Here is a 112,934-nt window from a genome sequence, read left to right on the forward strand (position 1 = left end):
TGGAGCGTCGTGAGCGCGCGATTGCTTTCAGACTGGAACAGCGGAAAGTGCAAATAGTCGACGTGAAAATGCAGAATGTCAAAATCGTCGACGCGCTCGCGCACCTTGTCCAGCATGATCATGTGATGGGGAAGTGCGTCACGGACGGAGGAATCGAGGCGTAGCGCGCGAGGCGTGCAGGGAACGAGTTCGGCGGAAGTGATAGAATCTTCGCTCGCGAACAGCGTCACGTCATGCCCCTGCCGTACCAGCTCCTCGGTCAGATAAGCAACGACCCGCTCAGTCCCTCCGTAGAGCCGCGGCGGCACACTTTCAAAAAGCGGAGCAATTTGCGCAATTTTCATATGTAACTCCGCCCGTATGTTCCGGCCGTTCCCCAGGCCGGGCCGCGGGGCCGCCGTGTTATTGCTGGGCCACCGCGTTGGGTGTGGTCGGCAGCACTAACCACTATTGAACTTGAAGGGAGCGGCCCGGTTCCAACGGGATTTTGGCACGTTTCGCCGGCCGCGGAGTGAGCAAAACAGCTCAGACTCCCGCTCAAGAGGCGCGCTTACTTGGTTGCTGGGGCAAATGTCGAACCAAAAGGCGTCGCGTAAACCGAGGAGTTAGCATGGGTGGCATCCTTCCATTCGTATTCGCCGGGGCATTTGAGCCCAGCGATGTTGAGGCGATGTCCTTGGCCTGTGAGGAAATCTGCGCCGCCCTTCACATCAATGGAGACGCCGGAGCTCGCGAGACGATCGCGGCGAGAGTTATCGAGCTTGGCCGGCGCGGCGAACGCTGCCCAACGGCCTTGCGCGACCGGGTGCTTGCGGAAGAGAACGCCAAGACCTGATTGCCAATGGGATCGGCGTCGTCTTAGTCACGCCCATCACGTAAATGACGAGCCACGCGGCAATTCGGGGTTTGCCGGGACTGATCTCCGTCGGACGAGACGATACATAGCCTCAAAGGTCAGCACGCTCCAGCGAGATGGCCTTCGGAACGTTGCTCCGCACAATTTGTTGTCGTCTGTCCAACTATCTTATGGTCGACCAATAATCCATTGGAGTTGTCAGATGAGTAAGCGCAAGTCGGCAATGGCGTCAAAGCAGGCTCGCGGCCCGAGAACAGCAGCAAAAGCCCAACGGGCCGCCCAAGCTATTGTCAGAAGCCCGAAAGCGAGTGTTCCGCGCTCCGCTAGCGCAGATTCGACCGAACCGCCACCAAAGCGTCATGAGGACCCACAACAAGTAGACGTCCTCTCTGATGATCCGCAGCTTCTTGTTAAGAATCCGGACCCGGCCTTACAAGATGGCTTCAATCAGATGACGGAGGACGATTCAAAGAGAGAGATTGATTTCTTTTCCTCAGCCCACACAAACATACGAGCTTATCAAGCGATTCTAATGGAAATGACACAAGCCAACATGCAATTTGCTTTTGAGTTCGCGCAAAGGCTTGCGACGATTAGGGCGCCCCTTGAACTTCCCAGTCTAGTTGCAGACTTCACAAGCAAGCGGATCGCCATGTTCCGGAAGCATTCGACTGAGATCGTTGAATTGAGTACCAAGCGATGGACCTCCTAAAGTTTTGGCGCTCGATTTTGGCGGCCAAAAGATTTGTGATCTCGCGTTTAGCGGCACTCCTATTAATTCCGACCTCTCTGTGCGAGTGAACTTCTTCAGCTTCCCTGGCGATGGAAGCACGAGCATGGGATCGTTCAGCTAACTCGCGAGCGATCAATCCTCCATGCGCGGTCGCTTCGGCACGGCGAAAAGTTGTACGCAGCGCCTTCCCGGCCTGATCAGCCACCCTTCTAGCCGTCTTCCAGACTGCGAGCGATTCGACCTTATCCATCATAGCTCGCCAATACCGATATCCCCACGCAAATGATGGGATCGACAGCAGCTTCTTTTTATTCAACTGAAACAGCCGTTCCACGAGGGTAAGCTTCAAGACTTCCGCCACAATAAAAGTGACAGCTCCTGCGAAAAAATGCCCGGTCCCGATCAAGTAGCCGCTCAAAGGTTTTGCCGGCTCAAGGATGATGATCGGTACCACAAAAAGGACAAGCGAAGGATACGGCGGCAACGAAGCAACCCAAAGCCGCGCGCGTTGCAGCAGCCTCTGTCTGGCCATCCAAACGGTGATCGGCCGTGTGACATAGGAAAAGACGGCGTCCGCGACGAAGTAGACGAACGCGACCATGAAAATCGGTGTGTTCCACGCGCGGGGCATGACACCTCCGGCGGGTCAAAGCGGGCCTGGAGGATGTGTTCCTGGAAGCCGGCTAGAAAATTGGGAACCGGGCGCAAGTCCTTGGGGGCTCGAACGAAGCCACCAAACAGACCATCGCGCGCAGTAGGCACTTAGCAGTCGTTCCGTCACGTTAAACGGCGCCAAGCCCCGGCTTCCCCTTCGACCCGCAGCTCTAGCGACAAATTGTGCATGGGACGGAGAGGCGGCCGCTCCGACGGTCATTCCCTTGGTTGCAGGGACCGTACTTCGAGCGTCGTCGGGGGCACTAGAAAACTCGGTCATCGTGGCCTCCTCCAGGAATGAGGATGGTCATTCTCAATCGGGCAACCTTCCAAAACTGTCGGCTTGTGATCACGCAATTGCGCAGCGCTAAAACAAGCAGACAGACCAAAGAGCAGGTGTACAGCGGTGCGAGGTGAATGCAGTCGCTGAAGACGGCACGCGCTGGAAGACTTCAAAGCTGCAATTTAAGCGCATCTATCAGGCAAACGCCGTTTCTCTGTTCGTGGTTGCATGATTGCAGGTCCCAAGTTCTTGGCTGGCCATTCGTTCTTCAGTAAATACGGAAAAGTTGATCAGCCGTGCAGGGCCGAATGCTATGGAAATGGCGACGTCGGCGGCATCGCGGCCTCGCGCAATGACAATGCGACCAATTCGTGGGTGATTGTGCCGAGCGTCGAAGGTGTACCAGCGTCCGCCGAGATAGACTTCAAACCAGGCGCTGAAGTCCATTGGAGCTGGATCTTTTGGCACGCCGATGTCGCCGAGATAGCCGGTGCAATATCGAGCGGGAATGTTCATGCACCGACAAAGCGCGATCGCTAGATGGGCGAAATCTCGGCATACGCCCCTGCACTCTTCATGACCTTCCGCCGCCGTCCGATCGCAACGAGCGTGGTGATATCCGAACTCCAGCCGATCATGGACATAATCACAGATGGCTTGAACCCGTTGCCGGCCACTAGCGATGTTACCGAATTGGGACCAAGCAAAACTGCTGAGTTTCTGCGTATCGCAATAGCGGCTGCCGAGCACATACATCAACGTGTCATCTGGGAGATGATCTACTCCGATTTGCGGCGCATCAGGCGCGAGATCATCCGGTCGTCCGCTGTCTGAAATGATGAAGCGGTTGTGGATCTCAACGAGGCCAGCCGGAGCCCTTAAACGGGTACACACGTTGCCAAAACTGTCCCGATAATTGCGATAAGTAACGTTAGGGGAAAAGCGAATTTTGTGTTCGGTCAGCAAGTCACGGTGCCTGGAAGGGTGGATGCTGAGCATGAGCACCATCGGCACGTCTCGATCGCAGTTGAAAGCTAAGTCGTAGCCAGCCTCGATTTCCATGATCCTTGCCTCGTTACATTCGTGCAGGCATTAAAACGGCCAAAGGCTCCAGGTTCCCGTTCTTAGACGGTGAAAATAAAGGCAAACGAACTGACTTCCCGGTGGTAGAAGCTGAGTTAGAGTGCGGTAGGCGGCGCGCTCATATGACCATATTCACTATCCACCACACGACGATATACCGTTATCAGAATCCCGCTCGACCGGGTCAGCATCAACTTCTGTTTCGGCCTCGGGACAGCTTCGATCAGCGATTGCTTAGCTTCAGGCTCGCCGTTTCACCTGAGGCGGTCGAAACGCGATGGATCCACGACGCCTTTGGGAATTGCGTGACACTCCTCGATTTTGACAGCAAAACGACGTTGCTGCGCTTCGAGACTGAGATCCGCGTTGATCACACACCTGAGAAGGCGCCGGACTTTCGCATCGAGGACTATGCAAGAACGCACCCCTTTGACTACGACGAAGAAGAGCTACCCGATCTTCTCCCCTATATACGTCGTCACCATGCGGATGCGGCCATCGACGCGTGGCTGGACAGGTTTGTAACCCGAACGGCGCCGCTCTCTACGGGAAAGCTCCTGATGACCTTGAATGAGGCCGTGGCGCAGAGCTTTTCCTATAAGCGCCGATCCTCTCGCGGAACGCAAGCACCGTCCGAAACCATCATGAGGCAGGAAGGCACTTGCCGAGACTTTGCGCTTCTCATGATGGAAGCGGCTCGCAGTCTTGGTTTCGCGGCTCGCTTCGTAACTGGCTATGTCTATGTACCCGACCGGGACGGCCCTCTGCGCCTCGGAGGCGGCTCAACACACGCCTGGTGTCAGATCTACGTGCCGGGTCGGGTTGGGTCGAGTTCGATCCCACAAACGGCATTGTAGGCAATCGCGATCTTATTAGGGTCGGGGTGTCCCGGACGCCTGCGCAAGCAGTCCCACTTTCAGGAAGCTTTTGGGGCGACGCTGAGGACGAGTTGGGAATGGAGGTCTCCGTGAATGTCAAGACTGGCTGATGGCCCAGGCTCTTACATCTCGCCTATCCCCCGGACAGATCAGCGACAAATCGTCAAACGAAACGAGCACCGCCTTTCGGGCGAAGCTCGGGAAATCTAGCAATCTGTAGACACTACTGAGATTTCAACGGACTAACGCCCCGCCTGTGCTTGGAACCAGTGATCTTAATGAGCGTTTAGTTAGGTTTTAGATTGCTGATCGGTCCAAGAAATAACCTAGCAAGAGACTTATAATTGAGCGCTTTTACACAAGATGCTGGACCAGATGTGCACCAGCTGATTAGGCAATTGCAGGCGCGCGAAGCGGAGCTAGCCCTCATCCACCAGATTGCTGGCGTTGGCGGAGTTGAGGTCGACCTTCGGGATGGCTTCAGAAATCGCCGGTCGCCCGAATATTTAGAGATCCACGGCCTGCCGCCGACGGCGGCCAATGAATCTCACGAGGATTGGGTGGCGCGAATCCATCCCGAGGATCGAACTCACGCCGAAGGCCAATTTCTCGATGCTTTGGCGGGTACGGCCCTGGATTACTCGGCCGAGTACCGCATCATTCGGCCTAGCGATGGTCAGACCCGCTGGGTCCGCGTTGCCGCTCAAATAGACCGTGACGCCGAAGGTCGGCCCATCCGCCTGATTGGTGCGCATTTCGACGTGACTGACGCGAAATTCGCGGAACAGGCGCTTCGGGAGAGCGAAGAGCGGTTTCGAACAATCGCCAATAGCGCGCCGATTCCGATGTGGGTCACTAAACTCGATGGCCAACGCTCATTCGTCAATCAGGCCTATACGGAATTCTTTGAGTTAAGCTACGCGGAGGCGTTGAGGTTCGATTGGCGCTCTCGGGTGCACCCGGAAGATGCCGCGCGGATCCTGAAGGCTGAGCAGCTGCGAACCCTTGTGCCGGCGAGCCCTATTTTACCCAAAGACTTATTCGCGATCGAGATTAGGATCTTGCGAACCAATGGGGATTGGAGATGGATCAAGGCGGTGTCTCAGCCCCGGTTCGATGAACACGGACAACATGTCGGCTTTATCGGCGTGGCACACGACATCACCGCGGCAAAGCAGGCCGAGATTGAGCTTCGCGCATCCGAAGAGCGTTTCCGGCTTATGGTGGAGAACGCGCCCGTGATGATTTGGATGAGCGACGCGAACGGGAAGTGCATTCATCTCAATCAAATGCTGCGTGAGTTCTGGGGCGTTTCCGAACAGAACGTCCACGAATTCGATTGGGTGGATACATTGCACCCGGAGGACCGCGGGGCCGTGGTTGGGGTCTCCTCCGCTCTCAAGAAGCGCTGCAGCTTCGAGCTGAAGGCCCGTTACCTCGATACGAAAGGCCGCTATCGCATGCTCGATACGCGTGCTCATCCCCGCTTTTCAGCGTCAGGCGAGTTCGTGGGAATGATTGGAGCAAACGTCGACGTCACTGAGCGCGACGAGGCTGAAAGGGCCCGTGACCTGCTTGTCGACGAGCTCAACCACCGGGTCAAGAACACGCTTTCGATTGTCCAGGCCATCGCGCACCAGACATTTAGGAAGAATGCCGATCCGGTCGAGGCGCGACATGCGTTTGAGGGGCGGCTGATTGCACTTGGGCAGGCACACGATCTGCTCACGGAAAAAAATTGGGAGAACGCCTCGCTGGGACAACTCGCCGAGGTCACGCTTGATACCAAGGGGGCAAACGCGGATCTGATATCGATCACCGGACCAAGTGTCTTGCTGGCGCCTAAACAGGCTGTTTCAATAGCGATGGCGTTGCACGAGTTGTGTACGAACGCGCGGAAGTACGGCGCGCTGTCCGAGGATGAGGGGCGCGTGCGGCTCGACTGGAGTAAGGCCGATGATGCGCGGGCACCACTGTGCATCGTTTGGCGGGAAAGCGGCGGCCCCCCGGTCTCTCCACCGGCTCGTCGCGGCTTTGGCTCTACGCTGCTCGAACGTACCCTCGCTCATGATCTTGACGGGGAGGTGAGCGTCGAGTTTGAGCCCGAAGGGCTGCTCTGTCGGATAGCGCTCCCTCTCGATAGCTCAGTTGTGGGAATTCGAAGCTAGATTGTCCTCTGCCGACCAGGCGATGGTGACGGGCTCAAGTCGCGTGAACGAAGTTGCTCCTGAAGTCGCTTCCTTCGGTCAATGGCCGAGTTATTCCATAACAACAGATAGACGAAAACGCTTGCCTTATGCTCCTGCGGCAAATCCGATCCGCCCGACGCCAGGCAATTTGAGCGCTGGACGCCGCAAGTCGAAACCGACGACTGCGCCGAAGAAGTTGATTTCGAAGCCCTCAACCCAGCCAATCGTGATGCCAATATAGCCAGCAAGCGTGGCGTACAGTCCAGTTCCTGAGGCGGTCAAGCCAGCCCAGCTTCCCCGATACGGAAAGTCTTTTCCGATGGCCGTCGGTGGAAGGACGGCATTGAGTTCGGGAACGGCATTAAGCGCTGCCTGAACGAACGTGTTCGAGTTCGGTCCCGGCCATGCGCTGTAGTCGCCGTAGGCGCGGAATTTGTAATCTTCGATGACTTGGCGGACCTTGGGAATGAGGTGTTCGGCCTTTTCACCATCAAGGGCCACGACAACCGTTGGATCGGCGCCAAACCAGCGACCATCCGCCGCAAAGCCATTGACGCGGATAGGCTCGCCCCATGCAGTGTAATCATATCGGTTGTAATTGTTGGCACCGGCTTCCTTGACCACGATCCAGGTATGGACTGCGAATATGCCGCGCCACCGCACGGTCCGTGCAGCAAATACCCGGATCAACGCTTCGGGATGGGAAGGCGCCGGGGGCAGAAGACCAGCGCTTGAACGATCCGCCGTTTGCCAATTGCCTCGCGTGTCGGCGAACCAATAGTAACGCCCGGCAGATATTCCGATCGGCACAAATACCAACAGTAAGAAAGCGATCACGGATCTTCTCAAACTCGCATGCCCACCAGCAGCTGCCCACCGCAATATAGTTCCACTTTTTGACCTTGCCAGCTGAGTGCCTGTATCTTCCGCAGATCGCGCAAAGTCGCGGGATTTCGCCGTAGAGGACGCCTTTCAGAGTGCTTGGCGCGAGGAAGGCCAGCCGCAGTCGCCACGGATGACCTTGAGATGGAGACCTACCGCGACGGCCAGATCCTCGACCGACGCGAAACGCCCGCTTGCGAGGTCCCGCTGCCAAGCGTGCACCCGAGCCAAAGACTGAAGCACCTTCTGATCTGACTCCTTTGCGGATGAGCCTGGAACAATGTGTGTGCTATCGGCCGGCCGCTTGGTCCAGGGTACGTTGATCGCCACGATCGACGAAGGAGGTTTCGGGTCGCTGACCCCGGCTCCTGAGGGTTGCATTGCGCGCCAAGCTTTGCGGCTCAATGGCTCGCCCCACGGCTGGCCAAGTTTTTCGCGGCCGAACCACACTCGAAGTGCGGCTGGCTGCCAATACCGAATACGCCCGCTTCACAAACGACGATTTCGATCTCGACATCGTTTACGGTCAGCCGCGTGGAGAGGGGGTCGATGTGATACCGCTCGGCGAAGAAACTGCCACTCCGCTTTGTACCCCTGAGATCGGTAAAAAGATCCGCAAGCCAAAGGATATTTTAGGCCAAGTACTACGGTAATCCGCTCGGATGTGAAGCAAGTGCAGTGGCATCAATGGTTCACTGCGAACGGACTCGAGTCGCCGGCCATTCACGGAATGCGTTTCGATCGAAGCTTTCTCACTGGGTCACGTCTGAGCTTGCGCAGACGAGCACTGCAGGCGCGCCAAAGTGATCAGATTTGCAAAGCTCTTGTCTCGTATAGTCCAGAGTTGGCTTCTCAAGAAATCACGGCGGTTAGGTAAGGCGATCGCTGGTTACGGACGAAATGAATATCGGGTTATTGTTAATGACACGATGACCGACACGCAACCTACGTCCCGGTCGATTGGGTTTCTTGACGGGAACAGGGAATAGCACTGCATCACGCCTAGCCGAAAAGCTGCGGAGCGCCATACTCAGCAACCCAATGATGTCCGTTTTCAGGGTCGAGACTTAGGGTTTCTTGAGAGGCTGAAGCTCGGGCCGACTTCCAGTCTTCACGATCGAAAGTTAAACACCAAACGCTCGCTCAGCAACAGCGAAAACCGCGCGTCGATCCGGCGCCGTATCGCGCCGACTGCCGCTCCCGGAAAAACTCGGCGTAGCTCCTGACCGGTTGCTCGGGATGGTTGCGGCGCATGTGTGCCACATAGGTTTCGTAGTCTGGCACACCGATCATCAGTCGCGCGCCGTCGCATACGCACTTGCCGAAGGCGGCAAGCGCGTCTTTGAGATTCGTCGTCGGGGCCTGTTTCATCTGCTTCACTCCGCCGGGACCGCGACCTGGGGTCCGTTCGTCGCTTCCGGTAGCTCACGCGCGGTCCAGGCGCTCGAGCGCCATGCCTCTATGCAGGCGCGAACACCGAAGTATATCATGCTCGCGACGAGCAGCACGAAGATAAAGGCCATGACCGCATCGATCGTATCGTTCAGCACGATCTGCCTCATTTCGTCGAGGTTCTTGGCCGGAGCCAGCACCTTTCCCGCGTCCGCCGCCGCGCGGAATATGTTGGCGTGCGCGAGGAAGCCGATACTCGGCGCACTGTCGAAGACTTTCTGCAAGCCTGCCGTGAGCGTACAGATCACGAGCCATGCCGTGGGAAGCAACGTGACGAAGGCGTAACGCTCGCGCTTCATCTTGAATAGCACGACCGTGCACAGCATCAGCGCGATGGCCGCGAGCATCTGGTTGGAGATTCCAAACAGCGGCCACAGCGTGTTGACGCCGCCGAGCGGGTCGGTGACGCCTTGATAGAGGAAATATCCCCAGAACGCGACGCATAGGCCCGTGGCGATGACGTTGCCCGGGATCGATGCGATATTGCGCATCCCTGGCGCGAACACGCCAAGGAGATCCTGCAGCATGAATCGCCCGGCGCGTGTCCCCGCGTCAACCGCGGTGAGAATGAAAAGCGCCTCGAACAGAATGGCGAAATGATACCAGAAGGCCATCATCGCCTTCCCGCCCACCAGGTTGGAGAAAATCTGGGCCATGCCGACGGCAAGCGTCGGCGCGCCGCCGGCGCGCGAGATGATCGTCTTCTCACCGACATCAACCGCCGCTTGCTTGATCTGCTCGGGCGTGATCGCAAAGCCCCACTCGCTCACCTTGGCGGCGGCGCTTTCGGCCGTCGTTCCGATCGCAGCGGCCGGGCTGTTCATGGTAAAATAAACGCCGGGATCGATTATGGAGGCCGACACCAGCGCCATGATTGCGACGAAGCTTTCCATCAGCATGCCACCATAGCCGATGAAACGCGCCTGCACTTCGTTGTCGATCAGCTTGGGCGTGGTGCCGGACGAGATCAGGCTGTGGAAGCCGGAAACGGCGCCGCAGGCGATGGTGATGAATAGGAATGGGAACAGGCTCCCCGACCAGACTGGGCCGGTTCCGTCGACGAAGCGCGTAACCGCCGGCATTCTGAGGTCGGGCGCCACAAAGAGAATCCCGAGCGCCAGAGCGACGATCGCACCGATTTTGAGGAACGTCGAAAGATAGTCGCGTGGTGCGAGTAGCAGCCAGACCGGCAGGGTAGAGGCGACGAAGCCATAGACGATCAAGAGCCAGCACAATTGCGTCGGCGAAAACGTGAACGCGGCCGACCAGGTTGGGCTTTCCGCGACGTTCGCGCCCAGGATGATGGCGGCCATCAGTCCGACGACGCCGAAGGCCGAGGCCTCACCCACGGCGCCGGGCCGGATGAAGCGCATGTAGACGCCCATCAAGATGGCGATCGGAATTGTCATCGCGACGGTGAACATGCCCCATGGGCTGTCGGCTAGAGCCTTGACCACGATGAGGGCGAGCACGGCGAGAATGATGATCATGATCAGAAAAGTGCCGATCAGCGCGATGACCCCGGGCACGGGTCCGAGTTCCGAACGCACGAGGTCGCCGAGCGACCGCCCGTCGCGTCGCATCGAAACGAACAGGACCATGAAATCCTGCACCGCGCCCGCGAGCACGACGCCTGTGAGAATCCACAGCATGCCGGGCAGGTAACCCATCTGTGCGGCAAGCACGGGGCCGACGAGCGGGCCCGCGCCGGCGATGGCCGCAAAATGGTGGCCGAACAGCACGTATTTGTTCGTTGGAACGTAATCTAGCCCGTCGTTGTGACGGTGCGCCGGCGTCGGCCGATTGGGGTCGAGCTGAAGCACCGTGCGGGCGATGAACAGGCTATAATAGCGATAGGCGATCAGATAGACCGCGATGGCCGCCACCACCATCCAGAGCGCGCTCACATGCTCCCCGCGCACGAGCGCGACCATCGCGAGAGCGAAGGCCCCGAGAACCGAGACCGCCGTCCAGACAAGCCAGTTATCGAGGCGATTGCGGCTTTCCGCCTTTGCATCCAACATGGTTCGTTTCCTCCCATGCGTCTCGGAGTTCACGCCCGAGCAGATATTTCGATTGCGTTTCGGTCGCCCGCGAACACTCTGGCCTTACTTGCCTGCGGTCGAAGTGGAGTCGCAATTCTTAAATGTTGGCCTGCAACGATAGCGCATGAAGCCTCGGATGTCATCGCCTCTTCTAAGATGAATATATAGGCCTCAAACAGGCACGGTCGCTTCTTTGCCTGCCGTTGCTGAAACAGGCTGAGCTGATCGGCGTACTGTACCTCGAAAACAGTCTGGCGTCGCATGTGTTCACGCCGGGGCGGATCGCGGTGCTGAAGCTGCTCGCCTCACAGGCGGCAATCGCGCTGGAGAACGCCCGGTCGTACAGCGACGCCGCAGAGCGCGAGGCGAAAATCAGGCGACTGGTCGATGCTAACATCATCGGGATTTTCATCTCGAGTCGGAAGGGTGAAATCATCGAAGCCAACGACGCGTTCCTCAAGATGATCGGATACGACCGAGTGGATATCGCCGCCGGTAACATGCGCTTGGCTGACTTGACGCCGTCGGAATGGCGGCCCAGTCCCGCGCGCTCCCTAGTTGGCACAGACACGCCTGGCGCGGTCCAACCTTATGAAAAGGAGTACTTGCGCAGGGACGGCAGCCGTGTGCCTGTGCTGGTCGGCTCGGCCGCGTTCGACGAACAGCAAGATCATGGAGTTGCCTTCGTACTTGATTTGACTGAGCGCAAGCTCGCGGAGGCAGAAGCACGTGAAAGCGAGCGGCGCTACCGTGAGACGCAACTGGAGCTCGAGCACGCCAACCGCGTCGCGACGATGGGCCAACTGACATCATCGATCGCCCAGATCGGGTCAAAGGACATATTCTTCGCCTACATGCCGGTTCGTAGGTGACGGTTAGAACGTTTCTGGGACGCGCTGATACTGGGAAAAATACTGCCCGCGCGTCCCCGAAAGTAAACGTCTCAATCCGTTCTCGGGACTACTTCTTCTCGTCCTTCGGGGCCGGTGCACCGTCCTTGTCCCTTTTGATATTTCCCTTGGTCGCGCTCATGCCGGTCGTATCCATCGAACCATCTGGCTTGGCACCGTTCGTCAGTCCGGGCTTCTCCATCCCGGTCTGTGGAGCGGGGCCGGTGTTCTGAGCAAAGGCCGAACCGCACATAAGCGTAAGAGTAACGGCGACAAATTTCTTCATTGGTCTCTCCGTTGGATGACCTACAAATAATTCGGCGCGCTAAAGTGTGGTTCCTAGACTAGCAGACATCGCAGCGCACCTTTGTGTACCGAGTGGCATAAAATTAAGCCGAGATTGCGCGGCTGCAAATGTCCTCAATTGCGGGCGCGATTGACGTCAGCCGCGTTCGTGACGGGTCAGCGTTCCTTCCGTAGTATCTCCGGCCATGAACAGAGTTCCAGTGCTATAAGGGCTTGGATTGCTGCGTCGGCTGAGGGCGGGACAATGCCAATCAAAAGGTTATTGAAAGACGAGCGCACGCCGGAAGAAATCGAGCTTTTGGACACGGCCTTCAACCAAGCTCTCAACTTGCTGGGCGTGGTTGATCGTAACGACCCACTTTGCGACATGGTCGCTCGTAAGGTTGTCGAGGTCGGCGCGATAGGCGTTCGCGAGCCGCGAGAGATCGCAAAAATGGCCGTGGCCCGGACTGGCCTTCGGTAAGGCCACCTCCCAAATTTTGCGATTACCGCTATCCGCACCAAGCACGACGTTTCGGGCAACTCGTCGCGTCGCATTAGGGATGCGCGACGAGGCGCGCCCTCACCATCGCCAGCGTCAACACCAGACTTCACCAAATTATCCGCCCAGAGCGGGACCGCTGAACAGGGCATAATCCAAGATGAACCGTCAGATGCAGATGCGAAAGGACGAATTTAGAACCGATGACGAGAAGGACGCTTGGCAACAAGGCTACATCGCTTCCATCGAAGCATTGATGGACCTGCATCAGGACTTGCCTGAGAACCTGCATGGTGCCTTGTGCGCTGGTTGGTGGTGCGCTTTTGAGGACGCGACAAAACGCGGTCGATAATCGACTGAGAACGACAAGCAACGAGCAACGCCCATCACATCGAGCAAGCGACATCGAGAGCTGCGCGCCCATCACTGTGACCGCGTCACCACGACAGGCAGTACAAGGGGAGCGGCAACCGACGGGCACGCAGGCGTCAGGGGCAGTAGGAAGGCGCACAGCACGCGGGGAAGCGACAGGCCGACAGGAACACCGGGCAAGCCGCGCCAGCGCACAGACCCTCCGTTGATCTAGGTCAACGTCAGCGATTCTTTGGCGCTCACGCTATGTCAGCCGCACCTAGGCGGCTCCCGTCACCTTTCGGTGACGCAAGCGCGAGGGAGGTCCGCCATGCATCCGCGTCTTTCGATCAAGTCAGCGACAGTTGCCGGGATTGCTGCTAGCGCCCTGTTGGGGCTTGCAGGCGCCACCCTCAATCCAGCGCCAGCCAAGGCGGTCGTGTACTGCCAGTACGTTGAATATCCGGTGGGTTGCGTTGCCCGGGCTGGCGTCGTGCTACGGCCTCGTCCGGTGGCGCGCGCTGCGGTCCGTTATAACGCCGGTGGCAATGCAAACGGTGGCGTCAATCGCGTTGGGGCGCGGCGGTAAAGTACTCGTTTGCAAGTCACGGAGACACGATCGTCACCGTTTCCCGGCAGAGGCTTTTTATCGTCCCGGTGCGGAGGCTAGGCGACCGACACTGGGTGGTGGCATCGCGGCATGAACCACACTTGGTATGTCACTTTTGAAGTTCCGACAGATGGCACGCTGTCAAGGCGGCGACATCCGCGCTTAACTAAGACGTTCGCAACAGAGGCAGAAGCTAAGGATTTTGCGCGAACAAAATTCAACGACGGTTTGATCGTCACTGCCGGAACCATCATTCCGCACCTGCCGAGAGTGTCAATCCCATCGGTAGAAATTCCAGCGTGGCTTGAACCGCGCGGCCAAGTTGATCCAGATCAATAACGACCTCAGGCGTCGCGGCCTGATCTCATGGCAGGCGCGATTTGTGCCTGACTATCAGGAAGACAGCTAGGCGAAGCCCTATGAGCAAGAATCAAGGCGCTTCGCCGTCCACAGGACGGCGACCTTGAGAACGGCCTGCACATGCGGCGGTGCCGGCGCGCACTGCCCGGGATGCAACAAGCCTGCAGATGGCGCGGCGCCGCGACTACCACACAGGTTTCAGCCAGATAGATATTCGGCGGTGATCTAGAGCAGCGTCACGATTTCGAAACATCAGCGCTTGAGATCGATGTCGACGAAGTTGGTCGTTGCCAGGTCTGCGGCGAGCCTCGAAACCGTCGACTCGAGCCTTCCAATCTTGATCAGGTCGATTTGGCACGTCGCATGCCCGCTAGAGACTGCGTTGATCTTACCTAGGTCGCAATCGCTCAGATGGAGCAGACTGGCCTGGGACCATTCGTCGTCCGCTGGCGGAAGCGCCCTGCGCCTGCGAGGCCGCGTGGAGCAGAGATACGCCTGGAGGCGAGTATTTGACGCCCGAGGTGCCAAGTCGGCTCTACGCGGCCTCCTAGCCCATAATGAATGCCTCGGAGCCAGTGGATGTCGTTGCGCTTAACTGAACCGGTCGAAACTTGCCGGCGCCCTTCGTGTGGCGGCGGACAGAATCATCGCCCCTAAGCTGCCCGTCGTGGACCCTCCTGCCAGGTTGATTGTGCAAACCGGCTGTTCAGCCACGGAACACCGTGCAATCTCCGGCGACCGTGAAGTCGTGGAATGCAGGCGTCCAAGGAACCCGCGAACATGTCAGCCGTCTTGGATTCGAAGAGTCACCCGGTTTCCTTTAGGCAAACTTGAACATGCTCGCATCGAGCTGTGCCGGCGCGACCCCGATCAGCCAGACCGCGCTGCCCGCGGCGTCGGTGATGATCGTGGTGTTGATCCTGGTATCATAGAATTCAGCTGCCTGAACATCGGCGAACGAATGCAGCGATGTACCCGCGAAGCTGACGAAGTCGTTCACTCCGCCCGTGTTGAAGTCCTGGACGACCAAGATCTCCTGGCTGGTGTCGCTGATGTTGCGCGACCAAATCGGCGCCTAAGTGACGCTCCTGATTGCCACTGAGGTCGCTTCCACCGAATTGCCAAGGCGGCACGTCGGACCCACATTGGGCAACGCGGGTCATCCAAGCACAAGCGGCCGGCCCTTTTCGGGCCGGCCGCTTCTTCTCTTGTTCTGCACTGCGGCCTGTCGCGCGCAGTTAGTCGCTGCGACCGGCCGTCTTCATTTCCCGAACCTGCTGCATGACCTGTTCTAGGTTGTAGCTGGCTGGATCTTGGAGCGGCGGGAATTTGATGTAGGTCTCGAGGTGCATCAGCCACAACTGCTGGCCGATAGGCAGCATGTTCCAGTCATAGACATAGGCGGTAGACGGAGAAGCAATCGCCCCGCCCATACCGAACAGCGTCTTCTGCTGTGAACCAACGGAGGTCTCGAAGGGATCGCGTTTGATGTTGACGACCTGTGTCCAGTGGTAGGGCAGCACACCGGAAATGAAGCCCGAGGGCGCGTCTGACACCATTGCAAAGTACATCTTCCAGTTCTGGTAGCGGACTGCCGATGGCTCCTTGCCGGAGTAATAGAGGAAATGGTCGCGTGCCGACTTCTCGGATTTGCCGGTAAGATAGTCGATCTGGTTCACGCCATCGAGCGTCGTCTTGACGAGCCCGGGGTACTCACCGGCCTCGAGCCGTTGCTTCAGTCCGTCGCCCTTGGGCCCGCCGGCGATCTCCACGAACGTCGGTAGCCAGTCGAGGGAGGCAAACATTTCGTTCTTGATGGTGCCTGGCTTGATGACGCCGGGCCAGCGGATGACGGCCGGAGCGCGCATGCCGCCTTCCCAGGTGCTCAGCTTGCCACCCTTGAACGGAGTTGTGCCGCCGTCCGGGAAGGTGATAGTCTCGGCGCCGTTGTCGGTGGTGAACACCACGATTGTGTTGTTGGCCTGGCCCATGTCTTCGAGCTTCTTCAGCACCACGCCGATGTTGTCATCCATCTGCTTCATGCCGGCTTCGTTGACACCCCAGTCCTTGCCGCCTGGCTGGCCCACCATGGCCTGGTACTTGTCCGACAGCACGGTCGTGATGTGCATGCGCGCCGGGTTGTACCAGGCGAAGAACGGCTTGTTAGTCTTCTTCGGATCGTTGCGGTCGAGGAAGTCGACGACCTTTGCCGAGATTTCTTCGTCCACCGTCTTCGAACGATCGAGGGTCAGCGGACCTTCGTCCTTGCACGTTTGTTTAGCGCCAGTGCCGTCGGATGACGTGCACGCGAGCACCGGACGCGGTGGTGTCAGGCAGACCGTGGTCTTGGGATCCACGGAGCCAAGAACCTCGGGCAGGCCGGGGACCGGGGTGTTCTTGCATGGCGGCGCGAGGCCCTGCTGGGTCGGCGTCTTGTTGATGTCGGGGAAACTCACACCTTGCATGGCGTCGAGGTGATACAGATAGCCCCAGAATTCCTGGAAGCCGTGCGCGGTGGGCAGAGAGTCGGCGTGGTCGCCCAAGTGGTTCTTGCCGAACTCGCCGGTGTTGTAGCCGAGATCGAGCAGGAACTTGGCGAGCGTCGGCGTCCCGGGCCGCAGATAGGACGGGCTGCCGGGAATTTCCGGCAAGACCATTCCAACGCGAACCGGCTGCATGCCGGTGATGAAGGCCGTACGCCCAGCCGTGCAGCTTTGCTCGGCGTAATAAGTCATAAAGGTCGCGCCTTCGTTGCCGATGCGATCGATATTGGGCGTCTCCCCGACCATAAATCCGCGGTGGTAGATGCTCGGCTGGAACAGGCCAATATCGTCGCCCATGATGAAGAGGATGTTCGGCTTCGCCGGCGCTTGGGCCACAGCCGGTGTGGTGGCCGGCCCGGACAGCGACATCAACATCGTCGCGCCGAGCAGCGTGGCAAAGGACTGCTTGAGCAAACAACGCGTCTTGCGTGGCGGCGTCGCAATAAATGGCCGCTTGGCAGCGAATACGGTACTCAACATGGCTTCGCTCTCCTTTTTTATGATGCTTCAGTCGCTCCTCGCCTGATGCATCGAAAGCCGAGGTGACTGGTGGAAGTATCGACCGGCTCCGCGTGGCGCGCTGCCGGCCGGTATCGCCGGCAGTAGTTCGGCGCGCACAAATGCGAGCCGCCTTTGATCACCTTTCGTGGAATTTTCACATTGGTCGTTCTGGGGTCGTAACTGTCGGTCTCGCGGCCGCCACGCGGGTTCTGCGGAATGCAGCAGGCCTTCGGCGCATCCGCCTGATGCTTCGGTGAATACCAGTCGGCCGTCCACTCCCAGACGTTGCCGATCATGTCGTGCAACCCGTAGCCGTTCGGAGGGAATGCACTGACCGGCGAGGTGCGCTCGAAGCCATCGGCATTCGCATTCTGGCGAGGGAATTCTCCCTGCCAGGTGTTTGCCATGTGACGGCCGGCCGGCGTGAATTCATCGCCCCACGCAAATTCCGCGTCCTCGAGCCCGCCACGCGCTGCAAATTCCCATTCCGCTTCGGTCGGCAAATCCTTGCCGATCCATTTCGCGTAGGCGAGGGCGTCGTTGAACGCGACATGCACGACAGGATGGTCGTCCAATCCACGAATGTTGCTGCCCGGGCCGTAGGGGTGTCGCCAGTCAGCGCCCTTGGCGAACGTCCACCACTGGCTGAAGTCGTGCAGGCTGACCGGATGGTTGGGCCGCGAGAACATCAGCGAACCGGCATAGACCATGTGCGGGAGTATTCCGGGATAGTCCTTCGGGTCGGGCGCGATTTCGGCGAGTGTAACGTGGTCGGTAGCCTTCACGAACTCCTTGAATTGCCGGTTTGTCACCGGATAGCGGTCCATCCAGAAACCGTCCACGGTGACGCGGTGCGCCGGAGCTTCTTCGGGATAATGCCTGTCCGATCCCATGCGAAAGGTGCCGCCGGGTATCCAGATCATTTTATCGATGTCTAAAGGACCGTCACAGATGGTGACAGCGGACGCAAGCTTGGTCGCAGGGTGCGCTGTCATCAATCCGTTACCTCCCCACCGATGCACGCGACGCGCATTCTGAGCGGAAATACGCTACGTGGAAGGATCCTGCCCCGCTATTGGACCGTGGGCCAATAGCGGGGCCCAATCTGCATAGTACCTATCGGTCGACTTCCATTTTCGCGGGGGAGCAGAGTGCCGTGAAGGGCTTGCCCTCGAGGTCAATGTCGCTTCGTTGATATTGCTGACAGAATGCGACGACCCAGCTCGTTACCATCGCCTGAAAAACGCGTCGAGCCTCCGCTCGCAGCACGAAGAGGTCAAAACATGATCAGCCTATCCATTCGGCGGAAGATCATGGGCATCGCGGTCGTATTGATCGCGCTGATGGCGGTTACCGCCCTTCTATCGATGGCGTCGGTCATACAGGTGGGCGGCCAGCTAGTTGAACTTACCCAGAGCTACATTCCTGCTTACGGCAATCTTGCGCGAGCCAATATTCGTTCAGTGGAGCGCGCGCTCGAGCTGCGGCGGCTCATCATCGAAAAACTCCTGTCGTCATCGAATGACGTCACCGCACTCCGCGCCAGATTCGATGCCAAGGGTGGTGAATTCGACAACGAAATAGAGGCGGCGCGCAAGCTTATCGGCGGCCTGATAGAAAAGAACGCCGCCTCCGGCGATACACGTTTGCTGGTTCGGCTTCAGGTGCGTCTCGATGCGGCCGTTGACGACTCCCGGCGACATCTGAACGATGAAATCAGCCGTCTGCTGAATCTGCTGGAAGAGGGCAACGCCTCGACGATTGACGAGAGCCTGAGCCGTGTGGATGCGCTTCGCGATGAGCTCAACAGCAAGCTCGACGGGATCCGGGCAGACATGCTGGTGCTCCTGCGCGCGGATGCGGATCTGACCGCGCAAAGGCAACGTCGTGTGACGTTGATTGCCGCATTCCTGACGCTGCTTGCCGCGGTTCTCGGACTGGTGTTTTCGCTCTTGGTCAGCGCTGGGGTCACGCGCCCGGTCAGGCGGCTACTCGAAGGCGCAAAGGCGGTGGAAGCGGGCAACCTGGATGAACAGGTGCCCATTACGTCGAAAGACGAAATTGGGCATTTGACGACGGCTTTCAATCAGATGATAGAGCAATTGCGCCTCAAGGAGCGAATCCGCGAGACCTTTGGAAAGTACATCGATCCGCGCATCGTCGAAGGACTCATTGACCGGCCCATGCTGGCGGTGGAGGGGCAGCGGCGCGTCATGACCGTGCTGTTCTGCGACGTGAGGGGATTTACCAGCACAAGCGAGGGAATGACACCGCAGGGTCTGGTGAAGGTTATGAATCGTTACTTTTCGACGATGTCTGCTCCGATCCGCGATCATGAGGGAATCATCGACAAATATATCGGCGATGCGATCATGGCGTATTGGGGCCCGCCGTTTACGGACGACGCCGCGCAAGCGCGGCTCGCCAGCCTGGCTGCCCTGAAGATGCTCGAGTTAGTTCCACAGTTGAGGACTGAGCTTCCCGAACTTCTGGGAGTTCGCACTCTTCCCACCGCATTCGATCTGCGCATAGGGATTGCGACCGGCGACGTGCTCGTGGGCAGCATCGGCTCCGAATGGATGAAGAATTACACCGTGATGGGCGACACCGTTAATCTCGCCTCCCGTCTGGAGGGCGCCAACAAGGAATATGGCGGTCGCATTCTGGTGTCGGAGGCAACGATGGCCGGCGCCTCCGACGCGGTGGACGCGCGCGAGATCGACCGAGTTGCCGTGCTGGGACAAAATCAACCCCAAGCAGTATTCGAGATCATGGCGCGCAAGGGCGAGCTTTCGCCGGCGCAGCTTAAGCTGCGTGATCGTTTCTCGGAAGGATTGTCCCGCTACCGGCGTCGAGAATGGGACGAATCGCGTCGCGCGTTTGCGGCGGCGCTCGCTATCGTCCCCGATGATGGCCCGTCGATAACCTTCATCAATCGTCTCGATAAATTCATCCTGCGCCCGCCCGGCGAGAATTGGGACGGCTCGTGGCGGCTTGAGCAGAAGTAACGCGCGAACGCGTAAGTCCATCAAAGACTTGATTGGAGAAAAGGCCATGAATCCAATACCATTCGCCATTGTTAGCCTTTCGCTGTTTATCAACCCGGCCTTGGCGCTGACGCAGCTTCCGCCGCCAACGTCCGTACCTCCCGCGACGGAATCCGCAGCCAAGGCTGCGTTTGGCGTTCTGCAGGGTCGCTGGGTCAGGGTGCAGGGAGGCTACGTGATCACGATCAATTCGGTAGACGCCGATGGCCGGCTTGACGCCAGTTACGCCAATCCGAGGCCGCTGCCTTTTCACACGGCCGTCGCTACCAGCGACGGCAACAGTCTCAAACTTTTCTTTGAGCTACGCGCCTCCGGCTACAACGGTTCTACCTATACGCTGAGCTATGATGCGGCGAATGATCGACTGATAGGTGTTTACGATCAGGTCGTCGTCAAACAGAAATTCGAGGTTGTGTTCGTCCGCTCTAAATCGTGACGCAGCAGCCGATTGGCGACAATATGGGGCGGTCACTGCATGCGTGGCCCGCAAAATCGAGCGGACGGGTCAGGCAAGCGACGTTTGATCGCGCTCAGGAATTGCTAGAGAGGTATGCCGGGAAACGTGGTAAGGTTATGTATCTCCAGGCGCTTTGTGAATCCGCATCGGTGTATTTTCGGCGTAGCGGTCTTTTCCGGAATGACGAGGACGACGCGCATAGTTTGGCGGAGCTTGGCGCTCCTTTTTCTTTTCGCGGCGGAGTCGTATGCCGCTGAGCCGCGACGCGTGCTCATGCTGCATGCCTTCAACTACACATTCCCCGCCACGACACTGATTGCGGATGGGGCTCGAAAGCGATTATTGGAACGTTCGCCACAACCACTCGAAATCGATGCAGACTTTCTTGACCTGGCGCGAAACACGGATGCCGAGTACGAATCCCGGGTAGCGATGTTTCTGTTACTAAAGTACGGGAAACGCCCCCCCGACGTCGTGATCACGCTGGGCAGCGCAGCTTTGCCATTCGTTGTCAGGCACCGCGACAACATCGCGCCAAATGTCCCTGTCGTATTCACGGCCATATCCCCACAAAGCTATAGTGCGTTGCGGCTACCGCCGAACATCACCGGAATCGTTTCCGAGTTTAGTCTCGACAAGACGCTTGCGCTTGCGGAGCGACTGCAGCCTGAAGCGACCCGTCTGTTCGTCATCGCCGGCAGCGGGCAGGTGGATCGGCGGTGGCAATCGGTCGCTCGAAGAAGCATCGAGGATCGTGAACGAAAATTCGAGGTGACATATCTGTTCGATCGCTCCCATGCGAAGCTGATGGAGGAGGTGGAGAATATCCCCCATGATGCGATCGTACTATACTTGACGTTTTTTGCCGACAATGGAGGCAGAGCCTTTGTCCCTGCTGAAGTGGCAGGCTCTCTGGCCGCCGTGTCACCGGCACCGCTCTACGCGCCTTATGACACCTATATTGGCAACGGTATCGTTGGTGGCTTCGTTGAGACATTTGAATCGGTTGGTGTCCGAGCGGCAGACATGGCGCTTCAAATCCTTGCCGGGAGAGACCCCGCCACGATTGCCCCGGAAACAAATCCGGGACAGTCCTATCGAGTCGATCACAGGGCTTTGGCGCGGTGGAAGCTTCAAGAGAGCCGACTTCCTCCCGATACTGTTGTGCTGTTCAAAGAACCGACAATCTGGAGTGAGCATCGAGGCATCGTCAGTGCTGCCATCCTGATTGTTGCCTTGCAATCATTAGTTGTTGCCGCGCTGCTGATTCAGCGGCGGAGACGGTTGCGCGCCGAAAATCTGCTCAAGGAAAGCGAGGAGCGGATGACGTTCGCAGCCGCTGCCGCTAATATCGGGCTTTGGCAATTTGACCGGCATCGCAATGAGCTTTGGACGACGGAGCATTGCAGGGCGCTGTTTGGTCTTGCGCGCGATGCGCCGTTGACCCGCGACGCGTTCCTTTCGGTCGTTCACCCCGACGATCTGCAAACTGCCACCCAATCGCTTCAAAAGTCATTCGAGACGGAGCAGCCTGCCATCAGCGACGTCCGAATTGTCCTGCCGGGTGGAGAGGTGCGTTGGGTACGCATGCGAGCCCGCTCTCGTTCAGAGGGCGGCAGCCGACCGGATCACCTCGGCGGCATATTTATCGATATCACCGAACAGAAGTCGGCCGAAGCTGAGGTCGCGCTGCAACGTCGGGAAGTTGAACATTTGATGCGCGTCTCCGTGCTCGGTGAACTTTCCGGATCGATAGCGCACGAAGTCAACCAGCCGCTCACGGCGATCTTGTCCAATGCCCAAGCGGCTCTGCATCTCCTCGCGCAAGATTCACCGGACCTCGTCGAAATCCGCGATGCGCTCGAAGATATCGTTCATGAAGACAATCGAGCCGGCGAGGTTATCCACCGTCTCCGCGGTCTTCTGAAGAAGGGCGAGCGGAACGCGGAAAACGTCAATATCAATGACCTTGTCAGGTCAACCATCAGCCTGCTGAACAGTGAGCTCATTGGCCGCGATATCAACGTCAGGCTTGATCTGGAGAACAGCGCGTTTTTTACGCGGGGCGATTCTGTGCAGCTACAGCAAGTCCTGCTGAATCTTGTCATGAACGCGATGGATGCTATGGCCTCGACCCCGATAACACAGCGCTCAATCTTCGTCTCAACACGAGGGGATCAAGCTGGAATGGTAGATGTGCGCGTGAAGGATCAGGGACACGGCATCGGTCCAAAGGAAAATGGCCATTTGTTCGAGCCATTCTACACCACCAAGGACCATGGTCTCGGCCTGGGTCTGCCGCTCTGTTCGACGATCATACAGGCGCATCAGGGGAAGCTGAATCTGATCAACGATGAGGGCGGGGGCGCCATTGCGGTATTTTCGTTACCAATCCAGCAGCCGGAAATGGGTAATGCATGACGGAAAAATTTACGGTTTACCTTGTCGACGATGACCCCGGAGTGCTCAAGGCGCTGTCGCGCCTACTCCGCGGCAGCGGCCATGACGTCAAGGAATATTCTTCGCCGCGGGTATTCCTCGAAGAGCACGACGTAGCTCTTCCCGGCTGCGCTGTGCTGGACGTTTCGATGCCCGGTCTCGACGGTTTGGAGATTCAGCGGGTGCTGACCGTCGGCGACTATCATCGTCCTGTCGTGTTCGTTACCGGAAAAGGCGACATTCCCACCAGTGTGCGTGCCATGAAGGCCGGCGCGATCGATTTCCTGACCAAGCCCGTAAAGGATAGGGAACTCTTCGATGCGGTTTCCCGTGCTGAAGCCAGGGACGTCGAGTCGCGTCGGCTTCATTCCGAGTTGGAATCGATGCAGGCGAAGGTAGGCACCCTGACCCCGCGCGAACGAGAAGTGCTTATCCATGTGGTGGCGGGGCGGCTCAACAAGCAGATCGCCGGCGATCTGGGTACGGTCGAAAAGACCATCAAGGTCCACCGCAGTCGGATGATGGAGAAACTGGGAATTCGCACCGTGGCCGACCTAGTTCGGATGGCCGAGAAGCTCCGCCTTACGAAATAGGGGAACATTGGCCCAAGGGCCAACTCGACGCGCGCTCGCCGCACCAGCAATAATCATTTATGGTGGAAGCTTCCCCGTGGATTGCGATTGTGGACGATGATCCGGCCGTGCTCAAGGCTTTGAGCCGGTTGTTGCATACGCACTCATTTCAGGCGCGAACTTTTGCATCCGGACAGGAATTTCTCGCGGCATTGCCAACTGGTCTTCCCGAGTGTCTGATTGTCGATCTTCAGATGCCCGAGATGAACGGTTTGGAACTGCATCAGCATCTCGTAAGCAACGGCATAACAATTCCGACGATTCTGATTTCTGCACATGACAACGACGTGTTGAGCGAGCACAAACGAGGGTTTGTGGCCAGCCTTCGAAAGCCGCTGCAGAAACAGGCTTTGTTTGAGGCTATCGGAAAAGCGGTAGGGACGCGGAGCACAAAGTAGCGCGGGGTGAGCACGCTAAGCGAGCCAAAAGAACATACAAGGAGCGCAAAGATGCCTATATCGATTTCCATGATCGTCGTGAGTTCGCAGCTGGTCGTCGCGGTCGCGGACGGGGTGCCGGCGTTCGATATTTCGCGAAGCTGCAGGTTCGACCTGGCGGCGACAGCAGGGCTCACTGTCGATCAGTCATCAAAGACCTGCATAGGAGACGAAACCAGGGCGCGACAGCGGCTGGCGCGCCAATGGTCGAAATATTCCGCTTCCAGTAAGGCGCAGTGCGTACCGCAGGAGAGTATCGGCGGCACACCGAGCTACGTCAGTCTTATGACTTGTCTAGAGATGGGGCAGTGGGCTCGCTGACGGTTCTGCGGCATTCGCTGCGGGGCGCCAGCAAACGTCAGTCGGACGATGAAGCCCAGGCGAACATCTTGTCCTTCACCTGGATCAGGGCCGGCACCGGCAGCAGTTTGGCCGGCGCCGCAGCTTTCTCGCCGCGCGCCACCAGCTGGGCCATCCAGATCTCGCCATCGGTGTAATAGGGATCGCCTTCGCCATTGCGGCCGTTCAAGGTCGGACCAATTCCTCTGATCTGATAGATTCTAAGCACCGAACGGCCGAGGTCCAATCCGGTAATCAGGCCGTCACGCTCTTGATCGACGTTTGGTGCAATCTTGTGCGTTACCTGTCCTGTATCGCGGCTCAGGGTTACACCGGTATCGAAGCTCGCCGATCCGAGCCAAACAGGACTGCCATCGGCGCCATTTGACAGCACCAGCCATAACCGGACGTGCTGCCGACGGTCCGCGCTTATCCCCTCTGGCTTTTCGAACGCCAGATCCTCACGTCGTCCGTCGAAGTAGAGCGGGCTGACAGGCGCGTCCTTGTAGGAGCGGTCAAGCAACACGCTGCCGATGATCTCCAGGCTGGTCCGCAACGTAATCGGATCGGCTGGATACCAACCTGCGGCATGAAATGCGAAAACCACATCCTCTCGCGTTCCCATCAGACCGACGTTGATCGGGTCCCCCGGCATGCCCTCGGCCGTCGACGTCACCATCGGCCGCTTTGACAGGCCTGGCTCATGTTCGATCCGAGCCCAGGTTGCAGGCAATATCAGATAGCTGACCAACACATAGATCGAGATCACGGCTAAGGGAAGCCAGAGATAGCGGTGCCCATGTGCCACAAATGACGGCTTCATGGATGTACCTCCCATGAAGTGCTGACGGCGAGGCGCCCGACGTGGTGGCAGGGGGCTACCCGACAGTTGATAGTATTACTTGAGTAACACGCCGCGATGTTTAGTCCCAAGCTTTGATGGTGCATTCTTATCGCACGATTCGAAGGATGCGCTATGGGACAGGTTTTACACGGCTGCGCCACCACGACGGAGGCAATCCGTCGAGCAATACAAGATAGTCAAGAGAGCCTGAGAGCGCTCGCCAGGCGCTACGGGATCAACCAAAAGACCGTCGCGAAGTGGAAGGGGCGCGAGACAGTCGCCGATCTCCCGACAGGCCCAACGGAAGCCAAATCGACCGTGCTTTCCATCGAGGAGGAGGCGATCATTGTTGCTTTCCGGCGGCATACGCTATTGCCGCTCGACGATTGCCTCTATGCGCTTCAGCCGACCATCCCACATCTGACGCGATCATCCCTGCATCGCTGTCTCCAGCGCCACGGCATCAGTCGATTGCCGGAGGTCGAAGGCAGTAAGCCTCCGAAGAAAAAGTTCAAGGCTTATCCGATCGGCTATTTCCACATCGACATTGCTGAGCTCCAGACCGCTGAAGGCAAGCTCTATCTCTACGTCGCCATCGATCGCACCAGCAAGTTCGCCTTCGTGCAACTGGTCAGGAAGACGGGAAGGACCTCCGCCTCCGCCTTCCTCGAAGCTCTGATCGCGGCTGTGCCCTACAAGATCCATACGGTTCTCACCGACAATGGGATCCAGTTCACCTTCTTGCCGCGCTACGCGGACGGCCCGACGGCAAGATACGTGACACATATGTTCGATACCCTCTAACGGCTACAGGGCAATTAACGCTGTATCAAAGCTGGTGCTCGTGCGGTCGTTTCTTTGCCGGATGTGACAAAAACGACACGGAGCGATTACTTTGCGTGGTGTTGGATATGGACGGGCGAGACCGACCTCGTACAACCGAAATTCCGGGCGTCGCCTGAGACCGCCGTTCAAAAGCAAGCTGCTTGCAAAAAGAACCGTCAGGACGGCGCATACCGGTGCCGCGCTGCAACGTGCTTTCAATTTCAGGACCCCTTGTCCATTTCCAGTCGCATCAAATCAGACTTGTAAGTCGTGACAATTGAGAACGATTTTGAAAGCGCGCAACCGGGCAGTTTTGAAGCTTACCTCGACGGCCCTGATTTTCCGGAAGTACCGCCAGAGGAAGAAAGCTAGGGCGTGCGTAGTTTTTGGCGTCCTGCAGCGTGACAAGCTGGCGGCCCCCGGGACGATGGTATCGGATCGTCGAACCGTCGTTTCCAACCGCGATCAACCGTCACGCTACGGCCTGATTTGTAATGATGATGTAGGGAGGCCCGGATTTGACGCATGATAAAACGAATTTTGATTGGGGCGCTGGTCTTTGCCGCACCGGCCTGCCTGGTCTCAGCGCAAGATGCCAAAGTTTCGGTCGATATGATCGGAATAGGGCGTATGAGTTGCGTCCACTGGCGGTCTACGCAAGCGCGTCGATTAGAGGGGACCACCTGGATCTACGGTTTCTGGACGGGACTCAATTACGTTGCTGCAGCAAGCGATCAAACACAGGCGAAGATTGACGAGGCGGCGATAGCGGCCCAAGTCGAAAAGACATGCGCTCAACAAACGTCGCAGCCTTTAGCCAGCGCTGCATGGACCACTTATCTTGAGTCTAAGAGGTAGCTGTGCGGCGGCAGCGCAGGGGTGTCGGCTACGTCAAATAATCGGTAGTTAGCCGTCCACTTATCGTTGAACAGAGGCGTGGTTACGCGAGCAGCGCGCCAAGCACTCCAGGAACAACGATACGACCAAGGCGATCAATTACTGCCTTAGCCGCTGGAATGCATTCACCCGCTTCCCTCACGACGGGCGCGCGAGTTGGAAGACAAGGTTCGAAAAGATTAACTGGCATGATTAGCCTGGCGGGCGGCCACGGCGCGGCAACCGAGGGCCGGCTATTTTGTCGGCCGCCGCACGAAGAGCGCCGGCAAGTTTCCTTCCGTGCGAGCTTGTCCTGGCGGCAGGGATCGCGCCTTGGCAAGGGCCTCAATGGCTTGGGCATCGAGCCCAGATGGCGAGTGCCACTCGACCGTATCTTTCATCGCTCAACCGGCCTTGCGGCGAGGCTTGGATTTCGCCTTCTTGGCCTTCACTGGTTTCGCCGCCGGCGCCGACTTATTGGATGATCCGTCGATGCTCTGCTTGTGCATCCATGAGGTTGAACACATTGCTCGGGGCGGCCTTGCGAGCCGTCGCTATCGGCTGCCCCTTTTGCTTCTTGTCGAGCAACTCCTGCAAGGCATGCTCGTAATGATCTTCGAATTTGTCGGGCTCGAAGTGCCCGGACTTCTGCTCGACGATATGCTTGGCGAGATCCAGCATGTCCTTGGTGATCTTCACGTCCTGGATGTCGTCGAAATACTCGGATGAATCCCGCACCTCGTAGGGGTAGCGCAGCAGCATGCCCATCAGCCCTTTGTCGCGGGCCTCTAACGCGATGACGTGTTCGCGGTTGGTCAGCACCACGCGGGCGAGGGCGACCTTGTCGAGCGAGCGGATGGGTTCGCGGATGACGGCGTAGGCATCGTGGCCGACCTTGCCGTCCGGGACAATGTAATAGGGCCGAACGAGGTACAGATCGTCGATCTCGCTTTTTGGCACGAACTCGTCGATCTCGATGGTTCGGGTGGATTCCAGCGCGATGTTCTCAAGCTCGTCCTTCGTCACCTCAAGATATTGGTCAGTGTCGACCTTGTAGCCCTTGATGATGTCGTCTGATGCGACCTCTTCGCCGCTGTCGGCGTCAACCTTGAGATACTTGATCCGGTGACCGGTCTTCTTGTTGATCTGGTTGAAGCTGATCTTGTCGGATTCAGACGTCGCCGGAAACAGTGCGACCGGGCACGTCACAAGCGACAGCCGCAAAAAGCCCTTCCAATTGGCGCGCGGGGCCATACTCAAAAACTCCACCTATACTCAATGAGTCCAATATAGGCGGAGGGCAGGGAAGTGGAGTCGCAAGCGCGACATTAGGCGCATCAGCCGATAGGAACTGCTCGCACGGCCAGGACTTGCCCGGGAACCAACCCACAGGAGCGACCGTGCCGGGCGAGGCTTTTTATCTGATGGTGTTATGGCTCATAGGTGCTTTTCTGCTGGGCGCCGCGCTCACCTACACCTATGGCGTCATACAAGCAGGCCGGCTGCGGCGGAGCGAGCAATCACGCCTTGACCAAGATACAGCGCGGATTCGGCGGGCGAAGGACCCGCACAAACGTCCATTTTAGGATCTAGCAGTCCGGACAGCTATCGCCGATTCCGCGCAAGACGTCCTCGATCGCGGCCAGACACTGCTCGGGGGTGGCGCCGGGGAACGGGTGGTTCCAAGCTGTCTCACGGGCGCGATTCCTGGCGTCCGGATCGCTGCGGTCGAGCGCGTGTCCGTGGTGTTCACATTCGCGAACGGCGTGGTGTTCGATCAGAGTGCCCAGCGCCCAGCCTTCGAGGCTGCGATAAGCGGGGCGAGTGGCCTGTTGCGGCAGGCAGCGTTGTACGTTGATCTTCATGATGTGGTCTCGAATCAATCGATACACCACCACTTATAGCACCTCGGTCAAGTCAGCCTTGGCAACCGGATAGTTGTGCCCGCTATTGTCTCCTTGGAACTTGGTACGCAGGGAGCTGGCGTTCACGCGCCACTCGCTGGAACGAGATCAACGTTTCGCAATTCATTGCCAATGACACGCTACTATTTCGATCTACGCGAAGATGGCGTCCTCGCGCCCGATGAAGAAGGCTTGGAGTTTGACAGCCTCGAGGCAGTCAAGGAAGAGGCGAGCCGCTCGCTGCTCGATCTTGTCCGTGACCAGGTGCTGGAGCGCGGGTTTCGAGATGCGGCAGTTGAAGTTCGCGATGGAGCCGATCGGGTTCTCAAGGTGGCCGTCCTGTGGACGATGAAGCGCCTTGATTCTTGATCATCAGGGCTTCGCCTAGCTGTCTTCCTGATGGAGATAGTCAGGCACAAATCGCGCCTGCCATGAGATCAGGCCGCTACGCCTGAGGTCGTTATTGATCTGGATCAACTTGGCCGCGCGGTTCAAGCCACGCTGGAATTTCTACCGATGGGATTGACACTCTCGGCAGGTGCGGAATGATGGTTCCGGCAGTGACGATCAAACCGTCGTTGAATTTTGTTCGCGCAAAATCCTTAGCTTCTGCCTCTGTTGCGAACGTCTTAGTTAAGCGCGGATGTCGCCGCCTTGACAGCGTGCCATCTGTCGGAACTTCAAAAGTGACATACCACGTGTGCTTCATACCGCGATGCCGCCACCCAGTATCGGTCGCCTGTCCTCCGCGCCGGGACGATAAAAAGCCATCACCGGGATGAAGCGGTGACGGCTTCTCTTTCGCTCGTGACCGCGAACAAGCTCTTACCGCCGCGCCCCAACGCGATTGACGCCACCATTCATGTTGCCACCGGCGTTATGACGAACCGCAGCGCGTGCCACCGGACGAGGCCTCAGCACGACGCCTGCGCGGGCAACGCAACCAGCCGGATATTCAGTGTACTGGCAGTACACGACCGCCTTGGCTGGGATTGGACTGAGAGTGAGACCTGCAAGCCCCAACAGGGCGCTAGCAGCAATCCCGGCAACAGTCGCTGACTTGATCGAAAGACGTTTCCTCAGATGCATGGCGGACCTCCCTCTTTGCGCTTGCGTCACTGAAAGGTGACGCCTCAGGTGCGGCTGAACATAGCGTGCGCGCCAAAGGATCGCTGGCGTTGACCTAGATCAAAGGAGGCTCTGTGCGCTGGCGCGGCTTGCCCCGTGCCTGTGGCCTGCGCTGGGATGCTGTGGCCTTCTAATAGCCTCGACGCTGGTAGCGAAGGGCAGACAGCGGGCCTGATGGGCAAGCGCGCAGTGCTCTGACGCGCACCACGGGCCTCCCAATTCGCTTACCGGGTCCCTCGGGGCGCGTCATGAACCGCCGGGACCGCGCGACCGCATCCATTGAAGAAATCTGGCGTGGGAAAATCCGTGGTTGCAGCTTCAGGCGAGGCAACACGTCTGCCTAGGACGCGCCCAGCTCGACGAAGGTCTCGCTGCATTTGCGGGCACGATCAATCCGCACTCACCGAAGCAGCTTGTCCCAGCTTCCCAGATCTTCGCCTGGCTCGCCGATGAAAACGCGAGTGGCGAAAGGCTCACGGCAACGACCAGCAATAGTGCAAGGTGTCGTGCATAAACCTTTGTATATGAGTGTTGCCATTTTGTTACGGAGGTCTTAGCCCGACACACACTACGCTCTGCGCCGGTAGTGCAAGTGGTTTGCATGCGAACGTGCAGTTGAGAGAGGGGACACTGGGATGAGAAAGTTCTTAGCCGCCGCTGTCAGTTTCGCGGCAATTGCCATGGGCGCCGCACCTGCATCGGCCGCCGACATGGCCGTCAAGGCCCCGCCTCCGGCTCCGCTGCCGGTGATCTACAACTGGAGCGGCTTCTACATAGGCGCCAACGGCGGCTGGGGACAGAGCCGAAATTGCTGGGATTTCGTGGGGGTGGCCGGTACGGTCATCGGTGACGGCTGCCGCGAGCGGTCAGGAGGCCTCGTCGGCGGGCAGATCGGCTACCGTTGGCAGGCCAATCAGTGGGTGTTCGGCCTGGAAGCCCAGGGGGATTGGGCTGATCTCAGCAGCCAGCGTGCCAGTATTATCGCTCCGGCGTTCTCGACCCGCACGACAACGGACGGCATCGGGCTTTTCACTGGCCAGATCGGCTACGCCTGGAACGCCTCACTGTTGTACGTGAAGGGCGGCGCGGCGGTCACGAGCAATCGTTTCAGCATCCTTAGCACGCTTACCGGCGCCGAACTGGCCTCCGCAAGCGCGACCCGCTGGGGTGGGACCGTGGGTGTGGGCTGGGAGTACGGCTTTGCACCAAATTGGTCTGCCGGTATTGAATACGACCATCTGTTCATGGGGAACGCGAACAATTCGTTCTCTGTCGTCAATCCGATTGTTGCCGGTGCGCTCAATCGGATCAGCCAAGACGTCGATATGGTCACCTTGCGCATCAACTACCGCTTCGGCGGCTACTCGACGCCGGTGGCGGCGCGCTACTGACAGCCAAGCTATCTCCAGCGGACCTAAAGCCCCGGCCTCGGCCGGGGCTGTTTTATCGAGCCTGTCGGGCAGTCGTTGTTGCCAGTGATGATTTCGCACACGCGGCGGTTTCGCGAAAATCAGGAAAGGCGACTCACAGAGCTGCCTTTTCCGGAGTATTCCGCTTGCCCTACTGGCAAAGATACATCCGACCGTCGTCCAGCTTGGTCATGGTGCCCGGCGCACATTTGCAGAGTTACGCCCGGAGTAATCCTCCCATCCGGTATAGCCGTAATAGAGGGAGGCTCCTGCGTAAGCCCTGACTGCATAATGGGGCTTGCCGAAATAAGGATCGGTCTGGGCAGCGTAAGCGTTAGTCCAGGTGGTGTTCCCTGAACCGGTGTTTCCCCATCCATAATAGCCGGGTGAAGCCGCAGCGACGGCGCCGGCGGTTGCGACTGCTGCCGCCCCCGCGACGCCCGCGCCGACCCCGTAACCGTAGGCGGCTCCGCTGCTTCACGCGCAACGTCCTCGTTCCTGATCGACGGCGAGGCGGTGATCACCCGCGACGACGGGACGCCGGACTTCCGTGCGCTGCGGGGCCGACGCCAGGGCCAGGAGGCGGTGTGCTGTACGCCTTCGACCTGATCGAGCATGACGGCGACGACTTGCGCGACCTGTCGCTGATCAAGCGCAAGCGACGGCTCGCCAAGCTGATCGGCAGAGCCAAGCGGCGCGCCATTCGGTTCGTTGAGCATTTGACGGGTGACGGCCCGACCGTGTTCGAGCACGTCTGCCGCATGGGGCTGGAGGGCATCGTGTCGAAGCGGGGATGCACCGTATCGCAGCGGGCGGTCGAGGACGTGGCTCAAGTCGAAGAACCCGGCGAGCGCGGCGGTGCGCCGCGAGCGCGAGGAGGGGTGGTGCTAGCCCAGCGCAAGGGGGGGTGGCGGCGACGCTCTAACGGGAGCTAACGCGCAGGGTAGTCAGTAAGGGTCCGCACATGGGGCGAATTTTGCGGTACGACACGCGCGCGCGACCCTGAGCGCTCCATCGCCGATCCAAACCTATCAGCCCCGCCGCCAGTGTGGCAGCCGAGCCGGTCGAGCGTTCCTTTGATGAACAATGAAACGCTGAGCGAGATACAGGTCCCGACCCGACGCCGATCACCAGGTTCCGAAGCCGAACCAGCCGAACTGCCCCCGTCGTGCCGCCAGAAGCATCTGCGGCTGGACGTTTCGCCTCGGTCGAGCCGCAACATGCAACTTCTTGCGTTGTCGCTTGCGATCGACGGTTTCAGGCGGGCGTGTATCCGGCAGCATCGCGAAAGAGTTCGCCACCCCCGGGCTCTGTGCGACGGTAACGGGCGGTTCGGTCACATCCGACGAAGTTGCGACCTCGGTCGGCTCGGCCCCGGGCGCAGCGGCGACGATCACCGGCGATCGGGTATCGAAGTCAACACGCTCGGGCCATGTGCGATCCGAGTGGATACGTATGGCCGGCCGGTTCGCAGCCGCCTGATCGACGGTCGGGGCTCTCGGCAGCGAATAATCTGCAACAAAGAGCAGTGCGAGCAACACTGCTCCGACCTTCCAGAAATATGCCGCCAGTGGCATGCCGGTCGCTCCGGTGCGCTCCCGAAACATTGACCTTGGGCTCGTCCTGTCACGTCGTCTATCGAGCCGCACGGCGGCGACTGGAACCGGTTCTGGCTCACTTTGCCCGCGCCATCATCATTGCCCATCGTGCTCTGTTAATAGACACCGCGCCGCACGGCGCGCCGTGTTTGGCGGAAATCGCGACGGTCGACACGACGCGCAGTCACGCGGGCGCGCCGGTACGTGATGGCCTGCGCTTGATCAACACTTAACTCGACGCCGCGCGGTGTCACCTGCGGCGAGACCGGAACCGTCGCCAACACCACTGCTGCAAACAGCAGTCCGATAATTGAGAAAGCTCTCATTGCACCTACTCCCTGTTGTCACATTGGGTAGACGGCAAAGGCTGTCTGGTCTGTGTGCCTATCGTCGACAACTGTTATAGGCAATCTGATAGACCGGCGGAGTGTTGATCTAGGTCAATCAATTAATACTCCTGCGTCTGAGCAGCTCGCAAAAAGGCGGCCGAGAAAGCCGCCTCTTTCGCGATGCGTAGGTGGGGCCCCTACTGACAGAAATACATCTGACCGTCGTCAAGTTTAATTGCGCCACCCGGCGTGCCTTTAATGCTGTTACGCGCCGAGTAATCATCCCATCCGGAATAACCGTAGTAGGGGCTATGTCCGTGGTAAGCCCTGTGGACGTAGTGAGCTTGCCCAAAGTAAGGATCAGTTTGGGCCGCGTAAGCGCCGCGCCAATTGTTGTTTCCCCAATTGTTGTTTCCCCAAGCGTTAGGCGCAGCAGTGGCGGCGATAGCGGCACCCGTGCCGACCGCTGCAACGCCTGCGCCGACAACACCTGCCCCGTAGTAGGCCGCCCGTCGGTTCTGACGACGTGCAACGCCCGCAACGCTCACGGGGGTTAGCGGGCGACCAACCCGCGCCTGGGCGCTCTCGACTGACAGCGAGATGCCGCCTTGCTCAGCCCAACCAAAGGAGAACAGTGCTGCACAACCGAGCAGAAGCTGCAAGCGCTGCCTTTCTTACATACTTCATGAGTCTCTTCTCCGTTTTGAGGAATATCCACCCCATCCTTCACCAATGAATGTATGCCTCCACGCGTATTGACGCAGATCAACGCGGCTAGACGTTCAGCCGGGGCATCGGCCACGTTCCCGTTATCGCGCGATAGAGCGGACCCAGTCCTGACCGACCGCAAGACGCCCGAGCGGAGGGTCAAACACGGAAGTCGGAACACGCAACAGTAACGTCCGCTTCACCCCGACACCGGACTTTCGATAGCCGCGCGGCACTTACGAAAAGGGCCAAGAGGCGACATGGGATCGCGTCAATAAATGAAAGAGGCCGCCAACTGAGGCGGCCTCTGGTCGAGCGCTCCGGCAACACCTTTTTTGGGGCCACGGGGGCCGGTACCGGGGCCATCTACCGGCCCGGGTGGTCGGTCGGGCCAGGTTGCGGGGAATTACCCTGAAATAAACATAACGGCGGCTGTCAGTGCGACAGGGCAAAGCCCGAAAACTACAGCGAGCACCTTGTAGAGTAGGTCGTCCAGCATAACGCAACCGTCCTCTCTTTTAGGTTGAAGACTTAAGCCGGGAAAACTCGGTAACGCCAGTGCAGTTTGTGCCAAGCCATAAAAGTTATATCACCGGAACTCCGTTCACCCACGGAGAGCGCCGGAAGGCGCTCGGCTAAATCGTGAAGATAACAATCAGGATCAGCACGGAAAGTGCGATTGAGACGCAGCCAGCCATCGTTATCCGATCCCATTTCATGCTGTGAACGTTTGAATCTGTGGCCGGTCCGCTCGTTGATTTGGGTCAAGAAACGCATTGCGACCTGTCGAAACTTATATGCCTAGAACAGTGAATAGGGCCTCTCTGTAGTCCTACCGAGAACTGGTGAGGGCGCTGCGATGCCGGATGTTCGTCATCGTTCCTTAAGGGTCCTGTCGAGGCGCAACTTATGCGGGGACCGCGCTACCACGGATACCGATTTCGGCGAGATGGGCCTTTGCGTGGCTCCTCGTGCCTGAAGCATAAAACGATGACGAAGGTTGCCAATGGACCGTTCGATCCCTTGAACCGACAGGGGCGCTTGGTAGGATGCTTCGATGAACCGGCATGGCGTTGGGGTGCAATTGACGGTCACTGATGCGCCCGTTGTGGTCGACGCAAGCTCCGATGCGCCTGAAGCGCGTGTCGCAAGGCGGCTCTCTCTCTGCTTGGCATACGGAATGATCGCCGCTTTGTCCGTAGTCTCCAATGCGAAGGCACAGGAGGCAGAGCCGCGATCCTACTCCAATACGCCTATCGGGTTGAATTTTCTGCTCGCGGGTTACGCTTACTCGCAAGGCAAGCTCGCGTTCGATCCCAACACGGCGATTGCCGACACCACATTCCGCTCCGACACCGGGGTGGTGGCCTATGTTCGGTCCTTCGAGCTTGCGGGCCAGTCTGCCAAGCTTGATGTGATCGTGCCGACATCGTCTTTCGCCGCGCATGGCCTCGTGAACGGTGAGCCGCGCGAGCGGGAGATGTTGGGCTTGGGCGATCCGCGATTTCGCTTCTCGGTCAACTTGTTTGGGGCACCCGCGCTCTCGGCGAAGGAATTCGCCAGCTATCGGCAGGATCTAATCGTCGGAGTAAGCATGCAGGTCTCCGCGCCGGTCGGGCAGTATGACAACACGAAGCTGCTAAACCTAGGCGGAAATCGCTGGTCATTCCGGCCCGAGTTCGGGATTTCAAAGGCATGGGGTCCATGGACCGTCGAGCTAGCCCCAAGCGTAACTTTCTTCAGCAACAACACCGACTTCTTCGGCGGCAATACGTTCTCGCAGGCTCCGATCTATGCCGTGCAGGGACATGTCATCTACACGTTTCAGTCCGGCGTATGGATGGCGCTGGACGGGCTCTATTTCGCGGGCGGCCGCACGGCCCTCAACGGCGTCAAAAGTGATAACGAGCAGGCGATAACGCGAGCTGGCTTGACGGTCGCCTTGCCGATCAATCGACAGAACTCACTCAAGCTCTCTGCCAGTACCGGCATCACGACCCGAACAGGAAGCGAACTGACGGCAGTTGCTATCGCATGGCAGTATCGTTGGGGCGACGGATATTGAGGAAGGATGTCGTATGGCAGGGCGACAGTCCGTAGCGGTTCTGTTCGCTCGATCAGTCGCGGGCCATCGTCGCGGTAAGACAGCAATGCAGTTTTGGCTAGTTGCCTTATCATGGCGATCTTGCACGTGGACCTTCGCCGCCGCGCTGGCGGTCGCATTTTTGCTGGCGACGCTGGCTCAAAGTCAGGCGGCTGATCCAGGGCCCAAACGAGTTCTGATGCTGCATTCATTCGGTCCTCGTTCCAAACCTTGGAGCGACTACGCTCAGGCCATTCGCACAGAAATAGACCTGCACTCGCAGAGTTCGGTGGAATTTCTGGAACATTCACTTGTGAATGCCGGCCAATCTCAGGAAAAATTAGAAGGTGCCGTCGTTGAGTACCTTAGCACCCTCTACACGGACCATCCGCCCGACCTTATCGTAGCCCTCGGCGCACCGGCAGCCAGTTTCATCCAGCGCCATCGTCAGCTTATTTTTCCAATGGTGCCGATGATCATTACAGCCGTAGACCAGCGCTTAGTTCAATATGAAAAACTGACGGATAATGACGCTGTAGTGTCGGCCACGAATGATGTTCCGTTTCTCTTCGAGAATATCATGCGCGTCTTGCCCGACACAAAGACCATCGCAATTGTAAACGGCACTTCCCAAATAGAGCGATTTTGGACGGAAGAAATGCGTCGAGAACTCGTGCCGCTCGCGGGCCGGGTCGAGCTAAAATGGTACGATGAACTTCCATTCGACGAGCTTCTTAAGAAAGCAGAACATCTTCCGCCTCATACCGCAATCTTCTTTGTTCTAATGAATGTCGATGCGGCAGGGATGACACACGAAACGGGCAATGCTCTGAATAAGCTCGCTGCCTCAGCCAGCGCGCCGATTTTCTCTTTCGATGGTTCTTTTTTCGGAGAGAATGTCGTTGGCGGACCGATGTTCTCTCCGCTTGAGGGAGGGCGGATAGCCGCAGCCGTTGCCATTCGCATCCTTGAGGGAGAAAAAGCAGGCAATATCAAAACTCCGGCCATCGAATACGCGTCGCCAAAATTTGACTGGCGGCAAATGCAGCGGTTTGGGATCAGCGACAGTAACCTGCCTATTGGCAGCACCGTCTACTTCCGACAGCCAGCGGTTTGGGAGCGGTATAGGTGGCAGATCGCATCCATCGTCGCGGTTCTTCTGATACAGACCGGGTTTATCTCGGTCCTGCTGCGTGAGCATCGTCGGCGTCAACTTGCCGAAGTGCAGGCGCGGCAGCGCATGGCTGAACTTGCTCATGTCAATCGCTTCTCGACTGCTGGTGAACTGACCGCCTCAATCGCTCATGAAATCAACCAGCCGCTCGGGTCCATTCTGACCAATGCCGAAACCGCAAAGGCAATCCTGCAATCTCCCAGCCCTGACATTTCCGCACTGAACGAGATTGTGGACGATATTTTGAACGATGACCGGCGCGCTAAGGAGGTCATCCGCAGCATGCGCAGCCTTCTGAAAAAGGCACCCTTCGAACTGAAACGTCTCGACCTCAATGACGTCGCACGGGAAACCATCGAATTTCTCTCGGCGTTGGCTCTCGCACGAAAGGCCGAGTTGATCGGCGTGATAACGCCGGGTGCGCTTCCGGTGCTCGGCGACCGCATCCAGCTTCAACAAGTCATTCTGAACCTTGTCGTGAACGGGATCGACGCGATGAAGGACAAGCCGAGCGAAAATCGCATCATCAGCATCCGAACTTCGCGGGTCGAAAGCTTCGCTCAGCTATCCGTGTCAGATCATGGTCCAGGCATTCCCGAAGACAAACTAGAAGGGGTCTTCGCGCCGTTCTACACCAGCAAGGCCGAAGGCATGGGGATGGGACTATCCATCGCGCGCACTATCATCGCGGCACACAAGGGGCTGATATCAGCGAGAAATAGGGATCATGGCGGCGCGTCGTTTAGGATCAGGCTTCCTCTTGTTAGTTGACCCAGAGCGGCGGCTCCGCGCCGAAAGCCACCGTCGAGCCGATCCATCCGAAGGCCATGCCGGTGGCTGCAAGAAGGCGAGTGGATCAGTCGTCAGTCAGCAGGTTGGCGCACTTGCGCTCGGTCGTGTTCGATTGATCTGGATCAAGCCCTCCGCGCGAGAGGGGGACTAGGCTCCCTCACCCGCAACATGCGTGGCCAAGGCTGAAGGCGCGTCCGTGAGAACACTCCGTCAGATCATCTCCGGAGACGAGATCATCCAGCTTGTGATCCGGCTGGGTTTGCTCGCGGTCCTGATCGCCTGGACAGTGCTCCTGATCCGTCCGTTCGTGCCAATCCTGGCCTGGAGTGTCGTGCTCGCCGTTGCGCTTAATCCGGTGTTTCAGCGCCTCGCCAAAATCCTCGGCGGCCGGCCGAAACTTGCGGCAGCGATCCTAACCCTTATCAGTCTTGCCGTTGTCATCGGGCCCGCGACGTGGCTCGGCATGGGCGCAGTCGACGGGATCAGGGATCTTGCCGGTCAAATGACGGCGGGCGAGATGTTGGTTCCTTCGCCACCTCAATCGATCAAGGATTGGCCACTCGTCGGGCCTCGGCTCTTCGATCTCTGGGATCAGGCCTCGACCAATCTGCGTTCGCTTCTGCGCGAAGTGGTGCCCTATCTCAAGCCCCTCGCGACGACCTTGCTTGGATTTGCCGGCAATGCCGGTGTGGGGACCGTGAAGTTCTTGCTGTCCGTGGTCGTGGCTGGCGTCCTGTTTCCATATGGCCCGCAGCTCGTGGCCGCGGGTCGTGACTTTCTGTCACGGATCGTGCCGGACCAGAGCGAGCACTTTCTGGACCTCGCGGGTACCACCATCCGTGCGGTCGCCCAGGGTGTGATCGGCGTCGCGATCCTTCAATCCTTGCTCGCCGGCATCGGGTTCAAGCTGGCCGGTATCGCCAGCGCGGGACTGCTGGCGTTCGTGGTGCTATTACTGTCGATCGTGCAGATCGGCGGAACGATCGTCATCCTGCCGGTCATTATCTGGATCTGGACCGACAAGGAATTCCCGATCGCGCTTCTGCTGACGGTGTTTCTCGTGATCGTATCAGTGCTCGACAACATCCTAAAGCCGCTCGTCATGGGGCGAGGCCTTACCACGCCCGCACTCGTCATCCTGATCGGGGTGATCGGGGGAACCCTCGTCCACGGCATCATTGGCCTCTTCATCGGACCGATCATTCTGTCGGTGGCTTGGGAACTGACGGTTGCCTGGATCCGTACCGAACGCGCTCCGCAGCGGGGAGATGTTGGCTATGGGCCGCCGCGCTCTCTTGATCTGCATCAAGGCGGCTCTTCAGCCCCTTCGCTGGATAACAATCGCTGACCCACCAAACCAAGAGCATGGCCGAGTCCGCGATGGGAGCACGCGATGGCAGTCCAGTTCCTGCTTGGCACCGTCATCAGCGTGATCAACATCGTGATTCACGCGCTCGTGACTATCGTGGCAATCGGCATCGCCTGCACCGCCGGATTGTAGCACACGGCACTGCCTCGATCGCACCTGATGGCTGTGATGGTCACGACAGCCGTCATTTTGTGGTCGCACACACGGTCGAGGTCCTGGTCTTGGCGCTTGCCTACGCCATGGTCGACGCGACCACCGCGACCTGCTGCAAAGGTGATGATCGCCCTGACCTGCGGCGGGTTCACACTCGACAGCGCGATGGAAGCCCAGCCGCGGCGGACTGTCCGACGACGACGTCGTCCTTCCGGAGAACGCGTTTCTCGGCTACCATGTAGTCGATGATCCAGAGATCGACCTGCGCCACCGAACGTCCGGCGTCGTGGAAGTTCGGATTGGTACAGTTTCCGACCATGGAGAAGAACGGCCCGTAGAGACCGTGCTCGGGAATGTCGATGGCGGCTGCACCATATCCGCTGCCGACCGGCGCCACCACGAAGTAGCCGCCGGCTTGAGCGAGACGCCATGGTTCATGATCGCGAGCGGGAAGGGGCCGTAGCCGCCGACGGGGCGAACATCGGGAGTAGCAGCGGCAGCGCGCAGATCTCCTCCTAGGTACGGACATTGTCCTCGGCGATGGCCGGCAAGCCGAAGGCGGCAAGGAGCCCAAAGCCGTCAAGAGCGGTCGGAAGATTGCGGCCAACTGCCTACGCATCGTCGCCGCCGTCAGCCGGTATAAGTGAGCGCCACGATGATCGGGCCGAGTACAGTCAGGACGACATTGCCGATGGCGTAGGGCACTGCGACGCCGAGTACTGGGGTCTGACTCTCGGCGACTTCGCAGGCTCCGGTCACCGCAGCATCGACGGTCATGGCGCCAGCCAGCGCCCCACAGGTGATGACCGGATTCATGTGCAACACATAGCGCGCAAACAGCGTCGCGACGATCAGCGGCACCAGCGTGACGACCAGGCCCATGCCCACCAGCAAGGCCCCGTGCGCCTGTATCGCAGCCCAGGCCGCGGCTCCGTTGCCGAGGCCGACTGCTGCGATGAAGCCACCGAGCCCGAGATCGCTCAGTGTCTGCTGTGCCGCGCGTGGTAACGCTCCGATGGTCGGCCGGCGCGACCGCAGCCAGCCGCAGACGAGGCCAGCGATTAGCGCGCCGCCGCCGCCGCCCAAGGTCAGCGGGATGCCGCCGACCCTGAAGCTGACGAGACCCGCGAGGAGGCCCGCGGCGATGCCGGTTGCGAGAAACGCGATGTCGGCGCGGTCGCCGGAGCGCAGGATCTGCCCGACCTTCGTGGCGGCGCGCTCGATGTTGCGAGTGCTGCCGACGAGCGTCATGACGTCCCCGACATAGACGCGGGTGTCCGGGCCCAACGGGACCTCGCGGCCCATCCTGGTCAGCGTGCGGAGATAGACGCCGCGGGCGTCGTTGCCGACGCGTTCAGCGATCTCCTTGATCGATCGGCCATGGAGATGGCGGCTGTCGACGAGGACGTCGATCACGTTGCCCGGGATTGCCTTCAGGATTTCGTCGGCATCGATTTCGTTGCCGATGACCGGTTTTGCCGCGACGAGGGCAGCGGTTCGCCCGGCGACGACGATGTCGTCGCCGGGTTCGAGAATGGTGTCGAGGCGCGGCTCGATATCGGCTCCCTGCCGCACGATTCGCTCGACGACAGTGCGGCTGCCAATTTCCTCTTCGACGTCCTTGACCGTGCGTCCCGCGGCGGCCAATACCCGGTACGCGCGCGCCTGGAATTTGCGATAGTGGAGATTTTCACTCTGTGGCGGGTTGCCGCCGGAAAGCTCCGCCTCTAGCTTCGCCGCCTCCGCCTTCAAATCGATCCGCATCAGTTTCGGTGCGACAAACGGCACGTACAGGAGCGTGAGAATATAGCCGAGGACATAGGTGACGGCGTATCCGGCTGCGATGTTTGCTTCCTGCTGCTTCAAAGCATCACTGGACAGGCCGACCTGCGCGAGCGCTCCGGACGCCGTGCCGATGATGGAAGATTGCGTCAGCCCACCGGCGGCAAGTCCCGAGGCCGTGCCCGGATCGAGCTTGAACGTGAATGCAAATATCAAAACGAGGATGAGGCCTGTGCTGCCGAGCACGAGCGCCATGACGACCTGCGCCAGGGTGCGGATGCTCAAGGAGGCGAAGAATTCGGGGCCGGACCGGTAGCCGATCGTGAACACAAACAGGCTGAACAGAAGCACGCGCAGCACCGACGGGAATGTAAAGGTCCCGAGCTGACCAATGAGAACGGCCACCACCAGTATGCAGGCTGTCGTTCCGATCGAGAAACCACGAATCTTGACTCGGCCCAGCACCGTGCCGATGGCGATCGAAAGCAGCAGGAAGATTTCCGGAGCGGTGGTGATCATCCACCTGACGGTACCCATGGCGCATGCCCTCCAGCCATTTGCGCGGAATCTGGTCAGTGAAACCCGGCGACGCTTGATTCAGATCAATCCTCGCACGGTGAGAGCCTGCGGCCTCAAGGCCATCGTCGATAAGAGGGGCACGTCTCGGTGCTTCGGTGCTTGCCACAGGCTCCTTCTGCAGCGCGGCACAAAAGAAAGAGCTTGATCTAGATCAAACCCGCCGCCGCGTTTCGCAGATTGATCTGAATCAATACTGGCAGCCGATTCTCCTTCCTGAATGCGCCTCATCGGTGACGGAGTTGATTATGCGGAAATCCGTGCTCTATCTGATCCTCGCGGGCGCGACCTGGCCATGCGCAGCCCATGCGCAAGTTAAGATCGATATGGCCCGTGTGACATGTGCCGACTATCTAGCGCTTTCAGCCGAAGACTCGGCGGTCTTTTCTGCGTGGATGAGCGGTTGGTTCAATCAGAAAACCGGTTACGTGTTCGTTGACTTGAATGCCTATGCTCGAAACGTCGCGAATGTGAAGTCGTGGTGCGCTTTAAACCCGACGCAAACCGTGATGGCCGGTCTTCAACGCGCAACAGCTCAATAGCGACCACAGGCGACACTGAAGGCCTTATGAAACGGACCATCATTTCCAGCTTCTGTGTGCTGATCCTGACGAATATTATGCCAGCCCACGCCCAGGTCGTGATGGACCTTTCGGTGCTCACCTGCAAGCAGCTCCTTGATTCAGATGCCGAGCGACAGGCCCTGATAAGTTCGTGGATGGGCGGCTATTTCAGCGCGACAAAGAATCTCAGCGAACTCGACATCCGCTACGTTAAGCGGAACGCGAAGGTTGTAGGCAGCTACTGCAAGACGCACAGGTCGGATACCGTCATGAATGCAATGCAGAAGAACTGGCACTAGACTTAGCGTCCGGGCCTGCCGGCAATCTCTTTCGGAGGCTGACACACGATGGGGTTGAGCCGAAGTTGCCAGCTTAAGGGCGGATCTTCGCGGTTGACCGGGTCGACATAGTCACATGCAGTATGAAGCCCGGCGGCGCGCATCTCCGCGGATCCGTCAGCAATACTTTTTGCCGGGCTCAAATCACCAGCGCGGTGTTAACGGGTCATTCCGGTCGCACATCTGCGGATGGCTCGGCGACCCCGGCGCACCGTCGTTCTCTCGACGCACACTCCGTTAACGCGTGTCCTACCCGCGCCGCAGGCAGCAGCGATCCGGGTGATCATGGCGTCCGTCTGATAGACCATCGGCGGGGTCATCGCTGGCGCTGGTGTCGCAATCAACAAGGCGAAGACAGCAACATGGTCCAGCCGGCGGCATCCCTCCGGCTTCATCGAACCGTGCCTGCCGTTCGCGGTTCCTTGGACGCCTGCATTCCAGATTGCACGGTGTTCCGTGGCTGAACAGCCGGTTTACACAATCACCTGGCAAGAGGGTCTACGACGGGCAGCTTAGGGGCGATGATACTGTCCACCGCCACACGAAGGGCGCCGGCGAGTTTCGACCGGTTCAGTTAAGCGCAACGACATCCACTGGCTCCGAGGCATTCATAATGGCTAGGAGGCCGCGTAGAGCCGACTTGGCACCTCGGGCGTCAAATACTCGCCTCCAGGCGTATCTCTGCTCCACGCGGCCTCGCGGGCGCAGGGCGCTTTCCGCCAGCGGACCGCGAATGGTCCCGAGGCCAGCTTGACCTTCTCGTCCTCGCTGAGACCGGACGGCTTGCTCAACCGCTCGATCAAGGCGTGCTCTCGGCCTCCACAACAGCCGCACGCTTGGCATGTTCCTCGGCCTTCTCCGCTTCCTGGAGCGCCGCCTGCTTCTGGATCTCGTGCGCCTTCGGGATCAGGTCGTCAATTTTGTCTCGCATGGCTGGGGACTCCTGGGATCAATCTTGAGCCTTGCCCGAGAACGGTAGGAGCGAGCTGGCCGTCTTCTTTGATCCAAATCAAGCAAGGCGCGCGTCAGGAAGGCACGGTGCGAGGCACGGCTGCGAAAGCGCCAGCGCCCGGAAGGGAGATGAAATTTGAGCGAACAGATGCTTCCGGCAGCCCCCCATCATCTGCCGTTCTTCATTCCAGGCGCCGACGGGTCGGACACCCTGATGGTGGTGATGGGCATTTTCCTCGTAGCTACAGTCTTCTGGGTTGGCACCCTCTACTGGAAACTGCACAGCCTGCCGGAGCGCATGGCGCACAAGAGCCAGAAGCTGCAGTTCGAGATCGTCGCCGTCCTCGGCCTGATATCGCTTTTCACCCACATGCATATCTTCTGGGTCGCCGGCCTGCTGCTGGCACTCATCGACCTGCCGGATTTCGGCACACCGATGCGCAGCATTGCCGATTCCGTCGAGCGCATAGCCGACGCCAAGCCGGGCGCGCCCGCTGCCGAACCGGAAGCCGAATCCGTATCTGGCGGCAGTCCCGACGTCCGGACGTCCGCGAAGCAAGAGGTGCACAACCATGCTTGAGCTGATGATCTGCTCGCTGGTGACGATCCTGCCGGATTACCTCTACCGCCGCTATCGGCAAGGCAAGCGGTTCGGCAAGGAGATCACGTTCTTCTCCGTCTGGTACGAACTGAGGTGGGGTATCACCGGCTGCCTGATGCTCACGATCTCGCTGATCACGATGATCTTCTATTTTCATCCCTCGACAACCTCCGCGGCGATCTACTTCAGGACCGTGCCGATCCTGCCCGAGGGCTCCGGCCGCGTCGCCGAGGTCAATGTCGGCTTCACCGCGCCGGTGAAGAAGGGGGACGTGCTGTTCCGGCTCGATAGTTCGAGGCAGGAGGCTGCGCTCGAGACCGCCAGGCGAAAGATCGCCGAGGTGGATGCGTCCCTGATCTCGGCGCAGGCCGATGTGGTCAAAGCGGACGCTCAGATCGGGGAGGCGAAAGCCTCCTTGCAGCAAGCCAAGGACGAGCTGGATGTGAAGAGCGAATTGCAACGCCGCAATCCCGGCATTGTGCCGCAACGCGACATCGAGAAGCTGCAGGTGCTGGTTGATCAGCGGCAGTCCGGCGTCGATGCCGCTAGCGCTGTCAAGCAATCGGCGACGTTGCGCGTCACTACGCTTCTGCCGGCCGAGAAGGCAAGTGCCGAGGCCGCGCAGGCGCAGGCCCAAGTGGATCTCGACAAGACTTTCATCCGTGCCGGCGTCGATGGCCGTGTCGAGCAATTCCTCGTTCGCCCCGGGGATCTTGTGGCCCAGATCATGCGGCCGGCCGGAATCCTGATACCCGACGAAGCCGGCCGGAACAGCTTGCAGGCGGGGTTCGGGCAGATCGAGGCCCAGGTCATGAAGCCCGGCATGGTCGCGGAAGCCACATGCATGTCGAAACCCTGGGTGATCATTCCGCTGGTCGTCACCAGCGTGCAGGATTTCATCGCCGCCGGCCAGTTTCGGGCTACCGAGCTGTTGATCGACCCGCAGAGCCTGCAAAAGCCCGGCTCGATCCTCGTGTTCCTTGAGCCGCTCTACAAGGGCGGCCTTGACGGCGTGACACCGGGCAGCAGTTGCATCGTCAATGCCTACACCAGCAACCATGACGTGATCGCCGATCCGAAAACCGGCGCGTTGAAGGGGTTTGCCCTGCACGTCGTCGACGCGACCGCACTCGTTCATGCATTGCTGCTTCGGATCCAGGCGCTGCTGCTGCCGATCCAGACGCTGGTGTTGAGTGGTCACTGACGGGCGCGAACAGGGAGACGGCAGATGAAACCGGACGGCAAGCTTCGCGCAATCGTCCTAGCGGGTATGATGTTCGGATTGCCGGATTGCGCGTACGCGTTCGATCTCGCCGGCGCCTGGGCCACGAGCGCGGACCAATGCGGCAAGGTGTTCGCCCGCAAGGGCAGGGCGGATGCCTGGGAGCCACTCTACAAGACGTTGAGCGACGATCAGAAGAGGAGGATGGCCTTCGTATCGTTCGCCGTCATGCGCGGGATGCGAGATGCGATCGAGCATGACGACGAACCCGAGGACGAGGACGAGTAGGGACGGGCCGAGAAGCGAGCTGCATAGCCGGCTTCGCCGCCAAAGCTCGGCAATAGTGGATGATTTCGCCCGTCGGGGAGCGTTATTTCGGAAGGCATTCCACATTGTAGGCAATGATGATCTGCGCCGGGTCGGCCTTGCCGACGCTCTTCAGGTCCTCCAGGCCGCTTCTGAGCTTGGCTCCCGCCTCCTTCAGGCTGCCTTCAAGTGTGGCCTTGGCCGCCTTGCATCGCTCCTCGCTCGTGAACTCCTGGAACACCACGGTTGGGAGCAGCCTCCATTCCGCCTTGTCGATCGTAGCGGCTGGGCTGACCGAATAGGAGAACACGTACATCAGCACCCACATCAGCCGGCTCCTGTTGCAATGCGAGGATCGCGATGGCCCGCGCATTTTCGCAGGGAAGGAAGCGGCAAGCCGTCACCAACGCGATGTGGTGGCGAAGGTCCCGGGTCCGCCATGATCTAGATCAAGGGTGCAAGCAAGCGTGCTTCCTATCGACCGAAGTGTTCTTGCTTTAGCTCAGTTGCAGAGATCCGGACCGCGGCGCGCGGCCAAGACTGGCCAGCAGCCGACCGAGATCGGCGCCGACCGGTTGAAGCCTGGCACGGTGAATGCCGCGATCGTCAGCTATTACTCGAGTGCGGACTGGAAAGTTCTCGGCGACGGTACGCGATCGAGCCGACGCGCAATTCTCGAGCGCTTTCGCGAGGAGTGTGGAACCTTTCAGGTCGCAGGCATGCATTCCGTGGCGATCCAGAAGATCCTCAATCGGAAAACGCCGGCGGCGCAGCGCAACTGGCTAAAGGCGCTCCGCGGATGGGTCGAGCATTGCCTCACTTTGAAGATGATCCGGAAGAATCCGCTCGCCGAGGTGAAGCTCGCCAAGATGCCGCGGACCGGCGGTCACCATCCGTGGGAGACGAGCGAGTGCGAGCAGTTCGAGAAGCGCCACGCGATCGGCACGAGAGCGCGGTTGGCCTATGAACTGCTTCTGCAGGCCGGTCAGTCTCGCTGTGACGTCGTCCGGATGGGCCGCCAGCATATCCGCGGTGGCATGATGACGATGGGGCGCCAAAAGACTGGCGTTCCGTTCAACGTGGAAGTCATGCCACGCCTACAGGCCGCGATCGATGCGATGCCAGCGAGCAATCATCTAACTTTCTTGGTCACGGCGCAGGGTAAGCCTTTCACAGCTGCCGGCTTTGGAAACTACTTTCGCGATCTCTGCCGTGAGGCGGGACTGCCCGAGCGTTGCACGTCGCACGGTCTCCGGAAGGCCGCCGCGACGTACTTGGCTGAGCGGGGCTTTACAGACCATCAGCTAATGGCGTGGTTTGGCTGGACGTCGATCTCGCAGGCGCAGGTCTACACGCGATCGGCAAACCGGAAGCGTATGGCGCGGGATGGAGCAAAGCTCATTTCAGGAACAGGCATTGGCTCACCTTCTGACCCGGTGAGCCAAAATCAATCGCAACCTATTGAGAAGACTGGAGCGGGAAAATGAACTGGCGATCCTTTCCCGAATCTTCCCTTCAGAGATATTGCCCTCATGCTGTGGAGGGCTGGCTCATGTGCGTAGGAGCCATGAGATCCTTATTCCTTTGTGTCAAATAGCATCTTTTCCATCATTCGCATCTGGCGGCCGACAAGCGCACTTCAAAGCCAGTCTTCAGCCGGGCGCGGAACCTGCCGCAATGAAACTTGAGGATTTGGTAGCTGGGCATAATCTCTCAGGTATCGAGCACGCTGCAATTGTTTCCGTTGTCGCACTGGTCAGCTCGGTGTAGCGCACCGTGTGCTGGATCTTCTTGTACCCGAGATATGCTTGCAGGGCGCGCGTATCGTGCCCCGTGGAGGCCAGCGCGAACCGCAGGCATGTCGGTCATGTGGGGCGGCGCCTTGAATCCGAGCTTACCGCCCGCTCGACCATGCGTGCGACCCCTGCGGTCGTGCAGGGTGCGCCGCGCTCCGACGCTGCAGGTCTGCCTCTGCCTTGCGGGCCTCTCCAATTTCAGCGTTGCCGAGCCTCTGTCCGCGCGCCTTGGCAGCCGCGAGGGCTTCCCTGTTTCGCTGAGCAATCAGCTCGCGTTCCTTCTCCGCGACTGCAGCGTGAATGTGCAGCATGAACGCGTCGACGTTGGGCCCAAAGATGAATGGAATGCGCTGCACCATTGATCCGCTGATAAAATGGACATCGCGGCCGAGCCGGTCCAGTTTGGCTAACCGTCTTTGCCAGCTCTGCGGGCAAATTTCACGGCCTCTGCGAGCTCAGGGAGACGCTCCAGGGCGTCCGCGCCCTTGCCGGTCCCCACCTCGCGGTACTCGGCTTCGATGCTGTAGCCGTGTTGCGCGCAGAAGGCTCAAATTGCAGCTTGCTGTGCCTCTAGGCTTAGGCCGCTGCGATCCTGCTTTGGGTTTGAAACGCGAATGTAGGAAACGGCCGGCCGCATAGAATATCCTCTCATGATAGTAAACGCCGCTTGAATCTACTGGATCAATTGCGCAATTCGGAATCCGTTTCATGCAGGGAAGTTCGATTTATCGACGATAGCGATAAGCAAGGTCGTCCCCTCGCAGAGGCTCGTTGTTCACGCACGTCAAGCAACATGCCCGTTGAACGAATTCTCTGGCCTGAGGGGAGGGGAGGGAAAACAATAAAAGAAAGCATGCTTGTTAAAATGGAGGAAGAACCGCGGGCTGCAAGTGGGTGGTTTGATCTAAGTCAAGGACGAGCGCTGCGGACCCCAGATGTTCTCTTTGCGAGGAGTCGGCCTGCCGACAGCGCTCTCATGGAGGGAGCAACCATATGCGTATCATTGGAACAGTGTGTTGTATGGCCTTCCTAGCATTGCTGTGCACAAGTACTCCATCGCTGGCGCAAACAAACGATCAGACGTCTCAAGCCCCAAGCGGTACCCCATCGCCTGTCCCAGAGCAGTCGGCGCTCAAACCGGCCGAACTTGATGCGCTAGTCGCGCCGATTGCGTTGTATCCGGATACACTATTGTCGAACGTGCTGATGGCATCGACCTATCCGCTCGAGGTGGTGCGCGCAGATCGCTGGATGAACCAGAACAAGGACCTCAAGGGGGATGCCCTCAAAGCTGCCGCCGAGAAACAGGACTGGGACGCGAGCGTCAAGGCACTGGTCGCGACACCGTCTGTTCTCCAAATGATGAACGAGCATCTCGAATGGACACAAAAGCTCGGCGAGGCGTTCTTGGCGCAGCAGCAAGACGTGATGGACGCCGTGCAACGGTTGCGCTCGAAGGCGTACGACAGGAAGAAGCTGGTCACGACAACAGAACAGAAGGTCACGTTAAATCAGGAGCAGAACCGACAATTCATCTACATTGAACCCGCATCGACCGACAGCATCTACGTTCCCTACTACGAACCGCAGGTGGTTTTTGGCGATTGGCCTTACTCCGACTATCCTGCTTATCCATACTATTGGGGCTATCCTGGCTACATCGGCACCGGCATCATCGCGGCCGGCGTGGCCTTCGGCGCAGCCTACGCACTGGGGCGGTGGGCCACCGGCGGCGGCTACTGGGGCGGCGGCGGATGGTGGGGCGGCAGCCGGGTCAACTGGGGCGGCGGGGCAATCGCCATCAATCGCGGCGCTCGTGTCGAGCACTGGCAGCACGACGTAAGGCATCGACAGGGTGCACGCTACAACAATGCGAACCTCCAACAGAGGTTTGGCAACGCCAACCGAGGGGCCGGCGCTGGGATCGCGGCCGGCGCAGCCGGCGCGGCCGCCGCGAAGCGATTGGGGACCGGCGCCAACCGGGCTAATGTGGCTGACCGCGCTCAACGCGCCGACCGAGGTCGGGGAAACCGACAGGCAGGCGCCGCCAGAACGGCCGGCAATCGCCAAGCGAGCAACCGCTCGACGGCGGCCAGAAACGCAAGGTCGGGCGGTCGCGCAGCGCACCGCGGGGCCTCCAGAGCCGCCCATGTCAGACCTGCGGGTGGGCGCGGCGGCGGAGCGCGGTTCGCAGGCGGCGGACATCGTGCCGCAGCATTCCGGGGCGGCGGAGGATTTCGCGGTGGCGGTGGTGGCGGATTTCGTGGCGGCGGTGGTGGCGGATTTCGTGGCGGCGGCGGTGGAGGATTTCGAGGTGGCGGCGGAGGCCGTGGTGGCGGGCGCAGGTCGGACATCTACCTCAAGCACGACGTAGTGCTCCTCGGTCGGCTCGACAACGGTCTCGGCTACTACCGCTTCGCCTACAACGGCAGCGATAAGACCTACGCCGGCGTGATCGCGCAGGAAGTGCAAGTGGTGAGACCCGATGCAGTCACTCGCGGCAGCGACGGCTATCTGCGCGTCTATTATGAGCGGCTCGGCCTCAAGTTCCGACCGTATGATGATTGGGCCGCCTCCGGAGGTCTGTTGCCGAAGACTAGCACACCCGGGAGATGACGCACGCGGCGCCTGCTATCCGCAAGCTTGTTCGTCTCGTTGAGCGCCACCGTGGGAAGCCCTAGACGGCGTCGACGTTCTGATCGGTGGCGATGGCAACGACTACTTCGACGGTGGTACTGGCGTGAACTATTACTTCGGCGGCAACGGCGGTGGTCCCGGCACCGGCGTCGGCAACGACACGTTCGTTGTGAATGACGTGCCGGTGTTCAGGTTATTCAGGACTGGACGCCCGGTCTCGATGTCGTGCAGTTTAGCGGCTCGGGCCTCACGTCCTTCGCCGACGTGCTGTCGCACTCCTACCAGAACGGCGCTCACTTCGTTGTGCAGGTTGATGGAGATACCGCGGTCTGGCTCAACGGAGCGACGGGGGCACCCTGCTGCAGCCAACTTCAGCATCATTAGCTAAGAGTCAGCACATCGAGGACGCCGGATGCATGCAGTCGCGCAGTTCACCGGACGATCCCGTGATTCGGGTTCATGACCTTGACCCACGTCCTCGACCGCCCGCTGCGATACGGTGCATCCGTCCGCTTCGAGACGATGCCTCCAGCCCCATCTGGCAGACGTAACTGAACACGGTCGAACAGTCGCCCGTCAGATGCTCGCTGAGCCAGATGACGTGGTTCGATTTACCGAGCAGCTTCGCCAGCCGTCGTTTCAACTGAAGCGCCCCACCCAGATCGTGACTTGGAAGTATCGTTGAGGCCGTGACGACGTTAGTGTGCCACCTGAAGGTGTCGTCGGGTAAGACCTGCCACGCAGGCCAGATGGACGAGGGGCGTTATGGATACACTGCTTGGCGCAACTCTCTCAGGGGTCTTCTGGGCAACGGACAACCCGGCTTCAAAACTCTCGGGCTCCCTCGATATTGACGAGAACGGTTCAGCCACGTTGAGCGTCGAGGGCGATCACTCCGTATTGACGGCACTTGATGCCCGACAAAAATTCCAAATGCACGGCAGCGCAGAAGGCAAAGACATCACGCTGTTTGACTGCTTCACTACTTGGGTGCCCTTCCTATCCGCTGACATGAAGGCACGTATCGCGGTCAACATCGTCGTAGTGGGCGCGCGTATCGACGGTCCGGAAGCGACGTTCGCCTCAGGTTTGTCGTTTACGACGCCGGAGGTGATACGCTGGACGGGCCTTCGTGGCATAACCTACAAGGACGCCAAAAGGGAAGTGAAAGTCACGTATAGGAGTAAGAAGACCAAGGAGGTCCAAGTTGGCGGTGCGACTTTTCAGGTTGGCACGGGCATTCAGTACGGAAATCGCTCGGTCTCGGAATTGAGCTTGACGGAGCGACATGGTGTTCGCGTTGTTTTCAGCGAACCTCAATCAGTGTTTTCCGTGGACAGGTGGATCACAAAAATCTGTCGCCTCATGTCACTAGCCTTACGAAGCCCAATGGTATGCCGCGTTTGTACTCTTGAGCGGGGTACAGGAGGCGGTCCCGTTACGATGGTAGCGACATGGTCAGAGAACAAGATTGTTGAAGCCAAGACGCCTCATCCGCTCTTTACGAGACCGAAGAGGCGCGAGGTCTATGAGAAGGTGCTTCGATCTTGGTTTGCACAGCACGACAAGCTGGAGCCGGTCATTTCCCTTCGCGTCGCGCTACTATCGCAACCTCAAAGATACCATGAATTCGCGATCCTCACCTACGTGCAGGCCCTAGAAGCGCTTCATCGAAGAACTCGCCCGGCGCGGACACTCGTCACGAAAAGGCAGTTCTCGGCTTTGCAGCCCAAACTCGTTGAAGCAATCCCTGCGCGCTGGAAGGCAAAGCCTGACCTTGCACGGAAACTCGAATATCTAAATGAAATCTCTCTAACCGATAGGCTGCGGGACGTATTTGCCTGCGACAAGGAGCTGTTGAGCAAGCTATTCAGAGACAACGAGAAAGATGTCGCTCTGATAAGGGACATACGCAACTATTTGACCCATTACGAGGGGAAGCGAAAAGAGAAGAAAATCAAAGCCTACATCGCAACAGCAAAATTCTGGTATCTGACGTCAAAAGTATTGCTGCTCCTTGAGATAGCGATACTGCGAGCGATAGGATTTAGCCAAGCAGAAGTCAGAAGGCTCATCCAGAACGATCCGACGTATCGCGATCTTTGCAGAGCAGACCATTCACGCTGAATAGCAGCAATGCGTTCGGCGCTTTCCAGCGCAAGATGTATCAGATCGCGACTGTGCGCGATCTGGGACGGCATCGGTCTCGACAAGGAGACATCCCCCGCGAGGGTCGTCGTGGTTATGCTGCCGCCGCACGATCCTCTTTGTCGGCCCCGCGCATGACGATCCGGCGTGCGTCATCCGACAGCGGGCGTTGCAACGCCTTGGCCTCATCCAAGTGCCGTCGTGATGACGATTAGGCGTTTCATGTTTCGCGTTACCTCGTTAACTGCGGCTCGCCACCGTAGGTGACCCAGTCGCCCTTAAGATCGCCAACCCTTTGACCAGACGCATGCCCCGGCGGGTGCTTGACGCAGGCACACTCTGCTTTGATCGACATCATCGCGGGTCTTGATCTTGGCGACGGTCATCACCGTGCCGTCGGTGCGGCGAAACTTGTCGCCGACCTGAGGCCAATCACCGGCATGAGCTGCCGGGCAGAGCAAAAGAAAAGCGAATGCAATCGAAATGGTTTTGATCATGGCTTTTGATCTCCCTTAACTCCTCCGTGAATGGATTGAGATGTCGTTCTCGTAGCGCACGAGTTTGAGGAGACCGCTGCCGGGCAGGTTGAAATCCCGAAAGTTTCGGGATTGTGCCATCTGCGACACTTGGTGCCCATGGTGCCAGGATGCGCCGGACATCCCGGGAACGGCAAGCCGCTACAGCTTGCGGTGGATGGCGTGCCGGGCCCAACGAAGGGGGTAACGAAGCACAACGGCTTCGGATGGAGGCCCCGAGCGCGTCAGTGGCCTCGTCACTGGGGGCTTCAACCACCAAAGCACGCTTAGCTAGGGGCGGACATCCTGAAGAACATCTTTGGCACGCGCCGTGGTTCCTTGGGAGTTCCCGATTTCCCAAAGAAATCTGAACGTCCGTTAATTTTCCGGGAACGGATGTCGTCACAAATGATTTGACCTACGAGACCGTCGCCCGCCGTCCAACGATGGCGCATCTCGCGGAGATAGCTAAAGGTCCTATTGGACCCGCTGTTCAATGACACAAGCGCTCGCGCTCGATAGCCAAAGGCGACGGTCTCCGTTTGATGCACGACAGAACTGGAGTGGCCGCTCGACCTTGATGTCGGGCACCAATGGGGTTTTGCGCAGGGAGGATGCCGTCATGCGAAACTCCATTGACATTGACCACACACATAGTCGCGCAATCGTCCTAGAGATTGGCGAAGCACTACAGGCCTTGTTAGAAATAGATCGAGAGTTACCGGCGAGCCAGAGCACGCAAATCGACCGGCTCCGCCAATCAGAAAGGAAGCCGCAGCAAAACATTGCTGGGTCAACGCGGACACCCTGCCCACCGACGGGCGAATAACTCAGTCGCGCTCCACCGCAGCCTATTGTGCTTGCCGCGTGCTCTACGGGGCTGTCCTTATCACTGAAATAGGAACGGCTCGTCGATCAGCATGCGTCGTCGTCCAACGGATCGCCGCACTTATCGGCCATCTCAAGGCAGACCTTGCCTAACTCGGTGCGCACCTCGAACACGACCCGCTCGATGCTACGCCGGGCCGCAAGATCGCCACGCGGTGCGCACGGCGCAGGCAGGCTCGATAGTGCAGTCAGGGTTACACCAGCAACCGTCGATTAGCGCATCGACATCAGACCGGCGCACAAGGTCGCGCCGCTTCTCCATCAGCCGCATCTGCAGCATCTCGGTCTTTACTGCGACGTGTGCGGCATCAGCCTCCGCGCGCGGCGATTGCTGCCACTCGCGCCGCAGGTATCGTAGGTAGGCAAGGCGGCTCTGGTCAAGCGGGAAGCCGTCAGCTTGCCGCTGGATCACGCCTTCGGCTTCGAGCTTGCCGATGTAGGTCCGGGAGCAATCGAGATGCTGCGCCGGTGCAGACGCGCTGACGGTCGCGGGCTTGGCTGATCGCCGTCGAGAGACAGCCGCCTTGGCGACGGGCGGGCGATCAATGGGGACGGTCTCGGTCATCAACGTCGTTCCTGTTGCGTCGCGGTCGAGTACTTCCTTGGAGCGTCAGCGTGAAGGGCAATCATTACCGCAGCCCCAATCTGGCTTGTTTACGCGCAGTTTTGCATCAGGAATTGATGGATTTCGCTTAGCTCCGAGAGGGGCGGCATTGCCGCTGCTGCGGCTTCCGCAGGACACCAAGGGTAAGGCAAATGAGACAACCAGTTCATGACTTGTCGATGATGGTCCGACGATAGGATGAGCATCGTTTTGATCGTTATTGTCAGGTTTTGGATCAATTCACTGCTCCCGAATTGCCAGTCGTAATGTCCGCAGCCGACCCTGATCGATTTAGTCTCTTTGTCGGACATGCCAACCAACCATCGACACCGGAACTCAGCCTCCCCGTCGCGGGGATAGTTATCCAAACAGAAAGTGTAGATGTTCTCGTATGCTCGCCCAAAATCTCTAACTAGGACTCGCGTAATTGCTTCAATGCCTTTTGACGCTGGTGGAAAGGAGATGTTCTCCGTTTCAACTTTCATTTGTAAGCTGGCGTCATGAGCAAAAGCACCGGCCAGAAGATGCGGTCGATTTTCGTCCTTTGCTCGAATGTAGGTTTGGATAGCATTGGCATGAGCACCCATCGTCTCACCTACCTTGAAAGCCGAGAGTCGTCGTCCTACAGGCCATCGTGTTCATTCATGTTGCGCATGGACAGGATAGCTCACTTCCGCTTTCGGCGGCATAGTGGACATGGCCGGACTGCCGCTGGTTCAACCGGGTCGCGAATGACCCGAAGCGGACATGGGCTAATCTGGATGCCTTCGAAGTTCTGAACTCCATTTCGTTGCAACCACGCGTTCTCCCACTGTTAGGCGCAAGAGGTCTTCTCCGACCTCCAACGGGCCCGCGTAAGTGCTCTGTGTTCTGGTCACAAGCTCAGTCACCTTTGTTTCAAGCAGGATGACGTGCGAAAAGACGGCGAGCTTGGGCTTTGTTCGCGAAAATACGATGCCGGCTTCCTCAGGCGATGTATGATGGTCTGCGACCGGCTTCAATTGCGGCAACTTTGCCAGTTGTGCCGAAAGCGCAAAGACTTCGTGGATCAACAGATCGGTTCCCGTTGCGTGCTTAATCAGGTTTTCGTCAAATTTGGTGTCACCTGAAATCGTTATAGATCGGGTGGCATAGTCGATCCGATAGCCCACCGATGGCTTGATCAGGTCGCCATGATTGACCGCAAACGCCGTGACCTTCACGCCGCCCTCGTCAAACACCACGCCGTCCGCTTGGAAGTCGTGGACCTCAATCTGCATGGCAGCCGCTGAGATGTGTTCGTCAGCTTGACGGATGCTCATGTCATCCGAAAATGTCTCCGCAAGGCCCTTGGCAATCTTTGCCACACCGCTTGGCGAGGCTGAGCCGTTGGATGGACCCCACAGCCTCATGGGTTTGGCACGCGATCCAAACGGCCCGAACATGTATCCTGTCATCCATAGGTCAGGCAGGCCAGCAACATGATCCGAATGATAGTGGGTCAGAAAGACTGCATCGATGCCTTTACCTGATGAAATACCCAACTGATAGAGGCGTGCCGTCACTCCTCGACCCGCATCGAATAGTAGATTTTGTCCGCCGACTTGAACGAGTGTGGCCGGCCCGAAACGCAAGGCCGTTGGTTCGGGGCCACCCGTGCCAAGCAGTGTCACGACAATTTCGTTAAAGATGGTAGGCTTTTCCTCAGCGGTCGCACTGCCAGGGATCGTATAGATCAACGCGAAAGTAGCTGCGAAAAGTGCCAGAATGGACTGCTGCGCCGGAAATATCATCGGTAGGCTCCTTCCCCGTGATCGCAATGAATGGACCGGTCAAATGCACGGCCTGCGCCCTGTAGCAGAATGGTGAAGACGTGTACTTCGCCTGACACGTGGAGATGAATTCGGTGCGACCCTTGCGGGCCTAACAGCGTCTGATGACCCACATCATATCACAAATGACCCGCCAAGCGATGGTAGGTGCCGTGCCGATGTGCCTTGGCTACTCGACATTTAAGCCGTTATGTTTTCTGGTTTTGGCCCATCGCGTCATTTCGCTGCGCTGCGGAAGTTCGTCGCTATCGGCGCATAGCGGACATCGAGTGAGACCAGCGCCCCTGTAGGACTGGCCCGTGAGGTAGGAGTGCAAGCGTTGGACGCCAGCCTGATAGCCGGTCGCCATGTCGGGGAACGCACCGAAGCCGGGTTGACCTTGGATGCCAACGGTGTTTCCACCGCCGTTCCATCCGGCTATCGGCAGGGATACGTCAAAGGGATTATTATATCGAAGTGCTGCGATAGCCATTTGTGACCTTAGAGGAACGAGCCGAGCAGGCCGATGCCGCTGCTGATGTTGCTGAGCAGGCCGGGGTTGTTCTGCGTCGTAGAGGTGCCGGTACCAGCCGTTGCGGAGTTGCCGTTCGTGCTAGTCGTCGTGCCCCAGTTGGTGCCGCCGAACAATTGCATGTAGGGCTGCAACGCCGCGTATGCGTTACCTACGCTGTTGGTGTAGTTGCCCTGATTGATGTTGTTCGCGGTGCCCGTGTTATTCAGGGCGCCACCGTACACATTGGAGCCAGCGGCGGCCGTGTTGGTGCCTTGGCCAGCAGCCGAGTTAGCTGCGCTGAGATTCAGGGAAGACGAGGACCTTGCCGTTGGACGAGTACGCGCCGGTCTTGAAGAGCTTCTGCTCTTTGTTGCGGCGCTCAGTGATTTCCGGGGGCTGATGGTAGAGGCTGAAGGCGTCACCGATCTGCTCGAGGGTTCGCCCGTGGCATAGCTTAGCTAGGTTACCTGGGCCCACGTTGAAACAGAAGGACACGAGGGCATCGAACTGCGTCTGAGAGAGGTTGAGGCGCAGCGCCTGCACCGGAGCCTCGTAGGCTTTGATGCGGTCCTTGAACATAGCTAATGCTTGATCGAAGGTGATGGCCCCCATGGTCTGGGGGTCTTTGCCATCGTACTTAGTGATGCCTACGCCAATCGTCCAAACGCCAACACTGTCAAGGTAGGGAGAAAGGCAAACGCCTTCGAGGCTCATTATTTCAATGAGCCCCTTGGTAGAGATGTTCATTTTACCTTATTGGGCGGCGTAGAACTTAGTTAGCCAATCGGCCTGCGACAGAACATGGTAGTTCGTGGCAATACCCTCGACCCACGCCGCATTGTTGGTCACACCGGGAGGCACATAGTAATCAATGGTAGCATCGGGGTTTTCGATGCCGGGGATTTGGTACATCCCGCGCCGCCAGCGGTCGATATTCTGCGGGCGAAACCTAATGTTGCTATAGGTGTTCGGCATGAAGTTGCTGGAATAGTTCTGCTGCTCAATGTCGTAGTCAGCTAGCGTCACGGTGGTTACGTTCTGCACACCCGCCGCGATAACTTCACTTACTGCAACCACGGATTTTCTCGCACCAGATATCCTCAGTAAGTCCGGTACCGCGGTCCCGGCATTATCTCGCGGCCTTCACAGTAACTTAGTTTGGGGGTACGTCATCGGCACGTCGAGCAGCTCCATTCTGAGGTCCTTCCCGGAAAAAATCTGGAGCGACCCAAGGTATCCGCTGATGGCATCGCATCTTGGAAACCTGTTGTACTGGATTGCCTCATGGATCGCCGTGATCGCGATCGCTGGTGGGATCGTCGTCTGGCTCTTCTTCGCTCGGCCGAACTACGATCCCTTAGGATTGTTGATCAGTGCGTGGGGCGTCATCATTTGGCTTGGCGGTCGTGTGATCCGGTATTGGCTTGGTGGTCGATAGACATTCGCCCCCTGTAACCACGGATTTTCTCGTACCTAATATCCTCGATAAGCCCGGTGGCGCGGTCGGACCCCGCGTTTTATGACATGCCCCAAGGGACCCAAAAATCAAGCAGGGTGGTGGCGCGGCTGTTGGCCTGATCGTTGACGACCGGCGGCTCGTGAAAGGGCGGATGAGCCAGCCCGCTTGGTTCTTTCATTGGTCTGCCAGCGCCTTGTAGGCCAGTTCGCACTTAGGGCATACAAGCGTGCGCAAATCGGGACCAGCAAAGCTGCGCTCGACATAGACCAGCATCATGCGAATGTCGCACTTGGGGCAGCGAGATCGCTCGATCATGCGAGGGGAATGACATTCCGGCATGTGATGCACTCCCCAGGTCAGGCGGGAGCGCAACACTCTCAGTCACCGATAAAAGCCGAAGGCAGGGCGGTGATGATGATATCCCACACCCGCAATACGCCCGGAAGCCGACGAAAAAGTGCAATCTCGGACACACTTGCCGCGCCCATGGCTTTTTTTTTGCAGTGTCACGCGGGCTGATCTCTACGGACGGCAAGCCATCGACATACACAGCGAAATAAAATCGCCATCGCTCACATCGAGAAGCCTATTCACTGTTCTAGGCACATAAATTTCAATAGGACGCAATTCGGTCTTGATCCAAATCAACGAGCGGAACGGCAACGCCCACAGCATGAAATGGGACGCGATAACGATAGCCGGTTGCGCCACAATTGCACTTTCCGTGCTGATCCTAATTGTCATCCTTATGATGTAGTGGGGCGCTCCCCTGCAAGAGAGGAAAAGTGAGCAATTTTACTCAGACGAGAGCCGAGCCGTGTGCTGATTTAGCAAGCACCAGAGGCTTGCTCTTATGCCAGAGATTTTCTTTTACATCGGCATTGTCGTGCTGGGAATTTGCCCGCTCGCCCTTGCTGCATTTGTTTTGTTCATGTGACTACCTAGCCCGCCCGCACCAAACGGGCTGGTAGATGGCCCCAGCAACCGCCTGCCCCTACACAGGCCCTTGCTGGGGCCATTCTCTATAAGGGGCCGCCTCAGTTGAGAACGGTCGCCCTTGGCATCAGATTGCACTAGCATTGCCGAATTCCAGATGTAGATTTTAAGTCCTTCGCGGGATTGCGTCATGAGCACTGGCATACTTTTCCCACTCTGGATTATAGCGCTGGGGTTGAGGCCGATCGTCATCGCTGCGATCGCTATGTTCGCGCTATGAAGACGTCGGCAGTGCCGCCCACGGAGCGTGAAAAACAAATCCTCAGGCGCATGGCTCTGGGGCGGTCCGATGCTGGCATCGCTCGCCAGATCGGCGGGACTGAAGCGCAAGTTGCGACCCAACGCCTTCGCTTGCTCAGAAAGCTAAATATCTGCTCGCATGCAGAGATCATCGAAGCGGCCATTAATCTGGGGCCGTGGCCCCGTCAGATGAAGTGTCCTAATCTCCCTTCGCGAGTGTCCTAATTAGGACACCACCATCAACCGCAGCGGCCATCGGGTCAAAGGACATATTCCCTGCCTGCCGTGTGTAGGAGAGGCTAGAATAGCTCTAGGAGTTTGGCCAATAAGCCGTCATTGACTGGTTTGGCTTTGGGTGAAGCATATGCGTAAGACGGACGCGACCTGTCCGCGCTGCGGAGCTGGTTTCCGGCGGTTGGAACTGTGGTGCGGACGAGTCCTGTGTGCGATACGTCGCTTGAGTTTTTTTGATGGGAGTAAGTCGGTTGCCTACCGGGTTACGATCCAACAATCGCGCCGAGCTATGGGCCCTTGCAGCGGGGCCACTCTGGGGCCGCGTAAGGCGAGTTGACCCACGCCGCCCGCGCTGGCAGTCCCAACCCGCAGGTTAGGTGAAGGCCGCCAATCGCGGCTCTCACGAGCCGGTCACCCAGATAGGGCGTCCGTCAACCGGATACGGCAAAAGATCGCCACGGTGAAACCAACTTTGCTCAGTTAAATCGCTCGACGATACCAATCCGGCGGCGACCTTTGATCGAGGCCTTCCGGGTCATTCCCAAACCAGCTCGTCTGCGGAGGGAACCCAAGATGAACAATACCGTAGTTATTGGGCTTATCGCCTTTGCCGCTATCCTCGCCGGGGCGTTCGCTGGCGCGGAGGTCAGAGAGCGGTTGCCAAAGCATCACCTGACGGACGAGACAAAAAACCTTGTGTCCGTATCGACGGCAGTGGTGGCCACCGTTTCGGCGCTGGTGCTTGGGCTGCTTATCTCTAACGCCAACACATCGTTCACTCGGCTCGGCGGGCAAGTGACGGCGCTGTCGGCGGAAATCCTCCGGCTGGACCGCATACTGCGCCGATACGGGGCCGATGCGGAACCGGCGCGCAACATGCTCCTACAGTATGCCGAGCACAAGACGGTTGACCTGTTTCCGGACGATCGCGCCGATGTGCGTCTCAACAATCCGTCAACCTACGAACTGCTGCAGCGGCTGGAGGACATGCTCCTCGCCTTGAAACCCGCTAATCCCCGCGATCAATGGTGGCTGGCTCAGGCGATGACCCTTGCGGCCAAGATCGGGGAGACCCGATGGCTTCTCGCCCAGCAGATTGGGCAGGGAACGCCGAAAGCGTTCGTCGCGCTCCTCGTCTTTTGGCTTGCGTTGCTGTTCGCCAGTTTCGGTCTTTTTGCGCCGCGTAACTTCACCTCAGCGATCACCTTGACTTTGTGCGCGCTTGCGGTGGCCGGTGCTGTCGCAATGTTCCTCGAATTGGAGCAAGGCCTTGGAGGCGTGGTCCGTATCTCACCTGAGCCGATGCGGCAGGCAGTCCAAACCTTGGAGGCCGAACCGAGCAACCAAAATGCACCTTAGCGCCACGTCACGCCGTTCGGTCGCTGACCATTGCCCGAAGGCATGGCAATAGGTCGTGCGCGCGGGGACATCGACTTTCGTCAGCACTGGCGGCACCGCCAGCGCTCGGAGGGTCCTGCCAATTACTTCGCGGATGCCCCCCTCAACTGTCCCCGGCTGCCGCGCGCGCCACCCCGCGGAAACGCTAGATCCGCGGTTTCTTAGGAACGGCTTGCCAGGTGCCGTTTTTGTGGAGCCAATCAGCCAGGTCGACGTTTGCGCAGTGCCAAATTTCGATGCTGGGCAGAACAAATTTTTTTCAGTTGCGTCGCGCGTTTCGGCTCGACGGACGTTAGGGATGCTGCTCTTGGACCGTTCGTCTGTATTTGCTTTGCTCATAGTGAGTTTCCTTCGGGGTAACTAGGCGTTGGGCGACTGGTAATCGGTGGCGTGCAGGCTTGGGCGGGGTGCCACGGCCTTAGAGGGGCAGTACCAGGCAAATGATCCGCGGATCTCCTCCACCCCGCTTGTGAAAGCCGAATTTGCTGAAAATCTTTCGCATCGCCGCGTTCTCCGGCAGGACTTCGGCGACGATTTGCTTGAGCCCGGTCGTGCGCGCCAGAATGATGAGGTGGTGCATGAGCAAGGTGGCGACGCCCTGTCCCTGGTAGTCGTCGATCACCACGAAGGCGATCTCGGCTACTCCCGACGCCGCGACGACATAGCGACCACCGCCGATGATCACCTCGCGTCCGTCCTCGTCGGCAAGCGCAACCAAGGCGACGTGTTTGGCGAAATCGATGTTCATGAAGAAAGCAACTTCCTTCTCCGAAAAGCTGCGCTTGGGAACGAAGAAGCGGCGTTGAAGTGATTGGCTGCCGGTGCGGCTGATTGCAGCCAGCATGTCGTCTTCGTCGTCAGGCCGTAACGAGCGGATTTTGACCCTTCGGCCATCGCGCAGACATTCGCTCACTGCGTAATTCTCAGGCACCGGCATGGACCCGTCCTCCCGGCGCCAAAAAGGGCGCAGGGCCGTGCTCGTGGCTTGACCTAAATCAACATTCCGAGCGCGCAACACGCTTTCGATTGGATAGCTAGCGGAAGGACTGAAATGATGTCGCTGGACAATCCGCAACTCCCGGGCGGGCCCATGTCGGGGGTCGTCGCCAAAGCCGTCGAATATATGGTGGATGCCGGACAGCGCAGCGTGCTGCTTCTGGACATCCTGCGCCAGCGCGGTGACCAGTATCGTGAGCACGTTGCCCAGACGGCACCGCACGTCTTGAGCTATGCAGCCGAGCTGATCCTGGACGGCCGCAAGCTGGACCAGCCTGTTAACTATGCGCTGGTGCGCATTATCCCGCCCAAGGATGTGGAAATCGACCTCAAGCGCCGGCCGTTCGTTGTTGTCGACCCGCGTGCGGGTCATGGACCGGGGATCGGCGGCTTCAAGGCCGACAGTGAGATTGGCGTCGCGATGAAGGCAGGGCATCCCTGCTATTTCATCGGCTTCCTGCCCGAGCCAATGCCGGGACAGACCATCGAGCGCATTGCGCGCGCTGAAGCCATCTTCATCGAAAAGGTCATCGAGCGGCATCCCGAGGCTGATGGCAAACCATGCGTGATCGGCAACTGCCAGGCCGGCTGGGCAATCATGATCCTTGCCTCGCTACGGCCGGAACTGTTCGGTCCGGTGATCGTGGCGGGAGCGCCGCTCGCTTATTGGGCTGGCGTGCACGGCAAATATCCGATGCGCTATTCCGGCGGACTGCTCGGCGGAAGCTGGTTAACCGCACTTTCCAGTGACCTCGGCGCAGGCAAGTTCGACGGTGCCTGGCTGGTGCAGAACTTCGAGAACCAGAATCCCTCGAACACGTTGTGGTCAAAGCAGTACAACGTCTTCTCCAAAGTCGACACCGAGGCCGATCGCTATCTCGAATTCGAGCGCTGGTGGGGCGGGCACGTCAACCTCAATGCCGAGGAGATCCAGTTCATCGTCGATGAGCTCTTCATCGGCAACAATCTAGCTGGCGGCCGTGTCAAGATGTCCAACGGAGCCGCGGTCGATCTGCGCAATATTCATTCGCCGATCGTGGTGTTCTGCTCAAAAGGGGACAACATTACGCCTCCGCAACAGGCGCTGCATTGGATTCTGGACCTTTACGCGGACGTTGACGAGATCAGGGCGCACGGGCAGACCATCGTCTACACCGTGCATGAGACGGTCGGTCATCTCGGCATTTTCGTTTCCGGCGGCGTCGCCAAGAAAGAGCATGCGGAATTCTCAAGCAACATCGATTTGATCGACGTGCTGCCGCCCGGCCTTTACGAGGCGACGTTCGAGGCGAGGGGATCCGACACGCTCAATGATGAGCTAGCGGTTGGGCAGTGGGTGATGCGCTGCGAGGCCCGCACGCTCGACGACATTCGCGCGATGGGCGGAAATTCGCCTGAAGATGAGCGGCGGTTCGAGACTGCCAAGCGTGTCTCGGAAATGAATCTCGCCGCTTATCAGAAATTCGTGCAGCCATGGGTCAAATCGATGGTGACGCCACAGATGGCGGAGATGATGCGCAATTGGCATCCGCTCCGCCTGCAATACGAGGCGTTTAGCAGCGAAAACCCATGGATGAAAATGGTGGAGAACGCTGCGGAGAAGGCGCGCGACACGCGCAAGCCTGTCGCCGAGGACAATCCCTTCTTGGCGTTCCAGGAGCGGCTATCCAAGCAGATCGTCAGTTCGCTCGATCAGTGGCGCGACTCGCAGGAGGCGCTGAGCGAGGCGATGTTCCTTGCCATTTATGGCTCGCCGGCGCTGCAAGCCGCCGTCGGGGTTGATCCGCAGTCGGCAGCCTCACAACGCCGCGAGATGGATCCAAAGCGCCGCGAGCTCTTGCAAGCCCGCACTGCGGAGCTGACATCCAGGATCGGCTCGGGTGGTATGCGAGAGGCAGGCATTCGGGCCTTGCTTTATGTCGGATCGGCCCGGGGCATGGTCGACGAGCGCAGCCTTGAAGCGCTGCGGCGGCTTCGCCAGGCCGATGAGGCCGCGCGCATGACGCTCTCGGAGTTCAAGATGCTGGTCCGCGAGCAGTTCTTCATGTTGCTGCTTAATCGAGAGGCCGCACTGGCGGCCATTCCAAAACTGTTACTGGAAAATATGGACGAACGCCGCAAGGCGTTTGCCGCCATTCAGGACGTGCTGTCGGCAAGCGCGGAGATATCCGGCGAGGTGGCCAAGCGGTTGAAGCAGGTCGCCGGGCTGTTCGGGCTCGACGGGCACAACAACACCGTCCCTTTCGATCCAAAAGCCCGCGCATCATAACAACTCAGAGCGGAACGATGGGTATCATGGCAACCGGAGCGAACGAGACCCAGCCGGGCTCGAAATACGATCGCCTCATAGTCGCCGCGAAGGGCGTCCCGTCGGTCTCCACGATCGTCGCGCATCCCTGTGACGAGAGCTCACTACGAGGGGCGATCGAGTCCGCTGAAGCCGGGATCATCAAGGCGATTCTTGTCGGTCCGGCCGCGCGGATCCGGGATGCCGCAGCGCAGCACAATCTCGACATCGCGGGCTATGAGATCGTCGATACGCCGCCAACAGAGGCCGCTGCCGCGGCCAAGGCCGTCGAGCTGATTCATGAAGGCAGAGGCGAAGTCCTGATGAAGGGCAGCCTCCACACCGATGAGCTGATGCGCAGCGTGACAGCAAAGGTCGGTGGGCTGCGCACCGACCGGCGCATCAGCCATGTGTTCGTCATGGATGTGCCTGCCTATACCGAAACGGTGTTCGTCACCGATGCCGCCATCAACATATTCCCCGACCTCGACGACAAGCGCGATATCATCCAGAACGCCGTCGATCTCTATAATCAGGCCGGCTTTGGCACGACACCGCGGGTGGCAATCCTGTCGGCGGTCGAGACGGTGACGTCGAAGATCCCGTCGACCATCGAGGCGGCTGCCCTCTGCAAGATGGCAGACCGCAGGCAGATTACCGGCGCGCTGCTCGATGGTCCACTCGCTTTCGACAATGCGATCGACATGGAGGCGGCGCGGATCAAGGGCATCAGGTCTGAAGTCGCTGGCCGGGCCCAGATTTTGGTCGTGCCCGACCTCGAGTCCGGCAACATGCTGGCGAAGAATCTTGCTTATTTCGCCAAGGCGGATGGCGCCGGCATCGTGCTCGGCGCGCGCGTTCCGATCGTGCTCACATCGCGCGCCGACTCTGCGAGGTCAAGGATGGCATCCGCTGCCGTGGCCTGCCTCTACGCGGCTGCCCGGCGTCGCAGTGCTCCCATCGCAGCAGCGTGACCGCCATGGATACGATCCTCGTCGTCAATGCCGGCTCCTCCAGCGTGAAATTTCAGGTCTTCGAGGTGGAAGGCGAGGGTCGCCTGTGGCGGCAACTGAAGGGCCAGATCGATGGCATCGGCAGCCGGCCGCGGATGCGTGCCAGCGGCTCCAGCGGCGAGCCGCTGGTCGACCGCGCTTATCCGATCGAGGCGATAGCCGATGTTCCTGCCGCCATGTCCGTCGCGGGCTCCTGGTTGAGAGATGAGCTCAGAATCAACCCCGTCGCCGTCGGCCATCGGGTTGTTCACGGCGGTCCGGACTACGCGCGTCCGGTGCTGATCGATCCCGTGGTCGTGTCGCGGCTGGAACGCTATGCGCCGCTGGCGCCGCTGCACCAGCCGCACAATCTGGCGCCCATTAAATCTCTGATGACCAATTTTCCGGCCTTGCCGCAGGTGGCCTGCTTCGATACGGCGTTCCACCGCGATCATGACCCGCTGGCGGACCATTATGCCATTCCGCACCAACTGTACGCCGAAGGCATCAGGCGCTACGGCTTCCATGGCTTGTCCTACGAATATGTGGCCAAGCGGCTGCCGCAGATGGCGCCGGAGGTCGCGGTCGGACGTGTGATCGTGGCCCATCTCGGCAGCGGCGCCTCGATGTGCGCGATGCGGGCAGGTCGGAGCGTCGAGAGCACGATGGGATTCACGGCTCTCGATGGTCTTGCGATGGGAACGCGGCCTGGCCAGATCGATCCCGGTGTCGTCCTGTACCTGCTCACCGAGAAGGGAATGTCCGCGCCCAAGGTACAAGACTTCCTGTACCGCGATTGCGGCTTGAAAGGTCTGTCCGGCGTCAGCAACGATGTGCGCGAGCTCGAGAATAGCGCCGACCCGCGGGCTGTATTTGCGATCGACTATTTCGTCTATCGCGTCGGCCTCAACGCCGGCATGCTGGCAGCCGCGCTGGAAGGGCTCGACGGCTTCGTCTTCACCGCGGGGATCGGCGAAAACTCGGTTTCGATCCGTGCCCGCATCTCGGAAAGGCTGGCATGGCTCGGGATCGAGCTCGATCCCGTCGAGAACGCACGGCATGCGACCAAAATATCTCGATCAGACAGCCGAGTTCCCGTCTACGTCGTGCCGACCGATGAGGAACTGATGATCGCGCAGCATACGTTGACGCTGCTCATGAGCCAGCCATTGCCAAATTCAAAAAGCGAGCGAGTGTCATGAGTATCCCGGTTTATCCTGAGACCAAGATCGCGCTGAAGGGCAAAAAGGGCTTGATCGTTGGTATCGCCAACGACCAATCGATCGCCTGGGGCTGTGCCAAGGCGTTTCGCGCGCTCGGTGCCGACCTCGCTGTCACTTATCTGAACGAGAAGGCCAAAAAGCACGTCGAGCCGCTGGCCAAAGCGCTGGAATCGCCGATCTTCATGCCGCTTGACGTGATGGTCGAGGGCGAGACCGAGAAGGTATTCGAGCGGATCGAGAAGGAGTGGGGGCAGCTCGACTTCCTGCTTCACTCGATCGCGTTCTCACCGAAGGAAGCGTTGCACGGCCGTGTGGTCGACGTCGATCGGGCGGGCTTCCAGAAGACCATGGACGTGTCCTGCTGGTCGTTCATGCGCATGGCCCATCTTGCGGAACCGCTGATGAAGAACGGCGGCACGTTATTCACCATGACCTACTACGGCAGCCAAATGGTGGTGAAGAACTACAATGTCATGGGCGTCGCGAAGGCGGCGCTTGAGGCGGCGGTGCGCTACATTGCGGCCGAGCTCGGCCCGAAAGGCATTCGGGTTCATGCCATTTCGCCGGGGCCACTCGCCACGCGCGCGGCATCCGGGATTCCTGAATTCGATGAACTGATGGACAAGGCACAGTCGCAGGCGCCGACGCGAAGTCTCGTCAGCATCGATGACGTTGGCAAGGCCACGGCGTTTCTTGCGCTCGACGGCGCCAAGCTGATCACGGGAAGCGTGCTGTACGTCGACGGCGGTTACCACATTATCGATTAGAGCACGGAAGGTCCGGCTAGCTGTAATGCAGGCCGATGACGTCGGCGACGCAAGCGGGGCGCGTGCCGCCCTCCATCTCGATCGCCACGCGGTAGTGGACCCTCAGCCCGTTCGGCGGCACGTCGACCGCTTCGACGATGCTGACGCGACCGCGCAGCTTTGATCCAGCAGGGACTGGCGCCAGATACCGGATCCGGTCCGCTCCATAATTGATTGTGTTTTTCAGCCCTTTCAGGCCCATCACCGAGCGGATGAACATCGGTGTCAGGCTGAGCGACAGAAGGCCATGCGCGATGGTCATACCTCCAGGCATTTCGGCCTTCGCGCGCTCCTGGTCGACATGGATCCATTGCTCGTCGCAGGTGGCATCCGCGAATTTGTTAATGCGCTCCTGCGTTACCTCCAGCCAGTCACTGACGCCGATTTCGGTACCTACCGCTGCCTTGAGTTCGTCAAACCCGTTAAAAATCCGCATGGCGTCGGCTCGCTCTCTTCAGAGGATCATTTCCGGAACTGCATCGGGAATTGTGAGCTCGGCGTCCGTCACCGCCAGGACCTCGGCGACCGTTAGGCCCGGCGCCGTTTCCAGAAGGGTCGCGTTGCCACCCGGGAAGGCGATCACCGCAAGATCGGTCACCACGAGATCCACGGCGCGCGCGGATGTCAGAGGCAAGTTGCACCTGGCGACGATCTTCGACTTTCCCTTTGCCGCATGTTGCATGGCGACGATGACGCGCTTGGCGCCGCTGACGAGGTCCATGGCGCCGCCCATGCCTGGCACCATTTTACCCGGGATCATCCAGTTGGCGAGGTGGCCGGCGGCGTCGACCTGCAGGCCGCCCAGCACCGTTATGTCGACGTGACCGCCGCGGATCAGGCCGAACGACATCGCACTGTCGAAAATGGCCGCTCCCGGCAATGCGCTGATCGGCTTGCCGCCGGCATCGGTTAGCAGCGGATGGGTCATGCCCTGTTCGGGAATTGGACCAGTGCCGATCAAGCCGTTCTCGGACTGGAAGAATACCTTGAGCTCGGCGGGAACGTAGTTTGCAACGAGGGTCGGAATCCCGATGCCGAGATTGACGAGGTTGCCGGGCCGTAGTTCCTTCGCTACACGACGCGCGATGATGGTTTGTGCATCCATGGGTCACCCGTTCGCGACAAGATAATCGACCAGTGGTCCCGGCGTGATGACGTGATCGGGAGCAATGACGCCGACCGGAACGATATGTTCGGCGGTCACGATCACGGTGTCGGCTGCCATCGCCATGACTGGATTGAAGTTTCGTGCGGTGAGAGCATAGGACAGGTTGCCGGCGTAGTCGGCCAGGAAGGCGTGTACGAGCGCGAAATCGGCGCGCAGCGCGGTCTCCAGTAGATACGGCTTGCCGTTGACTTCGATCTTCTGTTTGCCTTCCTCGACCAGCGTGCCGACGCCGGTAGGCGTCAGGACGCCGCCAAGACCGCAGCCGCCCGCGCGGATGCGTTCAACGAAAGTGCCCTGCGGAATCAGGTCGACCGTGATCTGTTTGCCCAGCATCTGCTGCTGCGCCTTCGGATTCAGCCCGATATGGGTGCCGATCATGCTCGACACGTGCGAGCCCTCGAACAGTTTGCCGACACCCTTGCCGGGTGTTGCCGCATCGTTACTGATTAGCACCAAGCCCGATTTGTTCTGTCTGACCAGTTCGTCAAGCAGGCGCTCCGGCGTGCCCACGCCCATGAAGCCGCCGACCATGACGCGCGCGTTGTTCGGGATCATCGCAACAGCTTCTTCGGCGGATACGGCCTTCATGTTCAAGCTCCCGCAATCGGTCCGAGGTAGCGTGGTTCAGCAAACACTGTCGATTGGCGTGATGGCAACGTTGATCTGGGTCAAGGCCAGGCGTCATTCGTCGTCTGTGCGGCGCCCAATCCCGATAGATCTGTGCCTGGATTAGGCGGCTGCTTTCAAATTCGATGCGGCGCAAAGCCGGAGCCGTTTCGATTCAGCGTGGGTCATGGACAAACAACCGATACCCATCGGTGAACAGATCATCCAATCGAGTTCGGGATGGATCGCTCATCGCTGCGGCCTTGCGCTTTGCGGTCCCGGTCATTTCGACGGCCTCCGCTCGATGTCGATGGTTGCTAAGCCCTGCAAATCTCGCCGTCATCGCGGATCAGCCGCAGACCCGCACCCGGCGGATCCGCCAGCCATTGCCATTCCAGAAACGTTGCGTCACCCATTCGCAACTGCCAAAATCGTCGTATGGCCTAGGACTCGCTCCGTAAGGTGCGGGCCAATAGCGATCCGAAACCGAGACGCCGGGGGCGACGTTACGTCGGGCGCTTGCGGGCGTTGCAACGAGCGAACCGGCAATTGTCGCGACTGCGACAAAAGCAGCAAACGTCATCCTCATCCTAGGCCCTCCCGCGGTTTCGACACCAGCTCTGAGACCAGCCAATTTCTGGTGAAGAAGACAGACCATAAGCGCGAGATAATTTAAAAGCTACGTAAGCCTCTTGAGGCCGCTTCAGCTGGCGGCTCTCCCGTGAACAGATCGTTTCCGGCCTGCTGCATCTTCACGTAGGTCCCGCTTTCGTGCTTCTCCAGCCAGTCGTGCTCGATGGCGTAATTGAGGCCGGCGGTGTATTCGGCCGGCGATGCGCCGTCCTTGTCGATGAAGGGATAGTTGATCTTCTCGATGTAGATCCGGCCGTCCTGGATCGGTTCGAATGCTCGAGCGTGCTCCATGATCCTGCGGGCAGCTCTCTCGGGGTCTGCCCAGGGGCGCCCTTCCTTCATTTTCATCGTCGGATTCCATCGCGCTTCTGCGCGGCGTAAATGTGTGGGGTATGGATTTGGCTCTCAGCGGGCCGATGGCTATCAAATGTTGCGCCACACGGACAGCGCATCAGCGACGATGGCTGTTGAGAAGGCAGCTTTTCGCCGCGCTCCCACATGGCCTGCTTGCGCGCGATCCAGTCGCGCTGATCCCGCCAGGCCTGGAAGTTCGCCTCGGTCAGGGTCGGTAGCAGCTGCTGCCATTCGGCCTCCAACGCCGCGCGTGCCTGGTCGAACGACCCGGCCGGGCCGGCCGTCGATCGGTCGCAGCCGGGATAGAAACCGCATTTCCATTCCCACTGGTCGACATGGTTCGGGACGCCGGCGCGCTGCCCGATCGAGCCGACGCGGACGTCGTCGTAGTAGATATCCCATTTCTCTCGCGGCGCGTCCTTGTCGCGTCGGCGCGCCAGCTCAGTCACGCCTTATCTCCGATCGGACAGCGTTGCCACAGCTGCAGCAGCTCGGCGGCCGGCCGTTTGCCGGCCTTGCTGCACTTCACGCAGCGCAGGCGCCCGGCGAGATCGTGCACCCTGGTGGTCGGAACGTGGCGCAGCGCGGCCAGGTCGACCGCCCTCGGGTCCGGGCAGGAATCTGACGAGAGGAAGCCATGGGACAGATCCGCCGCAGAGTGGTCCAAACCGAAGCGCTTGAAGCGAGATTAGCCCAACACGCTAGGCAGCTTCGCGAGCAGGCCAACGCTATGCCCGCGGGCATCGAAAAAGCGGCCCTGCTAAAGCGAGCCCGACAGGCAGACACTGGCGCGCACCTTAGCGAATGGTTGCTCTCGGCGGCGCTGCAGCCGCCGACCTAGCGGAGCGATCGGATGGACGATGACCCGCCTGCAATAGAATCCAGTCTGAGCGCCTGGCGAAAAAGCCTGCATCGACTTGCGGACTGGATGACGCGCGGCAACCGCAATCCAGAGCCGTCCCGTCCCACCGAGCCGGCCCGCGCCGAAACACCCAGCCGAACAGAACTCCCATCGCGGCAACCGCCGCTACCGCGCCCTTAAAGGTCGCCTCAAGTCGCGGGAAATACCATTCGTCAGGCGCGTTCACCGGAGGCAGCGGCTGCGTGGGCATGAAATCTGTCTGACGCTCGCGCGACATAGCGACTGCCAACGCCAATAAACCCACGGCTATTATTACGGCAGTACGCATGCGATCACCTTAGAGCACCAAGTGGCATGCACAATCGACTAGTGCGGCACCGGTTTCCCACCCTGCCAGGCCCAAGCTTCCGCAGGCTTCCAATAATGCACTTGCCCACAATGCGGACACTTGGCCGGAAGCGAGACGCTTGGCAGAGTCTCTAGGATGACCGTCTCGGTATCCAAGCCGGTTTGAACGGGCTTTCCGGTCTCAGGACAACGGATCAAAATGTCGGGCATGAGCAACCAATTCAAAAAAAAAACGGCCCCAGCGAGGGGGAGCAAGCTGGAGCCGAGTTGGGCATCCCGGCGTCGCCGCGAGAGACGGCACCGGACGCGTTGACAACCCGCGGCGCGCTGCGCCCGTTCCTATGCGCGGCAACCTTACCCCTTCGGAGGTATTAAAATTTTTCGAGTTTCGTGCGACTGATACTGATCAGGATTTTGCAGTCCTTCCTGGGGCTAGAAGCTCAGCGCCGCTCGCGTGTATTTTAAGTGAGCGGCGTTGTGCGTTTGGTGAACAGCAAACGGCAAAAGGCCCCGACGGGGGCTAGCGCGTTAGGGCCTTTAGCGATCACCGATCCGGAGCGCCATACTCAACTCTCGTCCGCGCGAAGATCGCCATACACAGTACCGATAAAGCGGGAACGGGAAACGAGCCCTTCCGGGTTTCTCCCATGGCGTGTCGACGAGGGCGAACGAAGCAAGGTGGCGCCGTGGGGCCACCTTGCTTCAATATCAATACCCTGAAGATGATCTAGCCCGCGGTGGGCTCATCTTCGGACAAGGTCTGCTCGATGGCGGCGGGCATTTTCGCAACCGACATCAGTGAGCGCGCGACCTGATTGAGCAGCTGATCCGCGTTCTCCTCTTCCGCCAACGTCTTCGACAGCAGCGCGACGACAGCACCGTACCGCAATTGCTGCGCGAGGTTACGGGCAGTCGTGTAGCCCGCGATTTCGTAGTGCTCGACGCGCTGTACCGCGCCGATCAACGCAAGATCCGCGGCCGCATCGTCCTTCTTGGCGCTCTCCTTGATCACTTCGCCGCCCTCTTCGACAAGTCCCTGCATACCCTTGCAGGGCTTGGCGCGCGGCTTTTTACCTAGCAACCCGAAGCACTCGTCGAGACGGTCGACCTGCGCTTCGGTTTCGGCCAGATGAATTGTGAAGAGTTCGCGGAGCTGGTCATAGCGTGCCGCCTCGATCATCTCAGGCAACGCCTTTGTCAGCTGTTTCTCGGCATGCAAGAGATCCCGCAGCTGATCGATCAACAGATCGTCGAAGCCAACGAACGCTTCGGACGGGGAACTCTCGGCAACGATGGAAGGTGCCGCGCCGGGATCGCCGCTCTGCAGCGCCGGTGATTCCATGAAAACCCAGCCGTCACCCTCGTTCCAGGGACCTCGGGTGTCGATTTCACCGTTGTCGCCGGAACCGGTCGAATCGTTGAAGAACTGGTCGACGAGGCCTGGGGTAGGAGCGATACGGCCGATGCTGAACGTGGGCTTTCCCATACTCTCAAGCGCAAGCGCGAACGCCTTCATATGAGTGATTTCCCGCGTCATCAGAAACTGCAACGCGTCCTTGGTGCCGGCGTCGTCACAGAAATTGATCAGTCGTTCATAGACGATCTTGGCGCGCGCTTCTGCAGCGATGTTGCTGCGCAGATCAACGTCAAGCTCGCCCGTGATCTTGAGATAGTCGGCCGTCCAGGCGTTGCCTTGCGAGTTGAACAGATTGACGCCGCCCCCGCCGGCAATCGCGATCAAGGGATCGGCTTCCGCCGCTTCGCGATCGAACTTCGAGGGCTTCAGATGCAGGCGTGCGAGGGAGCCGACGACTTCGAGGTGGCTCAATTCCTCCGTTCCAATATCCATCAAGAGATCCTTGCGATCCGGATCTTCGCAATTGAGGCCCTGAATGGAGTATTGCATGGCGGCCGCCAGCTCGCCGTTGGCGCCGCCGAACTGTTCCAGTAGCATGTTGCCGAACCGAGGATCGGGTTCATCGACGCGGACCGTGAACATGAGCTTTTTGACGTGATGGTACATTGAAAGACCTTTGATTGGCAGGGAAAGCTCGAGGCCAACTGGACGCTGTACTGAACGTTCCTAATTCCACTCGAGCCGCAATCAGTTCTGCTCAGAACGTTTTTCAATGCAGCGTTTCCGCCGCGGCTTCGTCGACCGCAGCCATCAAGTCGGCCGTATCCGACTGTTGGATCATATGACCCGCTCCCGGGAGGCGGTGCATCTTGCTGTGCTTGATCTCGTCATGGAGCCTGCCCGATTGCTCGTCGATGTCGATGAGGCGATCATCCTCGCCTGCCAGGATGACGACCGGTATGGCCAGTTCGCCGTAGGTCGTCGCGGACAAGATCGCCGCGGGAACCATCAGCGCAGCCTCGGCGGCGCCGGCGCGAAGTTGCGATGGGCGCACGGCCAATGATTTTGGAAAGCCGTCGAATTTTCGAGGGACGGATTTCGGTCCGAAAAGCTGCCGCAGCATAACAGGCCACATCAGGCGGCTGAGGATCGGCGAAACTGTGTGACTGAGGATATCACCGAAACCAGGTATCGCCGGCCCGGTCATCGCCATGATCGCGTCGGTGCGCGCCGTCGGGAAATAGTATCCGGATGCAAGTATGAGGGCCTCGACCATTGAGGGATGCTGGCTTGCCAAGGCGACTGCGACGGAAGCCCCCCAGGAATGTCCGAGCACGATTGCCTTTTCGACGCCAAGGTGCGCAAGCGCGTCCCTGAACAGATCGGCCTGGGCGGCGGGGGTCCATACGACATTTCGGGGCCTCAGGCTGTAGCCGAAGCCCGGGCGATCGAACACGATAACCCGATAGTGCTTGGCGGCGAGATCGATGAGACCACTTGTCTCAAAATCCTGGATCATGCTGCCATTGCCATGAAGCAGGACCAGTGGCCGGCCGGAGCCGCGTTCGACATAGTGCAGGCGGACACCGTCGATTTCGATGAAGCGTCCTTGTGGCGGATGATCGCGTTGCGCCTTGTCGGCAAGTCGTTGATTGACGACCGCAGCAGCAGCCATCAAGCCGATCGTGGCGACAACGGTGGACGCGATCGGATATTCCTTCAGAGCACGAAAGGGGCTTGTTACCAGCGATGGCGAACGTTTTTTCAGTATGCGCATGTGATACTTCCGCTGGACGGAGCCAGCTGTTTGAGACGGGGAGGGTGCGTCGCCGGATTAACGTCCTGGTCTGATCACGACCTTGATGACGCCGGCTTGTCGCGGAGTTTCATGTGCATCTCGGAGGCGTTTCGAGGCCGGCCGGATGGGGCACCCACAAAGCTGAGATCGATTTGGCCCTCAACGATCTCGTAGCCAACACCGTTGCGGGCCTTGAACCTATCGAGGACAGCTCCCGCCTTGCCATGGCGGTCATGTCGTGCAGGAGCAACAGGAGGCGCAACCATATGTTCCTAGCACTGCGAAGAGATGCGGCACGGGAGGATTAGGAACGAACCTCGCACGGCCCGATTGGGATCCTATAGGACGATTTGGTCTGAGCAACGGGAGACGTCGGTGCGCAAGCTTGTAGTCTTGATGTTGCTTACGGCCGGCGCGGGCGTGCTCGATGGCGCGGGACCTGCGGACGCCCAGGAATATCGCTGGTGTCTTCAGGGAAAGCAGACCGGTTATCCGGGCGACTGAAACTATCAGACGCGGGCACAATGCATGGCATCGGCGTCTGGCCGCGATGCCGGATGTGGCATCAATCCGCGTGCAGCTTTCGCGCGGCAACGTCGGCCTCACTGACGCTCGACCGGACTTAGCCAAAGCTCCCACGCCGCGGGCTGGCACTGCTCGGCAGCGATATCGAGCATTCCATGAGCACAGCGGAAGGCTCGCTGCGGCTCTTCCTACGCTTCCTGTTTGCGCAAGCTAACGGTCGAGCCCATCCCTTTGAACGCGGGACCAAATGTGGATCAAGACAAGAGCGGACGTATCGTTGAGACTTCACTCGAAGCGCGCCAGGGCGAGCTCGATCCCAGCATGTTGATGCTGCTTGCCGTAAGCCTGGCGCTTGCAGGGCTCATCATGGCGGGCACGTGGTTGATATTTTTCGGAGCTTGATCGCAAGCAGCGCGGCGATGGAGGAACTAAAGCGCCGATGCGAGCTTGGCTCACTCCTCACACCTTGGAGATAACTATGAAACGTCCGTTCCTTTTCGTTTGCATTTCTTTATTGGCGGCTGCCACGGCGTTGCCGGCCTCAGCGCAAAATCCACCGGCGCAGTCCGGACCGAACAACAACGCGGTCAACAGTGCCGGTCAGAACAACTCCGACGCTCCTGTCGCGGGTCGCAACAGTTTCACCGAAGGGCAAGCCAAATCGAAGATCGAGGATGCTGGCTACGCCAACGTCACCGAACTGAAGAAGGACGACAACGGCGTTTGGCGCGGCCAGGCCAGCAAAGGCGGATCGGCCACTGCGGTAAGCGTCGACTTTCAAGGCAACGTCAATTCAGCCAAATAATTCGGCCAAGTAAGAAGGATGCAAAATGACCATTACGATTTCTCGTCTTTACGACAAATACAATGACGCCCAGCAGGCTGTTCGACGCCTCGAGGCTGCGGGCGTGCCGCATTCGGACATCAGCATCGTTGCCAACAATTCGGATAGCTGGTTCAGCACCGACAAGAAGGTGGATCGTGACCGCGATGGTGTCGACGATCGCGCCGAAGGTGCCGGCAAGGGCGCTGGCATCGGTGCGGGCCTGGGTGGCGCCGCTGGTCTTCTTGCCGGCCTCGGCTTGCTCGCGATACCTGGTCTTGGGCCCGTTGTCGCAGCTGGTTGGCTGGCCGCGACTGCGGTTGGTGCTGCCGCGGGAGCAGCTACGGGCGGAATTGTCGGAGCGCTCACGGAGGCCGGCGTTTCAAGAGAGGACGCGGACACTTACGCGGAAGGAGTTCGTCGCGGAGGTACGCTCGTGTCGGCGCGCGTAGCGGACGCGGAGCGGTCTCGCCTTGAGACAATTCTCGACCAATCGTCCGTCAATTTGCGTGACCGGAGTGCCGCCTGGCAAAAGGCCGGATGGAAATCATTCGATCCTGCCAGCCAGCCTTACGGCGCCGAACAGATTCGCGAGGAGCGGCAGCGTTACGGTGGGTCACTGCGTTAAAAAGAACATTGCGACGGCTTGCTCGGGCAAGCCGTCGCTTATTCAGTCTTAAATGAACGAGTCGTGATGTACCTCGTCGTATTATGCGAGGACGATTGCAATGGATGAACGCAAGCGACCGCAAAGAGCTACAACGGCGGTTGGAACAAGCACAACGGATGGCAAGTGCTCCGGTTGACTACCCTCTGACCAAAGAGCGAGTGGCAAAATTGATTTGCGATATCGAAGAGCAATTGAGGTAGGCCGCCTCAGTTGATGGCGCCGCCCAACTGGGGGACCAGAAAGGCTCAACATGCAGCCGAAGACAAAGAGCATATCTGCCCAGCCTGCAATGGAACGGGCTTCCCGGCGGTTGCACAGCCGCTACACCCGGGTCACCGAATCTATCCGGTCAAATGCAATGTCTGCGAAGGCAAGGGCAAGATAACGGATCTTTACTGAGGCGGCCTCACGAGGCCCTCTTGTTGCTGGTGGCTGCTCCGCTCTAAGCCCGGATTGACCGACTACTTGCGTCGAAACCGTAGCGATGCGCAACCTCTCGTGGATTGCGAACCGGCGCTGTAATCGCACGCATCAAAGGCTATCCCACAAAGATCACGTTCGGCGAAATGCGCGAAACCGGCGCAACGCGCATCATCGTTTTCTGCAAGGACTATCGGACTATCAGTGCTCTCACAACGTCCAGATGGACGCTTCGAGATGGCCGGACGAGCTGCGTCTGTCCGATCTCGAGCCGCGCTTCACCTGCACAGCTTGCGGCAAGCGAGGCTCGATCATTCGTTCGGTTGATGCGCCCCCGAGGATGGGCACCGGTTAATGGGAGTCGCTAGCAATCGCGGCATGAGGCGATGGCGGGTTCCGGGCTGGAAAATCTATGCCTCGAACCGCATATTTGGCGGATGACCGCGAGGGACCATTTCAAGGCTTACTTAAAGTGCCCGCGTTGTGGGCTTGCCGGCGTCGCCAACTTGGCCGAACTTGATGAGCCGGGCCGGACAACCATGGTGGAGCAGCTTCCACGAGGCTTTAAAGTCGTGAATCAGCCTAGCAATCTCGCTAGCATCGATCTGTTTTGCGAACGATGCGACGTGTCAGCAATCACCTCAGACAATAGACCAAATGACTAGCCATCCCGGACGTCCGAGGAATCGATCCCATCCAATTCGCGACACCGCGGCGGGGACACGTAGCCGTGACGAAGTTCCTTTGGAACTGCAGCCAAGGGGCGTACGTTAGCCTTTATCACCGCCCGGATCAGTGGCTTTTATCGGTGATGAGACCGCCCCGTTAGCGCTCCCGCCTTCCTCGAACAGGAAAGGAGCGCTCCATGGTCATCAAGCGGCGGCGTTTCAAACAAGACCAATCCCTTCAAGAACGTCTGTGTGACGAAGGACAGCGCCTGCGGGCGATGGCCACCGAACTGCCCGTTGGCGCGGCCAAGGAGGCGGCGCTCGAAAAGGCCCGGCAGATGGAGACCGCCTCACATATAGGCGAATGGCTTTCCTCCGCCGGCCTGCAGAGCCCGAAGTGAAGCGGACGAACCAGCGGCGTCCCATCATCGTAGACGTTGCAAGTCCCGACATTAAGCCCCGGGGAGTGTTCGCTCTCGACCTTGCCGACGATGAAACCGCGAGAATGGTGGCTCGAAAAATCGCCGCTGCAACCGGGCGGCGCGTGACACTTCGGGATGCTGACATGATAGCAACGGATTTCCTCGATCTTTCCCGATGTTTGTCTCACTCTCCCGTCTCGGTATATCGCTGCCCGATCGTTCAGCGCGACGACGGGCTTTTTCAGATCGGCACCGGCGACGACGCACCCGGACCCTTTGAGAGCAGAAATCTAGCCGCTGCCGTGGCCTTCCGGCGGAGCGACACGCTCCTGAACCTGGAGGCCGTATAAGCACATGGCCGATACAGAAAAGGGCCGCCGAGAGGGCGACCCGATTCCGAAAGATGTCTGGCGAGACGCTTTGGACTCTAAGGTGTTTCTTCTAAATCGTCAAACGTCATGGCTGACGCGCAGGGTAGCACTCAGCGCGACAATGGCAGCCATCGTTGCGAGCCTCATGTATGGCGAGGTATCGCGATGAATAAGCGAGAACACGACAATCAAGTTTACACTTGCATCGGCAGCGAGCCGTACACGCGCAGGGATGGCACCGAGACGCGGTTGCTGATCTGGCAGTCGCCTGCGATACCTGCGGCGAGCTGTTCGAGTTCAAGGCACCGGCAATTGCGCTGAAGTTTTCTCCGAATCGCCGATGCAAGAAGCATAGACGGCCCGGCGTGCGGGTGCGGAGTGCTGCTGCATGACCAAGACCGAGCACAGCGGCGCCGACGCATGGCGCAACAATCTCATTGTATCGCCGCACCGATCGAGAGTGACGTTGGCCGGCCATGGTTGCTGAAAAGCGGCGCGAAGCCGGACGGCAGCGACCGCATCATGGTGGTGTCGGTCAGCAACGGGGTGGCGAGCTATCACGAAGCCAGCGACGAAGAGAGCGCGGCCGGCGTCTATTACAAGGATGCTGCCGAGTACAGCGCCGCTCAAGGCGTCGCCGCCTAATATGGCCTGGACCCCCACTTTCGCGGCAGCCGGCAGGGCGAGGAATTAACCACCGCCGGTAGCCGAAAGCGCAGGCGGGCACCTTCAACCCCTCACCAGGGCAAGACGCACCGAGCAGCGGCCTTCAGCGAAAACTGAAAGGGACGCTGCCTGGGCGATCTTCGAGCTAGCCCTTCGTTACGATCGCAGCAGGAGCTTTTCCAACCGGGTACTTTCCAACCGGGTACTTGCCAACCGGATATTTGCCAATTGGCATCTTGCCAACCGGAGCCTGTTCGGCGACCGGCTGCGGACGAGGGAGGTCGGCCGCACTGGCAGCAGCCACGAAACCGAAAGTTGCAACTCCAACAACCAGAAACTTCAACATCGTGATCTCCGAGATGGGTAGCTGAGCACGAACACCTTTACCCTCTAACGGCTACAGGGCAATTATCGCTGTATCAAAGCTGGTGCTGGTGCGGTCGTTTCTTTGCTGGATGTGACAGAAACGACACGGAGCGATTACTTTGCGTGGTGCTGGATATGGACGGGCGAGACCGACCTCGTACAGTCGGCTCAGAACAAGTCTCGGTATAATGCGTCCGGTCCGCGCCATTGCGGAGAAAGTGAGCAGGCTTTGCGGCGCCAAAGACATGCGTCGATAATCGAGCGCTTCAAACTGCTTTTGAGCGGTTGGACGCTTCGGCCTCCCGCGCCAGCCGTTCGGCCTTTAGGCGCTCTCGATTATCGTGGAGCGCTTTTTGGGCTTTGGCGTAATCGGTCAAAGCTTCCTTCGCCCTGACCGCTTTGAATACCTTGTGGGCTTCCCGTTCCGCTGCCGCGGGTGCCCGTCGGTTTCGGTCGTTCATTATTTAGACCTCCCATTTGGGCGAAACGAGTCAACGCATGAATACGGCTTTCGATGCGGCATTAAATTCCAAACGAATGCCTCATCTGGACCACCATGCGCTGGACTGCGTAGGTGTACTTGCCTTGGGCGAACTGCTGATCGCCAATGTAAAGCACAACAATAACGCCAATCGCTATCATGAGCCCTTTCACCAAACGCTCCTTGCACGATCCTGTCGCGCCGCTGGCTATGGTCGAGGTGGCTCTGAATGCCGTGATGATGCCGGCATTCTGGTTGGGACCTCGGTCCGCGTCGGCTCCGGTAGTCGGCCGGATCTGACGTTCTGTTCGAACGTACCATCCAGGCCGCAAGACCGGCTTAGCCGCGCCGCAGCGTCGGCATGAACCATTCCTGGTCGCCCTGATCCATACGTGAGAATTATTTCTGTCGCCGGTTAAGGAACTGTTGCGGGCCTCGATCGCACCGTGATCTTACGGGCACGTAGTTTGTGCCAGTTTGCGCAGGCACTTTCTGCAGATATTAGGGACGTTTGTGGGGCGATCAATTCCTTACAGGAACGAAGCGCGTTCGCTGGCACTTGTTGCATATCCGGTGCCGTGCGCAGGGTGCGCCGCAACGATTGACGACAGTCCACGTTTGCAACGAGCCATCCTTCGTACGAGGGCACGAGCCAAGCCGCAGCCCCGGCAAGTTTCATGCGTTTGCCCCGGGGCATCGCTAGGACCTTGGTCTCCGTCGCGCTCGAGGCGCAGACGGTAGCCGTCGAATTTCAGCTCGTGGTACCATTCCGGGCCGGTCGGGACGATCTTCCCGACCGTGGGCAGGAGCAAAACTCGAATTTGGGCATGGCCCCGAGATAGGTATCGAGGGCGAAGAATGCTAATCGCCGCGCGCTACGGCTCCACGATGATCCGGAAGGCCTTCCGCTGTTCGGCTGTTGCCCGAGCCCGCTCGAGCGCCGCCGGGTAGATCAGCTGCTCGTTGAGCTTGACCTCGTAGAGGATCGCGCCGGCCTCCGAGACCAGCGTGAACAGCCAGAACCTTCGCCCGGCCGGCGGGTGCCCATGTTCGCGTTCATAGCGGGCGGTGTAGACCTCGATCTCAGCCATCGGCTCCCATCTTTACCTTGCGGAAATTTGAAAAGCCTTGACCCAAATCAACTGTCGCGGCGCCGCGACAGCTTCAGCATTCACAGCATGAAGTGGGACTGGATAACGATAGCCAGTTGCGCCTCAATCGCACTTTCCGTGTTGATCCTGATTGTCCTATTTGGGATGTAGCTGAGCGCTGTCCGGGGTTTTCCGTGGGTGCACGGAGTTCTTGACATCGGCTTGGCACAAACAGCACTAGGTTGCCGAGTGTTCCCGGCGTAGGCTCATCGTCTACGTGGGGTTGTGTCATGCTAGATGACCTATTCTTCAAATGCTGGGCAGTGATCCTCGGTTTGAGCCCGATAGTCATCGTGGCATTGACCTTGTTTATGCAGTGACGATGCCGGCCGAACCGCTAAGCCCGCGTGAAAAAAGCTCCTGAGGCGCATGGCTCTCGGGAGGCGTGACGCGCAGATTGCTGCACAGATCGGCGGGACCGAAGCGCAAGTATCCGTCCAGCGCCTTCGCTTACTCAGGAAGCTGAAAATCCATTCTCTCGCTCAGCTCGTGGACGCAGCGGAAAGATTAGCTAAATGGCCGTCGTCGCCAATAGCTCCGCCATCGAAACCTGACCCGCACGCACCAAGCGGGCCGGTAGATGGCCCCAGCAACTAGCCTTCCTTCCCACAGGCCCCCCAAGGTTGTTGGAGCCGTCAATTAGAGGCCGCCTCAGTTTGGCGGCCTCTTTCGTTGGGCGGCCTGCGGTGAGCTAGGACTCCTTCTGGAGTAGCCCGCTAGCGCAGTACCGATTGCCACTTTTTCCCGATACTGTGAATGGCGCTCCTCCGGAAAGGGGCGCCCCACGAAGCGGCCCCGGTGTGCTCCCCAAGCCCGACCGGGGCCGTTTCGATTCCAGCGCGGGTCATGGACAAACAGCCGATACCCATCGGTGAACAGATCATCACCATCGCCTTGTGCCGGTCATGACATCAGCTTGAACAGCTCGGGGACGTCGGCAAGCCGGAGCTTGGTGCCCTTCGGCATATGCTGCAGAAGCGTGTGCCTGGTATTGGCTGCGATCTCGTCACGCTTAAGAGGATCGCGCTCGGCATGGAAAGCCCGCGTATCGGCGGCGAACCGTCGGGCGACCTCAGGCGGGATCTCGAGGGGCTTTCGTTTACACGTCAGATAATCGAGAAGTATCCGCGCGACGCGCTCAGAATGCTTAACCTCAATCATTTGCAAGAATTACCAAGGCTCTCTAGCAGCCATTGTCGCTGTTGGCGACGTGAGTAGCGCAATAATCGTAATAAGCGTGGAATGGCCAGTAGCGGCGGTAGTCAAATTCGCCATCGTGACTTGCGAGGCGTGAGCTATAGCTGCCGTGGCCGGTCGCGGGGAGACCCCGTTCAAACGCGAATGCGGAAGTCGAGGGAATGGCACTGCCAACGGCAGCGGCGGTTGCAAGGACAAGGATGGATTTGCGTAACATGACAAGCTCATGTGAAGGTTCATGCGCCATCACATAGGTACGGGCGAAGGAGAGAGCGATTAAATTGCCGTTTAGATAGTTCACTTCGGATTGAAGCGGGATCGCGAGGGGTGAGGCATCACTGTTACACTGAGCCGCTACACCGCAGCTCCCACGAGGAGCCACGATGACCAATGTCCCATCCGCCAGCGTCAGCCCCGAATTGGTCGCCATCATGAAGACTGCACTCGACACGGCGGTGGATCGAACTGAGCGCTCGCACCGTACACCCGCTACGAAAGCGAAGATGGCGCAGCGGATCGTCCGAACGGCCTCTGAAGGAGTCACGGACTTGCATGTGTTGATGAGCGCTGCGGTGGAAGAGGCGCGCGTGCCCGCGGCGTGACCGCTAACGCAATGCTGCGATAAGTTCGGCGGCGGCGACGGACCTTTAACCCAAGGAACTCGAAATCGCCCCGGACACTGCGGGCAGTTAGGGTCCCATATCGCCAGATGGGACCCATTGGCTTTCCATGTGGCAGCCTTGAGGCCTCGCACTCACATGCATCGCGCGACCACGCAAGCCCCAATGCCCCCAAACGATCACCGCGAGCCCAATGCGCTCGAATCAACCCACACATAATGTGTGTGTCGACTTCTCAGAAATACAAAAGCCTGCTACAAAAGCCAATCTCGGGCGCACAAAAAACGTAGGTTTTTCAATAAGAAAGCTGGAAGTCGGCAGTACTCACCCAGCTGTACCACTGCTAGGACACTACTCCTCCAGCAGCGTCTTCGCCTCCTTCAGATCAGGCATGTCGAAGCCTTCAGTGAACCAGCCGTAGATCGGCGCGAGAAGATCACGGGCTTCGCCGCGCCTATTCTGTTTGCGCCAGAGGCGCGCCAAGCTGAGTGATGCCTGCAATTCCAAGAGCTTTGCGCACTGCAGCTTCGCTACCGTGAGTGCCTGATGATAGCTTCGCTCGGCCGCGGATGGATCGCATGTGGCATTCAGTAAATCGCCGCGCAATCGATGCAACCCTGCCTCGTAGCACCGTTCGTCGGTCGTCTCGATGATCCGTGCCGCCTCTGCGAGGCAATTCAGTCCATCGGATGGCTGCCCGACCATAGCGTGGGCCTCGGCGAGCCACATTAGCACAATCGACGTATTCATCGAAGCTCCGGTAGCACGTAATGCTTCCAGCCCCTGTGTGAGCAGCGTGAGGCCTTCGTGTGCCCGGCCACGCGCGGTCAACGCGGCTCCGTGGAATGCTGTTGCCCAACCGAAATGAAATGGAAAACGGTGCTCGGTCGATATAGCCAGAAGTTCCCCGGCGTACCGTTCCATCTCAGGCGAGCGGGTGATCCAGCCGGTCCAATTCGCAAAAATGAGCACGACAGCTAGTGTTTGGGCATGCCTGAGCCGGCGTGTCTCTGTGAATGCCTCCTCCAGCCGCAACCGTGATTGATCGATGTAGCCCAGGTGGGCCAACGTAACGGCGAGGTACGCGAGCATCGTGGCGTAGGGATCTTCGGCCAGTCCCGCACCGATGCCGCGATGCGCATCAGCAAGGCCATGACACTGATCCAGGAGTGCGCGGGCGGCTACGAAATCCCCGAGATGGAGGCGGGTCATCCCGTTTGCGCGGCGACCCCGCAATTGCGCACTCACATCGTTCTGCGCCCCGGCGATTTTTTCGATCTGCTCGGCAAGCGACAGCGCCAGCTTGTGTTCGGATCGGCCCAAATGAAACGCCCATTGGCCAAAGCTCAGCCGCACGAGGTACTCGGGTAGATTTAGCTGTTCGGCCAGTGCGCGTGCTCGCGCGATGGTCTCGCCTACATCGGGCGACGAAAGACCTTTTGTGAAAGCCAGTGCCGGTCTAAGCGCAAGTAAAAGGTCTAGCTCTTGTTGCCGACGCCGAGCGCCGTCCGGCAGACTGGTTAGCGCGTCCAACCCTTTCCGCAATTGGGCGACCGCTTCCGTCATCGCAGAGCCCGCCATCGCTCGCCTACCGGCTTTGAGCCAATAAGCGACCGCCTTCTCCACCAGCCCGGCCTCGGCGCAGTGCCGGGCAAGCAGCGCGGGCTGGGTAACCACGACCTCCGGGAATTGGTCTTCAAGCGTCGCAGCGATACGGGCATGCAGCTGCTGGCGCCGGCCGCGCAGCAACGTGCCGTAGACGGCATCCTGAACCAGTGAGTGCTTGAAGGTGTATTCCGCATGGGGAGGCATGCCGCGCCTGAAGATCATTTCGGCAGACACGAGCTGCGCCAAGGCGTCGTCCAGTTGCTTCCGCGGCATTGGAGTAACGGCTCTGATCAGCTCGTGGGAGAAGTGACGTCCGAGAGCAGCGGCGATCTGCGCCACGTCGCGCGCTGGCGCCAAGTGATCAAGCCGCGCTAGGAGCGATGCTTGTAGCGATGTCGGGATCGCGAGCGGCGTTACCGGACCCGTCACCAGATATCGGTCGCCGCATTCCACAACCAAGCCGCTCTCAACCACTGCCTTGGTTAGTTCCTCGATGAACAGCGGTACGCCGTCAGTCCGATTGGTGATCTGGTCGGCAATTTCCTGTGGCAAGACCTTGCCGCCCGTGACGTGCGCGATCATCGCGGCGGAGAGCTGGCGTGGAAGGCGATTGAGACTGATCAGCGTCACCTGCGCACGGCTGACCCATGGTGGCACGAACTCCGGTCGAAAGGTGACGATTGCCAGAAGCGGTAAGCTCGATGCCCGCTCGACAATTAGCTCGAAAAGTTCAAGTGAGGTGGGATCGGCCCAGTGCACATCCTCGAAAACCATCAGCAGGGGAGTTCGTTCAGCCAGCGCCTCGATTTGCGATCTAAGCGCTTCGAGCGTGTGCTGCCGACGTTGCTGCGGGGCTAGTTCGAGCGTGGGGTAACGTCCGTCGTTCGGCAGCGACAACATTTCGGCAAAGAGCACCACATCTTCTGGCGGCGTGGAACTTCGCGCCAGCAGGGTATCGAGTTTGTCGAGCTTGGCCTGCGCGGTGTCATCATGCGCAAGTCGAGCAGCCCGCTCCAACTGGCTGATGACGGGATAGAGTACGCTGTCAGTGTGCTGTGGGGAGCAGAAATAGCGCAAGCGCGTGTGCGGCTCGGTTGCTAGACGTTCAAGCAGCGCTGCCGTTAGCCGAGACTTGCCGATGCCTGCCTCCCCGGAGAGCAACACAATCTGTCCATCGCCGGATTTGGCTCTCGACCAACGCCGCAGCAGCAAGTCGAGTTCTTCTTCCCGCCCAACGAGGTCAGTTAGGCCGCTCGCATGCATTGCGTCGAAACGGCCTTCCACTGAAGCCGGCCGCAGTGCCGCCCAAGCTCGGGTAGGCCCCGAGATACCCTTGAGTTCCTGTGGCCCAAGATCCTCAAGCTCGAACAAACTGCCCAACAGCTTGCGTGTACTTTCAGCAACCACCACGCTGTTCGGCTCGGCAACGCCCTGCAGGCGCGCCGCGAGGTTCGGGGTGTCGCCAACGATTGCTTGCTCCTGAGAGGCACCCGACCCTATCACGTCACCGACCACCACCAGTCCCGTCGCTATCCCGACACGTGTCTGCAAGGCCGCGTGGGTCTTCAGATCACGTATGGCTGCAACCATTTCCAGCCCAGCGCGCACGGCTCGTTCGGCATCGTCCTCGTGGGCCTGAGGATAGCCGAAATAGATCAGCACCCCATCGCCCATGTACTTCGCAACGAAGCCCTCAAAGCGACCCACGGTCTCTGCGACGGACTTCTGATAGGAGGAGATCACCTCCCGCAAATCTTCTGGGTCCATGCGCGCCGATAGTGCAGTTGAGCCGACCAAGTCTGAGAACATCACTGTAACTTGGCGACGCTCCGCGCGGTCTTCGTGAGAAACGTTCGGGGCACTGGACACGACCGCGAAGTTGGCTGAAGGCGCGTTGTTATCCGTATCGGCTCGCAGCGCAGCGATAGCATCTAGGAGCATCCGGCGGTGACCGACAGGACCAACGCCGATTTCCTTCAGGTCCTCCTGCGTGAGGCTCGGGAGGACCCGCTCGCTTATCTCGTTCTCGCGGAATGCCGCCTCGTATCGTTCGAGGCCAAGGCTCCGCAGCCAAACCGCGACGTCCATGCTGGCATCCCCCTGCACCTCGTAATGCACATCTTCGAGGCGCGTTAGTGGGGCTCACTTGCAAACAGGAACCATACTACCACGGCGGGCCTGAACCAGCTTCTTCTCGGTTGAGCACTTGCCCCCACAGGTGCTTGCGGACAATACAAAACGTCACTACAAACGGTGGACTCCTGCGGACAAATTCGTTTGATTTATCAACGGTTAAGCTGGCCAGAAGTGGTTCCCACCCAACTGTCCTTGCTCCTCGCAATCACAATTTGGAAGGTCATAAGGCGGCTTGCGCATGCTGGGCGTTGCGGCAAGTTCGAGGCACAGCGGACATCGTTGATCGGGGTAAGATTCGCCAAAGCGCTCGGCTCTCGCAATTGTGTACGATCGTGCAGCATGCGCTGCTTACCTACATTTTAGGCCATGAGTCGCCTGACACGTGGAGGCGGACCGTGCAGCCGTTCGATGGAGTTGATGAACCGAAAACGAGTAACATGCCAATAGACCTGCTTATCACTTGGATTGTAATGTTTGGAGTTCTTGCTGGTTTGGCTATGTTGTCCCGTTGAACGTCAACTCGCGCGATCATGCTCGGCTTTGGGCGTGTGCGACCCGGCGCGCACCATCTCGACTACGTCTGTGGTGTCATTCCAGCATTCAGCGCCACGAAGAGCCGATGTAGGCAACGTGATGCACCGCATGACCCGTGCACATTGGGATGACGAGCAATGCGCACCACTTCCAAGAAGTAGACCATTGGAGAAGGTTTCGATGCGTTCTCTCCTGACCGTAGGCTTCTTGATTTCGCTCACCGCATGCTCGAGCGCGGCTCCCATACATGGCATACACACGCGACACCGAGCCGTGGCTCACCATGGCCGGGTCGTATCGCTTGGTGATTTCGTCATCACGCGCGAGGCTTATGCGTCCGCTCGACCACCGATCTACTACGACGATACGCCCAGCTATGACGATCCCTCTAAGTTCGGTGGTCAGCCACCCTCGATGTAAGGGACGCAGGGCACACGGATCTGACCATGACGCTTGAACATGAAGCGGTGGGCACGACGTCCGCGGTCGTGGTGCGAAACGTCGTCTTTGATCGGGCCAGTGGCGCCTTCCAGGGGGTATCAAGGTCGGGCGGGGTGCACAGCACACAGACGCCCGGATGGCCTGCAATACACTGCTGCTCTCCGACGATGGAGAGTTCTCCGCAAAACCGGAACTGGAGATTTTCGCCGACGATGTTCAGTGCGGGCACGGTGCCACGATTGCGGATATTGATGATGCGCAGATCTACTATCTGATGGCGCGGGGCATCCCGAAGGGGAGAGCCCGCTCGCGCTTGATCAAAGGATTTCTCGCTGAACTTCTTCTTCCGATCGAGAACGAGCAGATCGCGGCTGCACTCGAGCAGATCATCGCTGCCTGGCTCGAGGCCCGCGGCCGAAGTCTCCGGAGGTTGACATGACGATTCTGGAGTTCGGTCCTGCCGACAGGACGGACACTGCGCTGCGGCGGGCTGGTGCCGGCGGCTGCGCGCAGCCCCGCAATATCGCGGTGCTCTTGAGCAATTTGGGTTCGCCCGACGGGACGGACTATTGGTCCATGCGACGGTACCTTGCCGAGTTCCTGTCCGATCGCAGGGTCATAGAAGCGCCCCGGTTGCTCTGGTTCTTCGTCCTCAACTTCCTGATTCTCGCTACCCGACCTCGACGAAAGGGCAGGGACTACGCGACGATCTGGAACCGCGAACGCGACGAGAGCCCGCTCAAGACCATCACCAGGTCGCAAGCGAAGAAATTGCAGGAGTCCTTGCAGGATCAGCGATCCGGTAGCGGCAGCGCCAGGGTGATTGTCGAATGGGGCATGCGGTACGGCACCCCCTCGCTCAAGGCCGCGATCGAGCGGCTCAGCGCGCTGGGCTGCGACCGTATCCTGTTCGTTCCCCTTTACCCGCAATACTCGGCGGCGACCAGCGCGACAGCATGCGATTCGGTCTTCGAAATCCTGTCGTCGATGCGAAATCAACCGTGTCTGCGGGTTGCTTCGCCATACTATGAACATGACGTCTATATCGAAGAGATCGCGCGCTCGGTGACAACGCGCCTGGCGCAGATCGATTTCGAGCCGGAAGTGACCGTGGTGTCCTATCACGGCATGCCGATGGAGACCCGCGCCAAGGGTGACCCTTACTACTCGCAATGCAAGAGGACGACAGAACTCCTCGGTCGAAGACTAGTGCTGCCGCCCGACCGCCTGATCATGACGTTTCAATCCCGGTTCGGCGGTTCGGAATGGTTGAGGCCCTACACTGACGAAACGATTAAGGGCCTTGCATCCCGCGGCATCAAGCGGATTGCGGTCTTAACCCCGGGCTTTTCGGCCGACTGCCTGGAGACCATCGAGGAAATCGGCAGCGAGAACGCCGGATACTTTTTCGCTGCAGGCGGCGAGGCGTTCGCGCGGATCGATTGCCTGAACGACAGTGACGGCGGAATGCGCGTGATCGACTCCATCGTGCGCCGAGAGCTGAGCGGTTGGCTCTAGCTCACGGGGGACGGTCTCGGCCTAGTCCTCCTCGAGAAGAGTGCATTGGGATCGGATGACGCACCTCACCGGCTAGTGGCATCCTTTCCGGACGCACCACGGTTCCGTGCCGCGAAGCAGTTTCCTCAATCGAGGTCACGGCGGTACCGGCTGGGCGTTTGTCTGGCCAGCCGATGAAAGGCTGCGCTGAACGTGCTGGTTTCGCCAAATCCAACTGCGTGCGCGCGATCATGGTGATCGACAGCTCGTGCCTTGCCAGCATCTGCTTCGCTCGCTCGATTCGGCGCATCGCTTGATACTTCTGCGGCGGCATCCCGAAGGATCGCTTGAAGGAACGACAAAGATGGTATGGGCTTAGCTGTACCAATTGCGCGAGGACGGTGAGCGGAATGTCATCGGAGATATGGTCTTCGATGTATTCGGCCAGCCGCCGTTGCTGCCAGGCCGCCAAGCCGCCTCGAACCGCGGCAGATCTGATTGGGACGGCATTTCCATTGATGCGAACGAGATCGTGCGCCAGGAGGATCCCCAATGTTTCACCATACTGTCGGTGCATCACGTCGTAATGCGCCATCTCCGTTTTGAGCCTGAGGGCTGTCTCCCAGAGGGAGACATCTTCGAAGAACAACCGGGGCCTGAATTCAACTTCACTGAAGCGCAGTTCAGGATCCGTAAGCGGTCCCCGCGGATCGAGATAAATGCAGATGATGCGGGTCAACAAGCGCGGTTTCTGTGTCCCGACAAAGTCGTGACCTGCGGGAACGAAGGTCATCTTGTGCGTAAAGGTGCGGAGGTCCGACCGTGGCAGTCCCTCAAGCCGAGTTTCGCCGCTCTCTCGCTCTCCGATCTCTGCTGTAATGAGCAGACGGCAGGGGGCTTTGAAGCGGTATTCAAAAGACGTGCGCCGCACTGCCTCCACCGTCTCGACCCTAAGGCCAGGCCACGTTTCGAAGCGACGCCTGATGATCTCGGCCGGTGAGAAAGCGATGGCCGAGATCGGCCCGATTTGTGTGTCAGTTATCTGCCACATTCGTGATAGGGTTACTGCATCTATGGATCGACGGTCGCAACACGAAACGATACGAACGCGAACACGGTATCGGCTAGGATGACTCCTACTGAGCAGGTGGCCGTGACTTTTCCCCTTGATGTGCACGTCTAGGCGGCCAGGGCCAGGTCTTCGGTTTGTATTCGCCGGGCGTGACAATTCCAAGGACCTGGCTGGCCACACCCTTGCCAAAAGAGATTCCATTTCTAGACCCGAATCGGGCTCACAAAGGCGAGAGCATAACGGGGGGATACGTGATGCAGGCAAGCAAAGCTCGGAAGCCAGGGCCCATCGAGAAGAATGCGGAAATTGAACGACTGTACCTTGAGCTAGCTTCGTTCAACCAACGCATCCAAGAACTCGAAAAGCAGCATCCCGAAGCATCGACGATTGAGGCTCTGAAGGTTAGTGCGCTCGCTCTGGCGCGGCAGATCGATGAAATTTGCTGTTCGACTGCTTCGACTGCAATCGAGTTGACCCGGTTGCTCGCGAAGTAAGCCTTAATGGCGACTTTGCTGTTGCGATGCGGTTCCGAGCCTGGCTCATCGGCGGTTCGATTCGATACCGAAGTCGGAGCGGGCTCAACGCGGAAGTGCGCCCCCACCAATGAGCAGGATGGTCGCTCCCACCCCAGCAAAAAAATGCGCGCCTTTGACATCGTCAGGTCTCCAAAGACTGACGAATGAACGCGTGAATGTGGGTTTAGTTGCCTGTGGGGAGAATCAGGTAGCTGCCATCAAGCAACTCAGTGCCTCGTCGCGAGGGCGTCTGAACTGAATTACTACGAAATCGACATTCCCGGCTATCTGCACGCTGGGCCTCTGGGCATTTGCATCAGGTTTGCCAGGGGCAGATATTAGCTCACTATTCAAGCGCGCTGCTGCCGGTGAGCGGGCGGGTTTAGGCGCACATGCCTATGCGAACTTCTTCAGTACCGCGCTGAAGCGAACGCTGCGCTTGCCGACAAGCGCAGTCGCTTCCGCGATCGCGCCTTCGTCGGTATAGGTGCCAGAAAAGCCGATGCCGACCTCGTAGCCGCCGAACAGCGACCGCTCGCCCACGCTTGGCGTGTGCTCGTGATTGACGAGCTCGCCCTTCCACCGTCCGTTCGCGCTGGTGTAGGCGCCGATGTAATCGAAGAACGCGTCGCCACCGTGGATCCGGCCGTCGTGCAGCATCATGACGCCGGTATTTCCGCCATCGATACCATCAAGCATCCGAATGTGAATGGAATAGAGGCCGTTGCTGATGCCGCCTTGTCCGACTGGCGTGATGGGCGGTGCGGCCTCCTCGCTGATGGGGGTCATCAACGCGTAGAAGGCAACGCCAGGTAATTGCGGCGCGCCACCTTCAAAATAATATTGCTCGCCCTGCTGCCGACCCTTGAGCGTCAGCGTGACGATGTCAGTCTTCAACAAGGGCTGGAAATTCGGATCGTTATTGTGGCGCAACGTCAACATTTCAGCCAATACCTCGCCGCCAGTAGACTCCTTGAAGGTGCCGACGGATGCGAAGGCCGAACTGCCGCCCATCATCTTGCCGTCATAGAAATAGAGGACGCCACGGCGGGAACCGTGCACCGTATGCATCTCGACCTTGTAAAGTCCCTTCAGCATTTCCGCTCCGGCTGGCCTGCGGGCTGTTCTCTCCGCCACGCCATAAGACCGATTTCATAGCTGGGCTGAACTTCAGCACGGCCTGGCGCTTCCTTCACGTTGATGGAAGTTACCCCCGCGCAGTGATATAGGCGATAAGGGAATCGCTTGTTGAGGTAGATCAAACGAGAAAATGTCACGATGTCCGCTCAGGGTCCAAACTCGGAAGTCGGAACGCGCAACCGTAACGTCCGCTTCACCCCCGACACCGGACTTTCGATAGCCAGCGCGGCACTTCCGGAAAAAGGGCCAAAATCGGAGGTGTCTCCGCCTTAGCGGCACGTCCGTTCTACCCTCGAAAGCAGACATGGAATTCGGCAAGCGCGGCCGGCAGCCACGTGTATCCGCGATAAGCACTGGCATGCGGAGTCATACAGGCTCGTAAAACATAAACGCTGGTTTACCTTTTAAGCGCATCCGGAGTTCGTGGACCGGACGGTCGCCAGTGGGTAAGTAGCGGATGGTCCTATAGTGCCCAGGAGCTCAACCTGCGCAGGGGGCGGCTCTGACTTGAGTTAGCGCAGTAAGAACTGGCTCTGCGGCTCTAACAATGCTGCAGGGGAGCGGAGGGGTAAGGTCTTTAGCGTTCTGCCGCCCCACCCCCTCCTGTTTCGGGCCCGGGCTCTACCCTGTGAAATAATTCCTTGCGCGATACAATCATTCAAATTGCTGAGGGGAGCCGCAGGGGAGCAAATGCATAGATGTTGACGGCGGCTTTGGTGCGTCGAGTTAGTTGGCGCGAAACAACAGTGTGCGTCCCGCGGCAGTGTCCAATGTCCGCTTTGCGCTGCCGGCTCAACCGGACGTTCGGTCAGCGGCGCCTTTGATTCAGCGAGTACGTCCCTCCGTATTCTCGTGCGACGTATGTCCCCGCGGGCCGGTCGTAATCCTACGCCATCTCGAACAGCTCAGGATGGACGATTTCGTTTTTGCCAGGCAGGCCCCGCGACGCATGATACACCGCGGTGGAAATCTGAGTCTTGGCTAGGAAGTGATTGCAGCTATGCCGCGACTGAAACGCGGACGTCCGGTCGTGAAGAAGCCGCTACAGCTCTTCTTTTCGTCGCATCGGTCGCATTCTTCGACAAATGCATTCTTCCAATCTGATATCGACTGCAGCGCATGCGGCCAGACCGAACGGGACAGTACACACTTCGGAAGATTGTAAACCGACACGTTCACACCAGCGGCGGCCAGGTGATCAACCGCTTTCGCCAGCCCCTCGCGATAGTCCATGGGATCCATCCAGAGCATCGCATCGTTCGCAATGGCAAAACCGGTGTTTTCGAGTCCCATCAACGCGACGTGATCGACGAATGATTCGGGCAATCCACCGACACGTCTCCGCGATAACCGGCGCGGTCAAGGCATGCAGGACAACGCGGATTTCAACGCGTTGGGCGCGATCTTTGAGCTTAAGAATTCCTAGCACGGTCTCGTCGAAAGCACCCTTGGCCTGCACCACATAATCGTGGAGATGATCGACCGCGGCATAAACCGGGATGGCCGCCATCAGCTTCGGGTGGCTGATATCCTTCCAGGCGTCCACAATCTGCGAGTTTGCGAACGCACGACCGTTGGTCAGAACCTGAACGGCGGTAGCAGGCAGCAGATCGCGGCACTGCTTCAGGACACCTATGAAATCCTTCCAGTCCGATAGGGTCTCGCCGCCGGTGAAGGTCAGCGCTTGCGTGCTGGAATCAATAAGGGGCAGGCTTTCTTTGATTTCATTCAGTATCCAGTGGTCATCGACATCCTTCGGTGGTTGCGAGCACATCAAGCAATAGTTGTTGCATCGTTCCGTGACCAGAAAGGAATTGTGCGCGGAGTTCCGCCGAAAGAGGGTACGAAACTTACGCGAAGAATGATCAAACCCGAGAACGTCGCCGTCTCCGAGGTAATCATACTTCAGCGCCACGGCGATGAATCGGCCTTCAAAGGCTTTAGGAGCAAGACTTGCGATGGACGAATCCGAAACAGCGAAAACGGATCGCCAATTGCATTCAAGCGCCCGCTGGACGTCCTCCGGTGTTTTAACGAGCGCAAAATCCGACGCCTGACGCCCGTCGCTGCATTCGACCGGCCGGAGCCTGACGACCGACCGAGCCTTCTCACCATGAAAGCCGCTGCTCAACAAGGCCGTGCCGTACAGAGGAAGAGTCATGAGGCCGCCCATCGCCGCAGGATTGCCGCGTCTTCCGGGGAATTTTCCAGGATGTTCAGCAGCACCCCCATGATACCCTTTTGCCGGGCGCAGAATGCAGACAGAGGCTTGATGCCGAGGGCGTCGCCTTGAGTGGCGTGATGATAGACGGGGTCCGCGCCGCAATGGCTCTCATACACGCACGTTGAGCATTCCGGGGCACATTGTGTTAATGACGACGATATCGTGTCGATCAGTTTGTCCGACAGAACGAGTGATTTGTAACTGTCGTGATCAACGTGCCCCAGCCGGAACGCGTTGTCGCCAGCCTCGGCAAGCATCCTGCCCTCATCGGAGGCGAAGATGCCGCCGTCGTAATTGTAAACCAGTGCACCAAGGCCGGCTCCGGCTGGACTGCGCAAGTCCAATGGGCCTGTCCGAAAGCATGCGCGTGAGGATCAGCGCGGCATAGAATTCCCGAAATGGCTTGCCCTGCCGGTTGATGTCCAGCACCCGGTGCAGACCACGCTCATAGAAATCCAGCCACTTTCCGGTATCGTATTTCTGAAACTGCTTGGTCTTCACCGCAAACCCGAACGGCGAAAGCGGACGCAAGAAGATGCCATCCAATCCCAACTGCAAATATTGGTCGATAATGTCATCGACGCGATCCAGGCTCGCTTCCGTTGTGGTCATCAGGGCACCGATCCTGTCGGGACCCAGAACCTCTTTGGCCCGCCGGATGCCGGCGACAGCTAGCTCGTGACTGTTTGCGCCCGGTCTCGGGCGGTTCTTATTGTGCAGATCGGCGGGGCCGTCGAGCGACGTAGAGAGAAGAACGTCGTTGGACTTACAAAAGTCGAGCACGACATCGTCCAATAGCGCCAAGTTTGACGCGATCACAAAGTCGACCTTTTTGCCGAGACTGGCGGAGCGCACTTTCGCGGTTGAAACAATGGTATTGATAAGTGGAAAATTAAGAAGTGGCTCGCCTCCCTGAAATTCAATCTTAATTCGCGGCGCCGGGCTGGCAAACGCGATGTCGAGGGCACGCATCGCCGTTTCTTCGCTCATATCGAATCGAGAGCGATCTGTACTTTGACGCGAGACTTGGCAGTAGGGGCAAGAGTGCTCACACCGTAACGTTACGACGAAGATATGAAGCGGTGTCGCTTGTTGAAGGAATGACATCCGGCTTCTAAGCCGCAATGCCAACAGCTGTCGTTGTGCCTGCTGATTGCTTCCGGTGATTAGGTGAGCCGAGTAGGCTTTCATAGAGACCATCGCCGGGCGTCACTCTAAGATCGATCAGCTTATTGATCTCATCTTCAGTTAGACGAATAAAATCGCCTACCATGTTTGCAACGAGATATTGATATGTTCCGGTGCGCTCAAAACTGAAAGGCAACAACGAAATAGTTTCGGTTGCCGCGCTGAACGCTTCAGGAGCTAAGAAACGGGCCATACTGCTCCGGCCGGAATCTACCCGGCATCTTTCTGGTTAGCCGCCAAAGACCCGAACGCAAGAGCAAGGATGACGTTTCGTACGCCTTCAGTCTTGCCGGCGACGCGGGCTCGCAAATTCTCGTCCGCAACGAGGTTGAGGAATCGTTCCTTCAGGTCGTCAGGAGAGAGAACGCCGCGGCGCTGCGGACTGGTGGATGCAAGAAGGTGGCACACATATCGATCGGCTACCCGGTCGATCTGACAGGTTGCCGTTCCAATTAGCCGATAGGCCGCCGCATCCAAGGCCTCCAGGCTCTGAATGCTCGAATCAAGATCTACAGCAATCATAACTGGAGAGGCCGAAAGATCCTTAGCGGCTGGAGGCATGTGAAGCATGGGATGCATGCGATGCATGAGATGAGTGACCAGCAACAATCGTCCCGTCAGGTTGCTTCGTCATAACGAACCCGAGGAGGTCCTCACCAACTTGAAAGTGAGCGTTCGGTGCCGGCTTCGCCTGCAAAGCTTGGTCTACCGGCGAAGTTACTTTGTCATTACTTACTGCCGGTTTGGCTTCTGCACCCTTCATCGACAGCCCCGAAAGCGGGCGCCGATTGATAGCAGCAACTTGGACTTTTTAGCCATTTTTGATCCCTCTGCGCCATGTCCACTCAAATTGAACGCGCGCGGAAATAGGATCATGTGAGCCTAGTCGGCAATACGAAATCGACGGTCGAATTGATTTTGGCGCAATAAAAGCTATTTCGCCGCAAATTGTGGTGATAAAGCGCTGCAATTGAGCCGGGGTTGGACAGCAAGTTTTCGCAACTTCAGCAATTTTTGATATTTCGAACTAGCGATCAGTGTGTACTTGGATAAATGAGACAAATCTGTGAGGGGAATCAGTTTGGGGCCGGACGCTAAAATCGAGTGGCATCAGCGACAGCCTGATGCACATTATCCATTTTTGGTTAGACGGATGTCTTGGTCGTGGTTCTCCGCCGAGATTGTTCGTGTTCAACCAACGGAATTGGAATAGCGAGTGAAGGGAGAAGCAGCTTATCTAGCGCTGCATGACTTTGTTCGCTCTGATGGAGAGACGACCATAAACGGGGGGAGCCGTTCGACTCTTACTGACGTCCGAGATAAATTGACGTTCGTGCCGGTCGGCTCTTCCGCGGAAGGTTGGAATTGTTTCAAAGGCAGGGTGTCGTCGGTCTTTGCAGTTCATCTCGCTCCTCTCTCATCAGATCAGTACGCAAACGATATCTCAAATATTCCCCCATCTTTGTACTTTGAAAATAGCAATCTTAAATCTACGCTTCAAAAACTCCAAGGCGTCTTAGATGGCTCGGGCATAGTTGACCGCGCATATGCTGAAACGCTCGGGCTGTTGCTCTTGTGGGAGCTACGGCACGCCGTTGACCCAAAGTACTCGCAATTGAAACCGGTTCGCGGAGGTTTAACTGTGCTTCAATTGAAACGCATCAAAGAGTTTGTTGGTGTTCACATTTCGAAAGGAATCGGGATATCCGAGCTAGCGAACTTGGTTGAACTGAGCCAGTTCCACTTTATTCGCGCGTTCAAAAGCTCAGTTGGGCTTTCGCCCTATCAGTACGTCCTGTCCGCGCGGATCGGCGTTGCAAAAGAGATGTTGTCGAAACGCGAACTATCGATTGCCGACGTGGCGCTTGGGGTGGGGTTTAGGGATGCATCCCAACTGAACCGCGTGTTTCGAAAATTGGTTGGAGTTACGCCAACGGCGTTTCGGCGCGAAAGTGGTTCGCGTTAAATAGTTGAAGTCACCCCGCCCGCACTCAAACCGCATGCAGGCGGGAAGCCTTCTCCTCAGATCGCATTACATCTTGCAGCAAGCGATACGCGACTACCGCCGATCAGTTGAAACACGATATAGCCCATGGCTTCGAGCGGTTGAATGGCACCCGCAGCGAGGACACCGACGGTGACCGCCGGGTTCATGTGGCGCCCGATACAGGGCCGTATGCGAAGGCGAAAGCCATGATAGCCAGGCCATAGGCAAGAGCAATTGCGCCCATGCCGGCCAGGCCGACGCCGTCGCCCATCACGGCCGCCGTTCCGGCGCCGATGAATACAAATGCGAACGTTCATGAACTCGGCCATGAGTTTAGCTGTCGTCTGGTTGGACATGTTGACTCCATAGGTGAGATTGATCGCGCGGCGCGAATGACGGTGCGCCGGGAGGCGGCAGGACCGGTGGATTGATCGCGGCAGATTGAAGTCTCGCCGATCATCAAGTTGAGTGCGCCAGTCCAATGACTACGAGGAGCCCCTTGCAAGCACAGGTTCTTGTTAGCAGCGACGGACGCGCCGCGATCTGCCGTCAGTGTGGGGTAGTTTGCCATTGGTACTTTTCCAGTGCATGAGCAGAGAAGCCCCGGACATACGATCGCGTATGGAGCGCATGTGTCCTCTCGGCGGCGCTCGCACAGTTCGGGACGAGAACGTTGATGTGTTCTGGCGGCCTCACGACTTTGGTGAGGTTGCGGGCAATTCGTGCCTATTGCTCCAAATGCATAAGCTCACGACGTTGTTCGAGCGTCACGAGGCAGGAGGCCTGGCTCCGATCGACCGGGAGCTTCGAGCTTCGTCAACGTCGCATGTCCGCTCGCGTCATTGCGAAGGGCGATTTCGTCGATGTGACCAATTGTGACACTGCGATACCTTGGGCTACGTCATCCCAAGCTTAGATGACCGGCCAGAGAGTACGGTCTGACGCCCCTCGCGCCTCGCAAGGCGCCCGCAAAGATCGCTCGCTCCTTGCGACGAGGACCGTTCGCTTTAAAACAGAAACCCGGAGTTTAATCCATGCGTCAAGTTCAACTTGCAGGCCTGTCTGTCATCGGGCTTCTCGCGATCGCCTCGCCAGCCGCTGCGAACGATCGGTACTGTCTGCAGGGACGGGAGTGGGGCTATCCCGGCAATTGCGAGTTTTCAACGTATAGCCAATGCACGGCCAGCGCGTCCGGCACCGACGCCTACTGCGGTATCAACCCACAGTACGCATATAGAGGCCAGCGCTCCGGCCACACACGAGCCTATTGAGCGACGGCATTTCGCGCCAGCGCGATGCGTCAGGAGGCGTGGTGGTCGCGGACGCGGCCACCATCATGTGCTGCGAGAAGTCCTGGCGGAGTCGAGTCGGGGCTGCTCATCGGGTGGAATGCCTTGGCCGGCGGCGGTTTTAGCGGTGGCTTGCCGGGCAACCCGACCGAGTCTTGACGCCGGAAGCGATCACGATGTTCGTTGGGTCCGGTTCCGATTCGTCGCATGAACGCGCGCCGCATGGTGTCGCGATTTGCGAATCCACAGAGTGTTGCGACGCATTTCAGAGGTCTGTTGGTATCTTCCAGCAAGCGTCGCGCCCGGTCAACGCGCGCCATCTCGACGAAGTTGCCCGGCGTCACGCCCGCTTCCTCCTGAAAGACGCGAGTGAAATTGCGTACGCTCATGGCGGTTCGCAGGGCAAGCGTCTTCACCGTCAGTTCGAGTTGCAAATGCTCCAGGATCCAGTGCTGCACAGCGTGGATTCGTCCTTCCTTTGCGCCCTGGGCCGCAAGATGTGCGCTGACTTGCGACTGGCCGCCCGACCGCTTCAGGAACACGACCAGCCGGCGCGCGACCGAAAGTGCAAGGCTATAGCCATGATCATCCTCGATCAGCTTCAGCGCGAGGTCGATGCCTGCAGCCACGCCCGCCGAGGTGCAGAGCGCTCCGTCTTGCACGAATATCCGGTCTGGCGAGACCTTGGCCGCTGGAAACTTCTCGGCGAGTTCGGAGGTGTGCTGCCAATGTGTTGTCACGTTGAGCCCGTCGAGAAGCCCCGCAGCGCCGAGAAAGAATGCGCCGGTGCCGTCCGACCCGTAGCGCCGACTCCGTAATGCGTGGCGACGCAGCAAGGTGCACGTAGCCGGCTCTTTATAGGCTTGAGCGTAGTCCGGTGTGCCGGCGACCAGCAGCGTGTCGATCGGCCCGTCGTCGTCAAAGATCGAACCGTGAGCCATCAGCGACATGCCTCCAGCCGTGACGTTGCGATCCCAACTCGTCGACAGGAGTCGAACCTCGTAATTGCATTTGCCGGGAGCTTGGCGGTTGGCTTCAAGGAAGGCATCCAAAGGACCGGAGATGTCAAGGGACTGCGCATTTTGCGGTACGACGATGGCAACAGGCGTACTGGTCGCTTTCGTCATCGTCAGTTCCGAGCTACGACGCGGAGGGCGTGACCCTGGTGGCCAGCCGCGCGCGCCGGGATCGGTGCGCTGGCAACCGGAGGGCTCGCGGCCTCGCGCAGAATGAACCCGGCGCCGCGTATATTGTAGATCATCGGCACTTCGTCGGGGCCATCGACCTTGTGGCGCAGGCGGCCCATGTGGACATCAATCAGATTGGTCTTCGCATCGAAGTTGTAGTTCCATACGTCCTTGAGGAGCATCGAGCGCGTAAGCAACTGTCCGCTACGCCGCATCATGTAATCGAGAAGACGGAACTCGCGCGGCAGCAGCTCGATCTGCCGGTTCCTGCGCCTTGCGTTCCGTTCGATGAGATCGAGTTCGAGCGTTCCAATTCTCAAGGTGGTCTCGCGCACGACCATGGGCCGCCGCAGCAACGCATCGAGTCGTGCAACGAGCTCGATCAATGCGAACGGCTTGATGAGATAGTCGTCGGCCCCCGTGCGCAACGTCATGACGCGATCCTCGACGGCATTGAGCCGGCTCAGCATCAGGATGGGGGCTTGTATCTGCTCCTGTCGCAGGCGCTGGATGATACCGAGCCCATCCAAGCCAGATGGCCGGCGATCGACGATTAGGGCATCGGGCCTCCATTCATGCGCCATCTTGAGGCCTTCAAGCCCATTCGATGCCCACTCCACCTCGAACCGCTGAGCGGCGAGCCCCTCGACAATTTCCTCTGCAACGCTTCTGTCGTCCTCTATCAGTAATACCTTCCTCATCGTGTTTTCTCTCGGTTGCTGCAGTCTCGGACGGCGTCGCTCGCCGCCGCCGTTGCCCCAGTCGGCGTCGCTGCCAGGCAAGCCTTCATGATGCCGTCGCCCGGCATTCGATGAGTTCAATGGTGCGATCGCGGTGATCTGCGTAACAGCCGTGATCGCAGTAGGTCAGATGGGTTCCGAGTTCGCGCAGATAGGCCGCTCCAATCGGCGTCTCGCAGCTCACGCATACAGGATTGGAACAGGGCGTCCTGCCGGTAACGAGGATGAACTGCACTTCATGCCTCCTAGGGAGCATCGTTGACGAAGCCGGTCGTCCAGGCCGCGCGCGGCCACGATAGCCACTTGCGATCGATTTCCTGGCGCGCCTTGAAGCGATCGAGGCAACTCTTTGAGCAGAGCGCGGTCCGCCAGGAGTAGCGCCGTATCAGGCCGAATCTTCCGTTGCATATTGGACACCGCTTGGTTGCGACGTCGCGAGCATGCTGGCCCTCGTCACCCATTTGCGCCTCCTATGCTTGATGCTGGGATCGTAGGCGGTTGCCGCCTGCAATCGGTTAGTCCGCTTGGTAACGAGACTAGGAGGGGAAGGCTGCGGTCTCCATTGTCGGCGGGTAGACGTCCGATACCTAAGAAGATCAGCAAAGCTATACGGGAGTTTATGGTGCTTGCCTTCGGATCAGCGGCCGTCATCGGGAGTGACGATGCGCACATGCGGATCGGTAATCGTGGCTCTCGACGTGGGCTATTGGATGCTGGTTAGTCACGACTTCGCAGAATGGCGGAATTCGGCCGGCTACCATGGCCGCGACGACGGACGGAGCACATCCGAAAACAAGGAGGCGGACCGCTCCCGTGTGCGGGGGACGCGGCAAGGGGAACGGTCCGCCCGGCAGACATGTGGTGCGCGCGGGGAGGAGACGCGGCCGATCTGCTGGATTCAAATCTAGGCTCGACCAGCCTGCCCATCAATTAAACCGAGGTTTAGCCAACCTAGCGTAAGGTTCGATTGGATTGCGGCCATGCCGGTTGATGGCCCTGAGGCTGGAATGCATTCCTAAGCCCGGCGCGACCTCGCAATGCTCGATTTTTCACGATGTAGCCGCTGCGGGCGGATGGTCGGGCACTTTGGACTGCGATCGGATCGCCAGACTTCCTTCTCAAAATGCACTAGTCTTGGCCGCCGCAAATCCGGAAGGCCAACGAACGATGTGTGGCCATATTCCGGATGGCCGAAACTTGGCTGCTAGCACCTGAGAGGAAGCCGCGTGACCAGTAGCTCCAAATCGCAACGAGATCCTGCAGCCGCGGTAGAGCGTGTCGTCTTCATCATCGACGATGATCTTGCGATGCGTGAGACCCTCGGCAGTCTTTTCCGTTCCGTGGGCTTGCGCGTGGAATTGTTCGGTTCAGCGCGTGAATTCGCGCAAATCAAGATGCCCGATGCGGCGAGTTGCCTGGTGCTCGACATTAGGTTGCCGGGGGTGAGCGGGCTCGAGTTTCAGGCTGAATTGCTCAAGGCCGACATTTGTATCCCGATAATCTTCATGACGGGTCATGGGGACATTCCGATGTCGGTTCAGGCCATGAAGGCCGGCGCCATGGACTTTCTGACCAAGCCGTTTCGCGACCAGGATATGCTTGATGCCGTCGTCAAAGCGCTTGAGCGCGATGAAAAACGGCGTGACGAGGAGAAGATCGTCGCAGAACTCCGCGGCCGGCTCGATTCCCTGACTGCGCGCGAGCGGGAGGTCATCACGTTCGTCGTCGACGGTCTGCTCAACAAGCAGATTGCGGCAAAGCTGGGTGTCACCGAGATTACGGTGAAAGTCCACCGGGTCAACATGATGCGGAAAATGAGGGCGCGGTCCATGATCGAACTGGTGGGAATGGCCGATTTGCTCGGGATCCGGCACCCTAAGGTCTAGACTCTATACTCAGGTATCGTTTTCCAAGTGCGATCCGCAGTGCAATCTGGGGACGACGACACTTCGGGAATCCTGCCGCCGGGTCAAGGAATGATCGATTTTGCCAAAGCCACCGCTCGTCGCAATCATTGATGATGATGCGTCCGTCCGTGCCACGACCGATAGCCTCGTCAGGTCGCTTGGATATGTCGCGCATACATTCGCGTCTGCGGAAGAGTTCCTGCATTCGAACCGCATCGACGAGTTCGCATGCATCATGGCAGACGTTCAGATGCCCGGCATGAGCGGCGTCCAGTTGCAGGATCATCTGAATGCCATGGGTTACGTAACTCCGTTCATTTTTCTCACTGGGTTCCCGGACGAGAAGACCCGCGCGCGGGCCATGGCGGGCGGAGCAATCTGCTATCTGACGAAGCCGTTCGGCGGCGACAATCTTATCCAATGCCTTGAGACCGCGTTGAAGACAGATGGCGGTGGAGCCGGAAGCTGAGGCGCCAGCGCGGGCTTCTGGGCTTCTTGATCGGTGAATGATGGTGGTCTTGCAGACTGGCGAGTCTGGCATGAGGCCCAGCTTGATTGTTGCCCTTGTGAACTGGACGATTGCGCGCGAGGAGCCGAGAAGGCGATACCTCGGTATGAAGCGTGCCTCCCAATGATCGATCCAATCTAAGCGGAGGCAGAATGGAGTATTGCGTGGCGCCGCCTATTCTCAATCGCAAGCAGTCACCGTGCTGCCGCCATTGATCAAGCTCATCAGCAGACCGAGGTTACCATGCTTGTCACACTTGTCGCCGTCCTCTGTAACGCCCAGCTTTGCCTGGAAAAAGTTGTGACCAACAGTGAGCAGTCGGGCCTCACGATGTCTGCGTGTCAGGTAAACGCGCAAATTGGTATAGCCGACTGGCTTACCAACGGTCCGCATCATGGGTGGAGGCTAGAAGGTTACAAGTGTGTACTGGGAAAATATGCGCCCAAACAGAGCGCTTGATACTGGCAAGCTGCCGGTGCCGCGGGCGTCGCCAATGTCGACGCTAAGGCGCGACAGAAGGCGCCAGACGTCGGCGCTGAGCGTCCGGAACGTCGAATTACCAATACCTGCTTGTGCTGGGCAGATGAGGCGCCGGGATAGACGATTCGAGCGGGCCGTTGAGACGTCGCTTTCGATCAGTTGGTCGACGGCGCACTATACCGCTTGCCAGGGAATCGTGAACTGAAACGTGGCGCCGTGAGGTTGATTTGCGATCGCCAAGAGTCGACCACTGTGCGCCTCGATGATCGAACGGCAGATCGACAGCCCCATACCCATGCCGCCGGCTTTAGTGGTGAAGAAGGCATTGAACAGCCGATCCGCATCCTTTGGAGAAATGCCGATTCCGCAATCCGTCACGCTTACGAGCACTTGTTCTGCGCCATCCCGACGCGATTGGACCACCAGTGCGCGCGGTCGATCCATAACCGACTGCATTGCTTCGAGACCGTTCATGACCAGGTTGATAATCACCTGCTGCAATTGGACTCGATCGCCCAAGATCGAGGGCAGAGCCGGTGCCAGCTCCAATCGTAACGACACATGTCGGCTGGTCAATTCGTGTTGCACCAAAGCGAGCGCCTCCCTAACGACGTCATTGACATCGAGCGGCGCCCTCTCGAGGTCGGACCTCTTTGCCAGCGCCCGAACACGTCGAATCACGTCAGCCGCCCGATTGCCTTCCTTTATGATCCAACCTGCAGCGAGGCGTGCTTCCTCCAGGTTGGGGGTATCGCCGTCGAGCCAACGCAGACAGGCTCCGGCGGCATTGACGAGGGCAGCCAGCGGTTGGTTCACCTCATGTGCGATCGAGGCGGTCAGTTCGCCCAGCGTCGTCACCCGCGTAACGCGTGCAAGCTCCATCTGGGCATCGAGCAGGCGTCTTTCGCTGGCGCGCAGCTCTTCTTCTGCCACCTTGCGGTCCGTGATATCGCGGCACACGTTGCCGATGTTCACGGGCTGCCCGGTCTCGGGATCGTCGATCCGAAAGGCCGAATAGAGGATAGGAATTGGATCTCCGGTCTTGAAATGGCGAAAACGCATCTCGCCCGACCATGACCCCTTTTCGAGCACCGTCGGCCAGAGCACGTCATTCACGAACTGACGGTCCTCCGGGAAAATGTAGTGGATTCCACGCCTCGTCTTGGCTTCTTCCCAGCTGTCGAGCCCAACCATCCTCAGGCCGGCCTTGTTCAGGTAGATCGGCGTCCCTCCGGAGAGGTCGGCGATCGCCATTAGGTCAGCCGCCTGTTCGACCAATGACGCCAGGCGTTGGCGCTCGAGCTCGGCACGTTTGCGCTCCGTGATGTCGACGACGAACGAAACGCCTTCGTCTTGTTTCGACTCGAAAAGCGCGCGGGCGATCAGAACGGAGACGCGGCTACCGTCTTTGCGAAAGTACTCTTTCTCCCGCGGTGGGAGGGATCCAGCCGCCCTTAGCTCGGCAAGGACACGCCCGTCGGTGTCGCTCCATTCGGGCGGCGTCAGCTTCGTCCATAACAGCCTACCCGCGAGGAGATCTTCCCGGTCATATCCGACGATATCCAGAAAGGCCTGATTGGCATCGATGATTCGGCCCTGAGCATCCCAAATCAAGACCCCGACGATGTTCGAATCGACCAGGCGCCGGATCCTGGCCTCGCGCTCCTGGAGATCGCCATAGAGGCGAGCATTCTCCAGCGAGTTCGCGGCTTGCGAGGTCAACAATTTCAGAACCGAGATCCGAGAGGGCGTGAATACGCGCGATGCAAGCTCGTTCTCAAGATACAGCGCCCCGATCAGCTTGGCCTGTTTCAGCAAAGGTAGGCAAAGGACTGATCGGGCGCGTTCGCGGCTGATGTAATCGTCTGCCGAGAACAGGTTCTTCGCCAGGGCGTCATCCAGGATCACGCTTTCCCGCGTCCGCAACACGGTGTGAAGCACGGATTGCGGAAGGGCGGCCGGCGACACCGGCGTTTGGCTCAGCGTGACCTCAACTTGGTTTTGGCCGGTAGTCGCTTCAGCAGCGATCTGTGGCTCATCACCAGCAAGCAGAATAAGTAGGCCACGCTCGGCCCCGGCGTGCTCGACCGCTATCCGAAGCAGTGTTTCGATGAGCTTGCTGAGCTCGATCTCACCTGAGACGGCCTGAGACACCTTGACTACGGTTGCGAGGTCTAGGTTTTCGATCGGCGCTCCGATCGTCCCTGTCGGACCGAGAGCCGGCGCGTCCTCTCGCAGATGCGAATACAACTCATCGAGCTGTCGTACCTTGCCGTGGGCTCCCCAACTCAGGTAGCAGCGCCGCGCGCTTCGCTGATATGATTCAGCGATGGTTTGAAAGCCGCGGGTCGCGCAAAACCGGGCAGCCCGTTCGTGGGCCAAGCCCTCGTTCTGGATGAAACCATGTTCCCGCGACAGTCTAATCGCCTCCTCATGGAGGCGCATCGCGTCCAGCTCCCGGCCTTCAAGGCGCGCAATCTCGGAACCCACCAATGCTGCGCGATTTGCGAACGTTGCGGGGCAGTGCTCCGCCCACAGCACGAGCTGCCTGTGATGCGCGATCAACGCTTCTAAATGCTGACGCCGTTCCTCGGGCGAACTCGTGTCGTAATGTGCCGCCCGAGCGAGCGCTGCGAAAAAGTGGTATTCGGCCAACTCAAATTGGGTCGGGATCGTCCAAAGCAGTGCTTCGACCTTGGATACGGCCGCCATAGCTGATGTGGCGTCGTTGGCGTAGACCCTGGCCTGTAGCTTGCGAATCCAATAGTAGCAGGACGCAATGGCGAGTTGAGGATTGCTGTTCAGGCGTCGCTCGAAATGACTCTCTTCGAATTCCGCGTCATTGAAGGAGTTGAAGTCCTGCGTCAGTCCGCGGAGCATCCGGATCAATCTGAGCTGCCCGATGATGCAATCACTCGCGAGACCGAACCGTACCTTCCGAGCGAACTCGAGGCCGTGGTCGGAGACACGCTCGACTTCACTGAGCAAGTCTCCTGCAGCGATAAGATTGGTAATCACGTCGATGCAGCTATAGGCTGCATAGGAAAGATCACCGGCAGCGAGCGCCGCATCAAAGGCCCGTCCCAGGAAGGCGTGAGAGATCTGCAAGGGCTGAGTCCAATGAGCGACATGGACGGCAAACACCAGATAGACACGAGCGCTATAGCGGTCGAGGCCATGCTTCTCGATTAAATCCAGGCCAAGCCTGCCAAAGCGGGATCCTGCCCGGTATTGTCCGAAGTGCGCGCCAAGGACGCCGCCGAGCCACACATAGGCGAGGCATGAGCCGTCGCTGTTGCCGAACTCCAGGCTGAGGCGTGCCATCCGACTGACGATCAGCCGGAACAAATTCAAATCAGTGAACAAGGCTGGCGAGGTGAGGACGGTCAGCACGTCCATGGTGGCACACCGATCCGGATCCCACATCCGCGGCAAGTCAACCAGCGCTTCAATCGAGCGAGCACCGAGCCGCTGCCACAATCGGTCATAGCCTCGGCGAACATCTTCCGTTGTCGGATGAGCCGACCACTCGCCGTCGATGCGGCGGAGATGCTCCAAGCCCACCCGAACAGCGTCGTCACTCCGGTCCAGGGTTGTGTAAAGATTGATACGCGCGCAGGTGACGGAAGCGGAATCAATCATGTTCCGCGTGTGAATTGACAACGCGGCGAGCCGTTCTTCGGCTGACGGCAACTCCCCGGTCAGGTATTCGCACTCGGCCCAATTGAGCTCGAGGTCGAAGGTTAGCCGATAACAACTGTGCCAGCCGATCTCGGCCAGCAAGGCACGACCGGCGCTGAAATATCGCAACGCCGAGTCGTATGCGGTTGCCGTCTTGGCGCGCTTGCCTGCCAAGAGGTTGAGCCGCGCGATCTCTTCGCGCTCAGTCTGGCTGACGATCAAACCTGCGCCGCGATCGAACTGGTTCACAAGCTCGAAGACATTCTCCTCAATCTCGTCGACCGGGGTACCTGCCGCGAGCAGGCGCCCAATCTGGAGATGGGTCATTGCGCGCTCATCTTCAGGGATGAGCGCATATGCCGCCTCTCTAATACGGTCGTGGAGGAAGGAGTAGGCGTCGTCCGAGCGCAGCACAAGACCGGACTGGACGGCGTCCCAAAGCGTGGCGTGGATCTCTGCTTCGGTTGCTTGATAGACCAAGGCCAGGGCAGCTGTCTTGGCCGCGTTTCCGAGACATGCCAGTTGCTTCAGAACACCTTGGGTTGCGGGAGGCAGGCGGCCCAGTTTCTTCGCCATCAGATCCGCAACGTTACCGGTGAATCCCTTGGCCCGGATGCGCGGCAAGTCCCACGTCCAAGCCGTGGTAGGCGGATCGAATGCCAGCAGCGCCTCGTCGGCTAATGTAGCCACGAACTGGATCGTGAAGAATGGATTGCCAGCCGTCTTCTCGAACACCAGGTCGGCTAATGGCCGCACGCTGCTCTTCTCCGTCCGCAGGGCGTCTGCCAACAGCCGCGCCACGTCGTCGGCCCACAGCGGCATCAGCATCGTCTCTTGCACACGCCCGTGCGCATTCCGAATTTCGGCCAGCGTGCGCGCAAGCGGGTGCGTGGGGCCGACCTCGTTGTCCCGGTAAGCCCCGATCAGCAGCAAATGGCGCACGTCCGGGTGTGCAAGCAGATGCTCGATCAAATCGAGCGTTGCCGAGTCCAGCCACTGGAGATCATCGAGGAATAGCGTCAGGGGGTGCTCTGGCCTGGCAAACACGCTGAGGAAGCGGCGGAATACCAACTGAAATCGGCCCTGCTGGTCCTGTGGCGAAAGATCAGGAATTAGCGCCTGATCGCCTATGATGAGAGCCAGTTGCGGAACGAGATTCACCATGAGCTGGCCATTAGAGCCCAGTGCCTCCTGCAAGGCGCCGCGCCATTGGCCCAACTCCACGTCGCTCTTGCCAAGGATCTGTTGAACCAGGCTCTGGAAGGCCTGGGCTATCGTGGCATAAGGGATGTTGCGCTTGTACTGGTCGAATTTGCCGGCCGAAAACAAGCCGCGGGTCGGCACCAGCTCTTTGTGCAGCTCGTTGACGATCGAGGATTTGCCTATGCCGGAGTAACCCGAAACCAGCACCAACTCCGGCATACCGCTCTTGACGACGCGATCGAAGGCTGTGAGCAGGGTCTCGACTTCGCGCTCGCGGCCGTAGAGCTTTTCAGGAACCAGCAGCCGGTCGGGCGTGTCCTGTTGGCCGAGCGCGAAGTCGCCGATCGCCCCATGGGCTTCCCATTCGACCAGGCAGCGTCGCAGATCGCGCTCGACACCGGCCGCGGTCTGGTAGCGTTCCTCGGCCGTCTTGGCGAGCAGCTTCATGATGAGGGCCGAGATTGTTGCAGGCGCAGTCGGCAGCCGCTCGGTGGGCGGGGTCGGCCTTCTCGCGATATGGCAGTGCACCCACTCCATGGGTTCGACCGCGGTGAATGGCAACGAGCCCGTCAGCATCTGGAAGAGCGTGATACCCAACGCGTAGAGGTCGCTGCGCGCATCGATCGAACGGTTCATCCGCCCGGTTTGTTCGGGAGCCATGTAGGCCAGGGTCCCGGCAATGGTCTCGGGAGGTTCGAGCGCCGGCCGCTCGCGAGGCAGTCGCGACGCGATACCAAACCCCGTGAGCCTGACTTGGCCGGTCGTGCGGTTGACGAGGATGTTGGCTGGCTTGATGTCCTTGTGCACGAGGCGGCGTCTGTGCGCCTTGTCGAGCGCGTTGGTGATCCCGATGGCGAGGCGCAAGAAGCATCCCGGCTCGAGAGGCTCGTTGAGCATCCGTTCGAGTGGCTCACTGTCGATATCCCGGAGCACCAGCATAGTTCGACCGCGCTCGCGAACGAGGTCCAGTGGCCGCACTGCCCACGCCTCGTCCAGTTCATCCTTCAATCCGTATTCGTGAGCGAGACGATCGAGGGTGGCGGGGGCCGGGTGTTCCGAGGCAGGGAGAACCGCGAGCACCGTCTCCTGCTTGCCTTCGGCACTCGCGCGCTGTCCCCGGCAGAAGATGCGGTCACCGTCTTTCCACAGGATCGGGAAGCTGCGATCGCCGTTGGCGTCGAACTGATTCGAAGGATTCATCGACAACCTCCGCCATCGGGCCGTGACGGCACTCGTACTGAGAAGGTGTTGCATCCCGTAGCCGGACCAAGCCGACCTTGAGCAGAAAAGCATAGCACATACAGGAAGGTACGCGATAGCTGCGCCGGGCCTGGCTCCGGATGCACGGCTAACAGCGCATGGACTACTGGTGCGAAACTGGTGCGGTTGGCCAGGAGCGGAAACTTGGAGAGGCCGCCGAGCCCTGTTGCATTTTCAGTCGAGCAGATAGTCGGTTGCTCCCGGCACAAAAGTTTGCGGATACAGGGAGCTGAGAGAGTCCGGCGAATTCGCTATTCCTGGCTTTGCAAAGGTGTCGGTCGTGAACAAGCCCGCTACCGAAGCCCGGATGGGCGTCAATCCCTTCACGAAGGAACCGATGCAGTTCGCAGCCAAGCCCGCGAGCAAGTCGGTGAAGGCCTCACCGTTGAAGGTCGCCAAGGACGCTGTCCAGAGTGTTGGAGAAAGTTGAGGCGAGTCATCGATAGTCTAGGCCTTTCGGCCGGCAAACTAATAATGACGATCGCAAAAGCAAATTGGGAGAACAATCAAACCGACGGCGGGGATACCGTCTCGCCGTTGCAGTTTCAGCCAATCTCAACGCGGCTGAGGTTTCCCACGACGATCGTGACCGAACCCGCGCAGCGCCAGTGCGGACGTGATCTGACAACCATCCACCGGCTTCCGGCAACGCCTTATGGTGACGGCGGAATGTGAACCCTATTTGCATTCGAGGAGACGATTGGTGCTACCAGGCATTCTTGCGCGCGCAGGGACAGCCATAATCCTATGCAAATCAACACCCGACCGACGATCCAACGCCGAGCGCCGGATCGGTCGTGTCGAGCACCGCTCTATGGATCCATCCCCAGCGACTGACCGCCAAACTTGGACGGATCGTCATAGCGTGGCGTGTCGTCATAGCCGGGCATCGTAACGACGAAACGCGAAATCACACTATGGCTGTGATGCAGGATGAGATGTCGTGGTCGAAGGGGATGCACAGTTGCAGCGCCGGCAGACCCGCAGAACCCGATCAGAAGGCCCAAGGCCAAAACATATCTACGCATCGAACCAACTCCAGTAGCATCACTCACAGGCATGGCGATGGCCGTCGTAACCGAGGAAGGTGCCGGATGCGGGATCGTAGGAGCGATGGAGATGTGCGCAGGATGAAGCCATGGCGCGATCTGCAGCATAGGCGTTGTTCGCTCCGAAGACGGGAGCCGCGCCGCCGGGCAGTTCGAGGCCCATTCTGCCCGCAGGGGTCAGCGCGCCATCGTTTAGCACACTACGGTCCGGATATTGCGCGTCAAAGGCGGCCGGATGGCTGGTCGCCCAGGTGGGCAACTGCGCGCGCGCGGCGGTGACCGCAGTCATCGATAGCAGCGTCGTAGTAATCAGAAGTTTGAACGTCGTCATAGTCGTTCTCCGTGTTGTTGTGTGCGGAGAACTTGCGCCAGCGATCACTGCGGCTCTGTTGAGAACGTTTCCTTCGAGTACTTTATCGACCTCCGTTATATAGGTGGTGCATCCAAGGAATTTCGTGGAGTGAACATCACACTTGCGCGAACGGTGCAGGTGACGAAGTCTCCTGTATGAGATCAGCGTTCGACACGTGTGGCGGTCGTGATCGAATTGAGATCGGTAGGCCATTGCGTGTGCGATGGCGGAGGCGTCGTAAATTATTGTTTAGCCTCCCTGATGCCGAAGAGATGCCGGTCCGATACGTGCCTGAATAACATAGTTGACGTTGAGCCGAGTCCTTCTCCAGGTGTCCCCTTTGAGTATCGCCCGAATACGTTCGGATCATCGGCGCAATGGCCGTAAGCGACGATCTGCTTGAATGACGACCCTCTGCAGTTGCTTGAATTGCGTGCGAACGGCGGCCTTTGACGAGCGATCAAGAAGCCACCGCGCGTGCTAGGCTGCCCGCCGATAAGAAAACAGGGCTTCCAAAATAGTGGGTCTAGCGATGTAAGGGACCCCCGACGGACCGGCAGGCGAACGTTGAAAGCGAAGTCGATCTGCCAATTGATAAGGATTGGCTGCAAATGGAGTCAGTTGGCAGACTGATAAGGAAATTGCTCAGTCCTCAAATGGATGGATCCGTTACTTTGGACGGTGTCCGATGAGGAGGGGACGTTTGAATGCCCCGCGCCGCAGGGCAATGGTTTCCGCTTGTACAAGCAGATCGCGCTCGACGCTGTTTTCCGCGGACTACCCGGCCAAAGGAGCGAGGACGAGGCCAACGTCGAGTCAATCGACGTCGCAGACTGAAACTTATGGTTGTGCGGATGCTTTTGTCACACGCGCCGATCGCGGACCGGATATCGTCCCGGTACAGCGATTTCGACGAGACTGTGGTTGAGGCCCGACGGCACTCGCTCAAGCGTCGCTAGATGTCCAACTGTCGCGGTCATGTGCGCACCGGGAGCCCGAAAAGCAGCTTGTCCAGCGTGATCGGATAATCCCGAATTCGGACGCCGCACGCGTTGTAGATCGCGTTGCCGATCGCGGCGCCAGCGCCGCAGATGCCGAGTTCACCGATGCCCTTGCTCTTGAGCGGGTTAGACTGGTTGTCCAGCTCGGTAAGAAAAATGGCGTCGATGGCCGGAATATCGGCGTGCACTGGCACCAGGTATTCAGCGAGATCCCGATTGACGAAATAGCCGAAGCGGGGATCCAGCGTGATGCCTTCGTGCAACGCGGCTCCGACGCCGAATACCATCCCGCCGATCGCCTGGGACTGCGCCGTCTTGGCGTTCAGCACACGGCCGGCGGTGAATACGCCGAACATGCGCCGCACTCTTGCCTCGCCGGTATCCATGTCGACGCCGACTTCGGCGAAATGCGCGCCATAGGATTGTTGCGAGAAATCCTTATTGTTACGGCCCGGCCGGATTTCGCCGTCGGCGTCCATCCCCGAGCCGACAAGGTCGGTCAGCTTTCTGGACTGTTCTCCGGATGAGATGCTGCCGTCGGCGAAGCGTGCTGCTGCCGGATCCATGCCGGCGGCTTGCGCCAGCTTTTGACGGAGCGAATTGCACGCCTCGAACAGAGCCGAGCCTGAGCTGCCAGCGCCCCACGACCCACCCGAACCCGCAGCCTGCGGAAAGTCGGTATCGCCGAGTTCGACCCGGACTTGACCCGTCGGCAGCCCGAGCATCTCGGCGGCGATTTGTGCCAGGATGGTATATGTCCCAGTGCCGATGTCGGTCATCGCCATTCGTACCGTGGCCGTACCGTCAGGATCCAACCGAACATTGGCTTTGGATAGCAGAAGCGGGTTTCCGCGTGTCGCCGCGGCCATCCCCATCCCCACCAGCCAACGCCCGTCGCGGATTTGGCCCGGCTTTGGATTGCGCTTG

110 protein-coding genes and 9 pseudogenes (2 of these 119 running past the window's edge) are annotated in these 112,934 nt (G+C 59.1%); 59 read left to right on the forward strand and 60 right to left on the reverse strand.

The genetic code is table 11. The features are described from left to right. A protein-coding gene (locus G6P99_RS13185) for a glycosyltransferase family 4 protein (protein WP_165128399.1) crosses the window boundary here: on the reverse strand, positions 1–344 show its beginning. Its footprint begins 790 nt before the window's first position; only the first 344 of its 1,134 coding nucleotides appear in the window; the start codon lies at positions 342–344; its stop codon lies beyond the left edge, outside the window. Positions 345–610: 266 nt separating this feature from the next. Here G6P99_RS13185 and G6P99_RS13190 point away from each other — a divergent pair, with 266 nt between their 5' ends. Together G6P99_RS13190 and G6P99_RS13195 are read left to right on the forward strand one after the other, a co-directional pair. Further along, positions 611–835 carry a hypothetical protein gene (locus G6P99_RS13190; RefSeq protein WP_029085167.1) on the forward strand — a complete coding sequence of 75 codons (225 nt, stop codon included), beginning with the start codon at positions 611–613 and terminating at the stop codon, positions 833–835. Positions 836–1,058: 223 nt separating this feature from the next. Beyond that, entirely contained in the window at positions 1,059–1,568 is a 510-nt protein-coding gene (locus tag G6P99_RS13195) for a hypothetical protein (protein WP_029085166.1), read from the forward strand. On the opposite strand, the gene G6P99_RS13200 is transcribed toward G6P99_RS13195, so the two are convergent. Further along, complete coding sequence (locus G6P99_RS13200) at positions 1,489–2,220, reverse strand: hypothetical protein (RefSeq protein ID WP_165128401.1); 732 nt, start codon at positions 2,218–2,220, stop codon at positions 1,489–1,491. The genes G6P99_RS13195 and G6P99_RS13200 overlap by 80 nt on opposite strands. Positions 2,221–2,721: 501 nt before the next feature. Beyond that, positions 2,722–3,588: a transglutaminase-like domain-containing protein gene (locus tag G6P99_RS13205; RefSeq protein ID WP_165128403.1), complete on the reverse strand. Its 867-nt coding sequence runs from the start codon at positions 3,586–3,588 to the stop codon at positions 2,722–2,724. A gap of 143 nt (positions 3,589–3,731) precedes the next feature. Between G6P99_RS13205 and G6P99_RS13210 the strand changes: the two are divergent. The 3 genes and pseudogenes from G6P99_RS13210 (at position 3,732) to G6P99_RS47640 (ending at position 6,655) form a co-directional block, all read left to right on the forward strand. Further along, positions 3,732–4,597: pseudogene (locus G6P99_RS13210) on the forward strand (transglutaminase family protein). Between the two features lie 285 nt (positions 4,598–4,882). Then, positions 4,883–5,683 (forward strand): annotated as a pseudogene (locus G6P99_RS47635) (PAS domain-containing protein); the annotation flags it as partial. Between the two features lie 54 nt (positions 5,684–5,737). After that, positions 5,738–6,655, forward strand: a complete 918-nt coding sequence (locus tag G6P99_RS47640; RefSeq protein ID WP_246709866.1) for a sensor histidine kinase — start codon at positions 5,738–5,740, stop codon at positions 6,653–6,655. 126 nt (positions 6,656–6,781) lie between these two features. On the opposite strand, the gene G6P99_RS13220 is transcribed toward G6P99_RS47640, so the two are convergent. Then, positions 6,782–7,513, reverse strand: a complete 732-nt coding sequence (locus G6P99_RS13220) for a DUF3750 domain-containing protein (protein WP_165128407.1) — start codon at positions 7,511–7,513, stop codon at positions 6,782–6,784. A 420-nt stretch (positions 7,514–7,933) separates the two neighbouring features. Between G6P99_RS13220 and G6P99_RS13225 the strand changes: the two are divergent. After that, positions 7,934–8,312, forward strand: a pseudogene (locus G6P99_RS13225) (LysR substrate-binding domain-containing protein); the annotation flags it as partial. A 389-nt stretch (positions 8,313–8,701) separates the two neighbouring features. Here G6P99_RS13225 and G6P99_RS13230 read toward each other — a convergent pair. Continuing rightward, positions 8,702–8,929 (reverse strand): YbdD/YjiX family protein, encoded by a 228-nt coding sequence (locus G6P99_RS13230; protein WP_165128409.1) that lies wholly within the window; start codon positions 8,927–8,929, stop codon positions 8,702–8,704. Positions 8,930–8,934: 5 nt separating this feature from the next. Further along, positions 8,935–11,034 (reverse strand): carbon starvation CstA family protein, encoded by a 2,100-nt coding sequence (locus G6P99_RS13235; RefSeq protein ID WP_165128411.1) that lies wholly within the window; start codon positions 11,032–11,034, stop codon positions 8,935–8,937. Positions 11,035–11,210: 176 nt separating this feature from the next. On the opposite strand from G6P99_RS13235, the pseudogene G6P99_RS13240 reads away from it, so the two are divergent. Beyond that, positions 11,211–11,876: pseudogene (locus tag G6P99_RS13240) on the forward strand (PAS domain S-box protein); the annotation flags it as partial. Positions 11,877–12,015: 139 nt separating this feature from the next. Here the strand turns inward: G6P99_RS13240 and G6P99_RS13245 are convergent. Beyond that, positions 12,016–12,231, reverse strand: a complete 216-nt coding sequence (locus tag G6P99_RS13245; RefSeq protein WP_165123031.1) for a hypothetical protein — start codon at positions 12,229–12,231, stop codon at positions 12,016–12,018. A 264-nt stretch (positions 12,232–12,495) separates the two neighbouring features. On the opposite strand from G6P99_RS13245, the gene G6P99_RS13250 reads away from it, so the two are divergent. The 4 genes from G6P99_RS13250 (at position 12,496) to G6P99_RS13265 (ending at position 14,032) form a co-directional block, all read left to right on the forward strand. Then, complete coding sequence (locus tag G6P99_RS13250) at positions 12,496–12,714, forward strand: hypothetical protein (RefSeq protein WP_035978034.1); 219 nt, start codon at positions 12,496–12,498, stop codon at positions 12,712–12,714. Positions 12,715–12,892: 178 nt separating this feature from the next. Next, positions 12,893–13,084, forward strand: coding sequence for a hypothetical protein (locus tag G6P99_RS13255; protein ID WP_029084449.1), 192 nt, complete (start codon positions 12,893–12,895; stop codon positions 13,082–13,084). 330 nt (positions 13,085–13,414) lie between these two features. Beyond that, positions 13,415–13,672: a hypothetical protein gene (locus G6P99_RS13260; protein WP_165128413.1), complete on the forward strand. Its 258-nt coding sequence runs from the start codon at positions 13,415–13,417 to the stop codon at positions 13,670–13,672. A gap of 111 nt (positions 13,673–13,783) precedes the next feature. Continuing rightward, the gene (locus G6P99_RS13265) at positions 13,784–14,032 is read left to right on the forward strand and encodes a hypothetical protein (RefSeq protein ID WP_084518706.1); all 249 of its coding nucleotides are present in this window, start codon (positions 13,784–13,786) and stop codon (positions 14,030–14,032) included. An 841-nt stretch (positions 14,033–14,873) separates the two neighbouring features. Here G6P99_RS13265 and G6P99_RS13270 read toward each other — a convergent pair. From G6P99_RS13270 to G6P99_RS13280, 3 genes are all read right to left on the reverse strand, one after another. Further along, the gene (locus G6P99_RS13270; protein ID WP_029084451.1) at positions 14,874–15,083 is read right to left on the reverse strand and encodes a hypothetical protein; all 210 of its coding nucleotides are present in this window, start codon (positions 15,081–15,083) and stop codon (positions 14,874–14,876) included. 208 nt (positions 15,084–15,291) lie between these two features. Then, positions 15,292–16,965 (reverse strand): arylsulfatase, encoded by a 1,674-nt coding sequence (locus G6P99_RS13275; RefSeq protein WP_029084452.1) that lies wholly within the window; start codon positions 16,963–16,965, stop codon positions 15,292–15,294. A gap of 128 nt (positions 16,966–17,093) precedes the next feature. Further along, positions 17,094–18,020 (reverse strand): formylglycine-generating enzyme family protein, encoded by a 927-nt coding sequence (locus tag G6P99_RS13280; RefSeq protein ID WP_165128415.1) that lies wholly within the window; start codon positions 18,018–18,020, stop codon positions 17,094–17,096. Between the two features lie 360 nt (positions 18,021–18,380). On the opposite strand from G6P99_RS13280, the gene G6P99_RS13285 reads away from it, so the two are divergent. From G6P99_RS13285 to G6P99_RS13305, 5 genes are all read left to right on the forward strand, one after another. Continuing rightward, the gene (locus G6P99_RS13285) at positions 18,381–20,105 is read left to right on the forward strand and encodes an adenylate/guanylate cyclase domain-containing protein (protein WP_165128417.1); all 1,725 of its coding nucleotides are present in this window, start codon (positions 18,381–18,383) and stop codon (positions 20,103–20,105) included. 46 nt (positions 20,106–20,151) lie between these two features. Next, the gene (locus tag G6P99_RS13290) at positions 20,152–20,580 is read left to right on the forward strand and encodes a hypothetical protein (protein ID WP_198031258.1); all 429 of its coding nucleotides are present in this window, start codon (positions 20,152–20,154) and stop codon (positions 20,578–20,580) included. A 294-nt stretch (positions 20,581–20,874) separates the two neighbouring features. Then, positions 20,875–23,022 (forward strand): sensor histidine kinase, encoded by a 2,148-nt coding sequence (locus tag G6P99_RS13295; protein WP_165128436.1) that lies wholly within the window; start codon positions 20,875–20,877, stop codon positions 23,020–23,022. Then, positions 23,019–23,633 (forward strand): response regulator transcription factor, encoded by a 615-nt coding sequence (locus tag G6P99_RS13300; RefSeq protein WP_029084455.1) that lies wholly within the window; start codon positions 23,019–23,021, stop codon positions 23,631–23,633. The genes G6P99_RS13295 and G6P99_RS13300 overlap by 4 nt, the downstream gene beginning before the upstream one ends. Before the next feature lie 89 nt (positions 23,634–23,722). Beyond that, the gene (locus G6P99_RS13305; protein ID WP_246709536.1) at positions 23,723–24,070 is read left to right on the forward strand and encodes a response regulator transcription factor; all 348 of its coding nucleotides are present in this window, start codon (positions 23,723–23,725) and stop codon (positions 24,068–24,070) included. Positions 24,071–24,467: 397 nt separating this feature from the next. On the opposite strand, the gene G6P99_RS13310 is transcribed toward G6P99_RS13305, so the two are convergent. Continuing rightward, the gene (locus G6P99_RS13310; protein WP_084518708.1) at positions 24,468–25,271 is read right to left on the reverse strand and encodes an LssY C-terminal domain-containing protein; all 804 of its coding nucleotides are present in this window, start codon (positions 25,269–25,271) and stop codon (positions 24,468–24,470) included. Positions 25,272–25,424: 153 nt separating this feature from the next. Here G6P99_RS13310 and G6P99_RS13315 point away from each other — a divergent pair. Together G6P99_RS13315 and G6P99_RS13320 are read left to right on the forward strand one after the other, a co-directional pair. Further along, positions 25,425–26,030 (forward strand): annotated as a pseudogene (locus G6P99_RS13315) (DDE-type integrase/transposase/recombinase); the annotation flags it as partial. A gap of 1,018 nt (positions 26,031–27,048) precedes the next feature. Beyond that, positions 27,049–27,165 (forward strand): annotated as a pseudogene (locus G6P99_RS13320) (IS66 family transposase); the annotation flags it as partial. Between the two features lie 232 nt (positions 27,166–27,397). Here G6P99_RS13320 and G6P99_RS13325 read toward each other — a convergent pair. Both G6P99_RS13325 and G6P99_RS13330 read right to left on the reverse strand, forming a co-directional pair. Then, positions 27,398–28,247, reverse strand: a pseudogene (locus G6P99_RS13325) (Ku protein). A 335-nt stretch (positions 28,248–28,582) separates the two neighbouring features. Continuing rightward, positions 28,583–28,858 carry a hypothetical protein gene (locus G6P99_RS13330; protein ID WP_165128440.1) on the reverse strand — a complete coding sequence of 92 codons (276 nt, stop codon included), beginning with the start codon at positions 28,856–28,858 and terminating at the stop codon, positions 28,583–28,585. A gap of 171 nt (positions 28,859–29,029) precedes the next feature. Between G6P99_RS13330 and G6P99_RS13335 the strand changes: the two genes are divergently transcribed. Continuing rightward, positions 29,030–29,266, forward strand: coding sequence for a DUF6894 family protein (locus tag G6P99_RS13335; RefSeq protein ID WP_165128442.1), 237 nt, complete (start codon positions 29,030–29,032; stop codon positions 29,264–29,266). A gap of 456 nt (positions 29,267–29,722) precedes the next feature. Here G6P99_RS13335 and G6P99_RS13340 read toward each other — a convergent pair whose 3' ends face one another. Next, entirely contained in the window at positions 29,723–29,986 is a 264-nt protein-coding gene (locus G6P99_RS13340) for a hypothetical protein (protein WP_165128446.1), read from the reverse strand. Positions 29,987–30,660: 674 nt separating this feature from the next. Between G6P99_RS13340 and G6P99_RS13345 the strand changes: the two genes are divergently transcribed. Together G6P99_RS13345 and G6P99_RS13350 are read left to right on the forward strand one after the other, a co-directional pair. Then, positions 30,661–31,416, forward strand: a complete 756-nt coding sequence (locus tag G6P99_RS13345; RefSeq protein ID WP_029085008.1) for an outer membrane protein — start codon at positions 30,661–30,663, stop codon at positions 31,414–31,416. Positions 31,417–32,021: 605 nt separating this feature from the next. Beyond that, the gene (locus G6P99_RS13350) at positions 32,022–32,369 is read left to right on the forward strand and encodes a hypothetical protein (protein WP_165128448.1); all 348 of its coding nucleotides are present in this window, start codon (positions 32,022–32,024) and stop codon (positions 32,367–32,369) included. A gap of 192 nt (positions 32,370–32,561) precedes the next feature. On the opposite strand, the gene G6P99_RS13355 is transcribed toward G6P99_RS13350, so the two are convergent. The 3 genes from G6P99_RS13355 to G6P99_RS13365 form a co-directional block, all read right to left on the reverse strand. Further along, positions 32,562–33,011, reverse strand: coding sequence for a hypothetical protein (locus G6P99_RS13355; protein ID WP_165128450.1), 450 nt, complete (start codon positions 33,009–33,011; stop codon positions 32,562–32,564). Positions 33,012–33,148: 137 nt separating this feature from the next. Further along, entirely contained in the window at positions 33,149–33,358 is a 210-nt protein-coding gene (locus tag G6P99_RS13360; protein ID WP_165128452.1) for a hypothetical protein, read from the reverse strand. Between the two features lie 200 nt (positions 33,359–33,558). Beyond that, complete coding sequence (locus G6P99_RS13365; RefSeq protein ID WP_165123033.1) at positions 33,559–34,023, reverse strand: hypothetical protein; 465 nt, start codon at positions 34,021–34,023, stop codon at positions 33,559–33,561. Between the two features lie 1,103 nt (positions 34,024–35,126). Between G6P99_RS13365 and G6P99_RS13370 the strand changes: the two genes are divergently transcribed. The 3 genes from G6P99_RS13370 to G6P99_RS13380 all read left to right on the forward strand — a co-directional run bounded on the left by G6P99_RS13370 (position 35,127) and on the right by G6P99_RS13380 (position 39,466). Next, entirely contained in the window at positions 35,127–36,134 is a 1,008-nt protein-coding gene (locus tag G6P99_RS13370; protein WP_029085010.1) for a transporter, read from the forward strand. 85 nt (positions 36,135–36,219) lie between these two features. Beyond that, positions 36,220–38,097 (forward strand): sensor histidine kinase, encoded by a 1,878-nt coding sequence (locus G6P99_RS13375; RefSeq protein ID WP_029085011.1) that lies wholly within the window; start codon positions 36,220–36,222, stop codon positions 38,095–38,097. Between the two features lie 217 nt (positions 38,098–38,314). Continuing rightward, the gene (locus G6P99_RS13380; protein ID WP_084518820.1) at positions 38,315–39,466 is read left to right on the forward strand and encodes an AI-2E family transporter; all 1,152 of its coding nucleotides are present in this window, start codon (positions 38,315–38,317) and stop codon (positions 39,464–39,466) included. A 322-nt stretch (positions 39,467–39,788) separates the two neighbouring features. On the opposite strand, the gene G6P99_RS47645 is transcribed toward G6P99_RS13380, so the two are convergent. After that, complete coding sequence (locus tag G6P99_RS47645; protein WP_414645574.1) at positions 39,789–40,040, reverse strand: hypothetical protein; 252 nt, start codon at positions 40,038–40,040, stop codon at positions 39,789–39,791. 230 nt (positions 40,041–40,270) lie between these two features. Continuing rightward, the gene (locus G6P99_RS13390; protein ID WP_165128454.1) at positions 40,271–41,959 is read right to left on the reverse strand and encodes an aspartate:alanine exchanger family transporter; all 1,689 of its coding nucleotides are present in this window, start codon (positions 41,957–41,959) and stop codon (positions 40,271–40,273) included. A 137-nt stretch (positions 41,960–42,096) separates the two neighbouring features. Between G6P99_RS13390 and G6P99_RS13395 the strand changes: the two genes are divergently transcribed. Both G6P99_RS13395 and G6P99_RS13400 read left to right on the forward strand, forming a co-directional pair. Next, a complete protein-coding gene (locus G6P99_RS13395) occupies positions 42,097–42,540 on the forward strand; it encodes an HdeA/HdeB family chaperone (RefSeq protein WP_245284969.1) in 444 nt (147 codons plus the stop codon). 26 nt (positions 42,541–42,566) lie between these two features. After that, positions 42,567–42,860, forward strand: a complete 294-nt coding sequence (locus G6P99_RS13400; protein ID WP_029085249.1) for an HdeA/HdeB family chaperone — start codon at positions 42,567–42,569, stop codon at positions 42,858–42,860. A 779-nt stretch (positions 42,861–43,639) separates the two neighbouring features. On the opposite strand, the pseudogene G6P99_RS13405 reads toward G6P99_RS13400, so the two are convergent. Next, a pseudogene (locus G6P99_RS13405) lies at positions 43,640–43,830 on the reverse strand (hypothetical protein); the annotation flags it as partial. 156 nt (positions 43,831–43,986) lie between these two features. On the opposite strand from G6P99_RS13405, the gene G6P99_RS13410 reads away from it, so the two are divergent. Genes G6P99_RS13410 through G6P99_RS13420 form a run of 3 tightly spaced genes read left to right on the forward strand, consistent with a single transcriptional unit; the run spans position 43,987 to position 45,961 of the window. After that, positions 43,987–44,430 carry a hypothetical protein gene (locus G6P99_RS13410; protein WP_205751487.1) on the forward strand — a complete coding sequence of 148 codons (444 nt, stop codon included), beginning with the start codon at positions 43,987–43,989 and terminating at the stop codon, positions 44,428–44,430. After that, a complete protein-coding gene (locus G6P99_RS13415) occupies positions 44,423–45,655 on the forward strand; it encodes an HlyD family secretion protein (protein ID WP_165128456.1) in 1,233 nt (410 codons plus the stop codon). The genes G6P99_RS13410 and G6P99_RS13415 overlap by 8 nt, the downstream gene beginning before the upstream one ends. Positions 45,656–45,679: 24 nt before the next feature. Beyond that, a complete protein-coding gene (locus G6P99_RS13420) occupies positions 45,680–45,961 on the forward strand; it encodes a hypothetical protein (protein WP_035978352.1) in 282 nt (93 codons plus the stop codon). Positions 45,962–46,043: 82 nt separating this feature from the next. Here G6P99_RS13420 and G6P99_RS13425 read toward each other — a convergent pair whose 3' ends face one another. Beyond that, positions 46,044–46,307 (reverse strand): hypothetical protein, encoded by a 264-nt coding sequence (locus G6P99_RS13425; RefSeq protein ID WP_165128458.1) that lies wholly within the window; start codon positions 46,305–46,307, stop codon positions 46,044–46,046. 139 nt (positions 46,308–46,446) lie between these two features. Here G6P99_RS13425 and G6P99_RS13430 point away from each other — a divergent pair, with 139 nt between their 5' ends. Next, positions 46,447–47,466: a tyrosine-type recombinase/integrase gene (locus tag G6P99_RS13430; protein ID WP_051346810.1), complete on the forward strand. Its 1,020-nt coding sequence runs from the start codon at positions 46,447–46,449 to the stop codon at positions 47,464–47,466. A gap of 407 nt (positions 47,467–47,873) precedes the next feature. On the opposite strand, the gene G6P99_RS13435 is transcribed toward G6P99_RS13430, so the two are convergent. Then, positions 47,874–48,134 carry a recombinase family protein gene (locus G6P99_RS13435; protein WP_029084964.1) on the reverse strand — a complete coding sequence of 87 codons (261 nt, stop codon included), beginning with the start codon at positions 48,132–48,134 and terminating at the stop codon, positions 47,874–47,876. Between the two features lie 634 nt (positions 48,135–48,768). Between G6P99_RS13435 and G6P99_RS13440 the strand changes: the two genes are divergently transcribed. Both G6P99_RS13440 and G6P99_RS13445 read left to right on the forward strand, forming a co-directional pair. Then, the gene (locus tag G6P99_RS13440; protein ID WP_029084963.1) at positions 48,769–50,391 is read left to right on the forward strand and encodes a DUF3300 domain-containing protein; all 1,623 of its coding nucleotides are present in this window, start codon (positions 48,769–48,771) and stop codon (positions 50,389–50,391) included. Positions 50,392–51,177: 786 nt separating this feature from the next. After that, positions 51,178–52,539, forward strand: coding sequence for a HEPN domain-containing protein (locus G6P99_RS13445; protein ID WP_165128460.1), 1,362 nt, complete (start codon positions 51,178–51,180; stop codon positions 52,537–52,539). 299 nt (positions 52,540–52,838) lie between these two features. Here the strand turns inward: G6P99_RS13445 and G6P99_RS13450 are convergent, their stop codons facing one another. The 4 genes from G6P99_RS13450 to G6P99_RS13465 form a co-directional block, all read right to left on the reverse strand. Next, positions 52,839–53,057: a hypothetical protein gene (locus tag G6P99_RS13450; RefSeq protein ID WP_165128462.1), complete on the reverse strand. Its 219-nt coding sequence runs from the start codon at positions 53,055–53,057 to the stop codon at positions 52,839–52,841. A gap of 1,033 nt (positions 53,058–54,090) precedes the next feature. After that, the gene (locus G6P99_RS13455) at positions 54,091–54,528 is read right to left on the reverse strand and encodes a hypothetical protein (protein ID WP_165128464.1); all 438 of its coding nucleotides are present in this window, start codon (positions 54,526–54,528) and stop codon (positions 54,091–54,093) included. Between the two features lie 89 nt (positions 54,529–54,617). Next, positions 54,618–55,154, reverse strand: a complete 537-nt coding sequence (locus tag G6P99_RS13460; protein WP_165128466.1) for a hypothetical protein — start codon at positions 55,152–55,154, stop codon at positions 54,618–54,620. A gap of 165 nt (positions 55,155–55,319) precedes the next feature. Then, the gene (locus tag G6P99_RS13465) at positions 55,320–56,339 is read right to left on the reverse strand and encodes an MBL fold metallo-hydrolase (protein ID WP_051346841.1); all 1,020 of its coding nucleotides are present in this window, start codon (positions 56,337–56,339) and stop codon (positions 55,320–55,322) included. Positions 56,340–56,697: 358 nt separating this feature from the next. Here G6P99_RS13465 and G6P99_RS13470 point away from each other — a divergent pair, with 358 nt between their 5' ends. Then, entirely contained in the window at positions 56,698–56,856 is a 159-nt protein-coding gene (locus tag G6P99_RS13470) for a hypothetical protein (RefSeq protein WP_165128468.1), read from the forward strand. A gap of 2 nt (positions 56,857–56,858) precedes the next feature. On the opposite strand, the gene G6P99_RS13475 is transcribed toward G6P99_RS13470, so the two are convergent. The 3 genes from G6P99_RS13475 to G6P99_RS13485 are packed head-to-tail and all read right to left on the reverse strand — an operon-like array spanning position 56,859 to position 57,948. Beyond that, the gene (locus tag G6P99_RS13475) at positions 56,859–57,113 is read right to left on the reverse strand and encodes a hypothetical protein (RefSeq protein WP_165128470.1); all 255 of its coding nucleotides are present in this window, start codon (positions 57,111–57,113) and stop codon (positions 56,859–56,861) included. Positions 57,114–57,159: 46 nt separating this feature from the next. Then, the gene (locus tag G6P99_RS13480) at positions 57,160–57,618 is read right to left on the reverse strand and encodes a lysozyme (protein ID WP_165128472.1); all 459 of its coding nucleotides are present in this window, start codon (positions 57,616–57,618) and stop codon (positions 57,160–57,162) included. Positions 57,619–57,624: 6 nt separating this feature from the next. Then, positions 57,625–57,948, reverse strand: coding sequence for a hypothetical protein (locus tag G6P99_RS13485; RefSeq protein ID WP_165128474.1), 324 nt, complete (start codon positions 57,946–57,948; stop codon positions 57,625–57,627). Positions 57,949–58,114: 166 nt separating this feature from the next. On the opposite strand from G6P99_RS13485, the gene G6P99_RS13490 reads away from it, so the two are divergent. From G6P99_RS13490 to G6P99_RS13495, 3 genes are all read left to right on the forward strand, one after another. After that, on the forward strand, positions 58,115–58,309 hold the full coding sequence (locus G6P99_RS13490) for a hypothetical protein (RefSeq protein ID WP_029085153.1): 195 nt from the start codon (positions 58,115–58,117) through the stop codon (positions 58,307–58,309). A 1,287-nt stretch (positions 58,310–59,596) separates the two neighbouring features. Continuing rightward, positions 59,597–59,791, forward strand: a complete 195-nt coding sequence (locus G6P99_RS47650) for a hypothetical protein (protein WP_414645591.1) — start codon at positions 59,597–59,599, stop codon at positions 59,789–59,791. A 582-nt stretch (positions 59,792–60,373) separates the two neighbouring features. Further along, positions 60,374–61,159: a hypothetical protein gene (locus tag G6P99_RS13495; RefSeq protein WP_165128476.1), complete on the forward strand. Its 786-nt coding sequence runs from the start codon at positions 60,374–60,376 to the stop codon at positions 61,157–61,159. Positions 61,160–61,616: 457 nt separating this feature from the next. Here the strand turns inward: G6P99_RS13495 and G6P99_RS13500 are convergent, their stop codons facing one another. Then, positions 61,617–62,135 (reverse strand): GNAT family N-acetyltransferase, encoded by a 519-nt coding sequence (locus G6P99_RS13500; RefSeq protein ID WP_165128478.1) that lies wholly within the window; start codon positions 62,133–62,135, stop codon positions 61,617–61,619. Positions 62,136–62,252: 117 nt separating this feature from the next. Between G6P99_RS13500 and G6P99_RS13505 the strand changes: the two genes are divergently transcribed. From G6P99_RS13505 to fabI, 4 genes are read left to right on the forward strand one after another with little or no spacing between them, the layout of a single operon-like run. After that, a complete protein-coding gene (locus tag G6P99_RS13505; RefSeq protein ID WP_029084591.1) occupies positions 62,253–64,463 on the forward strand; it encodes a DUF3141 domain-containing protein in 2,211 nt (736 codons plus the stop codon). Between the two features lie 26 nt (positions 64,464–64,489). Further along, complete coding sequence (locus G6P99_RS13510) at positions 64,490–65,455, forward strand: phosphate acetyltransferase (RefSeq protein ID WP_029084592.1); 966 nt, start codon at positions 64,490–64,492, stop codon at positions 65,453–65,455. 5 nt (positions 65,456–65,460) lie between these two features. After that, positions 65,461–66,675 carry an acetate/propionate family kinase gene (locus G6P99_RS13515; RefSeq protein WP_029084593.1) on the forward strand — a complete coding sequence of 405 codons (1,215 nt, stop codon included), beginning with the start codon at positions 65,461–65,463 and terminating at the stop codon, positions 66,673–66,675. Next, entirely contained in the window at positions 66,672–67,463 is a 792-nt protein-coding gene (gene fabI / locus G6P99_RS13520; protein WP_029084594.1) for an enoyl-ACP reductase FabI, read from the forward strand. Before G6P99_RS13515 ends, fabI begins: the two co-directional genes overlap by 4 nt. Before the next feature lie 16 nt (positions 67,464–67,479). Here the strand turns inward: fabI and G6P99_RS13525 are convergent, their stop codons facing one another. The 8 genes from G6P99_RS13525 to G6P99_RS13560 all read right to left on the reverse strand — a co-directional run bounded on the left by G6P99_RS13525 (position 67,480) and on the right by G6P99_RS13560 (position 74,607). Next, a complete protein-coding gene (locus G6P99_RS13525; protein WP_029084595.1) occupies positions 67,480–67,938 on the reverse strand; it encodes a MaoC family dehydratase in 459 nt (152 codons plus the stop codon). A gap of 18 nt (positions 67,939–67,956) precedes the next feature. Further along, positions 67,957–68,607, reverse strand: a complete 651-nt coding sequence (locus tag G6P99_RS13530) for a 3-oxoacid CoA-transferase subunit B (RefSeq protein WP_165128480.1) — start codon at positions 68,605–68,607, stop codon at positions 67,957–67,959. Between the two features lie 3 nt (positions 68,608–68,610). Beyond that, the gene (locus G6P99_RS13535) at positions 68,611–69,258 is read right to left on the reverse strand and encodes a CoA transferase subunit A (RefSeq protein ID WP_165128482.1); all 648 of its coding nucleotides are present in this window, start codon (positions 69,256–69,258) and stop codon (positions 68,611–68,613) included. 690 nt (positions 69,259–69,948) lie between these two features. Continuing rightward, positions 69,949–70,257 carry a hypothetical protein gene (locus tag G6P99_RS13540; RefSeq protein WP_051346741.1) on the reverse strand — a complete coding sequence of 103 codons (309 nt, stop codon included), beginning with the start codon at positions 70,255–70,257 and terminating at the stop codon, positions 69,949–69,951. Further along, positions 70,254–70,712 (reverse strand): hypothetical protein, encoded by a 459-nt coding sequence (locus tag G6P99_RS13545; RefSeq protein ID WP_029084598.1) that lies wholly within the window; start codon positions 70,710–70,712, stop codon positions 70,254–70,256. Before G6P99_RS13545 ends, G6P99_RS13540 begins: the two co-directional genes overlap by 4 nt. Then, positions 70,709–70,930, reverse strand: a complete 222-nt coding sequence (locus G6P99_RS13550; protein ID WP_165123035.1) for a hypothetical protein — start codon at positions 70,928–70,930, stop codon at positions 70,709–70,711. The genes G6P99_RS13545 and G6P99_RS13550 overlap by 4 nt, the downstream gene beginning before the upstream one ends. A gap of 1,270 nt (positions 70,931–72,200) precedes the next feature. Beyond that, entirely contained in the window at positions 72,201–73,496 is a 1,296-nt protein-coding gene (locus G6P99_RS13555) for a DUF892 family protein (protein WP_029084600.1), read from the reverse strand. A gap of 103 nt (positions 73,497–73,599) precedes the next feature. After that, positions 73,600–74,607 carry an alpha/beta fold hydrolase gene (locus G6P99_RS13560; protein WP_029084601.1) on the reverse strand — a complete coding sequence of 336 codons (1,008 nt, stop codon included), beginning with the start codon at positions 74,605–74,607 and terminating at the stop codon, positions 73,600–73,602. A gap of 396 nt (positions 74,608–75,003) precedes the next feature. Between G6P99_RS13560 and G6P99_RS47655 the strand changes: the two genes are divergently transcribed. The 8 genes from G6P99_RS47655 to G6P99_RS13595 all read left to right on the forward strand — a co-directional run bounded on the left by G6P99_RS47655 (position 75,004) and on the right by G6P99_RS13595 (position 79,172). Beyond that, on the forward strand, positions 75,004–75,132 hold the full coding sequence (locus G6P99_RS47655; protein ID WP_371261250.1) for a DUF3551 domain-containing protein: 129 nt from the start codon (positions 75,004–75,006) through the stop codon (positions 75,130–75,132). Between the two features lie 24 nt (positions 75,133–75,156). Beyond that, the gene (locus G6P99_RS47660; RefSeq protein WP_414645592.1) at positions 75,157–75,237 is read left to right on the forward strand and encodes a DUF3551 domain-containing protein; all 81 of its coding nucleotides are present in this window, start codon (positions 75,157–75,159) and stop codon (positions 75,235–75,237) included. A 165-nt stretch (positions 75,238–75,402) separates the two neighbouring features. Continuing rightward, a complete protein-coding gene (locus G6P99_RS13570) occupies positions 75,403–75,555 on the forward strand; it encodes a hypothetical protein (RefSeq protein WP_165128484.1) in 153 nt (50 codons plus the stop codon). Between the two features lie 76 nt (positions 75,556–75,631). Continuing rightward, a complete protein-coding gene (locus G6P99_RS13575) occupies positions 75,632–75,958 on the forward strand; it encodes a hypothetical protein (RefSeq protein WP_165128486.1) in 327 nt (108 codons plus the stop codon). A gap of 25 nt (positions 75,959–75,983) precedes the next feature. Continuing rightward, a complete protein-coding gene (locus tag G6P99_RS13580; RefSeq protein WP_029085252.1) occupies positions 75,984–76,604 on the forward strand; it encodes a general stress protein in 621 nt (206 codons plus the stop codon). 1,327 nt (positions 76,605–77,931) lie between these two features. Beyond that, positions 77,932–78,135 (forward strand): hypothetical protein, encoded by a 204-nt coding sequence (locus G6P99_RS13585; RefSeq protein ID WP_035978201.1) that lies wholly within the window; start codon positions 77,932–77,934, stop codon positions 78,133–78,135. Further along, positions 78,132–78,506 carry a hypothetical protein gene (locus tag G6P99_RS13590; protein ID WP_035978200.1) on the forward strand — a complete coding sequence of 125 codons (375 nt, stop codon included), beginning with the start codon at positions 78,132–78,134 and terminating at the stop codon, positions 78,504–78,506. The genes G6P99_RS13585 and G6P99_RS13590 overlap by 4 nt, the downstream gene beginning before the upstream one ends. Before the next feature lie 399 nt (positions 78,507–78,905). Next, the gene (locus G6P99_RS13595) at positions 78,906–79,172 is read left to right on the forward strand and encodes a hypothetical protein (RefSeq protein WP_156929023.1); all 267 of its coding nucleotides are present in this window, start codon (positions 78,906–78,908) and stop codon (positions 79,170–79,172) included. Positions 79,173–79,338: 166 nt separating this feature from the next. On the opposite strand, the gene G6P99_RS13600 is transcribed toward G6P99_RS13595, so the two are convergent. Further along, positions 79,339–79,539 (reverse strand): hypothetical protein, encoded by a 201-nt coding sequence (locus G6P99_RS13600; protein ID WP_084518763.1) that lies wholly within the window; start codon positions 79,537–79,539, stop codon positions 79,339–79,341. A gap of 286 nt (positions 79,540–79,825) precedes the next feature. Beyond that, positions 79,826–80,020, reverse strand: a complete 195-nt coding sequence (locus G6P99_RS13605; protein ID WP_165128490.1) for a hypothetical protein — start codon at positions 80,018–80,020, stop codon at positions 79,826–79,828. A 37-nt stretch (positions 80,021–80,057) separates the two neighbouring features. Between G6P99_RS13605 and G6P99_RS13610 the strand changes: the two genes are divergently transcribed. Beyond that, positions 80,058–80,405, forward strand: a complete 348-nt coding sequence (locus G6P99_RS13610; protein ID WP_156929022.1) for a hypothetical protein — start codon at positions 80,058–80,060, stop codon at positions 80,403–80,405. A 510-nt stretch (positions 80,406–80,915) separates the two neighbouring features. Here G6P99_RS13610 and G6P99_RS13615 read toward each other — a convergent pair. After that, complete coding sequence (locus G6P99_RS13615; protein WP_029084729.1) at positions 80,916–81,131, reverse strand: hypothetical protein; 216 nt, start codon at positions 81,129–81,131, stop codon at positions 80,916–80,918. 429 nt (positions 81,132–81,560) lie between these two features. Here G6P99_RS13615 and G6P99_RS47665 point away from each other — a divergent pair, with 429 nt between their 5' ends. Continuing rightward, positions 81,561–81,788: a LuxR C-terminal-related transcriptional regulator gene (locus G6P99_RS47665; protein WP_084518761.1), complete on the forward strand. Its 228-nt coding sequence runs from the start codon at positions 81,561–81,563 to the stop codon at positions 81,786–81,788. A gap of 306 nt (positions 81,789–82,094) precedes the next feature. Here the strand turns inward: G6P99_RS47665 and G6P99_RS13620 are convergent, their stop codons facing one another. The 3 genes from G6P99_RS13620 to G6P99_RS13630 form a co-directional block, all read right to left on the reverse strand. Continuing rightward, positions 82,095–82,352, reverse strand: a complete 258-nt coding sequence (locus tag G6P99_RS13620; RefSeq protein WP_029084728.1) for a hypothetical protein — start codon at positions 82,350–82,352, stop codon at positions 82,095–82,097. A gap of 22 nt (positions 82,353–82,374) precedes the next feature. After that, positions 82,375–82,821, reverse strand: a complete 447-nt coding sequence (locus G6P99_RS13625) for a hypothetical protein (RefSeq protein WP_156929020.1) — start codon at positions 82,819–82,821, stop codon at positions 82,375–82,377. A 538-nt stretch (positions 82,822–83,359) separates the two neighbouring features. Further along, complete coding sequence (locus G6P99_RS13630) at positions 83,360–86,704, reverse strand: adenylate/guanylate cyclase domain-containing protein (RefSeq protein WP_165128492.1); 3,345 nt, start codon at positions 86,702–86,704, stop codon at positions 83,360–83,362. A gap of 1,013 nt (positions 86,705–87,717) precedes the next feature. Here G6P99_RS13630 and G6P99_RS13635 point away from each other — a divergent pair. Then, positions 87,718–88,166: pseudogene (locus G6P99_RS13635) on the forward strand (SufD family Fe-S cluster assembly protein); the annotation flags it as partial. Next, a complete protein-coding gene (gene hemH, locus G6P99_RS13640; protein WP_029084724.1) occupies positions 88,163–89,245 on the forward strand; it encodes a ferrochelatase in 1,083 nt (360 codons plus the stop codon). The pseudogene G6P99_RS13635 and the gene hemH, both read left to right, overlap by 4 nt. Position 89,246: 1 nt before the next feature. Here the strand turns inward: hemH and G6P99_RS13645 are convergent, their stop codons facing one another. Then, entirely contained in the window at positions 89,247–89,963 is a 717-nt protein-coding gene (locus G6P99_RS13645; RefSeq protein WP_165128494.1) for a helix-turn-helix domain-containing protein, read from the reverse strand. 587 nt (positions 89,964–90,550) lie between these two features. Here G6P99_RS13645 and G6P99_RS13650 point away from each other — a divergent pair. Beyond that, positions 90,551–90,790, forward strand: coding sequence for a hypothetical protein (locus G6P99_RS13650; RefSeq protein WP_165128496.1), 240 nt, complete (start codon positions 90,551–90,553; stop codon positions 90,788–90,790). A gap of 417 nt (positions 90,791–91,207) precedes the next feature. On the opposite strand, the gene G6P99_RS13655 is transcribed toward G6P99_RS13650, so the two are convergent. From G6P99_RS13655 to hxsA2, 8 genes are all read right to left on the reverse strand, one after another. Next, positions 91,208–91,882, reverse strand: coding sequence for a hypothetical protein (locus tag G6P99_RS13655; protein ID WP_246709537.1), 675 nt, complete (start codon positions 91,880–91,882; stop codon positions 91,208–91,210). 1,050 nt (positions 91,883–92,932) lie between these two features. Beyond that, positions 92,933–93,184 carry a hypothetical protein gene (locus tag G6P99_RS13660; RefSeq protein WP_205751488.1) on the reverse strand — a complete coding sequence of 84 codons (252 nt, stop codon included), beginning with the start codon at positions 93,182–93,184 and terminating at the stop codon, positions 92,933–92,935. Continuing rightward, entirely contained in the window at positions 93,150–94,112 is a 963-nt protein-coding gene (locus G6P99_RS13665) for a 4Fe-4S cluster-binding domain-containing protein (protein ID WP_198031107.1), read from the reverse strand. Before G6P99_RS13665 ends, G6P99_RS13660 begins: the two co-directional genes overlap by 35 nt. Continuing rightward, positions 94,109–94,432, reverse strand: coding sequence for a hypothetical protein (locus tag G6P99_RS13670; protein WP_205751489.1), 324 nt, complete (start codon positions 94,430–94,432; stop codon positions 94,109–94,111). The genes G6P99_RS13665 and G6P99_RS13670 overlap by 4 nt, the downstream gene beginning before the upstream one ends. A 7-nt stretch (positions 94,433–94,439) precedes the next feature. Further along, positions 94,440–95,375 carry a radical SAM protein gene (locus G6P99_RS13675; protein ID WP_334262022.1) on the reverse strand — a complete coding sequence of 312 codons (936 nt, stop codon included), beginning with the start codon at positions 95,373–95,375 and terminating at the stop codon, positions 94,440–94,442. Continuing rightward, on the reverse strand, positions 95,290–95,556 hold the full coding sequence (locus G6P99_RS13680; protein ID WP_198031105.1) for a hypothetical protein: 267 nt from the start codon (positions 95,554–95,556) through the stop codon (positions 95,290–95,292). The genes G6P99_RS13675 and G6P99_RS13680 overlap by 86 nt, the downstream gene beginning before the upstream one ends. A gap of 17 nt (positions 95,557–95,573) precedes the next feature. Then, entirely contained in the window at positions 95,574–95,972 is a 399-nt protein-coding gene (locus G6P99_RS13685; protein ID WP_165128498.1) for a hypothetical protein, read from the reverse strand. Beyond that, entirely contained in the window at positions 95,908–96,126 is a 219-nt protein-coding gene (gene hxsA2 / locus G6P99_RS47670; RefSeq protein WP_205751491.1) for a His-Xaa-Ser repeat protein HxsA2, read from the reverse strand. The genes G6P99_RS13685 and hxsA2 overlap by 65 nt, the downstream gene beginning before the upstream one ends. Positions 96,127–96,579: 453 nt before the next feature. Here hxsA2 and G6P99_RS13690 point away from each other — a divergent pair, with 453 nt between their 5' ends. Continuing rightward, positions 96,580–97,329 carry a helix-turn-helix domain-containing protein gene (locus G6P99_RS13690; protein ID WP_246709538.1) on the forward strand — a complete coding sequence of 250 codons (750 nt, stop codon included), beginning with the start codon at positions 96,580–96,582 and terminating at the stop codon, positions 97,327–97,329. Positions 97,330–97,385: 56 nt separating this feature from the next. Here G6P99_RS13690 and G6P99_RS13695 read toward each other — a convergent pair whose 3' ends face one another. Then, entirely contained in the window at positions 97,386–97,517 is a 132-nt protein-coding gene (locus G6P99_RS13695; protein ID WP_165128500.1) for an aquaporin, read from the reverse strand. 867 nt (positions 97,518–98,384) lie between these two features. On the opposite strand from G6P99_RS13695, the gene G6P99_RS13700 reads away from it, so the two are divergent. Further along, a complete protein-coding gene (locus tag G6P99_RS13700; protein ID WP_084518269.1) occupies positions 98,385–98,621 on the forward strand; it encodes a DUF3551 domain-containing protein in 237 nt (78 codons plus the stop codon). A gap of 29 nt (positions 98,622–98,650) precedes the next feature. Here G6P99_RS13700 and G6P99_RS13705 read toward each other — a convergent pair whose 3' ends face one another. Genes G6P99_RS13705 through G6P99_RS13715 form a run of 3 tightly spaced genes read right to left on the reverse strand, consistent with a single transcriptional unit; the run spans position 98,651 to position 100,801 of the window. Then, entirely contained in the window at positions 98,651–99,766 is a 1,116-nt protein-coding gene (locus G6P99_RS13705) for a GlxA family transcriptional regulator (protein ID WP_165128502.1), read from the reverse strand. A gap of 2 nt (positions 99,767–99,768) precedes the next feature. Next, a complete protein-coding gene (locus G6P99_RS13710; RefSeq protein ID WP_414645575.1) occupies positions 99,769–100,647 on the reverse strand; it encodes a response regulator transcription factor in 879 nt (292 codons plus the stop codon). Further along, entirely contained in the window at positions 100,613–100,801 is a 189-nt protein-coding gene (locus G6P99_RS13715) for a hypothetical protein (protein ID WP_156928363.1), read from the reverse strand. Before G6P99_RS13715 ends, G6P99_RS13710 begins: the two co-directional genes overlap by 35 nt. Positions 100,802–101,792: 991 nt before the next feature. Between G6P99_RS13715 and G6P99_RS13720 the strand changes: the two genes are divergently transcribed. Together G6P99_RS13720 and G6P99_RS13725 are read left to right on the forward strand one after the other, a co-directional pair. Next, on the forward strand, positions 101,793–102,452 hold the full coding sequence (locus G6P99_RS13720) for a response regulator transcription factor (protein ID WP_029078386.1): 660 nt from the start codon (positions 101,793–101,795) through the stop codon (positions 102,450–102,452). 100 nt (positions 102,453–102,552) lie between these two features. Then, complete coding sequence (locus G6P99_RS13725) at positions 102,553–102,942, forward strand: response regulator transcription factor (RefSeq protein ID WP_029078385.1); 390 nt, start codon at positions 102,553–102,555, stop codon at positions 102,940–102,942. Between the two features lie 693 nt (positions 102,943–103,635). Here G6P99_RS13725 and G6P99_RS13730 read toward each other — a convergent pair. Continuing rightward, on the reverse strand, positions 103,636–109,545 hold the full coding sequence (locus tag G6P99_RS13730) for an ATP-binding sensor histidine kinase (protein ID WP_165128504.1): 5,910 nt from the start codon (positions 109,543–109,545) through the stop codon (positions 103,636–103,638). Positions 109,546–109,885: 340 nt separating this feature from the next. On the opposite strand from G6P99_RS13730, the gene G6P99_RS13735 reads away from it, so the two are divergent. Both G6P99_RS13735 and G6P99_RS13740 read left to right on the forward strand, forming a co-directional pair. Next, positions 109,886–110,035, forward strand: a complete 150-nt coding sequence (locus G6P99_RS13735; protein ID WP_414645576.1) for a hypothetical protein — start codon at positions 109,886–109,888, stop codon at positions 110,033–110,035. Positions 110,036–110,079: 44 nt separating this feature from the next. Continuing rightward, positions 110,080–110,280 (forward strand): hypothetical protein, encoded by a 201-nt coding sequence (locus G6P99_RS13740; protein ID WP_029078382.1) that lies wholly within the window; start codon positions 110,080–110,082, stop codon positions 110,278–110,280. Between the two features lie 372 nt (positions 110,281–110,652). Here G6P99_RS13740 and G6P99_RS13745 read toward each other — a convergent pair whose 3' ends face one another. Both G6P99_RS13745 and G6P99_RS13750 read right to left on the reverse strand, forming a co-directional pair. Continuing rightward, positions 110,653–110,985, reverse strand: a complete 333-nt coding sequence (locus tag G6P99_RS13745) for a BA14K family protein (RefSeq protein WP_029078381.1) — start codon at positions 110,983–110,985, stop codon at positions 110,653–110,655. 997 nt (positions 110,986–111,982) lie between these two features. Continuing rightward, on the reverse strand, positions 111,983–112,934 hold the 3' portion of the coding sequence (locus tag G6P99_RS13750; protein WP_165128506.1) for a xanthine dehydrogenase family protein molybdopterin-binding subunit. Its footprint extends 1,250 nt past the window's final position; the window shows 952 of its 2,202 coding nt (coding positions 1,251–2,202); the start codon falls outside the window, past its right edge; the stop codon is at positions 111,983–111,985.

The sequence above is a fragment of the Bradyrhizobium sp. 6(2017) genome, assembly GCF_011058295.2.
In the GTDB taxonomy this organism is placed as follows: Bacteria; Pseudomonadota; Alphaproteobacteria; order Rhizobiales; family Xanthobacteraceae; genus Bradyrhizobium; species Bradyrhizobium septentrionale.

What these genes read in the sequence shown, in the direction of transcription:
- G6P99_RS13335 (WP_165128442.1), top strand. Translation starts at nt 29,030, where the DNA reads ATGACACGCTACTATTTCGATCTACGCGAAGATGGCGTCCTCGCGCCC.
- G6P99_RS13560 (WP_029084601.1), bottom strand. Translation starts at nt 74,607, where the DNA reads ATGCGCATACTGAAAAAACGTTCGCCATCGCTGGTAACAAGCCCCTTT.
- G6P99_RS13705 (WP_165128502.1), bottom strand. Translation starts at nt 99,766, where the DNA reads ATGACGAAAGCGACCAGTACGCCTGTTGCCATCGTCGTACCGCAAAAT.
- G6P99_RS13655 (WP_246709537.1), bottom strand. Translation starts at nt 91,882, where the DNA reads ATGCATACGGTGCACGGTTCCCGCCGTGGCGTCCTCTATTTCTATGAC.
- G6P99_RS13375 (WP_029085011.1), top strand. Translation starts at nt 36,220, where the DNA reads ATGCAGTTTTGGCTAGTTGCCTTATCATGGCGATCTTGCACGTGGACC.
- G6P99_RS13700 (WP_084518269.1), top strand. Translation starts at nt 98,385, where the DNA reads ATGCGTCAAGTTCAACTTGCAGGCCTGTCTGTCATCGGGCTTCTCGCG.
- G6P99_RS13275 (WP_029084452.1), bottom strand. Translation starts at nt 16,965, where the DNA reads ATGTCGCTGTCCGGGCCGGCCACCACACCGGCTGTGGCCCAAGCGCCG.
- G6P99_RS13245 (WP_165123031.1), bottom strand. Translation starts at nt 12,231, where the DNA reads ATGAAGAAATTTGTCGCCGTTACTCTTACGCTTATGTGCGGTTCGGCC.
- G6P99_RS47640 (WP_246709866.1), top strand. Translation starts at nt 5,738, where the DNA reads ATGAGCGACGCGAACGGGAAGTGCATTCATCTCAATCAAATGCTGCGT.
- G6P99_RS13600 (WP_084518763.1), bottom strand. Translation starts at nt 79,539, where the DNA reads ATGTTGAAGTTTCTGGTTGTTGGAGTTGCAACTTTCGGTTTCGTGGCT.
- G6P99_RS13530 (WP_165128480.1), bottom strand. Translation starts at nt 68,607, where the DNA reads ATGGATGCACAAACCATCATCGCGCGTCGTGTAGCGAAGGAACTACGG.
- G6P99_RS13400 (WP_029085249.1), top strand. Translation starts at nt 42,567, where the DNA reads ATGAAACGGACCATCATTTCCAGCTTCTGTGTGCTGATCCTGACGAAT.
- G6P99_RS13440 (WP_029084963.1), top strand. Translation starts at nt 48,769, where the DNA reads ATGCGTATCATTGGAACAGTGTGTTGTATGGCCTTCCTAGCATTGCTG.
- G6P99_RS13585 (WP_035978201.1), top strand. Translation starts at nt 77,932, where the DNA reads ATGGTCATCAAGCGGCGGCGTTTCAAACAAGACCAATCCCTTCAAGAA.
- G6P99_RS47650 (WP_414645591.1), top strand. Translation starts at nt 59,597, where the DNA reads ATGGCTCTGGGGCGGTCCGATGCTGGCATCGCTCGCCAGATCGGCGGG.
- G6P99_RS13200 (WP_165128401.1), bottom strand. Translation starts at nt 2,220, where the DNA reads ATGCCCCGCGCGTGGAACACACCGATTTTCATGGTCGCGTTCGTCTAC.
- hemH (WP_029084724.1), top strand. Translation starts at nt 88,163, where the DNA reads ATGACGATTCTGGAGTTCGGTCCTGCCGACAGGACGGACACTGCGCTG.
- G6P99_RS13300 (WP_029084455.1), top strand. Translation starts at nt 23,019, where the DNA reads ATGACGGAAAAATTTACGGTTTACCTTGTCGACGATGACCCCGGAGTG.
- G6P99_RS13625 (WP_156929020.1), bottom strand. Translation starts at nt 82,821, where the DNA reads ATGATGGCGACCAATTCGGGGCTGACGCTGGCGGATGGGACATTGGTC.
- G6P99_RS13695 (WP_165128500.1), bottom strand. Translation starts at nt 97,517, where the DNA reads ATGAACCCGGCGGTCACCGTCGGTGTCCTCGCTGCGGGTGCCATTCAA.
- G6P99_RS13730 (WP_165128504.1), bottom strand. Translation starts at nt 109,545, where the DNA reads ATGAATCCTTCGAATCAGTTCGACGCCAACGGCGATCGCAGCTTCCCG.
- G6P99_RS13615 (WP_029084729.1), bottom strand. Translation starts at nt 81,131, where the DNA reads ATGGCTGAGATCGAGGTCTACACCGCCCGCTATGAACGCGAACATGGG.
- G6P99_RS13650 (WP_165128496.1), top strand. Translation starts at nt 90,551, where the DNA reads ATGCAGGCAAGCAAAGCTCGGAAGCCAGGGCCCATCGAGAAGAATGCG.
- G6P99_RS13435 (WP_029084964.1), bottom strand. Translation starts at nt 48,134, where the DNA reads ATGGTGCAGCGCATTCCATTCATCTTTGGGCCCAACGTCGACGCGTTC.
- G6P99_RS13425 (WP_165128458.1), bottom strand. Translation starts at nt 46,307, where the DNA reads ATGTGGGTGCTGATGTACGTGTTCTCCTATTCGGTCAGCCCAGCCGCT.
- G6P99_RS13630 (WP_165128492.1), bottom strand. Translation starts at nt 86,704, where the DNA reads ATGGACGTCGCGGTTTGGCTGCGGAGCCTTGGCCTCGAACGATACGAG.
- G6P99_RS13455 (WP_165128464.1), bottom strand. Translation starts at nt 54,528, where the DNA reads ATGACCGAGACCGTCCCCATTGATCGCCCGCCCGTCGCCAAGGCGGCT.
- G6P99_RS13505 (WP_029084591.1), top strand. Translation starts at nt 62,253, where the DNA reads ATGTCGCTGGACAATCCGCAACTCCCGGGCGGGCCCATGTCGGGGGTC.
- G6P99_RS13415 (WP_165128456.1), top strand. Translation starts at nt 44,423, where the DNA reads ATGCTTGAGCTGATGATCTGCTCGCTGGTGACGATCCTGCCGGATTAC.
- G6P99_RS13575 (WP_165128486.1), top strand. Translation starts at nt 75,632, where the DNA reads ATGAAACGTCCGTTCCTTTTCGTTTGCATTTCTTTATTGGCGGCTGCC.
- G6P99_RS13490 (WP_029085153.1), top strand. Translation starts at nt 58,115, where the DNA reads ATGGCATCGCATCTTGGAAACCTGTTGTACTGGATTGCCTCATGGATC.
- G6P99_RS13660 (WP_205751488.1), bottom strand. Translation starts at nt 93,184, where the DNA reads ATGGACTATCGCGAGGGGCTGGCGAAAGCGGTTGATCACCTGGCCGCC.
- G6P99_RS13445 (WP_165128460.1), top strand. Translation starts at nt 51,178, where the DNA reads ATGGATACACTGCTTGGCGCAACTCTCTCAGGGGTCTTCTGGGCAACG.
- G6P99_RS13605 (WP_165128490.1), bottom strand. Translation starts at nt 80,020, where the DNA reads ATGAACGACCGAAACCGACGGGCACCCGCGGCAGCGGAACGGGAAGCC.
- G6P99_RS13310 (WP_084518708.1), bottom strand. Translation starts at nt 25,271, where the DNA reads ATGAAGCCGTCATTTGTGGCACATGGGCACCGCTATCTCTGGCTTCCC.
- G6P99_RS13330 (WP_165128440.1), bottom strand. Translation starts at nt 28,858, where the DNA reads ATGAAGATCAACGTACAACGCTGCCTGCCGCAACAGGCCACTCGCCCC.
- G6P99_RS13480 (WP_165128472.1), bottom strand. Translation starts at nt 57,618, where the DNA reads ATGAACATCTCTACCAAGGGGCTCATTGAAATAATGAGCCTCGAAGGC.
- hxsA2 (WP_205751491.1), bottom strand. Translation starts at nt 96,126, where the DNA reads ATGAAGGGTGCAGAAGCCAAACCGGCAGTAAGTAATGACAAAGTAACT.
- G6P99_RS13515 (WP_029084593.1), top strand. Translation starts at nt 65,461, where the DNA reads ATGGATACGATCCTCGTCGTCAATGCCGGCTCCTCCAGCGTGAAATTT.
- G6P99_RS13255 (WP_029084449.1), top strand. Translation starts at nt 12,893, where the DNA reads ATGAACCGTCAGATGCAGATGCGAAAGGACGAATTTAGAACCGATGAC.
- G6P99_RS13535 (WP_165128482.1), bottom strand. Translation starts at nt 69,258, where the DNA reads ATGAAGGCCGTATCCGCCGAAGAAGCTGTTGCGATGATCCCGAACAAC.
- G6P99_RS13250 (WP_035978034.1), top strand. Translation starts at nt 12,496, where the DNA reads ATGCCAATCAAAAGGTTATTGAAAGACGAGCGCACGCCGGAAGAAATC.
- G6P99_RS13420 (WP_035978352.1), top strand. Translation starts at nt 45,680, where the DNA reads ATGAAACCGGACGGCAAGCTTCGCGCAATCGTCCTAGCGGGTATGATG.
- G6P99_RS13525 (WP_029084595.1), bottom strand. Translation starts at nt 67,938, where the DNA reads ATGCGGATTTTTAACGGGTTTGACGAACTCAAGGCAGCGGTAGGTACC.
- G6P99_RS13460 (WP_165128466.1), bottom strand. Translation starts at nt 55,154, where the DNA reads ATGGGTGCTCATGCCAATGCTATCCAAACCTACATTCGAGCAAAGGAC.
- G6P99_RS13285 (WP_165128417.1), top strand. Translation starts at nt 18,381, where the DNA reads ATGATCAGCCTATCCATTCGGCGGAAGATCATGGGCATCGCGGTCGTA.
- G6P99_RS13265 (WP_084518706.1), top strand. Translation starts at nt 13,784, where the DNA reads ATGAACCACACTTGGTATGTCACTTTTGAAGTTCCGACAGATGGCACG.
- G6P99_RS13540 (WP_051346741.1), bottom strand. Translation starts at nt 70,257, where the DNA reads ATGAAAATGAAGGAAGGGCGCCCCTGGGCAGACCCCGAGAGAGCTGCC.
- G6P99_RS13235 (WP_165128411.1), bottom strand. Translation starts at nt 11,034, where the DNA reads ATGTTGGATGCAAAGGCGGAAAGCCGCAATCGCCTCGATAACTGGCTT.
- G6P99_RS13680 (WP_198031105.1), bottom strand. Translation starts at nt 95,556, where the DNA reads ATGGCCCGTTTCTTAGCTCCTGAAGCGTTCAGCGCGGCAACCGAAACT.
- G6P99_RS13555 (WP_029084600.1), bottom strand. Translation starts at nt 73,496, where the DNA reads ATGTACCATCACGTCAAAAAGCTCATGTTCACGGTCCGCGTCGATGAA.
- G6P99_RS13610 (WP_156929022.1), top strand. Translation starts at nt 80,058, where the DNA reads ATGAATACGGCTTTCGATGCGGCATTAAATTCCAAACGAATGCCTCAT.
- G6P99_RS13370 (WP_029085010.1), top strand. Translation starts at nt 35,127, where the DNA reads ATGAACCGGCATGGCGTTGGGGTGCAATTGACGGTCACTGATGCGCCC.
- G6P99_RS13465 (WP_051346841.1), bottom strand. Translation starts at nt 56,339, where the DNA reads ATGATATTTCCGGCGCAGCAGTCCATTCTGGCACTTTTCGCAGCTACT.
- G6P99_RS13390 (WP_165128454.1), bottom strand. Translation starts at nt 41,959, where the DNA reads ATGGGTACCGTCAGGTGGATGATCACCACCGCTCCGGAAATCTTCCTG.
- G6P99_RS13510 (WP_029084592.1), top strand. Translation starts at nt 64,490, where the DNA reads ATGGCAACCGGAGCGAACGAGACCCAGCCGGGCTCGAAATACGATCGC.
- G6P99_RS13450 (WP_165128462.1), bottom strand. Translation starts at nt 53,057, where the DNA reads ATGATCAAAACCATTTCGATTGCATTCGCTTTTCTTTTGCTCTGCCCG.
- G6P99_RS13500 (WP_165128478.1), bottom strand. Translation starts at nt 62,135, where the DNA reads ATGCCGGTGCCTGAGAATTACGCAGTGAGCGAATGTCTGCGCGATGGC.
- G6P99_RS13230 (WP_165128409.1), bottom strand. Translation starts at nt 8,929, where the DNA reads ATGAAACAGGCCCCGACGACGAATCTCAAAGACGCGCTTGCCGCCTTC.
- G6P99_RS13495 (WP_165128476.1), top strand. Translation starts at nt 60,374, where the DNA reads ATGAACAATACCGTAGTTATTGGGCTTATCGCCTTTGCCGCTATCCTC.
- G6P99_RS47665 (WP_084518761.1), top strand. Translation starts at nt 81,561, where the DNA reads ATGGCTCTCGGGAGGCGTGACGCGCAGATTGCTGCACAGATCGGCGGG.
- G6P99_RS13295 (WP_165128436.1), top strand. Translation starts at nt 20,875, where the DNA reads ATGCTGCATGCCTTCAACTACACATTCCCCGCCACGACACTGATTGCG.
- G6P99_RS13675 (WP_334262022.1), bottom strand. Translation starts at nt 95,375, where the DNA reads ATGGTCTCTATGAAAGCCTACTCGGCTCACCTAATCACCGGAAGCAAT.
- G6P99_RS13190 (WP_029085167.1), top strand. Translation starts at nt 611, where the DNA reads ATGGGTGGCATCCTTCCATTCGTATTCGCCGGGGCATTTGAGCCCAGC.
- G6P99_RS13740 (WP_029078382.1), top strand. Translation starts at nt 110,080, where the DNA reads ATGACGATCGCAAAAGCAAATTGGGAGAACAATCAAACCGACGGCGGG.
- G6P99_RS13290 (WP_198031258.1), top strand. Translation starts at nt 20,152, where the DNA reads ATGAATCCAATACCATTCGCCATTGTTAGCCTTTCGCTGTTTATCAAC.
- G6P99_RS13620 (WP_029084728.1), bottom strand. Translation starts at nt 82,352, where the DNA reads ATGATTGAGGTTAAGCATTCTGAGCGCGTCGCGCGGATACTTCTCGAT.
- G6P99_RS13745 (WP_029078381.1), bottom strand. Translation starts at nt 110,985, where the DNA reads ATGACGACGTTCAAACTTCTGATTACTACGACGCTGCTATCGATGACT.
- G6P99_RS13345 (WP_029085008.1), top strand. Translation starts at nt 30,661, where the DNA reads ATGAGAAAGTTCTTAGCCGCCGCTGTCAGTTTCGCGGCAATTGCCATG.
- G6P99_RS13355 (WP_165128450.1), bottom strand. Translation starts at nt 33,011, where the DNA reads ATGCCACTGGCGGCATATTTCTGGAAGGTCGGAGCAGTGTTGCTCGCA.
- G6P99_RS13260 (WP_165128413.1), top strand. Translation starts at nt 13,415, where the DNA reads ATGCATCCGCGTCTTTCGATCAAGTCAGCGACAGTTGCCGGGATTGCT.
- fabI (WP_029084594.1), top strand. Translation starts at nt 66,672, where the DNA reads ATGAGTATCCCGGTTTATCCTGAGACCAAGATCGCGCTGAAGGGCAAA.
- G6P99_RS13670 (WP_205751489.1), bottom strand. Translation starts at nt 94,432, where the DNA reads ATGCTTGCCGAGGCTGGCGACAACGCGTTCCGGCTGGGGCACGTTGAT.
- G6P99_RS13580 (WP_029085252.1), top strand. Translation starts at nt 75,984, where the DNA reads ATGACCATTACGATTTCTCGTCTTTACGACAAATACAATGACGCCCAG.
- G6P99_RS13340 (WP_165128446.1), bottom strand. Translation starts at nt 29,986, where the DNA reads ATGCATCTGAGGAAACGTCTTTCGATCAAGTCAGCGACTGTTGCCGGG.
- G6P99_RS13205 (WP_165128403.1), bottom strand. Translation starts at nt 3,588, where the DNA reads ATGGAAATCGAGGCTGGCTACGACTTAGCTTTCAACTGCGATCGAGAC.
- G6P99_RS13280 (WP_165128415.1), bottom strand. Translation starts at nt 18,020, where the DNA reads ATGATCTGGATACCCGGCGGCACCTTTCGCATGGGATCGGACAGGCAT.
- G6P99_RS13360 (WP_165128452.1), bottom strand. Translation starts at nt 33,358, where the DNA reads ATGAGAGCTTTCTCAATTATCGGACTGCTGTTTGCAGCAGTGGTGTTG.
- G6P99_RS13665 (WP_198031107.1), bottom strand. Translation starts at nt 94,112, where the DNA reads ATGACTCTTCCTCTGTACGGCACGGCCTTGTTGAGCAGCGGCTTTCAT.
- G6P99_RS47660 (WP_414645592.1), top strand. Translation starts at nt 75,157, where the DNA reads ATGGCATCGGCGTCTGGCCGCGATGCCGGATGTGGCATCAATCCGCGT.
- G6P99_RS13195 (WP_029085166.1), top strand. Translation starts at nt 1,059, where the DNA reads ATGAGTAAGCGCAAGTCGGCAATGGCGTCAAAGCAGGCTCGCGGCCCG.